At 66.6% G+C, this 111,380-nt stretch carries 111 protein-coding genes (2 of these 111 running past the window's edge); 78 read left to right on the forward strand and 33 right to left on the reverse strand.

The window, feature by feature from the left end:
* Positions 1-1,386: the 3' portion of a TrkH family potassium uptake protein gene (locus tag BMX57_RS04115; protein WP_092362788.1), read on the forward strand. Its footprint begins 63 nt before the window's first position; 1,386 of the gene's 1,449 nt are visible here — the last part of the coding sequence; its start codon lies beyond the left edge, outside the window; the stop codon is at positions 1,384-1,386.
* A gap of 65 nt (positions 1,387-1,451) precedes the next feature.
* Here the strand turns inward: BMX57_RS04115 and BMX57_RS04120 are convergent, their stop codons facing one another.
* Positions 1,452-3,182, reverse strand: coding sequence for a trypsin-like peptidase domain-containing protein (locus BMX57_RS04120; protein ID WP_092362790.1), 1,731 nt, complete (start codon positions 3,180-3,182; stop codon positions 1,452-1,454).
* Positions 3,183-3,394: 212 nt separating this feature from the next.
* Here BMX57_RS04120 and BMX57_RS04125 point away from each other — a divergent pair, with 212 nt between their 5' ends.
* The 9 genes from BMX57_RS04125 (at position 3,395) to glmM (ending at position 15,735) form a co-directional block, all read left to right on the forward strand.
* Positions 3,395-4,327 (forward strand): glycine--tRNA ligase subunit alpha, encoded by a 933-nt coding sequence (locus BMX57_RS04125; protein WP_092362792.1) that lies wholly within the window; start codon positions 3,395-3,397, stop codon positions 4,325-4,327.
* Positions 4,328-4,412: 85 nt separating this feature from the next.
* Positions 4,413-4,943 carry a DUF6446 family protein gene (locus tag BMX57_RS04130; protein ID WP_092362794.1) on the forward strand — a complete coding sequence of 177 codons (531 nt, stop codon included), beginning with the start codon at positions 4,413-4,415 and terminating at the stop codon, positions 4,941-4,943.
* Between the two features lie 142 nt (positions 4,944-5,085).
* Positions 5,086-7,329, forward strand: coding sequence for a glycine--tRNA ligase subunit beta (gene glyS / locus BMX57_RS04135; RefSeq protein WP_092362796.1), 2,244 nt, complete (start codon positions 5,086-5,088; stop codon positions 7,327-7,329).
* Positions 7,330-7,494: 165 nt separating this feature from the next.
* On the forward strand, positions 7,495-10,074 hold the full coding sequence (locus tag BMX57_RS04140; RefSeq protein WP_092362798.1) for a putative PEP-binding protein: 2,580 nt from the start codon (positions 7,495-7,497) through the stop codon (positions 10,072-10,074).
* Between the two features lie 171 nt (positions 10,075-10,245).
* Positions 10,246-10,881, forward strand: coding sequence for a cell wall hydrolase (locus tag BMX57_RS04145; protein ID WP_092362800.1), 636 nt, complete (start codon positions 10,246-10,248; stop codon positions 10,879-10,881).
* A gap of 64 nt (positions 10,882-10,945) precedes the next feature.
* Positions 10,946-12,325, forward strand: a complete 1,380-nt coding sequence (locus BMX57_RS04150; protein ID WP_092362802.1) for a multicopper oxidase family protein — start codon at positions 10,946-10,948, stop codon at positions 12,323-12,325.
* A 103-nt stretch (positions 12,326-12,428) separates the two neighbouring features.
* A complete protein-coding gene (locus tag BMX57_RS04155; protein WP_092362804.1) occupies positions 12,429-13,349 on the forward strand; it encodes a dihydroneopterin aldolase in 921 nt (306 codons plus the stop codon).
* Positions 13,346-14,344: a dihydropteroate synthase gene (gene folP, locus BMX57_RS04160; RefSeq protein ID WP_092362807.1), complete on the forward strand. Its 999-nt coding sequence runs from the start codon at positions 13,346-13,348 to the stop codon at positions 14,342-14,344. Before BMX57_RS04155 ends, folP begins: the two co-directional genes overlap by 4 nt.
* Before the next feature lie 38 nt (positions 14,345-14,382).
* Complete coding sequence (gene glmM / locus BMX57_RS04165; RefSeq protein WP_092362809.1) at positions 14,383-15,735, forward strand: phosphoglucosamine mutase; 1,353 nt, start codon at positions 14,383-14,385, stop codon at positions 15,733-15,735.
* Between the two features lie 14 nt (positions 15,736-15,749).
* On the opposite strand, the gene BMX57_RS04170 is transcribed toward glmM, so the two are convergent.
* The 5 genes from BMX57_RS04170 to BMX57_RS04190 all read right to left on the reverse strand — a co-directional run bounded on the left by BMX57_RS04170 (position 15,750) and on the right by BMX57_RS04190 (position 20,864).
* Positions 15,750-15,989, reverse strand: a complete 240-nt coding sequence (locus tag BMX57_RS04170) for a hypothetical protein (protein ID WP_092362811.1) — start codon at positions 15,987-15,989, stop codon at positions 15,750-15,752.
* A 25-nt stretch (positions 15,990-16,014) separates the two neighbouring features.
* Positions 16,015-17,835 carry a M3 family oligoendopeptidase gene (locus tag BMX57_RS04175; RefSeq protein ID WP_092362813.1) on the reverse strand — a complete coding sequence of 607 codons (1,821 nt, stop codon included), beginning with the start codon at positions 17,833-17,835 and terminating at the stop codon, positions 16,015-16,017.
* Positions 17,836-17,902: 67 nt separating this feature from the next.
* The gene (locus BMX57_RS04180; protein WP_229724181.1) at positions 17,903-18,547 is read right to left on the reverse strand and encodes a class I SAM-dependent methyltransferase; all 645 of its coding nucleotides are present in this window, start codon (positions 18,545-18,547) and stop codon (positions 17,903-17,905) included.
* A gap of 123 nt (positions 18,548-18,670) precedes the next feature.
* A complete protein-coding gene (locus tag BMX57_RS04185) occupies positions 18,671-19,015 on the reverse strand; it encodes a DUF427 domain-containing protein (RefSeq protein WP_092362817.1) in 345 nt (114 codons plus the stop codon).
* Between the two features lie 58 nt (positions 19,016-19,073).
* On the reverse strand, positions 19,074-20,864 hold the full coding sequence (locus BMX57_RS04190) for an aminopeptidase P family protein (protein WP_092362819.1): 1,791 nt from the start codon (positions 20,862-20,864) through the stop codon (positions 19,074-19,076).
* 110 nt (positions 20,865-20,974) lie between these two features.
* Here BMX57_RS04190 and BMX57_RS04195 point away from each other — a divergent pair, with 110 nt between their 5' ends.
* From BMX57_RS04195 to BMX57_RS04205, 3 genes are read left to right on the forward strand one after another with little or no spacing between them, the layout of a single operon-like run.
* Positions 20,975-21,337 carry a hypothetical protein gene (locus BMX57_RS04195; RefSeq protein WP_092362821.1) on the forward strand — a complete coding sequence of 121 codons (363 nt, stop codon included), beginning with the start codon at positions 20,975-20,977 and terminating at the stop codon, positions 21,335-21,337.
* Positions 21,338-21,396: 59 nt separating this feature from the next.
* On the forward strand, positions 21,397-21,735 hold the full coding sequence (locus BMX57_RS04200; protein WP_092362823.1) for an ArsR/SmtB family transcription factor: 339 nt from the start codon (positions 21,397-21,399) through the stop codon (positions 21,733-21,735).
* Positions 21,732-22,217 (forward strand): SRPBCC domain-containing protein, encoded by a 486-nt coding sequence (locus BMX57_RS04205; RefSeq protein ID WP_092362825.1) that lies wholly within the window; start codon positions 21,732-21,734, stop codon positions 22,215-22,217. The genes BMX57_RS04200 and BMX57_RS04205 overlap by 4 nt, the downstream gene beginning before the upstream one ends.
* Here the strand turns inward: BMX57_RS04205 and cobT are convergent.
* From cobT to cobS, 3 genes are all read right to left on the reverse strand, one after another.
* Positions 22,201-24,075, reverse strand: coding sequence for a cobaltochelatase subunit CobT (cobT, locus tag BMX57_RS04210; RefSeq protein ID WP_092362827.1), 1,875 nt, complete (start codon positions 24,073-24,075; stop codon positions 22,201-22,203). The genes BMX57_RS04205 and cobT overlap by 17 nt on opposite strands.
* Positions 24,076-24,178: 103 nt before the next feature.
* A complete protein-coding gene (locus BMX57_RS04215; RefSeq protein WP_143057877.1) occupies positions 24,179-24,496 on the reverse strand; it encodes a hypothetical protein in 318 nt (105 codons plus the stop codon).
* 276 nt (positions 24,497-24,772) lie between these two features.
* Positions 24,773-25,759: a cobaltochelatase subunit CobS gene (gene cobS, locus BMX57_RS04220; protein ID WP_092362831.1), complete on the reverse strand. Its 987-nt coding sequence runs from the start codon at positions 25,757-25,759 to the stop codon at positions 24,773-24,775.
* A gap of 183 nt (positions 25,760-25,942) precedes the next feature.
* Here cobS and BMX57_RS04225 point away from each other — a divergent pair, with 183 nt between their 5' ends.
* The 3 genes from BMX57_RS04225 (at position 25,943) to BMX57_RS04235 (ending at position 27,847) form a co-directional block, all read left to right on the forward strand.
* Positions 25,943-26,503, forward strand: a complete 561-nt coding sequence (locus tag BMX57_RS04225) for a sigma-70 family RNA polymerase sigma factor (RefSeq protein WP_092362833.1) — start codon at positions 25,943-25,945, stop codon at positions 26,501-26,503.
* Positions 26,500-27,177 carry an anti-sigma factor gene (locus tag BMX57_RS04230; RefSeq protein ID WP_092362835.1) on the forward strand — a complete coding sequence of 226 codons (678 nt, stop codon included), beginning with the start codon at positions 26,500-26,502 and terminating at the stop codon, positions 27,175-27,177. The genes BMX57_RS04225 and BMX57_RS04230 overlap by 4 nt, the downstream gene beginning before the upstream one ends.
* A 118-nt stretch (positions 27,178-27,295) precedes the next feature.
* A complete protein-coding gene (locus BMX57_RS04235) occupies positions 27,296-27,847 on the forward strand; it encodes a fasciclin domain-containing protein (RefSeq protein WP_092362838.1) in 552 nt (183 codons plus the stop codon).
* A gap of 80 nt (positions 27,848-27,927) precedes the next feature.
* On the opposite strand, the gene BMX57_RS04240 is transcribed toward BMX57_RS04235, so the two are convergent.
* Positions 27,928-28,518 carry a DnaJ domain-containing protein gene (locus BMX57_RS04240; RefSeq protein ID WP_092362840.1) on the reverse strand — a complete coding sequence of 197 codons (591 nt, stop codon included), beginning with the start codon at positions 28,516-28,518 and terminating at the stop codon, positions 27,928-27,930.
* A 135-nt stretch (positions 28,519-28,653) separates the two neighbouring features.
* Between BMX57_RS04240 and BMX57_RS04245 the strand changes: the two genes are divergently transcribed.
* Positions 28,654-28,908, forward strand: coding sequence for a BolA family protein (locus tag BMX57_RS04245; RefSeq protein ID WP_092362842.1), 255 nt, complete (start codon positions 28,654-28,656; stop codon positions 28,906-28,908).
* 7 nt (positions 28,909-28,915) lie between these two features.
* Here BMX57_RS04245 and BMX57_RS04250 read toward each other — a convergent pair whose 3' ends face one another.
* From BMX57_RS04250 to pepN, 6 genes are all read right to left on the reverse strand, one after another.
* On the reverse strand, positions 28,916-29,935 hold the full coding sequence (locus tag BMX57_RS04250; protein WP_092362844.1) for an NAD-dependent epimerase/dehydratase family protein: 1,020 nt from the start codon (positions 29,933-29,935) through the stop codon (positions 28,916-28,918).
* A 194-nt stretch (positions 29,936-30,129) separates the two neighbouring features.
* Positions 30,130-30,642: a DUF4177 domain-containing protein gene (locus BMX57_RS20845; RefSeq protein WP_229724180.1), complete on the reverse strand. Its 513-nt coding sequence runs from the start codon at positions 30,640-30,642 to the stop codon at positions 30,130-30,132.
* Between the two features lie 102 nt (positions 30,643-30,744).
* Positions 30,745-32,256, reverse strand: a complete 1,512-nt coding sequence (gene gatB, locus BMX57_RS04260; protein ID WP_092362846.1) for an Asp-tRNA(Asn)/Glu-tRNA(Gln) amidotransferase subunit GatB — start codon at positions 32,254-32,256, stop codon at positions 30,745-30,747.
* A 107-nt stretch (positions 32,257-32,363) separates the two neighbouring features.
* Positions 32,364-33,644, reverse strand: a complete 1,281-nt coding sequence (locus BMX57_RS04265) for a hypothetical protein (RefSeq protein WP_092362848.1) — start codon at positions 33,642-33,644, stop codon at positions 32,364-32,366.
* A 151-nt stretch (positions 33,645-33,795) separates the two neighbouring features.
* Positions 33,796-34,239, reverse strand: coding sequence for a hypothetical protein (locus BMX57_RS04270; protein ID WP_092362850.1), 444 nt, complete (start codon positions 34,237-34,239; stop codon positions 33,796-33,798).
* 3 nt (positions 34,240-34,242) lie between these two features.
* Positions 34,243-36,795 carry an aminopeptidase N gene (gene pepN, locus BMX57_RS04275; RefSeq protein WP_092362852.1) on the reverse strand — a complete coding sequence of 851 codons (2,553 nt, stop codon included), beginning with the start codon at positions 36,793-36,795 and terminating at the stop codon, positions 34,243-34,245.
* A gap of 107 nt (positions 36,796-36,902) precedes the next feature.
* Between pepN and BMX57_RS04280 the strand changes: the two genes are divergently transcribed.
* Both BMX57_RS04280 and BMX57_RS04285 read left to right on the forward strand, forming a co-directional pair.
* The gene (locus tag BMX57_RS04280) at positions 36,903-37,091 is read left to right on the forward strand and encodes a hypothetical protein (protein ID WP_092362854.1); all 189 of its coding nucleotides are present in this window, start codon (positions 36,903-36,905) and stop codon (positions 37,089-37,091) included.
* Between the two features lie 131 nt (positions 37,092-37,222).
* Positions 37,223-39,370: a malate synthase G gene (locus tag BMX57_RS04285; protein ID WP_092362856.1), complete on the forward strand. Its 2,148-nt coding sequence runs from the start codon at positions 37,223-37,225 to the stop codon at positions 39,368-39,370.
* Between the two features lie 6 nt (positions 39,371-39,376).
* Here the strand turns inward: BMX57_RS04285 and BMX57_RS04290 are convergent, their stop codons facing one another.
* Positions 39,377-40,339: a phosphatase PAP2 family protein gene (locus BMX57_RS04290; protein ID WP_092362858.1), complete on the reverse strand. Its 963-nt coding sequence runs from the start codon at positions 40,337-40,339 to the stop codon at positions 39,377-39,379.
* A 177-nt stretch (positions 40,340-40,516) separates the two neighbouring features.
* Between BMX57_RS04290 and BMX57_RS04295 the strand changes: the two genes are divergently transcribed.
* Complete coding sequence (locus tag BMX57_RS04295; protein WP_092362860.1) at positions 40,517-41,293, forward strand: gamma-glutamyl-gamma-aminobutyrate hydrolase family protein; 777 nt, start codon at positions 40,517-40,519, stop codon at positions 41,291-41,293.
* Positions 41,294-41,323: 30 nt separating this feature from the next.
* Here the strand turns inward: BMX57_RS04295 and BMX57_RS04300 are convergent, their stop codons facing one another.
* Both BMX57_RS04300 and BMX57_RS04305 read right to left on the reverse strand, forming a co-directional pair.
* On the reverse strand, positions 41,324-43,561 hold the full coding sequence (locus BMX57_RS04300; RefSeq protein WP_092362862.1) for a xanthine dehydrogenase family protein molybdopterin-binding subunit: 2,238 nt from the start codon (positions 43,559-43,561) through the stop codon (positions 41,324-41,326).
* Positions 43,562-43,564: 3 nt separating this feature from the next.
* Positions 43,565-44,029: a (2Fe-2S)-binding protein gene (locus tag BMX57_RS04305; protein WP_092362864.1), complete on the reverse strand. Its 465-nt coding sequence runs from the start codon at positions 44,027-44,029 to the stop codon at positions 43,565-43,567.
* A gap of 97 nt (positions 44,030-44,126) precedes the next feature.
* Between BMX57_RS04305 and BMX57_RS04310 the strand changes: the two genes are divergently transcribed.
* The gene (locus BMX57_RS04310; RefSeq protein ID WP_092362866.1) at positions 44,127-44,708 is read left to right on the forward strand and encodes a TetR/AcrR family transcriptional regulator; all 582 of its coding nucleotides are present in this window, start codon (positions 44,127-44,129) and stop codon (positions 44,706-44,708) included.
* 4 nt (positions 44,709-44,712) lie between these two features.
* On the opposite strand, the gene BMX57_RS04315 is transcribed toward BMX57_RS04310, so the two are convergent.
* Positions 44,713-45,465 carry an SDR family NAD(P)-dependent oxidoreductase gene (locus BMX57_RS04315; protein WP_092362868.1) on the reverse strand — a complete coding sequence of 251 codons (753 nt, stop codon included), beginning with the start codon at positions 45,463-45,465 and terminating at the stop codon, positions 44,713-44,715.
* A 143-nt stretch (positions 45,466-45,608) separates the two neighbouring features.
* Here BMX57_RS04315 and BMX57_RS04320 point away from each other — a divergent pair, with 143 nt between their 5' ends.
* From BMX57_RS04320 to BMX57_RS04330, 3 genes are all read left to right on the forward strand, one after another.
* Entirely contained in the window at positions 45,609-46,058 is a 450-nt protein-coding gene (locus BMX57_RS04320; protein WP_092362870.1) for a methyltransferase family protein, read from the forward strand.
* 112 nt (positions 46,059-46,170) lie between these two features.
* On the forward strand, positions 46,171-47,742 hold the full coding sequence (locus tag BMX57_RS04325) for a Re/Si-specific NAD(P)(+) transhydrogenase subunit alpha (RefSeq protein WP_092362872.1): 1,572 nt from the start codon (positions 46,171-46,173) through the stop codon (positions 47,740-47,742).
* A 10-nt stretch (positions 47,743-47,752) separates the two neighbouring features.
* Entirely contained in the window at positions 47,753-49,195 is a 1,443-nt protein-coding gene (locus BMX57_RS04330) for an NAD(P)(+) transhydrogenase (Re/Si-specific) subunit beta (protein WP_092362874.1), read from the forward strand.
* A 54-nt stretch (positions 49,196-49,249) separates the two neighbouring features.
* Here BMX57_RS04330 and BMX57_RS04335 read toward each other — a convergent pair whose 3' ends face one another.
* Positions 49,250-49,924: a GntR family transcriptional regulator gene (locus BMX57_RS04335; protein WP_092362876.1), complete on the reverse strand. Its 675-nt coding sequence runs from the start codon at positions 49,922-49,924 to the stop codon at positions 49,250-49,252.
* Between the two features lie 129 nt (positions 49,925-50,053).
* Between BMX57_RS04335 and BMX57_RS04340 the strand changes: the two genes are divergently transcribed.
* The 3 genes from BMX57_RS04340 (at position 50,054) to BMX57_RS04350 (ending at position 53,592) form a co-directional block, all read left to right on the forward strand.
* Positions 50,054-50,752, forward strand: a complete 699-nt coding sequence (locus tag BMX57_RS04340; protein WP_092362878.1) for an aspartate/glutamate racemase family protein — start codon at positions 50,054-50,056, stop codon at positions 50,750-50,752.
* Between the two features lie 24 nt (positions 50,753-50,776).
* On the forward strand, positions 50,777-52,156 hold the full coding sequence (locus tag BMX57_RS04345) for an NCS1 family transporter (RefSeq protein ID WP_092362880.1): 1,380 nt from the start codon (positions 50,777-50,779) through the stop codon (positions 52,154-52,156).
* 155 nt (positions 52,157-52,311) lie between these two features.
* Positions 52,312-53,592 (forward strand): DUF3422 family protein, encoded by a 1,281-nt coding sequence (locus BMX57_RS04350; RefSeq protein WP_092362882.1) that lies wholly within the window; start codon positions 52,312-52,314, stop codon positions 53,590-53,592.
* 8 nt (positions 53,593-53,600) lie between these two features.
* On the opposite strand, the gene BMX57_RS04355 is transcribed toward BMX57_RS04350, so the two are convergent.
* The gene (locus BMX57_RS04355; RefSeq protein ID WP_092362883.1) at positions 53,601-54,230 is read right to left on the reverse strand and encodes an NAD(P)-dependent oxidoreductase; all 630 of its coding nucleotides are present in this window, start codon (positions 54,228-54,230) and stop codon (positions 53,601-53,603) included.
* A 79-nt stretch (positions 54,231-54,309) separates the two neighbouring features.
* On the opposite strand from BMX57_RS04355, the gene BMX57_RS04360 reads away from it, so the two are divergent.
* Complete coding sequence (locus BMX57_RS04360) at positions 54,310-54,912, forward strand: TetR/AcrR family transcriptional regulator (RefSeq protein WP_092362885.1); 603 nt, start codon at positions 54,310-54,312, stop codon at positions 54,910-54,912.
* Positions 54,913-54,924: 12 nt separating this feature from the next.
* On the opposite strand, the gene BMX57_RS04365 is transcribed toward BMX57_RS04360, so the two are convergent.
* The 3 genes from BMX57_RS04365 to BMX57_RS04375 all read right to left on the reverse strand — a co-directional run bounded on the left by BMX57_RS04365 (position 54,925) and on the right by BMX57_RS04375 (position 58,703).
* Positions 54,925-55,899 carry an ABC transporter permease gene (locus tag BMX57_RS04365; RefSeq protein WP_092362887.1) on the reverse strand — a complete coding sequence of 325 codons (975 nt, stop codon included), beginning with the start codon at positions 55,897-55,899 and terminating at the stop codon, positions 54,925-54,927.
* The gene (locus BMX57_RS04370) at positions 55,892-56,899 is read right to left on the reverse strand and encodes an ABC transporter permease (RefSeq protein ID WP_092362889.1); all 1,008 of its coding nucleotides are present in this window, start codon (positions 56,897-56,899) and stop codon (positions 55,892-55,894) included. The genes BMX57_RS04365 and BMX57_RS04370 overlap by 8 nt, the downstream gene beginning before the upstream one ends.
* 94 nt (positions 56,900-56,993) lie before the next feature.
* Positions 56,994-58,703 (reverse strand): peptide ABC transporter substrate-binding protein, encoded by a 1,710-nt coding sequence (locus BMX57_RS04375; protein WP_092362891.1) that lies wholly within the window; start codon positions 58,701-58,703, stop codon positions 56,994-56,996.
* A gap of 282 nt (positions 58,704-58,985) precedes the next feature.
* Between BMX57_RS04375 and BMX57_RS04380 the strand changes: the two genes are divergently transcribed.
* The 3 genes from BMX57_RS04380 (at position 58,986) to BMX57_RS04390 (ending at position 63,361) form a co-directional block, all read left to right on the forward strand.
* Positions 58,986-60,806 (forward strand): ABC transporter ATP-binding protein, encoded by a 1,821-nt coding sequence (locus BMX57_RS04380; RefSeq protein WP_092362893.1) that lies wholly within the window; start codon positions 58,986-58,988, stop codon positions 60,804-60,806.
* A gap of 4 nt (positions 60,807-60,810) precedes the next feature.
* On the forward strand, positions 60,811-61,986 hold the full coding sequence (gene argE, locus BMX57_RS04385; protein ID WP_092362895.1) for an acetylornithine deacetylase: 1,176 nt from the start codon (positions 60,811-60,813) through the stop codon (positions 61,984-61,986).
* A 208-nt stretch (positions 61,987-62,194) separates the two neighbouring features.
* Positions 62,195-63,361, forward strand: a complete 1,167-nt coding sequence (locus BMX57_RS04390; RefSeq protein ID WP_092362897.1) for a M20 aminoacylase family protein — start codon at positions 62,195-62,197, stop codon at positions 63,359-63,361.
* A gap of 24 nt (positions 63,362-63,385) precedes the next feature.
* Here BMX57_RS04390 and BMX57_RS04395 read toward each other — a convergent pair whose 3' ends face one another.
* Positions 63,386-64,684, reverse strand: coding sequence for a 3-deoxy-D-manno-octulosonic acid transferase (locus BMX57_RS04395; RefSeq protein ID WP_092362899.1), 1,299 nt, complete (start codon positions 64,682-64,684; stop codon positions 63,386-63,388).
* Position 64,685: 1 nt separating this feature from the next.
* The gene (moaA, locus tag BMX57_RS04400) at positions 64,686-65,693 is read right to left on the reverse strand and encodes a GTP 3',8-cyclase MoaA (RefSeq protein ID WP_092362901.1); all 1,008 of its coding nucleotides are present in this window, start codon (positions 65,691-65,693) and stop codon (positions 64,686-64,688) included.
* 90 nt (positions 65,694-65,783) lie between these two features.
* Between moaA and BMX57_RS04405 the strand changes: the two genes are divergently transcribed.
* Complete coding sequence (locus BMX57_RS04405; protein ID WP_092362903.1) at positions 65,784-66,209, forward strand: hypothetical protein; 426 nt, start codon at positions 65,784-65,786, stop codon at positions 66,207-66,209.
* A gap of 8 nt (positions 66,210-66,217) precedes the next feature.
* Here BMX57_RS04405 and BMX57_RS04410 read toward each other — a convergent pair whose 3' ends face one another.
* Genes BMX57_RS04410 through glmU form a run of 3 tightly spaced genes read right to left on the reverse strand, consistent with a single transcriptional unit; the run spans position 66,218 to position 70,094 of the window.
* Positions 66,218-66,919 (reverse strand): DNA alkylation repair protein, encoded by a 702-nt coding sequence (locus tag BMX57_RS04410; RefSeq protein ID WP_092362905.1) that lies wholly within the window; start codon positions 66,917-66,919, stop codon positions 66,218-66,220.
* On the reverse strand, positions 66,916-68,739 hold the full coding sequence (glmS, locus tag BMX57_RS04415) for a glutamine--fructose-6-phosphate transaminase (isomerizing) (RefSeq protein ID WP_092362907.1): 1,824 nt from the start codon (positions 68,737-68,739) through the stop codon (positions 66,916-66,918). Before glmS ends, BMX57_RS04410 begins: the two co-directional genes overlap by 4 nt.
* A complete protein-coding gene (gene glmU, locus BMX57_RS04420) occupies positions 68,739-70,094 on the reverse strand; it encodes a bifunctional UDP-N-acetylglucosamine diphosphorylase/glucosamine-1-phosphate N-acetyltransferase GlmU (RefSeq protein WP_092362909.1) in 1,356 nt (451 codons plus the stop codon). The genes glmS and glmU overlap by 1 nt, the downstream gene beginning before the upstream one ends.
* A gap of 129 nt (positions 70,095-70,223) precedes the next feature.
* Between glmU and BMX57_RS04425 the strand changes: the two genes are divergently transcribed.
* The 39 genes from BMX57_RS04425 to BMX57_RS04610 all read left to right on the forward strand — a co-directional run bounded on the left by BMX57_RS04425 (position 70,224) and on the right by BMX57_RS04610 (position 104,842).
* On the forward strand, positions 70,224-70,886 hold the full coding sequence (locus BMX57_RS04425; protein WP_092362911.1) for an HAD-IA family hydrolase: 663 nt from the start codon (positions 70,224-70,226) through the stop codon (positions 70,884-70,886).
* Positions 70,887-70,958: 72 nt separating this feature from the next.
* Positions 70,959-72,155, forward strand: a complete 1,197-nt coding sequence (locus BMX57_RS04430) for a DegT/DnrJ/EryC1/StrS family aminotransferase (protein WP_092363103.1) — start codon at positions 70,959-70,961, stop codon at positions 72,153-72,155.
* An 81-nt stretch (positions 72,156-72,236) separates the two neighbouring features.
* On the forward strand, positions 72,237-73,400 hold the full coding sequence (locus tag BMX57_RS04435; RefSeq protein WP_092362913.1) for an isovaleryl-CoA dehydrogenase: 1,164 nt from the start codon (positions 72,237-72,239) through the stop codon (positions 73,398-73,400).
* Between the two features lie 59 nt (positions 73,401-73,459).
* The gene (locus BMX57_RS04440) at positions 73,460-74,167 is read left to right on the forward strand and encodes a flavodoxin family protein (RefSeq protein WP_229724179.1); all 708 of its coding nucleotides are present in this window, start codon (positions 73,460-73,462) and stop codon (positions 74,165-74,167) included.
* Between the two features lie 7 nt (positions 74,168-74,174).
* Positions 74,175-75,695 (forward strand): AMP-binding protein, encoded by a 1,521-nt coding sequence (locus tag BMX57_RS04445; RefSeq protein WP_092362917.1) that lies wholly within the window; start codon positions 74,175-74,177, stop codon positions 75,693-75,695.
* Positions 75,692-76,204, forward strand: coding sequence for a hypothetical protein (locus BMX57_RS04450; protein WP_092362919.1), 513 nt, complete (start codon positions 75,692-75,694; stop codon positions 76,202-76,204). The genes BMX57_RS04445 and BMX57_RS04450 overlap by 4 nt, the downstream gene beginning before the upstream one ends.
* Before the next feature lie 9 nt (positions 76,205-76,213).
* Positions 76,214-77,818, forward strand: a complete 1,605-nt coding sequence (locus BMX57_RS04455; protein WP_092362921.1) for a carboxyl transferase domain-containing protein — start codon at positions 76,214-76,216, stop codon at positions 77,816-77,818.
* Between the two features lie 2 nt (positions 77,819-77,820).
* On the forward strand, positions 77,821-78,246 hold the full coding sequence (locus BMX57_RS04460) for an ASCH domain-containing protein (protein ID WP_218142414.1): 426 nt from the start codon (positions 77,821-77,823) through the stop codon (positions 78,244-78,246).
* A 4-nt stretch (positions 78,247-78,250) separates the two neighbouring features.
* Entirely contained in the window at positions 78,251-80,182 is a 1,932-nt protein-coding gene (locus tag BMX57_RS04465) for an acetyl/propionyl/methylcrotonyl-CoA carboxylase subunit alpha (RefSeq protein ID WP_092362923.1), read from the forward strand.
* Between the two features lie 73 nt (positions 80,183-80,255).
* Complete coding sequence (locus tag BMX57_RS04470) at positions 80,256-81,110, forward strand: hydroxymethylglutaryl-CoA lyase (protein WP_092363107.1); 855 nt, start codon at positions 80,256-80,258, stop codon at positions 81,108-81,110.
* 34 nt (positions 81,111-81,144) lie between these two features.
* Complete coding sequence (locus BMX57_RS04475; RefSeq protein ID WP_092362925.1) at positions 81,145-81,924, forward strand: crotonase/enoyl-CoA hydratase family protein; 780 nt, start codon at positions 81,145-81,147, stop codon at positions 81,922-81,924.
* 181 nt (positions 81,925-82,105) lie between these two features.
* The gene (locus BMX57_RS04480; RefSeq protein ID WP_092362927.1) at positions 82,106-82,471 is read left to right on the forward strand and encodes an NADH-quinone oxidoreductase subunit A; all 366 of its coding nucleotides are present in this window, start codon (positions 82,106-82,108) and stop codon (positions 82,469-82,471) included.
* On the forward strand, positions 82,462-82,995 hold the full coding sequence (locus tag BMX57_RS04485) for a NuoB/complex I 20 kDa subunit family protein (RefSeq protein WP_092362929.1): 534 nt from the start codon (positions 82,462-82,464) through the stop codon (positions 82,993-82,995). The genes BMX57_RS04480 and BMX57_RS04485 overlap by 10 nt, the downstream gene beginning before the upstream one ends.
* The gene (locus BMX57_RS04490; protein WP_092362931.1) at positions 82,992-83,201 is read left to right on the forward strand and encodes a YodC family protein; all 210 of its coding nucleotides are present in this window, start codon (positions 82,992-82,994) and stop codon (positions 83,199-83,201) included. Before BMX57_RS04485 ends, BMX57_RS04490 begins: the two co-directional genes overlap by 4 nt.
* Positions 83,201-83,806, forward strand: coding sequence for an NADH-quinone oxidoreductase subunit C (locus BMX57_RS04495; protein WP_092362933.1), 606 nt, complete (start codon positions 83,201-83,203; stop codon positions 83,804-83,806). The genes BMX57_RS04490 and BMX57_RS04495 overlap by 1 nt, the downstream gene beginning before the upstream one ends.
* Positions 83,806-83,976 carry a hypothetical protein gene (locus BMX57_RS20590; protein ID WP_177175379.1) on the forward strand — a complete coding sequence of 57 codons (171 nt, stop codon included), beginning with the start codon at positions 83,806-83,808 and terminating at the stop codon, positions 83,974-83,976. Before BMX57_RS04495 ends, BMX57_RS20590 begins: the two co-directional genes overlap by 1 nt.
* Positions 83,977-83,980: 4 nt before the next feature.
* Positions 83,981-85,195: an NADH-quinone oxidoreductase subunit D gene (locus BMX57_RS04500; RefSeq protein ID WP_092363109.1), complete on the forward strand. Its 1,215-nt coding sequence runs from the start codon at positions 83,981-83,983 to the stop codon at positions 85,193-85,195.
* Positions 85,192-85,668 carry a hypothetical protein gene (locus BMX57_RS04505; RefSeq protein WP_143057878.1) on the forward strand — a complete coding sequence of 159 codons (477 nt, stop codon included), beginning with the start codon at positions 85,192-85,194 and terminating at the stop codon, positions 85,666-85,668. The genes BMX57_RS04500 and BMX57_RS04505 overlap by 4 nt, the downstream gene beginning before the upstream one ends.
* A 2-nt stretch (positions 85,669-85,670) precedes the next feature.
* Positions 85,671-86,810 (forward strand): NADH-quinone oxidoreductase subunit E, encoded by a 1,140-nt coding sequence (locus BMX57_RS04510; RefSeq protein ID WP_092362936.1) that lies wholly within the window; start codon positions 85,671-85,673, stop codon positions 86,808-86,810.
* A 32-nt stretch (positions 86,811-86,842) separates the two neighbouring features.
* Positions 86,843-87,547, forward strand: a complete 705-nt coding sequence (locus BMX57_RS04515; RefSeq protein WP_092362937.1) for an NADH-quinone oxidoreductase subunit E — start codon at positions 86,843-86,845, stop codon at positions 87,545-87,547.
* A gap of 20 nt (positions 87,548-87,567) precedes the next feature.
* A complete protein-coding gene (locus tag BMX57_RS04520) occupies positions 87,568-87,795 on the forward strand; it encodes a DUF5337 domain-containing protein (RefSeq protein ID WP_092362938.1) in 228 nt (75 codons plus the stop codon).
* Between the two features lie 5 nt (positions 87,796-87,800).
* Positions 87,801-89,099: an NADH-quinone oxidoreductase subunit NuoF gene (nuoF, locus tag BMX57_RS04525; RefSeq protein WP_092362939.1), complete on the forward strand. Its 1,299-nt coding sequence runs from the start codon at positions 87,801-87,803 to the stop codon at positions 89,097-89,099.
* 50 nt (positions 89,100-89,149) lie between these two features.
* Positions 89,150-89,566 carry an MAPEG family protein gene (locus tag BMX57_RS04530; RefSeq protein WP_092362940.1) on the forward strand — a complete coding sequence of 139 codons (417 nt, stop codon included), beginning with the start codon at positions 89,150-89,152 and terminating at the stop codon, positions 89,564-89,566.
* 62 nt (positions 89,567-89,628) lie between these two features.
* The gene (locus BMX57_RS04535) at positions 89,629-89,973 is read left to right on the forward strand and encodes a hypothetical protein (protein ID WP_092362941.1); all 345 of its coding nucleotides are present in this window, start codon (positions 89,629-89,631) and stop codon (positions 89,971-89,973) included.
* Positions 89,970-90,458, forward strand: coding sequence for a DUF5333 domain-containing protein (locus BMX57_RS04540; RefSeq protein ID WP_308419723.1), 489 nt, complete (start codon positions 89,970-89,972; stop codon positions 90,456-90,458). The genes BMX57_RS04535 and BMX57_RS04540 overlap by 4 nt, the downstream gene beginning before the upstream one ends.
* Positions 90,459-90,462: 4 nt before the next feature.
* Positions 90,463-92,484: an NADH-quinone oxidoreductase subunit NuoG gene (gene nuoG / locus BMX57_RS04545; RefSeq protein WP_092362942.1), complete on the forward strand. Its 2,022-nt coding sequence runs from the start codon at positions 90,463-90,465 to the stop codon at positions 92,482-92,484.
* Complete coding sequence (locus BMX57_RS04550; protein ID WP_092362943.1) at positions 92,481-92,867, forward strand: hypothetical protein; 387 nt, start codon at positions 92,481-92,483, stop codon at positions 92,865-92,867. Before nuoG ends, BMX57_RS04550 begins: the two co-directional genes overlap by 4 nt.
* A gap of 6 nt (positions 92,868-92,873) precedes the next feature.
* Positions 92,874-93,911: an NADH-quinone oxidoreductase subunit NuoH gene (nuoH, locus tag BMX57_RS04555; RefSeq protein WP_092362944.1), complete on the forward strand. Its 1,038-nt coding sequence runs from the start codon at positions 92,874-92,876 to the stop codon at positions 93,909-93,911.
* Positions 93,912-93,961: 50 nt separating this feature from the next.
* Positions 93,962-94,561, forward strand: a complete 600-nt coding sequence (locus BMX57_RS04560) for a hypothetical protein (protein ID WP_092362945.1) — start codon at positions 93,962-93,964, stop codon at positions 94,559-94,561.
* 1 nt (position 94,562) lies between these two features.
* Positions 94,563-95,057, forward strand: coding sequence for an NADH-quinone oxidoreductase subunit NuoI (gene nuoI / locus BMX57_RS04565; protein WP_092362946.1), 495 nt, complete (start codon positions 94,563-94,565; stop codon positions 95,055-95,057).
* Entirely contained in the window at positions 95,054-95,461 is a 408-nt protein-coding gene (locus BMX57_RS04570; protein WP_092362947.1) for a carboxymuconolactone decarboxylase family protein, read from the forward strand. The genes nuoI and BMX57_RS04570 overlap by 4 nt, the downstream gene beginning before the upstream one ends.
* Positions 95,458-96,060 carry an NADH-quinone oxidoreductase subunit J gene (locus tag BMX57_RS04575; RefSeq protein ID WP_092362948.1) on the forward strand — a complete coding sequence of 201 codons (603 nt, stop codon included), beginning with the start codon at positions 95,458-95,460 and terminating at the stop codon, positions 96,058-96,060. The genes BMX57_RS04570 and BMX57_RS04575 overlap by 4 nt, the downstream gene beginning before the upstream one ends.
* A gap of 107 nt (positions 96,061-96,167) precedes the next feature.
* Positions 96,168-96,473 carry an NADH-quinone oxidoreductase subunit NuoK gene (nuoK, locus tag BMX57_RS04580; protein WP_008553673.1) on the forward strand — a complete coding sequence of 102 codons (306 nt, stop codon included), beginning with the start codon at positions 96,168-96,170 and terminating at the stop codon, positions 96,471-96,473.
* A gap of 6 nt (positions 96,474-96,479) precedes the next feature.
* The gene (gene nuoL, locus BMX57_RS04585; protein WP_092362949.1) at positions 96,480-98,591 is read left to right on the forward strand and encodes an NADH-quinone oxidoreductase subunit L; all 2,112 of its coding nucleotides are present in this window, start codon (positions 96,480-96,482) and stop codon (positions 98,589-98,591) included.
* Positions 98,591-100,132 (forward strand): NADH-quinone oxidoreductase subunit M, encoded by a 1,542-nt coding sequence (locus BMX57_RS04590; RefSeq protein WP_092362950.1) that lies wholly within the window; start codon positions 98,591-98,593, stop codon positions 100,130-100,132. Before nuoL ends, BMX57_RS04590 begins: the two co-directional genes overlap by 1 nt.
* A 13-nt stretch (positions 100,133-100,145) precedes the next feature.
* Positions 100,146-101,588 carry an NADH-quinone oxidoreductase subunit NuoN gene (gene nuoN / locus BMX57_RS04595; RefSeq protein ID WP_092362951.1) on the forward strand — a complete coding sequence of 481 codons (1,443 nt, stop codon included), beginning with the start codon at positions 100,146-100,148 and terminating at the stop codon, positions 101,586-101,588.
* A gap of 48 nt (positions 101,589-101,636) precedes the next feature.
* The gene (locus BMX57_RS04600; RefSeq protein WP_092362952.1) at positions 101,637-102,386 is read left to right on the forward strand and encodes a biotin--[acetyl-CoA-carboxylase] ligase; all 750 of its coding nucleotides are present in this window, start codon (positions 101,637-101,639) and stop codon (positions 102,384-102,386) included.
* A 12-nt stretch (positions 102,387-102,398) separates the two neighbouring features.
* The gene (locus tag BMX57_RS04605; protein ID WP_092362953.1) at positions 102,399-103,178 is read left to right on the forward strand and encodes a type III pantothenate kinase; all 780 of its coding nucleotides are present in this window, start codon (positions 102,399-102,401) and stop codon (positions 103,176-103,178) included.
* A complete protein-coding gene (locus BMX57_RS04610) occupies positions 103,175-104,842 on the forward strand; it encodes a ribonuclease J (protein ID WP_092362954.1) in 1,668 nt (555 codons plus the stop codon). Before BMX57_RS04605 ends, BMX57_RS04610 begins: the two co-directional genes overlap by 4 nt.
* 79 nt (positions 104,843-104,921) lie before the next feature.
* Here the strand turns inward: BMX57_RS04610 and BMX57_RS04615 are convergent, their stop codons facing one another.
* Both BMX57_RS04615 and BMX57_RS04620 read right to left on the reverse strand, forming a co-directional pair.
* Positions 104,922-105,623, reverse strand: a complete 702-nt coding sequence (locus BMX57_RS04615; protein ID WP_092362955.1) for an NUDIX hydrolase — start codon at positions 105,621-105,623, stop codon at positions 104,922-104,924.
* Positions 105,624-105,640: 17 nt separating this feature from the next.
* On the reverse strand, positions 105,641-106,039 hold the full coding sequence (locus BMX57_RS04620) for a DUF983 domain-containing protein (protein WP_092363113.1): 399 nt from the start codon (positions 106,037-106,039) through the stop codon (positions 105,641-105,643).
* A gap of 235 nt (positions 106,040-106,274) precedes the next feature.
* Here BMX57_RS04620 and BMX57_RS04625 point away from each other — a divergent pair, with 235 nt between their 5' ends.
* Genes BMX57_RS04625 through BMX57_RS04640 form a run of 4 tightly spaced genes read left to right on the forward strand, consistent with a single transcriptional unit; the run spans position 106,275 to position 108,188 of the window.
* The gene (locus tag BMX57_RS04625; RefSeq protein ID WP_092362956.1) at positions 106,275-106,742 is read left to right on the forward strand and encodes an EF-hand domain-containing protein; all 468 of its coding nucleotides are present in this window, start codon (positions 106,275-106,277) and stop codon (positions 106,740-106,742) included.
* A 6-nt stretch (positions 106,743-106,748) separates the two neighbouring features.
* On the forward strand, positions 106,749-107,360 hold the full coding sequence (locus tag BMX57_RS04630; RefSeq protein ID WP_092362957.1) for an RNA polymerase sigma factor: 612 nt from the start codon (positions 106,749-106,751) through the stop codon (positions 107,358-107,360).
* Positions 107,353-107,718: a hypothetical protein gene (locus tag BMX57_RS04635; RefSeq protein WP_092362958.1), complete on the forward strand. Its 366-nt coding sequence runs from the start codon at positions 107,353-107,355 to the stop codon at positions 107,716-107,718. Before BMX57_RS04630 ends, BMX57_RS04635 begins: the two co-directional genes overlap by 8 nt.
* Positions 107,718-108,188 carry a periplasmic heavy metal sensor gene (locus BMX57_RS04640; protein ID WP_092362959.1) on the forward strand — a complete coding sequence of 157 codons (471 nt, stop codon included), beginning with the start codon at positions 107,718-107,720 and terminating at the stop codon, positions 108,186-108,188. The genes BMX57_RS04635 and BMX57_RS04640 overlap by 1 nt, the downstream gene beginning before the upstream one ends.
* Before the next feature lie 16 nt (positions 108,189-108,204).
* Here the strand turns inward: BMX57_RS04640 and BMX57_RS04645 are convergent, their stop codons facing one another.
* A complete protein-coding gene (locus BMX57_RS04645) occupies positions 108,205-109,605 on the reverse strand; it encodes a diguanylate cyclase (RefSeq protein ID WP_092362960.1) in 1,401 nt (466 codons plus the stop codon).
* 96 nt (positions 109,606-109,701) lie between these two features.
* Here BMX57_RS04645 and BMX57_RS04650 point away from each other — a divergent pair, with 96 nt between their 5' ends.
* The 3 genes from BMX57_RS04650 to BMX57_RS04660 form a co-directional block, all read left to right on the forward strand.
* Positions 109,702-109,986: a DUF3572 domain-containing protein gene (locus BMX57_RS04650; RefSeq protein WP_092362961.1), complete on the forward strand. Its 285-nt coding sequence runs from the start codon at positions 109,702-109,704 to the stop codon at positions 109,984-109,986.
* A 23-nt stretch (positions 109,987-110,009) separates the two neighbouring features.
* Positions 110,010-110,699 (forward strand): HAD family hydrolase, encoded by a 690-nt coding sequence (locus BMX57_RS04655; protein ID WP_092362962.1) that lies wholly within the window; start codon positions 110,010-110,012, stop codon positions 110,697-110,699.
* Between the two features lie 146 nt (positions 110,700-110,845).
* Positions 110,846-111,380: the 5' end (the start) of a trimethylamine methyltransferase family protein gene (locus tag BMX57_RS04660; protein WP_092362963.1), read on the forward strand. It continues 1,037 nt past the right edge of the window; 535 of the gene's 1,572 nt are visible here — the first part of the coding sequence; it begins with the start codon at positions 110,846-110,848; its stop codon lies beyond the right edge, outside the window.

Genomic DNA, 111,380 nt, shown 5'->3' on the forward strand with positions numbered 1-111,380 from the left:
ATGCTGCTGCCGCTGCTGGCGGACCTCGCAGAGGGGCGCGGCCAGTGGCCGGTTTTCCTTGAAAGCGGGATCCTCACCGTCCTGACCGGCGGGCTGATGGCGCTGAGCTGCGCCAATGGCGTTCGCGAGGGCCTGACGATCCAGCAGACCTTTCTCGTCACGACGCTGGTCTGGCTGGCGCTGCCGGTCTTCGGTGCGCTGCCCTTCATGCTGGGCGAGACGCAGCTGCGTTTCGTCGATGCCTTCTTCGAGGCGATGTCGGGCCTGACAACAACCGGATCGACCGTGCTTTCGGGCCTGGAACACCTGCCGCGCGGGCTGCTCCTGTGGCGCGGGCTGCTGCAATGGCTGGGCGGCATCGGCATCATTGTCGTGGCGATGGTGTTCCTGCCGGAGCTGCGTGTCGGCGGGATGCAGATCTTTCGCTCGGAAGGATTCGACACGATGGGCAAGATCCTGCCCCGGGCGCAGCAGATCGCCGGGCAGATCTCGGTCATCTACGTGGTCCTCACCGCCGTGTGCACGCTGGTCTACACCACCCTCGGCATGAGCTTCTTCGACGCTACGGTGCATGCCTTCACCACGATCGCGACCGGCGGGTTCTCGAACTACGATGCCTCATTCGGCACCTTCTCGGGGCCGGCGGAATATGCGGCCGCGGTCTTCATGATCCTCTCGGCGCTGCCCTTCGTGCGCTACGTCCAGCTGGTGAACGGCAACACCCGACCGCTCTTTCAGGACAGCCAGATCCGGGCCTTCCTGATGGTGATCGGCGTCCTGGTGGGTGTGACCACCCTGGTCCTGATGTCGATCTTTCCGCACGATCTCGAACGGGCCTTTCGCGAGGCGCTGTTCAACATCACCTCGATCATCTCGGGCACCGGCTATGCCAGCGTCAACTACATGACCTGGGGCGGGTTCCTGATCACGATCTTCTTCTTCATCGGGCTGATTGGCGGGTGCGCCGGGTCGACCGCCTGCTCGGTCAAGATATTCCGCTATCAACTGCTGTTCGCCTCGATCAAGGCACAGATGCAGCTGATCCGCTCGCCGCATGGCGTGTTCACGCCGCGCTACAACGGACGGGCGGTGGGCCCGGATGTGCTGAATTCGGTGATCAGTTTCTTCGTCTTCTTCACGGTGACGCTGGGCATGTTCGCCTGGGCGCTGGCGCTGACCGGGCTGGATTTCGTCACCGCGCTGTCGGGGGCCGCCACGGCGCTCGCCAATGTCGGCCCCGGGCTGGGGGAGCGGATCGGGCCGTCAGGCAATTTCTCGGGGCTCAACGATCCGGCGAAATGGCTGCTCAGCGCGGCGATGCTGATCGGGCGGCTGGAGCTGTTCGCGGTCTACGTCATCCTGACCGTGCAATTCTGGCGGGCCTGACCGGTCAGAAAAAAAAACGCGCTCCGTTGCCGGAACGCGTCTTGTCCAAGTTTCCTTTTGCAGGATCAGTCCCAGCAGCTGACCAGCACCGTCATGCCCAGAGCGCGGCGGTCCAGCTCGTTGGGCGTGACATCGCCCTGCGTGCCGCTTTCGGTGGCGGTGATGCCCTTGGCGGCCAGCATCGCGCTCAGCGCGCCGGCATCCGCGGCCAGGCTGACCTCGTCCGGCAGTTTACGGTCGGCGCCGGGGTCGGGCAGCAACATGCCGACGACCGCGCCGCCGGTGTCCAGGACCGGCCCGCCGGCGTCACCGGACTGCGCGGCCAGCGCCAGCCGCTTGAGTTGCCGCTCGCCGTCCAGGCCCTGCAGGTCCGACACCGTGCCGAAGGTCAGCGTGGGTGCGCCCAGCCGCCCTTCGTAGGAATAGCCCGACACGGCCACGTCGGATTGCAGCCGCGGCTCGGCACCGCGCAACTCGGCGACAGCCATCGGCGCCAGCGGTTCCGTCGGCCGGAGCACGGCCACGCCGAGACCCGCATCCTCGTCGACCACCTCGGCCACATGGGTGCTGTCCAGCGTGATCCGGGCACAGCCGCGCACGGCCTCGGCGACGGTGACGACCGTCCCGGCAGGGTCCACGAAAAAGCCCGAGCGCGACAGGCGCGGCTTGCGCAGCTTCAGTCCCGAAACCAGGTCGATATCCTTGGCCGCCGCCTCGCCCGCGCCGGGGTCGAGCACGCCGCCCAGACGCTCGAAGCTTGACTGCATCGCCGACAGGACGCGCGCCCGGCGCGCCTCGTCACCTTCGGGCCAGACCAGGGTGAACCCCTTGACGTGACCGTCCGCAACCGACGCCTCGGTATACGAGACGATGCCGTTGCCGCGACCCTCCAGGGTAAACCGGTCGCCGCGCCGCTCGCGCGGGCCGTTCAGCGGCACGATTTCCAGCGTCTGCATGATGTCATAGAGACCATGCAGCACCGCCCGGTCGCCCGGCTGGCTGATCAGCAACACGCGCGCACCCAGATCGCCACTGGCTTCGAAATGCGCAAAGGGCGGTTCGTACCGGTCGAAGGCCACCTCGCCCAGAGGCAGGTCGATTGCGATACCGGCCTGTGCATCTGTGTGGCGTGCCATTCCGACGCTGATCAGCGGCGCGTTGTACTCGTCCATCAGCGCCTTGCGCTGCGCCGTGGTCAGGATCCCGGTCGCCTCATAGCCTTTGGAGGCCTGCCATGCGGCCATGGACCGGCGTGTGCCGGCGCCGAAGGCCCCGTCGATCGCGGCGCCATAGAACCCCGCCGCCTGCAGCGCGGTCTGCAGATCGCGGCGTTCCTGCGCGGTCAGCAGACGCTCGCCGGCGCGGGCCTCGGCCGGTGTCTCGTCGGTCGGTTGCGGTGTGACCGGCTCGGCCGTCTCCTGTTCCGGCGTGGGCAGGGGCGAGGTCACGACGCCCCGATTCAGCGCATTGGCGCCAACCGGCCAGAACGGCTGCCGCAAGGCTCTGGAGAAGGTGATGAAACTGTCTGACGGGATCTGGCGCTCGGCGCGATAGACCTGCAGCACGCGCTCTGCGTCGGGGCGGGAATAGGGACCGAGGACGATGCCATACCAGCCGTTGCCCAGGGAAAACCCGTGCACATCCGCCAGCGCACCGGAGTAGATGCGCGCGCGATCCTGCGCTTCGGCCAGCGAATTGTGCGCCTCGATCTGGACCCAGGCCTCCTGCTGCTGGGCCGAGGCGCTGTGCGCCAGCCAGGTGAGCGCCAGACAGGCCGCCAGGAATACTCTGATCATCTGTAATATCTCTGTGTTTCGAATTGGGGTTTTCGCCAGTCATTAAGCAGGAAACGTAAAGAAGTTCCATGCCCGCCCCGCAACGGCCCGGGCGGTGTGTCGATATCACGACAGGGTCGCCCCGGTTGCAGGCCGCACCCGTGTTGACGCCCCACGGCGCCTTGCCTAGGAAGAGGCGGCAAGGACCAACCCGGCCCGCGAAAGGCCCAGCCATGACCGACACGACACCGCAGACGCCGCGCTCGTTCCAGGAGATCATCCTGCGGCTTCAGAGCTATTGGGGGGCCAAGGGCTGCGCCATCCTGCAACCCTATGACATGGAGGTGGGTGCCGGCACCTTCCACCCGGCCACGACGCTGCGCGCGCTGGGCTCGCGCCCCTGGGCCGCGGCCTATGTGCAGCCATCGCGCCGACCAACGGACGGGCGCTATGGCGAGAACCCCAACCGGCTGCAGCACTATTACCAGTACCAGGTGCTGATCAAACCCAGCCCGCCCGATCTGCAGCAGCTGTATCTGGGCTCGCTACAGGCCATCGGCATCGACATGGAGCTGCATGACATCCGCTTTGTCGAGGATGACTGGGAAAGCCCCACTCTGGGCGCCTGGGGCCTGGGTTGGGAGGTCTGGTGCGACGGCATGGAGGTCAGCCAGTTCACCTATTTCCAGCAGGTCGGCGGGCATGACTGCCACCCCGTCTCGGGCGAGCTGACCTATGGGCTGGAGCGGCTGGCGATGTATGTGCTGGGCATCGACCATGTGATGGACATGCCGTTCAACGACCCCGATGCGCCGATCCCGCTCAGCTATGGCGACGTGTTCCGCCAGACCGAGGAGGAATACGCGCGCTACAATTTCGACACCGCGAATACCGAGGTGCTGCTGCGCCATTTCGAGGAGGCCGAGGCGGAGTGCGAGCACCTGCTGGCGCAGGACGACACCGATCCCAAGACCGGCAAGCACATCATCATGGCGCATCCCGCCTATGACCAGTGCATCAAGGCGAGCCACATCTTCAACCTGCTGGATGCCCGTGGCGTGATCTCGGTGACCGAGCGGCAGGCCTATATCGGTCGGGTCCGCGCGCTTGCGAAACGCTGTGCGGACGCCTTCGTGCGCACCGAGGCCGGCGGGCAGGCGGCCTGATGGCGCGCGTCGGACCGGCCCGAAGCGGGCAAAGGGGCAACCGGGTGGGCCGCCAGGCCGCGCAGGTTTCCGCCGGAGCCGCGGCATGAGCGGCAAGATCCTGGCCATGATCGTTCTCGTTTCGGCGGCAATCGCCGGCGGGGCGCTCTATTATTTCCAGATCTACGGCTACTACTACGATGTCGCGGCGCAGCCGGGGCGCGACGTGATGCTGCTGCCGCAAGACGCCGAGGCGCCCGAACCCATCACCTATTCCGAGTTCCGCGCCATCGACGCCGACAGCTCGCCGATCCGCTATCGCGCCTGTTTCGAGACCGAGGCCGCGCCGGAGGCGCTGGCTGCGACCTACATGCCCGCCGAGGCGCCCGAGCCGCTGACCGCGCCGGGCTGGTTCGACTGCTTCGACGCGGTGGCGCTGGCCGATGACCTGGCCGCCGGACGGGCGCGGGCCTTCATCGGGCAGAAGAACGTGCATTTCGGCGTCGACCGGATCGTGGCCGTAACCGCCGACGGGCGCGGCTATGCCTGGAATGCGCTGAACAATTGCGGCCGCAAAACCTATGACGGCACCCAGGTGGGCGAGGATTGTCCGCCGCGCCCGACCGCCGGTCAATGACGCCCGGGCCCTTCCTCTTGCCGCAAATATCCCCGCCGGAGGCCCGCGCCGCCAGGCGCGTTCTTGCATTCGCCCAAGCGCTTGCGTATCCGCTGTGGGCGCGTCTGCGCTGCGCCCGCATCGAACCTGCCGAGGACCTTTCATGCCCGACCTGCTGATCGAACTCTTCTCCGAGGAAATCCCCGCGCGGATGCAGGTCCGGGCGGCGGAAGACCTGCGGAGGCGCGTGACCGACGGGCTGGTCGAGGCCGGGCTGACCTATGCCGGGGCTGCCGCCTTCTCGACCCCGCGCCGGTTGACCCTGACAGTGCAGGGGCTGCTGGACGAAAGCCCGATCGTGCGCGAGGAGCGCAAGGGGCCCAAGGTCGGCGCTCCCGACAAGGCGATCGAGGGGTTCCTGCGCGGCGCCGGCGTGACCCGCGCGCAGCTCGAGGAGCGCGACACGCCCAAGGGCGCGGTCTATTTCGCGACGATCGAGCGGGCCGGCCGCCCGGCCGCCGAGATCGTGGCCGAGGTCCTGGTCGAGACCATCCGCACCTTCCCCTGGCCCAAGTCGATGCGCTGGGGCGCGGGCAGCCTGCGCTGGGTGCGGCCGCTGCATTCGATCCTGTGCATCCTGACCGATGAAGGCGGCGCGCAGATCGTTCCCTTGGACGTCGACGGCATCGCCGCGGGCGACACCACGCGCGGCCACCGCTTCATGGCGTCGGACGCGTTTTCGGTTTCATCCTTCGAGGATTACGAGGCGAAGCTCAAGCGCGCGCATGTGATCCTGTCGCCGGAGGAACGGGCCGAACAGATCCGGCAGGAGGCCGCCAACCTGGCTTTTGCGGCCGGGTGCGAGTTGGTCGAGGATGCCGGGCTTTTGGCTGAGGTGGCGGGGCTTGTGGAATGGCCCGCGGTGCTGATGGGCGAGATCGACGAGGCGTTCCTGGACCTGCCGCCCGAAGTGCTGCAGACCTCGATGAAGGAGCACCAGAAATTCTTCTCGGTGAGAAACCCCAAGACCGGGCGCATCGAGCGGTTCGTCACCGTCGCCAACCGCGACACCGCCGACCAGGGCGCGACCATCCTGGCGGGCAACCAGAAGGTTCTGTCGGCGCGGCTGGCGGATGCCAAGTTCTTCTGGGACAACGACCTGCGCGTGGCGCGGTCGGACATGGGCGCCTGGACCCGCGCGCTGGAAGACGTGACCTTTCACAACAAGCTCGGCAGCCAGGGCGACCGCATCCGCCGTATCGCCGCGCTGGCCCGCGAACTGGCGCCGGTGACCGGGGCGGACTCGGACAAGGCGGCACGCGCGGCGGAACTGGCCAAGGCCGATCTGAATTCTGAGATGGTCTATGAATTCCCAGAACTTCAGGGGCTTATGGGCCGATATTACATTGAGGCGTCGGGCGAGGACGCCGCCATCGCCGCCGTCGCACAGGAACACTACTCGCCGCTCGGCCCGTCCGACGACGTGCCCACGGCGCCGCTGTCTGTGACAGTGGCGCTGGCCGACAAGCTGGACATGCTGACCGGGTTCTGGGCCATCGACGAGAAACCCACCGGGTCGAAGGATCCTTTTGCCCTGCGGCGGGCGGCGTTGGGGGTGATCCGGTTGGTGTTGAGCAGTGAGTTGCGCTTGCCGCTCGATCGCTACATCGACAGCCAGTTGCTCAAGCACAAGATTCAACTCAACGGCGATGCCGACGAGAAGGACATTGGCGCGCTCAATGATCTTCTCGACGAAATCGCCGAACATGGCGTGTTCGGAGCGGCACTTCGCTCGGTCCGTGCAAGGCTGGAGGACTCCGAAATCGACACTTCGGATGGTTCGCTTCTTGTCCGGGTGGGCGAGGTGGTGCCGGACCTTTCACAAGACCTGCTGGCTTTCATCCATGACCGCCTCAAGGTTTTCCTGCGTGACCAGGGTATCCGCCACGACGTGATCGATGCCTGCACCCAGATGGCCGGCAACGATGATCTCAGCCGATTGGTCAAGCGTGCCCGCGCGCTGAACGCGGTGATTGTGACCGATGACGGCGAGAACCTCGTGCAGGGCTTCAAGCGGGCCAACAACATCCTGACCCAGGCCGAAGAGAAGGACGGGGTGGAATACTCGTTCGGTGCCGATCCCAAATTCGCCGAGACCGACAGCGAGCGCGCGCTCTTTGCCGCGCTGGAGGCGGCCGAGGCGCGGATCGCACCGGCGCTGGAGGCCGAGGACTATCCCGAGGCGATGGCGGCCATGGCTGGTCTGCGCGCGCCCATCGACGCGTTCTTCGAAGAGGTGCAGGTGAACACCGACAACGCGATCCTGCGCCGCAACCGGTTGAACCTGCTCAGCCAGATCCGCCGCATCTGCGCCTCGGTCGCCGATCTCACGCGCATTGAGGGGTGAGCAGGCTTCTCGGAAACCGTCCAGTGGACGGTTTCGCCTGCGAACGGGCGGAGCCCCGACCAAGCTTTCCGGCACCAGACGTAGCCGTTAGCCGCGCCCGAACCTGAGGACACCACCTCGGGCCAAGCCACGCCGCGCGCTCTTGCGCGGCGGGCAAAGCGGCCTATGCTGCGGGCGAACAGATGTGGTGCCGCAGTGCAGAATGACCCCTATATCACCCTGATCACGGCCGAGGCCCCGGTGACGGCCGAGACCCATGGCGGGCGGGCGAAATGCCTGCAGCGCCTGGTGCGCCTCGACATGCCGGTGCCGCAGACCGTCGCGCTGTCCTTTGCCGCGGTTCAGGACATCGCGCGGGGGCAGATGCCCGACATCCCGCGCATCCTGGGCAAGTTCGCGGCCACCGACCTGCTCTGCGTCCGGCCCAGTTCCGAGGATCCCGACTGGGGCGGGCCGAACGCGGTGCTCAACATCGGCATGAACGATGCGCGCTATGACGAGTTGAGCGGCACGATGGGCCAGGATGCGGCGGCGGCACTCTATCTGCGGTTCGTGCAGATCTATGCGATCCACGTGGCGCGGCTGGATCCGGACGTGTTCGACGACGTGTCCGATGACGGCCCCGCCGGCCTGAGCGCGATCCTGCGGGCCTATGAGGACGAGACAGACGAGGTGTTCCCCCAGGATCCGGGCGAGCAGCTGGTGGCGGTGCTGCGGTCGATGGCGCGCGCCTGGGACGGCACCACCGCGCGGCTTCTGCGCAAGGCCAAGGGCGCGCCGGAAGAGGCCGGGCTGGGCCTGGTGATCCAGCGCATGATCCCGGGCGTGGGGCAGGGCGAATGCGGCTCGGGCGTGCTGCAGCTGGTCGATCCGGTCACCGGCCTGCCCCAGGTCAACGGCCGCTACCTGAGCCAGAGTCAGGGCCGCGATGCGCTGGGCGCGGGGGCCAGCGCGCTGTTTCTGGAGAAGGACGAGCGCGGCCCGTCGCTCGAGGAGCTGGCACCGGACGCCTTTGCCGACCTAAAAGCCCATGCCGCGCTGATGCGCGAGAAGCTGCGCGAAGAGATGCAGGTCGAATTCGTTATCCAGAACGGCGAGGTGCGCATCCTCGACGGCGTGCGCACGCCGCGGAGCCCGCGCGCCGGGGTGCGCATCGCCGTGCGCCTGGCCGAGGACGGCATCATTCCGCAGCAGGAGGCGGTGATGCGGGTGGACGCCCATTCGCTGAACGAGCTGATGCACCGGCAGGTGCGGCCGGGTGCTGCGCGCGATGTGCTGACCACGGGGATCGGGGCCAGCCCCGGCGCGGCCACCGGGCGGATCGTGTTCACCGCCGCCGAGGCGCAGGCAAGTGCCGCGCGCGGCGAGCCCTGCATCCTGGTGCGGCGCGAAACCTCGCCCGAGGACGTGCGCGGGATGCATGCCGCGGTTGCGGTGCTGACCGAGAAGGGCGGCATGACCAGCCATGCCGCGGTGATCGGGCGGGGCCTTGGCCTGCCCTGCATCGTCGGCGCCTCGGGCATGCGGTTCCAGACCCGCAAGAAGATCCTGACCGCCCCGGACGGCCGCGACTTCCGCACCGGAGACATCCTGACCATCGACGGCAGCTCGGGCCAGGTGCTGGCCGGCGAGCCCGAGATGCTGGAGGCGGCGCTGGACGACAGTTTCCAGACATTGATGCGCTGGGCCGATGCCGCCCGCGACATCGGCATCCGCGCCAATGCCGACACGCCCGAGGATGCCGAGGCGGCGCGCAAGTTCGACGCCCAGGGCATCGGGCTGTGCCGGACCGAGCACATGTTCTTCGAGCCCGGCCGCCTGACCATGATGCGCGAGATGATCTTTGCCCAGACCCCGCAGGGTCGGGCCGCGGTGCTGGAGCGGTTGCTGCCGATGCAGCGGGACGATTTCACCCAGCTTTTCCGCATCATGCAGGGTCAGCCGGTCTGCATCCGCCTGTTCGACCCGCCCCTGCACGAGTTTCTGCCCACCACCCGGACCGGGCAGCGCGAACTGGCCGAGGCGCTGGACCTGCCGGTCTCGGATGTCGAGCGCCGGGTCGAGGCGATGAGCGAATACAACCCCATGCTGGGCCTGCGCGGCGTACGCCTGGGCGTGACCGTGCCCGAGATCTACGACATGCAGGCGCGCGCCATATTCGAGGCGACGCTGGACGCCAGCGAGGAGGGCGCGCCGGTCGTGCCCGAGGTGATGATCCCTCTGGTCTCGGCCAAGCGCGAGGTGGAACTGGTCAAGTCGCGCATCGACGCGGTCGCCGCTGCCGTCGCGGCCGAACGGCGCTGCGAGTTCGACTATCGCCTGGGCGTGATGGTCGAGACGCCGCGCGCCTGCCTGCGCGCCGACGAGATCGCGCCGCATGTCTCGTTCCTCAGCTTCGGCACCAACGACCTGACTCAGATGACCTATGGCCTGTCCCGCGACGATGCGGGCCGCTTCATGTCGGCCTACGTGCAGAAGGGCGTGTTTCCCGAAGACCCGTTTCACGTGCTCGACACCGAGGGCGTGGGCGAGCTCCTTTGGCTGGGCGTGGAACGGGCGCGCGGCGAATGTCCGGGGCTGACGCTTTCGGTGTGCGGCGAGCATGGCGGCAACCCCGAATCAATCGCATTCTGCCGCGCCGCGGGCTTTGATTACGTGTCCTGTTCACCCTACAGGGTGCCGGTTGCGCGGCTTGCCGCCGCCCAATTGGCGATTGCCCACCAACTGGGTGACGCTGACGAATAACCACAACATGTTGCGTTTCCTCGGGTAGCGCGTTGGATGAGAATCGGCGGAAAACTACTGGAATCTGCTTGCATTTTTCAGTGATCTGGACCTTCGCGCCCGACTGCGCTATTGGGCTGCCTGCGCTGGCCGGGGGGACTGGCGCGGAAAAGAACCTGGTGGGGTTTCGAAATGAAGAAGATTTTTTGCGCGGTCGCCTTGGCGGCGTCCGTAATGCTGCCTGATACGTCTTTCGCCGAGAAGGATTTGTCGTCGCTGGTGGAACATGAGCAGGCGTCGCTGGATGCGTTGCCCGGCTCGCGTTTCCGGCAATACCTGAATTCCGTCCGACCCAAGCGCAAACCGCTGCAGGTTTCGTATTCGAAGGCCTGGGTCGACGAGCAGCCGCGCGCCCAGGGCGGCGAGCAGTGGCGATGCCTGGCCGAGGCGCTGTATTTCGAAGCGCGCGGTGAAACTGTGAAGGGCCAGTTCGCGGTGGCCGAGGTCATCATGAACCGGGTCAAGAGCACCCGCTTTCCCAGTACGCTCTGCGGCGTGATCCGGCAGGGAACCGGGCGCAAGTATCAGTGCCAGTTCACTTATACCTGCGATGGCGCCAAGGAGGTGATCCGCGAGAAGAAGGCGTTCGAGCGCGTCTCGAAAGTGGCCCGCGCGACGATCGACGGAGTGTCTGGCAACCTGACCGACGGGGCCACTCACTACCACACGACCGCGGTGCGGCCGCGCTGGTCGCGCGTCTATGAAAAGACGGCCCGCATCGGCGTTCACATCTTCTATCGCCACAACTACCGCACGGCCAGCAACTGAGCGACACGCGCACCGCTTTCCGCGCGGCCGGCGCGCGTCTATATTGCGGGCAGGGAGTCCCGCGATGAACCTCGACCGCCGACAATTTCTGGCCGCAGCCGCCGCCTGGCCGCTGGTGCCCGCCGCAGGACGCGCCGCTGGCGCTACTCCGCTGCTTGCCCACCCGGCACGGCAGCAGATCGCGCCCGACGGCCATGCGCAGACTCCGATCTGGTCCTATGACGGCAGTGCGCCCGGCGCCGAGATCCGGGTCGCGCAGGGGGCACGGGTGGTGCGGCAGTTGCGCAACGACCTGCCGCAGGCCACCAGCGTCCACTGGCACGGCATCCGCATCGACAACGCGATGGACGGGGTGCCGGGGCTGACCCAGGAGGCGGTGCCGCCAGGGGGGCAATTCGACTATGACTTCACCGTGCCGGACGCGGGAACCTACTGGTATCACGCGCATAACCGCTCGATGGAGCAGGTGGCGCGCGGTCTTTATGGCCCGCTGATCGTCGAGGAGGCCGATGCGCCTGAAGTCGACCGCGACCTGGTGCTGATGGTCGATGACTGGCGCCTCGACCCAGACACCGTCGAATTGACCGGCGATTTCGACAATGGCCACGACCTTGGCCATGCGGGCCGGCTGGGCAATATCGTGACCGTCAATGGCCGTTTCGATCCGGAGTTCCGGGTTCGGCGTCACGAGCGCCTGCGGCTGCGGCTGACCAACGCCGCCAACGCGCGTGTGTTCGAGTTGGGGCTGGACGGGCTGGAGGGCTGGATCGTCGCGCTGGACGGGATGCCGCTGGACACCCCGCTGGCCGTGACCGGGGCCTTTCCGCTGGCGCCGGCGCAGCGCGCCGACCTGATCGTGGATGTGACGGCCGAGGCGGGCGCGACGGCCAGCCTGCTCAGCATCGAGCGTGATGGCGGGTACGGCCTGACCCGGTTCCAGGTCGGGGGCGTGGCGGCGCAGAGCCGCCGGCCGGCGCCGCAGCCCTTGCCGCCGAACCCCGTGCCCGATCTGGACGAGCCGGCCCGCGCGCCGCTGAGCCGGATGAGGCTGCAGGGCGGGGCCATGCGCTGGCTCGATTCGGCGCGTCTGGGCGATACCGAACTGTCGGGCCGCGAACTGGCCGAACTCGGCCGCTTCTGGGCCCTGAACGGATATGCCGACCGGCCTGCCGAGCCGTTCCTGGATGCGGCCCGTGGCAGTCTGCACCGGATCGCCTTCGTCAACGAGACCGCCTTTGACCACGGCATGCACCTGCACGGGCATCATTTCCGGCTGCTGACGGAGGATGGCCGGCCGGGTCCCTGGCGTGACACGGTGCTGGTCCGGCGTGGCGAGACCCGCCAGATCGCAATGGTTGCGGACAATCCGGGCAACTGGCTGCTGCATTGCCACATGCTCGGTCATGCCGCCTCGGGGATGATGAGCTGGTTCCGGGTGGCGTGATCTGCCGCATTCGCCTGCTGGTGCGGCGCGTCCGGGCCTGTTAAGCAGGCTCCCCATCGCCTATTGCTGGGCGCAGGAAGTCCAGGGCCGGAGGGCCGCCGAGATGAGCACAGAAATCAGACTTGCCTTCGCGCATCCGTCCGAGCGCGCCGCTGCCACCGCGCCGCGCGGGCCGCTCGATCGCATCTCGCTGCGCGATCACATCGTCGAGGTCGAGATCGGCGCCTTCCAGGCCGAGCGCGGGACGACGCAGCGGATCTGCTTCAATGTCGTGGTCGAGGTGATGCCCTTGGCGGAACCGATCGACGACGACGTGGACCGCATCCTGTCCTATGACCGCGTGACCGAGGCCATCGCGCATGAATTGTCCGCCGAGCGTCTCAACCTGCTCGAGACCCTGGCCGCGCGCGTGGCCGAACGCATCCTGGCCGAGCCGCAGGCGGTGCGCGCCTTCGTTCGGATCGAAAAGCTCGACCGCGGGCCCGGCGCGCTGGGGGTCGAGATCGTGCGCGGCAAGGACGCGCTGCATCCCGACGTGCAGGGGGGTGAGCGGCCGCATCCGCGTCTGGTCTATCTCTCGGGCGACGCCATCGCCTCGCCGCACCTGTCGGGCTGGATCGACCAGCTGCAGACCCGCAAGCGTCCCCTGATCCTGTGCGTGGGCCCGACCGGCTTGGACGTGCCGCAGACCGGTCACGCCATGACCCAGCGCCGGATCGACCTTCTGGCCATTGAGCAGAACGCCTGGGTTCTGGCCGCGCGCGATCCGCGCTGCGTTGTGGTCTCGACCCGGACGGAACTGGACTGGGCGATGAAGAACGGCCAGATCAGCGTCTGGGCGCCGTCCAAGATCGTTCTGGACGCGGTGGACGGCCCTTCGGCCAAGCCCTCGGACGCGGTGGCGCTGGCGGCCTGGTTCGCGGCCACGTTCGAGGCTGGCGAGATGATGGTGATCGGCGCCGACCTGCCGGCCGCGCCCGGTGTGCCGCTGCGCTTCGTTCCGGTGGAGCAGAAGGACCTGTGAACGCCTATTACCGGCCTCTTGTGCAGTCGGGCGCTCTCCGCCCGGTGACGGCGCAGCCGCTGGCCGGCGGGGCGCTGTGGTTCACCCATGCCGAGCGCCTGTCGCGCTCTGGCGAGGGTGCAATCGTCGCGGCACAGGACATTCCCGAGGCGGACCTCGACCGGCTGACGCGGCCGCGGCCGCCCATTGCCGGAGTGCATATGGATGCGCCGGTCATCATGGGCATCCTCAACATCACCCCGGACAGCTTTTCCGATGGCGGACGGCACGCCACGGTCGAAACGGCTCTGGCCGGCGCGCGGGACATGCTCGCGCAGGACGTGCCGATCCTGGACGTGGGCGGCGAATCCACCCGTCCGGGTTCGGACGCCGTCGATGTCGAGACCGAGATCGCCCGCACCGCGCCGGTGATCGCTGCGATAAGGGCCGAGACCGGGGCGCTGATCTCGATCGACACCCGCAAGGTGGCGGTGGCCGAGGCGGCGCTGCAGGCCGGGGCGGGGCTGGTCAATGACGTGTCGGGCTTTACCCATGACCCCGACCTGGCGCCGCTCTGTGCCCGGACCGGGGTGCCGGTCTGCATCATGCATGCGCGCGGCGACCCCAAGACGATGCAGGATAACCCGATCTACGAGCATGTGCTGCTGGACGTTTACGACTTCCTCGCCGGGCAGATCGCGCTGCTCGAGGCCGCCGGCGTACCGCGTGCGCGGATCATCGCCGACCCGGGGATCGGGTTTGGCAAGACGCTGGAGCACAACCTGGCACTTCTGAAGGGGATCAGCCTGTTTCACGGGCTGGGCTGCCCCGTCCTGCTGGGTGCGTCCAGAAAGCGTTTCATCGGCACGCTGGGGCGGGCCGCGCAGGCCGCCGACCGGGCACCGGGCTCGATTGCCGTCGCATTGGCGGCGGCGGCGCAGGGCGTGCAGATCCTGCGCGTGCACGATGTTGCCGAAACCGCGCAGGCCTTGCGCCTGTGGGCTGCTGTCCGGTAGTTTCGAGCCAACGAAACAAGCTCAACCAGCGAGGCAGGATGCGCAAACTCTTCGGGACCGATGGCGTGCGGGGCACGGCCAACACCCATCCCATGACCGCCGAGATGGCGCTGCGCATCGGGGCGGCGGTGGGCCGCTACTTCCGCCGGGATGCGGGCGGTGTGCACCGCGTGGTAATCGGCAAGGACACCCGCCTGTCGGGCTACATGTTCGAGAATGCGCTCACGGCCGGGCTGACCAGCACCGGCATGAACGTCCTGCTGCTGGGGCCGGTGCCGACGCCTGCGGTGGGGCTGATGACCCGCTCGATGCGCGCCGATCTGGGCGTGATGATCTCGGCCAGCCACAACCCGGCCCAGGACAACGGCATCAAGTTCTTTGGCCCGGACGGGTTCAAGTTGTCGGACCAGGCCGAACTGGAGATCGAGCGCCTGATCGCCGATGGCGTGCAGCCGGCGCAGGCGCGCAATATCGGCCGGGCGCGGCGGGTCGATGATGCCCGGTTCCGCTATGGCGAGCGGGTGAAATCCTCGCTGCCCCGCGAATTGCGGCTGGACGGGCTCAAGGTCGTGGTCGATTGCGCCAACGGTGCCGCCCACCGGGCCGCGCCCGAGATCCTGTGGGAACTGGGCGCCGACGTGATCCCCGTGGGCACCGCGCCGGATGGCCTGAACATCAACCTGGGCTGCGGGTCCACCCAGCCGGCCTTTGCCGCCGAGACCGTGGTGGCGCATGGTGCGGATGTCGGCATCTGTCTCGATGGGGATGCCGACCGGGTGATCGTGATCGATGCCGACGGGCGGATTGCCGATGGCGATCAGCTGATGGCGCTGCTGGCGACGCGCTGGGCCGCTGACGGGATGCTGTCGGGCGGCGCGCTGGTGGCCACGGTGATGTCCAATCTCGGGCTGGAGCGCCACCTGGCGGCACACGGCATCGGGTTGGAGCGCACTGCGGTCGGTGACCGCTATGTCGTCGAGCGGATGCGCGCGGGCGGGTTCAACCTGGGTGGCGAGCAGTCGGGACATATCGTCATGTCCGACTATGCCACCACCGGCGACGGGTTGATGGCGGGGCTGCATTTCCTGACCGAGATGGTGCGCACCGGCCGGGCCGCCGCCGACCTGGCGCAGCAGTTCAAGCCGGTGCCGCAGTTGCTCAAGAACGTACGCTACAGTGCCGGGCAGACGCCGCTGGAGCTGGGTCCGGTGCAGACCGCCATCACCGACGCCGAATCCGCGCTGAGCGGGCAGGGGCGGTTGCTGATCCGGAAATCGGGAACCGAACCGCTGATCCGGGTGATGGCCGAATGCGAGGACGAGGCGCTTCTGACAGACGCCGTGGACGGGGTCGTGGACGCCATTGCCGAGGCGGTTTCGGCCAAGGCCTGACTCAGGGTGGCGGCTTACCGGCGGCGGGTCTTTCGCCGCCGCCACCGGCGATAAAGCTCCACGTCCAGCGCCGCCACCATTACGCCCAACGGGATCATCCAGAATCCCAGCACCGGCAGGAACCCCAGGAAACCGCCGAGGATCAGCAGCACCCCCACCACGATCCGCAATCCGCGCGGTACGTTGCTGCGGATGCGCGCCCGGTAAGGGCGCAAGCGTTCGCGCAGGGTCGGTTTTCGCCGGTCGTCGGTCATGGTGCTGCCACCCGGCGCGGAGGGCTCAACCCTCCATCGCCTCCAACTCGTCGATCAGGTCCGAGATCATGCTCAGCCCCTTGCCCCAGAAGGCCGGGTCGCTGGCGTCCAGTCCGAACGGGGCCAGCAACTCCTTGTGGTGCTTGGATCCGCCGGCCTTGAGCATGTCGAAATACTTGTCCTCGAACCCTTCGGCACCATCGGCATAGACCGAGTAGAGCGCGTTCACCAGCCCGTCGCCGAAAGCATAGGCATAGACGTAAAAGGGCGAGTGCACGAAATGCGGGATATAGGCCCAGAAGGTCTCGTACCCTTCCATGAACTCGAAGGCGGGGCCAAGGCTTTCGCCCTGCACCGACATCCACAGCGCGTTGATGTCGTCGGGCGTCAGCTCGCCGCCGCGCCGAGCGTCGTGCAGCTTGCATTCGAAATCGTAGAAGGCGATCTGGCGCACGACCGTGTTGATCATGTCCTCGACCTTGCCGGCCAGCAGCACCTTGCGTTGCTCCTGCGTCTCGGCCTTGTCGAGCATCTTGCGGAAAGTCAGCATCTCGCCGAAGACCGATGCCGTCTCGGCCAGGGTCAGCGGCGTGGAGGACAGCATCTCGCCCTGGTCCGCCGCAAGCACCTGGTGCACGCCGTGGCCCAGCTCATGCGCCAGGGTCATCACGTCGCGCGGTTTGCCCAGGTAATTCAGCAGGATATAGGGATGCACCTCGGTCACGGTGGGATGTGCGAAGGCGCCCGGTGCCTTGCCCGGTTTCACGCCCGCGTCGATCCAGCCCTTGCCGAAGAACGGCTTGGCCAACTCGCCCATGCGCGGGTCGAAGGACTCGTAGGCCTCCATCACCGTGGCCTCGGCCTCGTCCCAGTTCACGATGCGGCTGTCCTCCATCGGCAGCGGGGCGTTCCGGTCCCAGACCTGCAGCTTGTCCAGCCCCAGCCATTTGCGTTTCAGTTCGTAGTAGCGGTGGCTGAGCTTGGGATAGGCGGCGACGACTGCCTCGCGCAGCGCCTCGACCACTTCGGGTTCCACATCGTTCGACAGGTGCCGGCCCATCTGCGCCGAGGGCATCCCGCGCCAGCGGTCGATGATCTCTTTCTCCTTGGATTGGGTGTTGTGGATGCGCGCAAAAGTGCGGACATTCTCGCCAAACACGCGCGCCAGTTCGCGGGCGGCGGCCTCGCGCTTGGCCCGGTCCTGTTCGGTCAGCAGGGTCAGGGTGCTTTCGATGCCCAGATCTTCGCCATCGACGGTGAAGGTCAGCCCCGCGATTGTCTCGTCAAAGAGCTTCTCCCAGGCGTCGCCCACCGTGCCCAAGTCATGCAGGAACCGCTCCAGTTCGTCGCTGAGTTGATACGGTTTCATGGCGCGGATGCGGCGAAAGACCGGCTCGTAGCGCGCCAGTTCCGGATCCTGCGCAAAGCGCGCCTGCAGCGCCTCCTCGTCGATCCGGTTCAACTCCAGCGTGAAGAACACAAGCGGCGTGGTGTAGTTGGTGATCTTTTCCTGGCAGTCCGACAGGAACTTGGCGCGGCCCGCATCGGTGGTCTGCTGGTAGTAGCGCAGCCCGGCAAAGGACATGAGGCGCCCGGCGATGGTGTTGATCCGCTCGTTGCGCTGCACGCAATCCAGCAGACCCGCCGCGTCCAGGTCCGCCAGCTTGCCCTCGTAATCGGCGGCAAAGGATGCGCAGGCGGATTCCAGCCAGTCCAGATCGCGCTTGAGTTCCGGTGCGTCCTCGGAGATGTAGAGATCGCTCAGATCCCACTCGGGCAGATCGCCCAGATCCTTGCCACCGGCACTGGCATTGGCGTCACGGACGGGAAAGGGCAGGTGATACATGGGGGCCTCATTGTCTGTTCGCCCACACATCTAGTCCCGCCCATCCCCGATCACAAGCAACCCGCGGTCAGAGCCTGCGCGCGACGACGTAGCGGCTGGGCGGACTTGCGGGATAGTTGCCGGTCTCGATGATCTCGAACCCGGCCTGCGTGATCGCGGTCTCCAGTTCGTCGGTGGACATGAAGTTCACATAGGGCGCCTTGCCAAGCCATTGCATGACCGGCAGCGCCCAGAGCATCAGCCGGAGCTTGATCGGGACACGCCCGGAGATCGGGCACACGGTCTTGGAAATGAACAACCCGCCGGGGCGCAGCATGGCATGCACGCGGCTGAGCGCCTCGGGAAGATCCTCGAGCAGATGCAGCAGGTTCAGGGCCAGAACCGCATCCCGGGGCCGGTCCGACAGCTGCGGGTTGCTCAGGTCCGCGGCAATGAACTCCAGGTTTCCGACGCCCTCGGCAGCGGCCTTTTCCCCGCCGATCTCGATCATGCGCGGTGACAGGTCGCTGGCGGTGTAGCGCCCGACCTCCGGGGCCAGAAGCAAGGCCGTGGAGCCGGTCCCGCAGCCCAGCTCCAGGACATCGTCCTGCGGGCGCAGGTGGCTGCGTGTGCGCTCCAGGGCGGCTTGATACGCGTCGGGATCGTCGATTGGACGCTTGGCGTAGCGGTCGGCGATGCGGTCCCAGAAATCCGCGGGCAAAGGTCCGGTCACGGTGATTGCTCCCTATTCGCAGCGTCGGTGTGCGATCCAGCACCGGCAGCGGTCGCCTTCGATCGGAGCCAGGCGGGAAGGTGCCGGCCGGGCCGCGAGGGCGGAATAGTTCGCGCGGCCGGTTCAGATCTTCTCGACAAGCACGCCGTCGCGCTGGTGAAAGGCCAGGTGATCGCGGATCGCGGAGGCCTGCTCGACCGGGTCCTCATAGCTCCAGGCCACGTTTTCGGAGGTCGAGGACTTGTTGACGATCGAGTAATGGCTGGCCTCGCCCTTGTGCGGGCAGGTGGTCACCTTGTCGGTGCGGTCCAGGAACGCCATCGCCACGTCCCCGCGGGGAAAATAGATCACCGGGTCTTGGCCGTCCTCGAGCAGTTCCAGCGCGGCGCTGGTCTCGCCCAGGATCGCGCCGCCCGAGCGGACCACCCATTTCCCTTCCGCCTGGCGGATCGTGATCGCTTCTCCCATGTCGTCTCCTTCGCTGTCCCGGTGCGGGGCAATTCCTGCCCCTGGGTGCCGGCCCGTGTCAGATCGGCGCGGTGGCCGCATCCAACCACAGCCGCGTGGTGCTGCCCACCCGTGGGCCGATCTTTTTCGCAACGTCGCCGTGATAGGCGTTCAACCAGGCGCGTTCGGTCTCGTCCAGCATATGGGTCAGGATCAGCCGCCTGTCCAGCGGGGCATAGGTCAGCGTACGCCATTCCAGCATCGCGCGGTCGCTGTCGCCGCCCGGCAGGTCCGGCGCCTCGCGCACCACCAGAAGGTTCTCGATGCGGATGCCGAAGGCGCCTTCGCGGTAGTAACCCGGTTCGTTCGACAGGATCATTCCCGGCTCCAGCGGAGCCTGCCCGGTGCGGGCCAGGCGCGGCGGGCCTTCGTGAACGCTCAGATAGGCGCCGACGCCGTGGCCGACCCCGTGGTTGAAGTCCTGCCCGGCGGTCCAGAGCGGCAGGCGGGCCACGCATTCGATGTCGCGCCCGGCCAGACCCACCGGCCAGCGCAGCATCGACATGGCGATCATGCCCTTCAGCACGCGCGTATAGCAGACCTTCTCCTCTTCGCGAACCTCGCCGATGGCCACGGTGCGGGTGATGTCGGTGGTGCCGTCCAGATACTGCCCGCCGCTGTCGAGCACCAACAGGTGCCCCGGTTCCAGCAGGCTGTCGGTGGCCTCGGTGACGCGGTAATGCATGATCGCGCCATTCGGCCCGGTTCCGGCGATGGTTTCGAAGCTGATGTCCTGCAGGGCGGGATCGCTGCGGCGCAGCGCCTCCAGCCGCGTGACCACCTCGCTTTCGCGGAGGCTACCGGGGCTTTGCGCGTCGAGCCATGCCAGCAGTTCGACAACCGCCGCCCCGTCGCGCAGATGCGCCTCGGCGCTGCCTTCGATCTCGGCGGCGTTCTTGCGCGCCTTGGGCAGCGCGCAGGGATCTCCGCCCTCGGCCAGCCTGTCGCCCAGCCGGTCGGCCACGATCTGTGGCACGGTGGCGAAATCGACACTGACCGGACCTGTCAGTTGGTCCAGCGCGTCGAGGAAACCATCCGGCTCGTGGCACGAAACCGTCGACTCCAGGTGCCCCTCCAGCCCCTGCAACTTGACCCCGGCCATGAACAGATCGACCCGCGCGTCGTCACGCAGCAGCGCAAAGCCATGCGCCACCGGGTTGCGGGGGATGTCCGCGCCGCGGATGTTGAGCAGCCACATGATCGAATCGGGCAGCGTGATGATTGCGGCGCGATGCCCGGCCTTGCGCAGGCCCTCGGCCAGCCGCGCGCATTTCTCGGCTGCCGCTTCGCCGGCAAATTCCAGCGGGTGCGGCCGGGCCGGCTTCATCGGCGGCGGAGGCTGATCCGTCCAGATCCGGTCGACCAGGTTGGCGCTGCGCACCAGTTCGACACCCGAGCCCTCGAGTGCGCGCGTGGCCTCGCGGATCTGCCCGGCGGAATGCAGCCAGGGGTCGAATCCGACACGCCCGCCCTTCGGCAGTTGCTCGCGCAGCCAGGCGGCCAGGCTGGTGTCCGGCCAGGGCACGGGGGTGAACTCCTCGGCCACCTGGGCCTTGACCTGCGTGCGGTAGCGCCCATCGATGAAGACGCCGGCCACCCGCTCCAGCACGGCGCAAAACCCGGCCGAGCCGGTAAATCCGGTCAACCAGGACAGCCGTTCGTCATGCGCGGCAACATACTCGCCCTGATGCGCATCCGCGCGCGGCACCAGGAATCCTTCCAACCCCTCGGCGGCGATCTCGGCCCGCAGCGCGGCCAGCCGGGGCGGTCCCTGCTCGGGTCGTGCGGTCACGTCGAAGGTCTGGAACATCTGCGCCTCGTCCTTGCCGTTGAAATCGCGCCAAACCTGCGGGGGGCGCCGGCAAATGTCCAGCCGCGAAACCGGCTTGGCAATACGCGCAGGTCGCCTATCATGCCGGTATGATACGGATCCTCACCCTGACCCTTGCGCTGACGGCCGCTCCGGCGGCGGCGCAGGAAGACCTGCCGCTCGACACGCTCATCCGTCAGAACGCGGCGGCGGCGGTCTCGCGCCAGATGGCAACGCCCGGCAATCCCGGCCAGGCCCAGGTGTCGCAGCCGGTGCGCGCGGGGCAGCAGATCCAGCTCTGCGCCACGACGGACGCCCGCAACAACAGTGGCAGCTATATCGGCCGCGACTACTGGGAGGTGACGCTCAGCGCCGACGGCACCGAGGTGCTGAACACGCGCAACGTCACCGGCCTTCTGTCGCCCTGCTATGGCGCCGACTACGCGCCGTTTCGCGAGTTGCTGGGGCAGTAAACCTAGCCAATCGGAAAACTTTTCTTGTGCCGTGCGGCCGGATGTGGTTGCTTAGCCTTATGGCTTACCATTCCACTTCCCTTGCCGCGCTGTTTCACGCGCTGTCCGATCCGACCCGCCTGGCGGTCACCGAGGCCCTGTGCGACGGGCCGCAGCCGGTCAGCCGGCTGGCCGCGCCCCACGACATGGCCCTGCCTTCGTTTCTCAAGCACCTCAAGGTGCTCGAAGCGGCCGGGGTCACCACAAGTGAAAAGCAGGGCCGGACCCGGATCGTCGCGCTGCGCACGGAACGGCTTGCCGAGGGTCAGGACTGGTTCGCCGAGCGCCGCCGCCTCTGGTCTGACCGGTTCGATGCACTGGAGGCTCATCTCGACCGAACACAGGAGACACCGAAATGACCTCATCCGCCGACCTGCACCACGACATGCTGACGCTGGTTCGCCGTTTCGATCACCCGCCCGAGTCGGTTTTCGGTGCATTCACGACCGCCGAAAGCTGCGCTTCTTGGATGTGCCCGGCACCCGGCGCGCAAGTGCGCTGCGATCCCTTCGACTTTCGGCCGGGCGGGTGTTCGGTCACGCAGATGGATTTCGGGTCGGAAGGCACGTGGCGGTCGACCGACATCTACGCACTCGTTGCCCCGGCGCAGCTCATACTGATGCACTCGCGATTGGAGGGGCCCGACGGGCTCGAAAGCGCCACCGTGGCCACGCTCAGGTTCACGCCCGATGCTGGCGGATGTGTCCTGCGCATGACCGAGCAGGGCGCCTTTGCCAGCGCGGAGTCCGTGGCCGGTCAGCGCGAGGGATGGGACGCGATGTTCGACACGCTCTCGGCCCACCTGTCCGAGAGCCTGGCCAGGCTCAACTCGCGCGTTTGATCCCCATCACCCGCGCCCGGGCGCGGGGGTCGCTGTCGAACAGCGCCGCAAGCTGCTCGGTCATCGCGCCGGCCAGCTGCTCGACATCGGTGATCGTCACCGCGCGGTCGTAGTAGCGGGTCACGTCATGGCCGATGCCGATGGCCAGAAGCTCCACGAGACTGCGCTTCTCGATCATCGCGATCACGTCGCGCAGGTGCTTTTCCAGGTAGTTGGCCGGGTTCACGCTGAGCGTCGAATCGTCCACCGGCGCGCCGTCCGAGATCACCATCAGGATCTTGCGCTGCTCGCGCCGCGCGACCATCCGGCGATGGGCCCATTCCAGCGCCTCGCCGTCGATATTCTCTTTCAGCAGCCCCTCTTTCATCATCAGGCCCAGGTTCGGCCGCGCCCGGCGCCACGGCGAATCCGCGCCCTTGTAGACGATGTGGCGCAGGTCGTTCAGGCGGCCCGGCTGCTGCGGGCGGCCCTCGTTCAGCCACGCCTCGCGCGCCTGCCCTCCCTTCCAGGCGCGGGTGGTGAAACCCAGGATCTCGACCTTGACGCTGCACCGCTCAAGCGTGCGCGCCAGAACGTCGGCGCAGATCGCGGCGATGGAGATCGGCCGCCCCCGCATGGAGCCGGAATTGTCCAGCAGCAGCGTCACCACCGTGTCGCGGAATTCCATGTCCTTCTCGACCTTGAAGCTGAGCGGCGTCGTCGGGTTGGCCACGACGCGCGCCAGCCGTCCGGCATCCAGGATGCCTTCCTCGCGGTCGAACTCCCAGCTGCGGTTCTGCTGCGCCTGCAGGCGCCGCTGCAGCTTGTTGGCCAGGCGGCTGACCGCGCCCTTCAGCGGCTCCAGCTGTTGGTCCAGATAGGCGCGCAGCCGTTCCAGCTCGACCGGCTCGGCCAGATCCTCGGCGGCGACCTCCTCGTCGTGGTCGCCCAGATACACGCGATAGTCCGGATCGGCCTCGCTCACCGGCGGCGGCGGGGGCGGCTCCAGCGGCGCCTCGCCATCGGGCATCTCGGTCTCGTCGCCCAATTCCTCGTCGGACATCTCGTCCATCGAGACCTGCGCCTGCGACTGGTCCTGCTGCTGTTCCTGGCTTTGCTCGGGATTGGCGTCGGCGTCCTCCTCGTCGTTGTCGTCCTGGCCGGTGCTGTCGGGATCGGGCTGCTCGTCGGCATCGTCCTCGGCCTGATCCTCCTGGTCCTCGTCGATCTCGTCGGGGTCGTCGCCCAGTTGGTCGCCATAGCCAAGATCGGTGATTACCTGCCGGGCGAAGCGGGCAAAGGCCGACTGGTCCGGCAGCATGTCCTGCAGGTTCTCGAGCGTGCCGCCGGCCTGCTCCTCGATGAAGCCGCGCCACAGCTCCATCACGTTGCCGGCGCCGGCCGGCAGGTCGCGGCCCGTGGCCAGATGCCGGATCAGGTATCCCGCCGCCGCCGGCAGCGGTGCCTCCGAGGCTTCCTTGCACTGGTCATACCCGCGCCGCGCGGCGTCATGCGCGATCTTGACGTCGATATTCGAGGCGGTGCCGGGCATGTCGCGCGCGCCGACCGCCTCGCAGCGGGCGGTCTCCATCGCCTCGTAGAGGTCGCGCGCCATATCGCCCGGCGGGGCATAGCGGGCGTGCACGGCCGCGTCATGATACTTTCGATGCAGCGCCAGCGCGTCGGCGGTGCCGCGGGCCATCAGCACCTCTTCGCGCGTCATGCGCCGGCTGACCTGCGGCAGGCGGACGGTATCGCCCGACATGCCCGAGGGATCGACCGAATAGGTCACGCTCAGTTCGGCATCGTCGGCCATGACCTTGGTGGCCTCGGCCAGCGCCTTCTTGAACGGGTCGGCGGGATTGTCGGATTGGGCCATTCAGTGCGCTCGGGTCAGGTGGAAACTGCGGGCCGAGACTAGTGCGTCCGGCCCCGGAAGGCCAGTGGTCCCGCCGCTGAATCTGCCCCCTTCGGCGCGCCCGTCAGCCCAGCCGGTCCAGCAGGTCGGTGCAGGTCCGGCGGTCGGATGCGAACAGGCCGGACCGGGCCGTGCGCAAAGGATCCAGCGGCCCGAATTCCACCATATAGGGGGTCACATAGTCGGTTTCGCCCCCGGCATCGGCCACCCGGTCAAGCCGCGCCAGCGGCAGGTCCGACAGGAAGGCAAAGAGGTCGAGCTGTGCAAAGCCCATCATCTGCGCCAGCTGATGACGCACCTGCATGGCACGAAAGAACCCGTGGCACCTGAGCCCCAGTTCCCGGTCCGACAGGGGCGGGAGAACCGCCGCGATCGGCGTCATCCGATCGTCCTGCTCCATTTCTATCACAGCCGGAGTTCCGGCCAGGCCCGCGCCCGCAATCGCAACAGACGCAAGCGCCGCGAAAAAAGCGGTCCTGCGCATTGATCCATCCTCGTACACACGGGCTGCACCCTGGTTCTTGATGGCTCACGTGGCCGGGTCGCAGCCCTCCTTACCCTGAAACAAGGCTACGCGGGGTCCCGAATCGGCGCAATACCGCCGATGCGGAACGCGATCACTTTTTCGCTTGATGTCGGATTCCGGCGACAGCCGGGGTCAGCCCAGGCTGGTGCTGGCCGCGCTTTCGGGCAGCTCCTCGTCGAAACAGCGCTGGTAGAACTCGGCCACCGTCTGGCGCTCCAGCTCGTCGCACTTATTGAGGAAGGACAGCCGGAAGGCATAGCCCACGTCGCGGAAGATCTCGGCGTTCTGCGCCCAGTTGATCACCGTCCGCGGGCTCATCACGGTGGACAGGTCGCCGTTCATGAACGCGGTGCGGGTCAGGTCGGCCACGGTGACCATCTGGCTGACGATCTTGCGGCCCTTCTCGGTGTTGTAATGCGGCGCCTTGCTGAGCACGATCATGGTCTCGGCGTCGTGGCGCAGATAGTTCAGCGTGGCGACCAGGCTCCAGCGGTCCATCTGCGCCTGGTTGATCTGCTGCACCCCGTGATAGAGGCCGGTCGTGTCGCCCAGGCCCACGGTGTTGGCCGTGGCGAACAGGCGGAAGCAGGGGTTGGGCGTGATGATCTCGTTCTGGTCCAGCAACGTCAGCTTGCCGTCATGCTCCAGCACCCGCTGGATGACGAACATCACGTCGGCGCGGCCGGCATCGTATTCGTCGAACACGATGGCCACCGGATTGCGCAGGGCCCAGGGCAGGATGCCCTCGTGGAACTCGGTCACCTGCTTGCCGTCGCGCAGCTTGATGGCGTCCTTGCCGATCAGGTCGATCCGGCTGATATGGCTGTCCAGGTTGACGCGCACGCAGGGCCAGTTGAGCCGCGCGGCGACCTGTTCGATATGGGTCGACTTGCCGGTGCCGTGATAGCCCTGGATCAGCACCCGGCGGTTATGGGCGAACCCCGCCAGGATCGCCAGGGTGGTGTCGGGATCGAACTTGTAGGTCGGGTCGATCACCGGAACGCGGTCGCTGGCCTCGGCAAATCCCTTGACCGTCATCGGCGTGTCGATTCCGAACACCTCGCGGACCGAAATCTCTTCGGTGGGTTTTGCGTTGATGTCGATCGCGCCGTCAGCCATGCCCTGTGTCCTCTGTCCAGCCCCCGGAGCGGGGGGCGAATTCAACCCGCGTGTGGTGCAACATAATGGCGGCGAGGGCAAGGGGAAGCGGCAGCCCCCTGTTGCGCGGCCGCCGTCGCCGATGTCTGGCCTTGCGCGGGACGATATGCTTAGGATGCGCGGCAAGCGAACCGACGGGACTTCATGACGGGACACGAGGAAATCGAGGCCATGCTGGCGCGCACCGCAATGGGCGACCGGGCGGCATTCGGGGACCTGTACGCCGCCACCTCGGCGAAACTTTTTGGCGTCTGCCTGCGTGTCTTGAGGGACAGGGACCGGGCCGAGGAGGTTCTGCAGGACGTGTATGTTCGGATCTGGAACCGGGCGGACCGCTACCGTGTCAACGGTTTGAGCCCGATGACCTGGCTGATCACGGTCGCCCGCAACCTGGCCATCGACCGCCTGCGCAGCGACCGGGCCGCCGCACGGCGCATCGAACCCGACGCGCCGGTCGGCGACACCGAGACGCTGGCCGATCCCGGCCCCGGTCCCGAGGCGCAGGCGATGGCCGCCGATGAGCGCGCGGCCGTCCTGGAGTGCCTGGGACAGCTGGAACCGGATCGGGAACAGGCGGTGCGGCGGGCCTATCTTCTGGGCGACAGCTATGCCGAACTGGCCTCGGCCTTCGACGTGCCGCTCAACACGATGCGAACCTGGCTGCGCCGCAGCCTGATGAAACTGAGGGAGTGCCTGGCGCAATGAGCCCGACCGGCGATATCGGCGACGACGACCGCGCCCTGGCGGCCGAGTACGCGCTTGGCCTGCTGGACCCGACCGAGGCGCGCGCCTTCGAGGCCCGGATGGCGCAGGAGCCGGCCCTGCGCGAGGCCTATGCCGAATGGGCCGAGGCCTTCATCCGGATGGAGCCCGACGATTCCGTGTCGCCTCCGCCCGGTGTCTGGGCCGGGGTGCAGGCCCGTCTGTTCGCCGATCCCCGCCCGCGCCGGCGCTGGCTGGGCTGGGTGACCGCGCTGGGCCTTGCCGCCGCGGTTGTGGCCTTTGTGGCGGTGCAGACCGGGATGTTCCAGCCATCCGAGCCCGACTTCCGCGCCGAGCTGACCTCGGACGCCTCGCCGTTGCGGATCGTCGCAACCTACGCGTCCGCCGAGGGCACGCTGAACCTGACCCGCGTGGGCGGCACCGGCCCGGCCGCCGGGCGCAGCCATGAGCTGTGGGTGATCCCGACGCCGGATGCAGCGCCCGTCTCGCTGGGCCTGCTGGATGCGGGCGAGGGCCTGACCGTGACCGTGCCCGAGCCGCTGCGCGGTGCCATGCCGGGCGCCACCCTCGCCGTCAGCGACGAGCCCGAAGGCGGTGCCCCGGGCGGCGCGCCGACCGGGGCGATCCTGGCTGCGGGCACGGTAAGCGAACTCTGACATTTTCGTGATCGTTTCGTGATCGAATGGGCGAAACTCTCTGCACGGGCCTGCCGTGACTTCAGGCAACCCGGACCAATCGGCCGGGGGTCAACTCGAGCCTAAGGGAGTTTTCAACATGAACTTTGTCAAACTGTCCGTTTCCGCTGCTGCCGCTGCCATCGTCGCCATTTCGGCGCAGGCGGATAACCCCAAGGTGGGCGGCGCGCCGATGTATGCCGACAAGACCATCGTCGAAAACGCGGTCAACTCGGCCGACCACGAGACACTGGTGGCAGCGGTCAAGGCAGCCGGCCTGGTCGACACGCTGTCCGGCGAAGGCCCGTTCACCGTCTTCGCTCCGACGGACGAAGCCTTCGGAATGCTCAAGGACGGCACTGTCGAGACACTGCTCAAGCCCGAGAACAAGGATACGCTGACCAAGATCCTGACCTGCCACGTGGTCTCGGCCGACGCGATGTCCGAAGCCATTAAGGGGATGGTCGACGACGATGGCGGCATGCACCCCGTGCCCACCGTGGGCGGCTGCACCCTGCAGGCGACCTATGACGGCGACCAGATCATGATCGAGGACGAACGCGGCCGCGTGGCCAACGTGACCATCGCCGATGTCGACCAGTCGAACGGCGTGATCCACGTGATCGACACGGTGCTGCTGCCGGCCGGCTGATACCGGTTTGCGAGTGGTAGGGGGTAACAAGTGGGGAGGGGCCGCAAGTCGGCCCCTCTTTGTTGACACCGCCGCAGAGGCTACTTGAAGTTGCGGCTTTCCTTGATCTGGTCCCAGGCCCAGACGACTTCCTGCAGCTGTTCCTCTTGGCTGCGGTCGCCGCCGTTCATGTCCGGGTGCAGCACCTTGATCAGCTTCTTGTAGGCCTTGCGCACCTCGGCCTTGGACCAGCTGTCCTTGGCCTCCAGGATCTCGATGGCGCGGCGCTCGGTGGGCGGCAGGCGCCGGCCGGTGGTGGCGCGACCGGGGTTCTGGGTGGCGTTCTGTCCCAGCACCTGGTGCGGATCCTCGATCCCGAGCCGCGCCCAGGCCCGCGCCTCGGGGTCGCCCAGGGGCCGCGTCTTGCGTTCCCACACCTTGTCCTTGGACATCTGCGCGTTCAGCTCGGCCTCGGTCGTGCCGTCGAAGAAATTCCATTTCTGATTGTATTCGCGCACATGCTGCTGGCAGAACCAGAAGAAATCGTCCAGCACGTCGGGCGCCTTGGGCGCGCGGAACTTGCCCGCTTCCTGGCACCCCTCGTGGTCGCAGACCCGCCGCGAGGTTTCGGACGCGCCCGACATTCCGCGACGACCGCGCGGGTTGCGTTTCTTCGCCGAAGAAACGGACATGTCAAAGCCAAAGGGATCTGGTTTCGTCTTCACGGCGTACCTTTCGGACTATAGGTTCCGACTCGGAGGCAGCAGTTTAATCCAAGCCGCCACAGATAGAAGAGGGAGCGGCAAATTTTTTGCCGACCGGCAGAGATGAGCATCACCGAGCAGATCCGCACACGCCTGCAAGAGGCCTTCGACCCGCGCGAGCTGGAGGTCGTGGACGACAGCGAAAGCCACCGTGGCCATGCCGGCTATCGCGAGGGGGGTGAAAGCCATTTCAACGTGCGCATCCGCGCCGCCGCGTTCAAGGGCCAGAACCGCCTGGCGCGTCACCGCGCGGTTCACGCCGCGCTGGGCGATATCGTGCCGAGGATCCACGCGCTGGCCCTGGACATCGACGCCTGAGCCGTCGCTAGCCAAGCAGCCGCGCTTCCTGCTCCGCCGTCAGGCCGACGCCGAGCGGCTGGTCCCGGCGGCCCCGGTCCCAGTCCAGCAACCGACCCAGCGTGTCGGCCAGCGGACGGCAGGTCAGGCCCTCGGCGCGCGCCTTGCCCGCGTCGACCTGCAGGAAGTGCCGGAACTCGGGCATACTGGGGGCCATCAGGGGCATATCGGTCCAGGGGGCGATGCCGGCCTCCAGTATCGCGGCGTCGTCGCGCCAGACGAACTCCGGCTCTGATCCCGCCGCCGTGGCAACCGCGTCGAGAACGTCACTCAGCGCCATCTCCTGCCCGGTGACATTCCAGATCCCGCCAGGCCCATTTTCGGCGCAGGTCAGCGCAAACCCCGCCGCATCCCGCGCGTCGACGAACTGCACCGGCCGGTCCGGCGGCCCGGGGGCCGGCACCCGGCGTTGCGATCCGCGCGCCTGGTCGATGCGTCGCACCCACCATGTCAGCCGGTTGGTGTAATCCCCCGCGCCGACCAAAAGCCCGACACGTAAGGCCGTCGCGCGGTTCCCCAGCCGCTCTGCCGCGGCCAGTTCGCAGGCCCGCTTCAACCGGCCATAGGACTCGCCATAGGCCGCGGCCGAGGCGCGGTCGGCCGCCGGCACGGCGGCGGCCACGGCCAGGTCCGCGTCGGTCGGGGCAGGCACCGGATCATCCTCGTTCAGCCCCTCCTTCTCGAACGTCCCATAGGCCGAAATCGACGAGATGAGCACATAGCGTTTGAGACCCTCTCCGACCGCATCCAGCAGTCGATGAACGGCATCGGGCGAATAGGCGCATGAATCGAACACCCAATCGAAGGACCGTCCGGCCAGAGTGTCGAGTGTGTCATGCCGGTCTGCCTGGATGAATTCGATCCCGGCGGGTTGCGCCCGTCCGGTCTGCCCGCGCGCCAGCACCGACATCGAGTGCCCGACTGCAGCCGCAGCATCCACGATGGCGCCGCCCAGAAATCCCGTGCCACCGACAACCAGACACCGCATGCGCTTCTCCTTGCCTCTGTTGGTTTCGTGGCCACGGACCTCCAGCCGACACCGTGGATCAGCGTAGAAACCGGTCGATGACCTGCGCCTGCAGCTTCTTGCCGTCCGGGTCCGGGCCGGTCCTGAGCGCGCGGAACGCCTCGGTCCGGTCCGAGGTGCGGCAGCGGATCGGCCGGTTCGGGCCGAATGCAGCGTCAGGTCTTGGAGCGGTCGGGCACCTCGGCGTCGTTGGTATCCGCATCGGAGTGCGCGTCGCCGTTGCGATTGCTTGCGAACGGCGGCAGGTCCGACGAGTCCTCTGCCTGACCGGTCGGGGCGCTGATCTGAGGATCGCGGGTCTCCTCGGATATTGGCCGCGGCGCGGCCACGGGGGGCGCCTCGGCCCGCGGATCGGGCGGGGCCATCGGGCCGGGCAGGGGCCGGGCCGCAGGCGGCAGGTCGTCGGCGTCGCCCTCCAAGGGCGGCTGCGCCACGTCCAGAAGGCGCCGGAAGACCAGCAGGTTGCGCCAGTTCACCGTTGTGCTGGCCAGCCCCGATTTCTCCTCGCTGGGCAACAGCTCTGCGCGCTGGAATTCCCAGCCCAGGGCTGCCATCTCGTTGAGCAGTTCCTCGACCGAGAGGGCAAAGCGGCCCTCGGGCGATTTCACGCCCTTGGCCTTGGTGCCTTTCGCGGGGGCAGGGACGACCTTGTATTCAAAAAGCGGCATGGATGACCTCTGTGCTCCGGCGGGCAACTTATATCAGCGGCATATCGAATTGCCAGCGAGCCGTCAGGCGCCCGGCAGACACCCGCGCGCCGGGCGCGGGGATCAGAGCCCCAGCCTGGCGCTGACGATCTCGTTGACCGCCTTGGGGTTGGCCTTGCCGCCGGTGGCCTTCATCACCTGGCCCACGAACCAGCCGGCAAGCTTGGGGTTCTGTTTGGCCTTCTCGACCTGGGCGGGATTGGCCGCGATGATCTCGTCTACCGCCGCCTCGATGGCGCCGGTATCGGTGACCTGCTTCATGCCGCGCGCCTCGACGATCTCGGCCGGGTCGCCGCCCTCTTTATAGACGATTTCAAAGAGATCCTTGGCGATCTTGCCGCTGATGTCGCCCTTGGCGATCAGGTCGATGATGCCACCCAGCTGCGCCGGCGAGACCGGGCTTTCGGTGATGTCGTGGTCTTCCTTCTTGAGCCGACCGAACAGCTCGTTGATGACCCAGTTGGCCGCCATCTTGCCGTCGCGCCCCTTGGCCACGGCCTCGAAATAGGCGGCCGCCTCGACCTCGGCGGTCAGCACCGATGCGTCATAGTCGGTCAGGCCGAAATCCTTGATGAACCGCGCCTTCTTCTCGTCCGGCAGCTCCGGCAGCCTGGCCTGGATGTCGTCCACCCAGTCCTGGTCGATCTCCAGCGGCAGCAGGTCGGGATCGGGGAAATAGCGGTAATCATGCGCCTCTTCCTTGGACCGCATCGACCGCGTCTCGCCCTTGTCGGGATCATAGAGCCGGGTCTCCTGATCGACCGTCCCGCCGCCTTCGACAATTGCGATCTGGCGCCGCGCCTCATGGTCGATGGCAGCCTGGATGAAGCGCATCGAGTTCATGTTCTTGATCTCGCAGCGCGTGCCCAGATGCGAGAAATCCTGGGTTTCCTGGTATTTCTCGTAATCCCCGGGACGGCAGATCGACACGTTCACATCCGCGCGCAGGTTGCCGTTCTGCATGTTGCCGTCGCAGGTGCCCAGATAGCGCAGGATCTGACGCAGTTTCACGATATAGGCCGCCGCCTCTTCGGGGCCGCGGATGTCGGGGCGGCTGACGATCTCCATCAGGCAGACGCCGGTGCGGTTGAGGTCGACGAAGGACATGTTCGGGTCCATGTCGTGGATCGACTTGCCGGCGTCCTGCTCCATGTGGATGCGTTCGATCCGCACGAGGCGGGCGGTGCCGTCGCCCATCTCGACCAGCACTTCGCCCTCGCCAACGATGGGGTGATAGAGCTGGGAGATCTGGTAGCCCTGCGGCAGATCGGGGTAGAAGTAGTTCTTGCGGTCGAAGGCCGATTTCAGGTTGATCTCGGCCTTCAGCCCCAGCCCCGTGCGCACCGCCTGTTCGACGCAGTATTCGTTGATGACGGGCAGCATGCCGGGCATCGCCGCATCGACGAAGGAGACGTTGGAATTGGGCTCGGCCCCGAACTCGGTCGAGGCGGCCGAGAACAGCTTGGCGTTCGAGGCGACCTGAGCATGCACTTCCATGCCGATGACCAGTTCCCAGTCATGCCGGGCCCCGGCGATGGTCTTGGGTTTGGGGGTCTCGTAGGTCAGGTCCAGCATCGCTCGGCTCTCTTCGCTTGACTTCGATCCGCGTTCTAGGCGCGGCAAGGCCAAGGGGCAAGGGGCAATGCATGTTGGGAAGGGGCGGCGGGCCCTTGGGCGACGTGTCAGACCGCGCTGGTCTTCGGGCCGTCGGGGGTGAATGTCACGCGCTTGCCGCCGGCGATCTCGTCGCGGAACAGGTCGGCGATCACCTGCATCGCATCCGCCCGCCCACGCGCGGCAAAGCGCAGTGGCGAGGTGACCCGGGCATTGTTGTCGAACCCCTGCGCCGCATGGGCCCAGATCAGCGGGTGCAATTCGGTCAGGTGGTCGCGCACCAGCCAGTTCACCGAGTCGCAGATCCGTGTCCGGGCCAGATCGGCCTCCTCGCTGGTGCCGTAGCCTGCCGCCAGCGTCACCGCGCAATAGGCGGCAAGGTAGTTGACCATCGCCTGATCCGGCCGGGCCGCAACGATGTCGCGCAGCCCGTCGAGGAAGAATTCCACATCGACCAGCGCACAGGCCCCGTCATCCAGCGCGATGGCGTTGAGCATCACCCAGCAATAGCCGCCATTGCCCCAAAGGCCGGTCAGGCGCGCGGCGGTCCGGCGGGCCTCCAGCTCCAGCTCGGGATAGCTGCCGAACCAGCCGGGCAGAAGATGCGTGCCCAGGGCGCGCATATGCGCCGGGTTGCCGGGCGCCATGTCGATCAGCGCCTCGTAGTCGTCGGCCAATCCCTTGCGCGGGATGCGCCCGCCGGCGCGCAACGCGCAGCGCGCGGCCAGCAGCGACGGGCTGTTCATCGCCTTGCCGCAATGCTGCGCCAGGATCGCGGCGGCCCGGTCGAAATGCGCGGCGCAGCGGCGCCGGTTGCGGCTGGAAACTGCCGCGTCGTCCCATCCGGTCCCGCGCCAGGCCCAGGCGATGTCGGTATGGGCCTGGGCCACGACCAGGGCGATCATCGGGTCGTTGCCATGCTCGCGCAGCACCTGCTCCAGCCCCATCACACCGTCCAGCAGGATCGGATCGTCGGCGGCGATCCCCTCCTGCAGGGCGTGTTCGACCGCCAGAACCACGTCCGAGCGCGCGCCGAAGGACAGCAGTTCAGTCAGCGGCCAGTTGCCGCACAGCATTGTCCGGCGGGATTCGGCCTCGTGCAGCTGCTGCGCCAGGTCCGGCCACCGCTCCTGCCGGGCCAGAAACATGCCGCGCAGCCGCGCCTGGGCACAGGGCGCGTCCGCCTCGCTGTCCGAGACCACGGGGATGTTCAGGGAATCCTCGATCCGCCGGGCCGGTCGATCGGGCGGTGGCAACAGGAGCGGCGCCGGATCGGACCGCGCAACCCCGGCACGGTCCTGCAGGAAAGCGGACAGACGCCGTAGGGCATGGCGGGTACTTGCGATCATCTGGGGCTCCTGCTCGCAGACGCCGTTCGGAAGGCGTCCGGTCCCGCAAATATGATCATGTATTTTGGCAGGATCGTGGCCCTTCTGGGATCGTTCCGGTCAGGAAAGGGAAAAACTTCGGGTATTGTTGCCTTAACCGAAACCATTTGTTTCAGAAAGCGGTGAAATGATGCCGTTCGACGCGCAGCCCGCGGGCCTGCAGGGCGGCCTCGAAATCGCGATGCGGCGGTACGCAGTCCTGGGGCAACCGCACCCGGCCGCCACCGCGCAGCAGAAGCGTCACGCGCACCGACAGGTCCCAGCGTGTGTCGAAACGGATGCTGTCGATCTCGGCCAGCCCCAGATCGCCCTCGCGCCGCCCGCTGCGCCAGCGCAACTCGGCCCCGTCCAGCCTGAGCGACGCGCTGGTGCCGGCCAGCACGTCCCACAGGGCGGGCAGGGTGAACAGGGCCAGCCCGCCGACCAGCCAGGGCGCGGCGTCCAGTTGCAGCAGGACCGCCGCCAGCGCCGCGTAGATGGCGGCCAGGACCGCGATGTTCCGCAGGGTGCGGTTGCGCCGGACAAAGCTGAACGGTGGCGCGTCCCCGGGCGTCACCGGTCAGCCCCCTCGGATGCGGGCGATCATCTCGGTGCTGTCCGGCGACAGGTCCGGCGTGGCGGCGATGCGGTCCAGCTGTGCCGCGATCAGGGCCTGACGGTCGGCATCGTAGCGCCGCCAGGTCTGGAAGGCGGTGAACATGCGCGCGGTGGTCTGCGGGTTGACCGGGTCCAGCCGGATCAGCCAGTCGGCCAACAGCGCATAGGCCGCGCCCGACGCGTGATGGAACCCGGCATGGTTCGTGGCCAGCGCCCCCATCACGGCACGGAACCGATTGGGGTTCTTCCAGTTGAAATCGGCATGCTGGGTCAATGCCTGCGCCACCTGGGCCGCTCGGTCGGGCTTGGCCATGGAGACCTGCAGGCCGAACCACTTGTCCATCACAAGCCGGTCATCGCGCCACTGGTCGTGGAACTGCGACAGCTGGGTCTCGCCCTTGCCGGCGTGCAGCAGCGCGGCAAGCGCGGTCAGTTGCAGCGTCATGTTGTCGGCGGCGGCATATTCCTCGGCCGCCAACTCGCCGCCATCCAGCCGCGTGATCAGCGCCAGCGCCGTTCCGGCCAGCGCGCGCTTGCCCGATTGCTCGGCATCCGGCGCATAGGGCGCGTCGACCCTGGTGTCGGCATGCAGGCGCGGCAGCATGTCCCGGCATGTCTCGGCCAGCGCCTGGCGCAGATCCTCGCAGGCTTGGTAGATCGCCATCGGGTCGGGCGTGATGCCGCGTTCATGCAGCGTGCCGGCCAGTTCCGACTGCCCGGGCAGGCCGGCCATCAGCGCGCGATAGGCCGGATCCAGCGTGTCATCGCGCAGAACCGCGTGGATCCCGTCGAGATAGCTGGCATTCGGCGCCGCACCGTCCACGGCCATCGCCAGCACCGTGTCGCGGGCCAGGCTGCGGCCGGCCTCCCAGCGGTTGAACGGGTCGGTGTCATGGGCCAGCAGGAACGCCCGTTCGCTGGTCGGGCTGTCCCGGTCCAGGATCACGGGGGCCGAGAACTCGCGCAGGATCGACGGCACCGGCTTCGAAGGCAGGCCGTCGAAGCGGAAGCTCTGCCGCGCCTCGGTCAGTTCGAGCATCTCGGTCGGGCGCAGTTCGTCCCCGTTCGGACCCAGCAGGCCCACCGCCACCGGGATCACCCGGGGCGGCTTGTCGGGCTGGCCCGGTGTCGGCGGTGTCTGTTGCGAAAGCGTCAGCGTGTAGGTGGACCCGTCCCAGTCCTCCTGGACCGAGACGCGCGGCGTTCCGGCATCGGAATACCAGCGTTTGAACTGGGACAGATCGCGCCCCGTGACCTCTTCGAACACGGCCAGCCAGTCCTCGATGGTGCAGGCCTGACCGTCATGGCGCGCAAAGTAGAGATCCAGCGCCTCGGCATAGGCGCGGTCGCCCACGAGCCGCTTGAGAATGCCGATCACCTCGGCTCCCTTCTCATAGACCGTGGCGGTGTAGAAATTGTTGATTTCCTGAAAACTCTCGGGCCGCACCGGATGCGCCAGCGGGCCGTTGTCCTCGGGGAACTGGCGCGCGCGCAGGTCTATCACGTCCTCGATGCGCTTGACCGCCGCGCTGCGCATGTCGGCGGTGAACTGGGCGTCGCGGAACACCGTCAGCCCCTCTTTCAGGCACAGCTGGAACCAGTCGCGGCAGGTGATCCGGTTGCCTGTCCAGTTGTGGAAATACTCATGCGCGATGATCGCCTCGATGCGTTCGAAATTGGCGTCGGTCGAGGTTTCGGGACTGGCCAGAACCGCCGAGGAGTTGAAGATGTTCAGCCCCTTGTTCTCCATCGCGCCCATGTTGAAGTCGTCGACCGCGACGATGTTGAACACGTCCAGGTCGTATTCGCGGCCATAGACATCCTCGTCCCATTTCATCGACTTCTTCAGCGCCTCCATGCCGAAGGCACATTTGCCCTCGTCGCCCGGCCGAACATAAAGATTCAACGCAACATCGCGCCCCGAAACGGTGGTGAACCTGTCCGAATGGGCCACCAGGTCCCCGGCGACCAGCGCAAAGAGATAGGCCGGTTTCGGCCAAGGGTCATGCCATTCCGCAAAACCTTCGCCACTGTCCACCGGGTTGCCGTTGGACAGCAGCACCGGCAGGTCGCCGTTGATCCGAACGGAAAAGACGCCCATCACGTCCGGTCGGTCGGGGTAATAGGTGATCTTGCGGAACCCCTCGGCCTCGCATTGCGTGCAATACATGCCATTGGACATGTAAAGCCCCTCCAGCGCGGTGTTGCCGGACGGGTCGATCTCGACCTCGGTCTCCCAGGTGAAGGGGCCGTCGGGCACCTTGCAGGTGAGCCCCTTTTCCGTGACCTCGGGTTCGACCGGCTGGTCGTCGATGCGGGCCGAAATCAGGCTCAGCTGCTCGCCATGCAGGAAGAAGGTCCGATCGGTGGCGTCGGGATTGGGGCGGAACGCGATGCGCGAATGGACGCGGGTCGCATTGGGCGCAAGGTCGAACGTCAGGCTGATCTCGTCCACCAAATAGCCGAACGGGGCATAGTCCTTGAGGTAGATCGTCGTCGGGGCGGCATCGCGCATCTGGTCACCTTGAAGAGGGAAAGGGTCAAACTAGCTGCACCCTAGAGATGCGGGCAACGGGCTACAAGCCGCCCGCCGGGACCGAAAACCAGAGGCAAGGAGAACCCATGTCTGCGTCCGACAACGACATCGACAAGCAAGTCAAACGCCACCGCCCGTCGCTGCTGGCGATCATCGTGGCGGTCCTCGCCGTTGGTGCGATCGGCTTCGGCGTATTCGGGTTCGGCGCGGACCCTGGGGTGGACGAAGCCGGCAGCAGCGAGCCGTTGCCCGCGGCGGATTCCGCCACGGATTGAACGGCGCTTGCCAATGGTTATCAGGATTTTCCTGAAAGTGAGTTTTGCCGAACCTGACAGGTGTGACGTTGCCGCCCTCGCGCGCCTCGTCTAGGACGGTGCATACAGTGGCACACAATTCGGAGCGGGACATGGGCGACAGGGTCGAGCGGAGCGGGCTGCAAGTGGCCGCGGAGCTGGCGAATTTCATCGAAGATCGGGCGCTTGCCGGCACGGATGTGGAGGCCCAAGACTTCTGGGCCGGGCTGGCGCGCATGGTGGCGGAGTTGGGACCCGAGAACCGGGCGCTTCTGGACACCCGCGACCGGCTGCAGTCGCAGATCGACGCCTGGCATGTGAAACACCGGGACCGGCCGCATGACGCCGAGGCCTACAAGGCGTTCCTGGCCGAGATCGGGTATCTGCTGCCCGAGGGCGATGACTTCGAGATCGACACCGCCAATGTGGATCCCGAGATCGCGCAGGTTCCCGGCCCGCAGCTGGTGGTTCCGATCACCAATGCGCGCTACGCGCTGAACGCCGCCAACGCGCGCTGGGGCAGCCTCTATGACAGCCTCTACGGCACCGACGCGCTGGGCAGCGCGCCGCCGGCGGGCGGCTACGACCGGGGCCGGGGAGCGCGCGTGGTGGCGTGGTCGCGCGTGTTCCTCGACGAGGCATTTCCGATCGCCGGCATCAGCCATGCGGATGCGCGGCGCTATCACGTGCGGGACAGCGCGTTGCTGGTGGACGATCTGCCGCTTGACGACCCCGAGAAGTTCGCCGGCTACCGCGGCGATCCGCGTGCACCGGACTCGGTCATCCTGCGCAATCACGGGCTGCATGTGGAGCTGGTCTTTGACCGCGCGCATCCGATCGGCAGCCGCGACCAGGCGCTGCTGGCCGATGTGCGGCTGGAAAGTGCGATGTCGGCGATCATGGATTGCGAGGATTCCGTGGCCTGCGTCGATGCCGAGGACAAGGTGCAGGCCTATTCCAACTGGCTGGGCCTGATGAAGGGCGACCTGACCGAAGAGGTCGAGAAGGGCGGCCGCACGATCACCCGGCGCCTGGCCGACGACATCGCCTATACCACCCCGAACGGCGCCGCCGCGACGCTGAAGGGCCGGGCGCTGATGCTGGTGCGCAACGTGGGCCACCTGATGACCAACCCGGCCGTTCTGGACGCGCACGGAAACGAGATCTTCGAGGGGCTGATGGATGCGCTGGTGACGGTGGCCATCGCCAAGCACGACCTGGCGCGCGACGGCGGCAACTCGGTGCACGGGTCGGTCTATGTGGTCAAGCCCAAGATGCACGGCCCCGAAGAGGTGGCGTTTGCCGTGCGCATTTTCGACATGGTCGAGGACATCCTCGGCCTGCCGCGCAACACCGTGAAGATCGGCATCATGGACGAGGAGCGACGCACCTCGGTCAACCTCAAGGAATGCATCCGCGCCGCGAAATCCCGCGTGGTCTTCATCAACACCGGCTTCCTGGACCGCACCGGCGACGAGATCCACACTTCGATGGAGGCCGGGCCGTTCAGCCGCAAGGATTTCATCAAGCGCAAGGCCTGGATCGGTGCGTATGAAAACCTGAACGTGGATATCGGGCTGGAATGCGGGTTGCAGGGCCGGGCCCAGATCGGCAAGGGCATGTGGGCGATGCCCGACCGCATGGCGGCGATGCTGGAATCCAAGATCGAGCATCCCAAGTCCGGCGCCAATTGCGCCTGGGTGCCCAGCCCCACGGCGGCAACGCTGCACGCGCTGCACTATCACAAGGTGGATGTGTTCGCGGTGCAGGATGCGCTCAAGGCCGGCGGGCGGCGGGCGCATGTGGACGGCATCCTCGACATTCCGCTGGCCGCGTTCCGCAAATGGTCGCCCGAACAGATCCGGCGCGAGGTCGAGAACAATGCGCAGGGCATCCTGGGCTATGTCGTGCGCTGGATCGACCAGGGCGTGGGCTGTTCCAAGGTGCCCGACATCAACGATGTCGGCCTGATGGAGGATCGTGCAACCTGCCGCATCTCGGCCCAGCACATCGCCAACTGGTTGCATCACGGCGTCGTCTCGCAAGAGGATGTGATGGCGGCCATGCAGCGGATGGCGGCGGTTGTGGACGGGCAGAATGCAGAGGATCCGACCTATCGCCCGATGGCGCCGGGCTTTGACGGGATCGCCTTTCAGGCCGCGTGCGACCTGGTGTTCAAGGGGCGGGTGCAGCCCTCGGGCTATACCGAGCCGGTTTTGCACGCCCGCAGGCTGGAGTTGAAGGCCAGCCGGCCCGGATGACCGCGTTCAGTCCTCGGCGGGCGATGGCCCCCAGCGGCGCAGGATGCAGTTAGAGGCCCAGGCGGCCACGCCGAACACGGCAAAACCGCCGGCGACATCGACCAGGTGATGCCCGCCATGCGACAGGATCGCGGGCATCATCGCCGCATTGACCGCCAGCGCCGGCCAGAACAGGCGGGTGCCGCGCAGATACCAGACCACCAGCAGGGCCATTACCGTGTGATAGGACGGAAAGGCGATCGTGCCGACGATGTCCTGGGCGCGGATGACCGGAAGCCCGTGCTGAACCAGATCGCGCAGATAGGCCCCGTAGGCGCCATCCGTCACAAGCCCCATGGCGGCCTGCGTGTCCTGGGGGATGTCGAAAAAGGCGGCCGGCCCGACGCTGGGGGCGATCCACCAGATCGCGGTGGTCAGCACCAGGCTGAGACTGCCGGTCAGCAACGCGCCACTGAGCGCGCGCGGACGGTTGGTCAATGCGAGATACCCAACCAGAACAAGCAGCTGAACCAGCGAACTGAGGTAGATCCAGCCCAGCAGCCAGGCGATGGTGGGCCAGGCTGCTACGGTCTCGACAAATCCCGGCCAGGAATATCCCAGCATCGCGTCGATCTCGATCAGCATCGGGTCGAGCACCGGCGAGGTCACCGGGAACCGCAGATAGATCAACAGGGTCGTGACGGCCGTGAAGGCGAGGTAAAGGCTGTTGGCGATGGCGAGCAGCGCCAGTTGCGGGCGTCCGGCCTGGACCCGTGCATAGATGCCCACCAGCATCAGCCCCAGCGCCGGCACTGCGCCCGCGGCAAAGCTGGACCAGTGCACCTGCTGACCGGTTAACGCCGCAACCGTCACGCAGGTCGCGGCAAGCGCGCCGACCAGCACGGCCAACCCGCCCTCGATGCGCGTCAGCGCGGGCGGCTTGCCGGACCGGGCCGCCTGTCGGCCGGACTGGATGGAAAGATCGGTCATCCGTGATCCCCGGAACTGTTTCCCGGGGCAAGGTTAATACGCATGATTGTGGAGTTTTTGTGGAGCGGATTCGATGTTTTCTGGAAGCGGTGCGCCGCCTCGGTCCATTGAGGTGCTTGCACTCGACCGCCGTTTTGCGTGATCCTCTGGCGACGGGCGAAATATGAAGGGGTTGGAATGAAACGGCCAGTCGTGGGGATCATCGGAAATTCCTACCTGATGAACGACCAGTACCCGACCCATGCGGGCGGGACGATGAACTCGGACGCGGTGGCCAATGTCTCGGGCTGCCTGCCCATGCTCATCCCCAGCGACCCGCGTTTCGTGTCCGTGGACGAGTTGCTCGAGACCTGCGACGGTTTTGTCCTGACCGGCGGGCGGCCCAACGTGCACCCTGAGGAATATGGCGAGGCCGCGACCACCGCGCATGGCGAGTTCGACCGCGCCCGCGATGCGATCACCCTGCCGCTGGTGCGGGCCTGCGTCGAGCGGGGGCAGCCGTTCCTGGGGATCTGCCGGGGCTTTCAGGAGGTCAATGTCGCGCTGGGCGGCACTCTCTATCCCGAAATCCGGGATCTGCCGGGGCGGATGAACCACCGGATGCCGCCCGACGGCACACTGGAGGAGAAATTCGCGTTGCGCCATGTCGTCACGCTCCGCGAGGATGGTGTGTTCCACCGGTTGTTCGGCGCCCGTGAGGTAATGACCAATACCCTGCACGGGCAGGGCATCAATACGCCCGGTGCGGGCATCGAGATCGACGGCACCGCCAGGGACGGCACGCCCGAGGCGATGTATGTGCGCGACGCGCCGGGCTTCACTCTGTCGGTGCAATGGCACCCGGAATGGGACGCGGCCAACGATCCGGTCTCGCGCCCCCTCTTCCAGGCCTTTGGCGATGCGGTGCGCGAATGGGCCGGCTGCGGTGGCGGCGGGCTGCGGCGGACGGGGTGATGCCCCGCCGGCCCTGACCGCCGCGAGGGGTCAGATCAACAGGTCGAACTCGCGGTTCAGCGGAAGGGTCCGCGCGCGGCGTCCGGTCAGATCGAACAGCGCATTGCCCAGCGCCGGCATCGCCGGCGGGGTGCCCGGCTCTCCGGCACCGCCCATGTGGCGATTGGTTTCCAGCACGCGCACTTCGGTCACCGGCGCCGTGTGCATCCGCAGCACTTCGTAGTCGGGGAAATTGCCCTGCTCGACCTCGCCGCCGGCATATGTGATCTCGCCGAAACAGGCCGCGGACAGGCCATAAACCATGCCGCTTACCATCTGCGCCTCGACCGTGCCGGGATCCAGTGCAAGGCCCATGTCACAGGCGATCCAGGCTTTGCTGATGCGGATGGTGCTGTCTTCGTCGACGACCTCGATGATCTGCGCCACCGGCGTTCCGAAGGAATAGGTGAAGCCCACGCCGCGCCCGACGTCATCCGGCGTCTTGCCGGTCCAGCCTGACATGTCGCGCACGGCCTCCAGGCAGCCGGCCGAGGGTGGATGTTCGGTTTTCATATGCTCCAGGCGGAATTCCAGCGGATCCACCCCGGCCAAATGTGCCATTTCGTCAAGGAAAGTGTCGTGGAAAAACCCGTTGAAACTGTTGCCCACGGACCGCCAGAACCCCACGGGCACCGCCAGATCGGCCACATGGCCGCGAATGCGGTAGTTGGGGATGGCATAGGGCTGGTTGAAGGCGCCCTCGACCAGAACCTTGTCGGGACCGCCCGACGGCACCCCCAGCCGGCCCATCGCCTGAAACAGCGCCGACTGCGCCGCGATCTGCCCGTCCAGCAGGACCGCCTTGCCGTCCTTGACCGCGCCGCGCATTCGCGCCATCGCGCCGGGGCGGTAGAAATCGTGGCGCATGTCCTCTTCCCGGCTCCAGGTGGTCTGGACCGGGGTGCCGGGCACGGCCATGGCGACCTTGGCGGCGATCACGGCAAAGTCGAACTCGCCACGCCGGCCGAAGCCGCCGCCCATATAGGTGGTGTGGACATCGACCGCGTCGGAATCCAGCCCGGCGGTCTCGGCGATCTTGTCGCGGGTGAAGGTGGGCGCCTGGTTGCCGCCCCAGAACTCGACCCGACCACCCGAATAGATAGCAGTGCCGTTCATCGGCTCCATCGTGGCATGCGCAAGATAGGGCAGACGGTATTCAGCGGTGATCTCGGTTGCGCCTTCGGGAAGCGTCGAGACATCGCCGTCGTCGCGCATGGTCGAGTTGGCGTCGGTGTCGAAGGCCGCCGCGATCCTCTCGAACAGCGCGTCGGTCTCGGGCGGATAGGGCGCCTCGTCCCACTCGACCTCGATGGCGTCGACCGCCTGCATCGCCAGCCAGGTGTTGCTGGCGATCACCGCCACGCCGCCATCCAGGTCGACGACCGTTTCCACGCCCGGCATGGCCTCGGCGGCACTGGCGTCAAAGCCCTTCATACCGCCGCCCAGCCGCGGGTTCATCCGCACACTGGCGAACTTCATCTCCGGCAGGCGCACATCGATGCCGAATTCGGCGGTGCCGGTGGATTTCCCGACCATGTCCACCCGCGGCACGTGCTTGCCGAGATAGCGCCACTGGCCGGGATCGCGCAGCGTGGCTTCGGGCGGGTCGATCTGCGCGGCGGCCTCGGCCAGCTCGGGATAAGGGATCTCGGTGCCATCGGGGGCGACAACCTTGCCCGCGACGGTTGTCAGGCTGGCGCGGTCGACCCCGAGCCGCTGCGCCGCGGCCTCCTTCAGCGTCTCGCGGGCGGTGGCCCCGGCCTCGCGCATCCGCTCGAACCCGTCCTTCATCGAGGTCGAGCCGCCGGTCACGTGCAGGCTCAGCACCTTGCCGATCTCGCCGAGCGCCTGGCCGACATTGTGCTGGAAATCCGAGATGTCATAGCCCTTGTTGGGCAGCCCCTCGCCGATCATCGCCGAGTTGTAGTAGGCGGCCGCCGCGGGGCCGTGCAGTACGCGCACCTGATCGAGTTCCACGTCCAGCTCCTCGGCGATCAGCGCCGCCCAGGTGGTCTTGACCCCCTGGCCCATCTCGGCGCGCGGGGCGAAGAGGGTCACGCCCTGCCGGTCGATCAGCACGAAGGGGTTGAGCGCCGCCTCACCCTCGGCGGGCTCCAGCGGGTTGGGGGCGGGACGGCGGACGTAGTAGACACCGAATGCCACGCCGCCGACAATGGCGGCAGAGCCGATCAGAAAGGTGCGGCGGGCGATTTTTCCGATGCTGGCCATGGCTCAGGCCTCCTTCAGGTTGCCGGCGGCGGTGTGGATCGCGGCACGGATACGGGGGTAGGTGCCGCAGCGGCAGAGGTTGCCGGCCATCGCCTCGTCGATCTCGTCATCCGAGGGCGACGGGTTCTCGGCCAGCAGCGCGGCGGCCTGCATGATCTGGCCCGACTGGCAATAGCCACATTGCGCCACCTGATGCTCGACCCAGGCCTGCTGGATCTTGTTCATCGCATCCGGCGTGCCGAGCCCTTCGATGGTCGTCACCTCGCCCCAGACATCGCCGAGCGCGACCTGGCAGCTGCGCACCGCCTCGCCGTCGATCTGCACGGTGCAGGCGCCGCAGGCGGCGACCCCGCAGCCGAACTTTGTGCCGGTCAGGCCGATCTCGTCGCGCAGCACCCACAGCAGGGGCACCTCGTCAGGCAGGTCGACGGTGTGGGAGGATCCGTTGATGGTCAGGGATGTTGGCATGGCGCGTCACTCCGCTGGCTTGGCTTCTGACATAATGAGCATGAAGTGTCAGTATGTCAATTGACATTTTCTGGCCGAACTGTCAGGACTGTTGGCCATGAAAGATCTCGGCACCGATCCCAAGCAGAAGGCGATCCTGAAATCCGCCTGGACCGCCTTTGCCACCTATGGGTTTCGCAAGACGTCGATGGATGACATAGCACGCGGCGCGGGAATGTCCCGTCCGGCGCTCTACCTGCACTACCGCAACAAGGAAGACATCTTTCGCAGCCTGGCGCAGTATTACTACGACGACGCGGCCGAATGCGTGGCCGAGGCGCTCTCCTGCGACGGACCGGTCGCCGAGGTTCTGGCCGGTGCCTTCAAGGCGCAGGGCGGCGGGATCGTCGAGGCGATGCTGACATCGCCGCACGGGATGGAACTGCTGGACGCCGGCACGACAACCGCGCCGGACATCGCCCAGGATGGCGAGGCGCGGCTGCGCGGTCTCTATGCGGACTGGCTGGCGGCGCAGGCCGAGGCCGGGCGGGTGCATCTGCCGGGGCCGCCGGATGCGGTTGCCGCGACGATGACCGCCGCGCTCAAGGGGATCAAGTCCAGCGCGCCGGGATATGGCGAATACCAGCAGCGCGTGGCGCAGCTGGCGAAACTGATCGGCGGCGGGCTACAGGCGGGCTGAGCCGTCAGACGTGGCCGCCGGCGATCTCGATGCACTGGCCGTTGATGCTGGCCGAACCGGGGCGCACCAGCCAGAGCGCGGCGGCGGCAACCTCGTCGGGTGTGATCAGGCGCTTGTGGCGGTTGGCGCTGACCATGGCGTGCAGCGCCTCGGTCTCGCTCAGGCCCGTCTTTTCGGCGATGGCCACCTTGTTGCGGGCGACGATGGGCGTGTCGACATAGCCGGGGCAGAGCGCGTTGAAGGTGTAGGGCTTGCCCAAAAACTCTTCGGAATAGGTGCGGGTCAACCCGACCACCCCGTGTTTCGACGCGGCATAGGCCCCCGCACCGGCCGCCCCGCGCAGCCCGGCGATCGAAGCCACGCTGATCACCCGGCCCCAGTCGGTCTCCAGCATCGACCGCAGACTCTCGCGGATGGTCAGGAACGCGCCGTCGAGATTGGTGGCCATGATATCGCGCCAGAGCGTCATGTCGGTCTTCTGCAGGGTCTTGCCCACGGCAATCCCGGCATTGGCGACGCAGATCTGCACCGGGCCACGCGCGGCGACGGCACTGGCAATGGCTTCGGTCACGTTGTCCTCGTCGCGCACGTCCATCACCATTCCGGTGATGCCGTCACCGGCAACGTCGTCCAGAACCTGCTGACGGCGCCCGGTGATCGTCACCTCGGCGCCCTCGGCGGCCAGCGCCTGGGCGATGGCCAGTCCGATCCCGGTGCCGCCGCCGGTGACCAATGCGTGTTTGCCGCTGAGTGTCATGGCTGTTCCTTTCCCGTTTTGCCGCAGCCTAGCGGTTGAGGCGCGCGAGGCAAGCCGGACACGGGGGTGCGGCGCTATACCGTGGCGGCAGGCGCCGGACGGCGTGGTATGGCCCCGCGACAAGAAGCGACGAGGGAAAAGCTGTGAAATGGATCGACATGCCGCCGGTCTGGCTGGCGGGTTTCATCACCCTGGCCTGGCTGCAGGCTCGGCATCTGCCGCTCGGGCTGAGCCTGGACGGTGCCGTCACCGACCTCCTGGGCGGGGTGCTGGTGGGCGGCGGTGTGCTGGCGATCCTGCTGGCGGCGGTCGAGCTTCGCCGCCACCGAACGACGATCGTGCCGCACCAGACGCCCGACCGGCTGGTCCAGAGCGGCATCTACAAACGCTCGCGCAACCCGATCTATCTGGGCGATGCGCTGATCCTGGCCGGGCTGGTCCTGCGGTTCGACGCGGTGCTGTCGCTGGCCCTGGTGCCGGTCTTCGTCTGGGTCATAGAGCGCCGGTTCATCCTGCCCGAGGAGGACCGGCTGCGTCGGACCTTTCGCGCCGATTTCGCGCGCTATGAACGCAAGACGCGCCGTTGGGTTTAGACGTCGCGGACTTGCTGCGCTTGCGAAATGATCTTGCGCGATATAGGGGAATGGCTTGCGGAGATGTTCGTCCCGCAGTCGCTTGAGGACCACAACAGAGGGGACCCGAAAGGTGAAGATCGGCACACCGAAGGAAATACTCGAGGGCGAGGCGCGCGTCGCGATGACGCCGGATTCGGCCAAGCAGTTGCAGAAACTGGGTTATGATTGCGTGATCGAAACCGGCGCGGGTGCGGCGGCGGGCTTTTCCGATGCCACCTACAAGGAGGCGGGAGTCGAGATCGTCAAGACCGCCGCGGCGCTCTGGAAGGCGGCCGACATCATCGCCAAGGTCCGAATCCCGACCGAAACCGAGCTCAAGCGGCTGACCAGGGACAAGACGCTGATCTCGTTCTTCAATCCCGGTGCCAACGAGGACGGCCTGGAACTGGCCAAGTCCAAGGGCGCGAACGTGATCGCCATGGAGATGGTGCCGCGCATCAGCCGGGCGCAGAAGATGGACGCGCTCAGCTCGATGGCCAATATCGCGGGCTACCGCGCGGTGATCGAGGCGGGCAACAATTTCGGCCGCTTCTTCACCGGGCAGGTGACGGCGGCGGGCAAGGTTCCGCCGGCGAAAGTCCTGATCGTGGGTGCCGGCGTGGCGGGGCTGGCCGCTATCGGCACCTCGACCTCGCTGGGTGCTATGACCTATGCCTTCGACGTGCGCCCCGAAGTGGCCGAGCAGGTGGAATCGATGGGCGCCGAGTTCGTTTATCTGGATTTCGAGGAGCAGCAGCAGGACGGATCGGCCACCGGCGGCTATGCCAGCGTGTCCAGCCCCGAGTTCCGCGAGGCGCAGCTGGCCAAGTTCCGTGAACTGGCCCCCGAGATGGACATCGTCATCACAACGGCGCTGATCCCCAACCGCGAGGCGCCCGAACTGTGGACCGAGGACATGGTGAAGGCCATGAAGCCCGGCAGCGTGATCGTCGATCTGGCCGCCGAGAAGGGCGGCAACTGCAAGCTGACCGTGCCGGACGAGAAGATCGTGACCGACAACGGCGTGACCATCATCGGCTATACCGACTTCCCCAGCCGCATGGCGACGCAGTCCTCGACGCTCTATGCCACCAACATCCGTCACATGATGACCGACCTGACCCCCGACAAGGACGGTCAGATCAACCACAACATGGACGATGACGTGATCCGCGGCGCCACGGTGGCCTATCAGGGCGAGATCACCTTTCCGCCGCCGCCGCCCAAGGTGGCCGCGATCGCGGCCAAACCGCAGGAAAAGCCCAAGGAGCTGACGCCGGAAGAGCGCAAGGCCAAGGAGCTGGCCGAGTTCAAGGCGCAGACCAAGAGCCAGGTGACGATGCTGACGGCGGGCGGCCTTGCGCTGCTGCTCGTGGGTGCGGTGGCGCCGGCAAGCTTCATGTCGCATTTCATCGTTTTCGTGCTGGCCGTGTTCGTGGGCTTCCAGGTGATCTGGAATGTCAGCCACAGCCTGCACACGCCGCTGATGGCGATCACCAACGCGATCTCGTCGATCATCATCGTTGGCGCCTTGATGCAGATCGGGTCGGGCAATTGGCTGGTCCTGCTCCTGGCCGCGCTGTCGGTGCTGATGGCCGGGGTCAACATATTCGGCGGCTTCCTGGTGACGCGCCGGATGCTGGCCATGTTCCAGAAATCGTAAGGAGGGGATGATGGATTTCGGATTCACCACCGCAGCCTATGTGGTCGCCGCCATTCTGTTCATCCTCGCCCTGGGCGGGCTGAGCGGGCAGGAAAGCGCGAAACGGGCCGTATGGTATGGCATCGTCGGCATGGCGCTTGCCGTCATCGCCACCCTGATGGGCCCCGGTTCGGGCAACTGGTTCCTGTCGCTGCTGCTGGTCGGCATCGGCGGCGCCGCCGGCTGGGTCATTGCCCAGCGGGTGCAGATGACGGAAATGCCGCAGCTTGTGGCCGCCATGCACTCGCTGGTCGGCCTGGCCGCGGTCTTCGTGGGCTTCAACGCCCAGATCGAGCTGGCGCGCGTCACCCGTGCGCTGCGCGACAACACCGGAGAGGTGTTTCGCGGCTTTGCCGAGGTTCTGACCCACAAGACGCCGGCCGAGCTGAACATGCTGCAGATCGAGGTCGTTCTGGGCGTGTTCATCGGCGCGGTGACCTTCACCGGCTCGGTCGTGGCCTTCGGCAAGCTGGCCGGCAAGATCGACGGCAAGCCTTCGCAGCTGCCCGGCGGGCACATGCTGAACGCCGCCGCCGCTGCGGGCTCGCTGCTGCTGGCGATCCTCTACGTGGCGGGCGCCGGGCCGGCGATGCTGTGGCTGATCGTGATCACCCTGCTGGCGCTCTTCATCGGCTATCACCTGATCATGGGCATCGGCGGGGCGGACATGCCGGTCGTGGTGTCGATGCTCAACAGCTACTCGGGCTGGGCCGCCGCCGCCATCGGCTTCACCCTCGGCAACGACCTGCTGATCGTGGTGGGTGCCCTGGTCGGCTCGTCCGGTGCGATCCTCAGCTATATCATGTGCAAGGCGATGAACCGGCATTTCGTCAGCGTGATCCTGGGCGGCTTCGGCGGCACCTCGGGCCCGCAGATGGAGGTCGACGGCGAGATGGTCGCGATCGAGGCCGATGGTGTCGCCGCGGCGCTGAACGAGGCCGACAGCGTGATCATCGTGCCCGGCTACGGCATGGCGGTGGCGCAGGCCCAGGGCGCGGTGAGCGATCTGGTCAAGAAGCTGCGCGCGCAGGGCAAGGATGTGCGGTTCGCCATCCACCCGGTCGCCGGTCGTCTGCCGGGGCACATGAACGTGCTGCTGGCCGAGGCCAAGGTGCCCTATGACATCGTGATGGAGATGGACGAGATCAACGACGATTTCCCGTCCACCGACGTGGCCATCGTGATCGGCTCGAACGACATCGTGAACCCGGCAGCCCAGGACGACCCCAACAGCCCCATCGCCGGGATGCCGGTGCTGGAGGTGTGGAAGGCCAAGCAGGTATTCGTCAGCAAGCGCGGGCAGGGCACCGGCTATTCCGGGATCGAGAACCCGCTGTTCTTCAAGGAGAACACGCGGATGTTCTACGGCGATGCCAAGGCCAGCCTGGACAAGCTGCTGCCGCAGATCGACTGATCCTGCCGGCCACGACCCAAGCAAAGGGCGCCCCCGAGGCGCCCTTTCGCCGTTCTAGCCTCCGGCCGCCAGGATCGACGACAGGATGTCCGTCTGCGGCCGGGTCTCGCGGAACTCAATGCCCTGTTCGATATGCCGCAGGTGCCGGTCGAGCAGTTCCAGGGCCTCGGTTTCGTTCCCCTCTGCAATGGCGTCGACGATCCGGGCGTGTTCGTCATCGGCGCAGAGCGTGCCGCCGCTGCCGTAAAGGCCGATGATCAGCGAGGTGCGCATCGTCAGCTCGTCAAGGTAATGCGCCAGCACCGCGTTGCGGCCGATCTGCGCCAACAGAAGGTGAAATCCGCGCGACAGGCGAATCGCCCGCGGCCGGTTTCCGCCCTGCCGGGCGGTCTGTTCCTCGGCCAGATGGGTCCGCAGCCGGTCGATATCGGCCGGGGTCGCGTTGCGAACCGCGTTGCGCCCGATGGTCGTCTCGATGGCGCGGCGGGCCTGAAACACGTCCCGTGCCTCTTCCGGGGTCGGAGTGGCCACGAAGGCGCCGCGATTGGGCTTGTGCTCGACCACGCGATGCGCGGCCAGCGTGGCAAGCGCGCGGCGTACATGCGCGCGGTTGCAGGAAAAAAAGTCGCTCAGCGCCTGTTCGGCCAGCTTGGTGCCGGCACGCAGGCGCTGGTCCGCGATGGCGTCGAGAATGTGCTCGACAATGATGTCTTCCTGCGGCCGATCCATGACGGAAACCTAAGCCGCCGGGGCATTGCCTACAACAGATTCCGGGTCAAATAAAAAATATCAAAAATTGTTCTAACAGATTGTTAACAATTTGTGGTATCAAGATCTCGCCAAAACGAGGATGCCGAAATGAAGCTTGTTGTGATCAATCCAAACTCGACCCAAAGCATGACGGACAAGATCCTTGCCTCTGCGCAGGCCGCCGCGGCGGCCGGGTGCCAGGTCGAGGGTCGCACCGCGCATGGCGCGCCGGCCTCGATCGAGGGGCATTTCGACGAGGTGATGTGCGCGCCCAACCTGCTGCGCGAGGTCCGTGCGGCCGAAGAGGCCGCGGCCGACGCCATCGTCGTTGCCTGTTTCGACGATCCCGCCATCGGCGCCTGCCGCGAGCTCGCAACCGGACCGGTGATCGGGATCTGCGAAGCAGGGATCAAGGCCGCATCGATGATCGCCACATCGTTTTCGGTGGTGACGACTCTGCCGCGCACCGTCCCGGTGATCGAGGAACTGGTGCGCAAATACGGGCTGGACCACCAGTGCCGCAAGGTTCGCTCGGCGACGATCCCGGTGCTGGCCCTGGAGGAACCCGGTTCGAACGCGCGCCTGCTGGTCCGCGACGAGATCCTGCGCGCGATCGAGGAGGACCGCTGCGAGGCGGTGGTCCTGGGCTGCGCGGGCATGTCCGACCTGACTGGGTGGCTGAGCGCGGAAACCGGGATCCCGGTGATCGACGGCGTGACCGTCGCCACAAAATTCGCCGAGGCGCTGGTTGGCGCCGGGCTGAAGACAAGCAAGATCGGCGCTTATGCCGTTCCGAATTCAAAGTAACATGGCCGAATGGAGGAGGAGACCATGACCATCACGGACACCGCCGGAACATCCCCGGAGGCGGGGGCGCATCACGCGCCCGAGATCATCGACCACAAGGGCATCGGAGAGGAATCGCTCGCCCCGCAGGAAACCCGGATCATGGATCCCTGGTCCTACCTGTTCGCCTGGCTGGGCGGCTGCGTTTCGATCGGCACCTTCACCATCGGTTCCGGCCTGGTCGGAACGCTGAATCTGCTGCAGGTCTTCCTGGCCATCGCCATCGGCTGCACGGTGATCGGGCTGGCGCTGATGATCAACGGGCGGGCCGGGCACAAATACGGCATCCCCTTCATGGTGCAGGCGCGCTCGGCCTTCGGCTTCACCGGCACACGGATCCCGGCGCTGGTCCGCTCGGTGCCCGCGATCGTCTGGTTCGGTTTCCAGAGCTGGATCGGCGCGGGGGCCTTGAACCTGGTGTCGGAAACCCTGTTTGGCTATTCCAACATCTGGGTCTTCTTCATCGGCTTCCAGTTCCTGCAGATCCTTCTGTCGGTGCTGGGGTTCCACGGCATCAAGTGGCTCGAGAATATCGGCTCGGTCTTCATCATCGCGTCGCTGGTCTACATGTTCGTCAGCGTGATCGGCAAATATGGCGAAGAGATCTCGGCCAACCTGATCAATGTCGAGGGCACCTGGGGCGCACCGTTCTGGGGTGCGACCATGCTGTTCCTCGGAATCTACTCGACCATGATGCTCAACGTGTCCGACTACTCCCGCGAATTGCGGCACGAGGTCGGCCCGGTGCGGCAGGTGGCGATCTATGCGAACTCGATCCTGCCGGCGACCCTGTTCATGGGGCTGATCGGCCTGATGGTGTCGGGCGCCACCGGCGAGGTCGATCCGATCAAGGTGTTCTCGAACGCCGTGGACAACAAGCCGCTGCTGATCATCACGCTGCTTTTCATCGCGTTCGCCCAGGTGACGACCAATATCCTCAACAACGTGGTGCCGCCGGCCTATGCACTGATGGACGTGTTCAAGCTGCCGTTCAAGACCTCGGCCGTGGTGGTCGGCCTGCTGGCCTTCGCGACCTTCCCCTGGGAACTGGTCAAGGATGAATCCGCCGCGGGTCTCAGCCTGTTCATCCAGACCTACAGCGCCTTTCTGGGCCCGATCTTTGCGATCCTGGTGGTGGACTACTACGTGCTTCGCCGGCAGGAGTTGGACCTCGACAAGCTCTATGATGTCGACGGTCCGTATCGCGGGATGAACCCGGCCGCGCTGATTGCGATGGCCATCGGCGTGGTGGCGGCACTGACCTTCTCGGCGGTCAGCTGGTATGCCAGCCTGCTCCCCGCCGGTCTCAGCTATTACCTGCTGATGCTCTACCTTCCGTCGGCGCGCCGGTTCCGCGAGGGCTGAACCGGACCCTTGCAGACAGGGCGGGCCGTTCGCGGCCCGCCTGTTCGCTTTTTTTGGCCTGTATACCTTGGTATTCCAATAAGCATTTGATTTGAAATGGGAATTGCGGTTTCCCGCGGGTTGTCTATAGTGACACGAACCGCAAGGAGCCGCCGATGCCGCCGATCCAGGACCACCCGCTGCGTTATGCCTTGGCCAACGAGCTGCATGCGCGTCCCTTTCCGTCGGCGCCGGCCCCGGGCACCGTGGTCTATCTGGCGATCAAGCATCCCGAGGGCAGCGCCGAGGAGAAACATGCCGCCGAACGCGCGCATCTGCTTGACCTGCTCGACCGACACGGCACGGCACATCCGGCGCCCGGCGCGACGCATTTCTCGGGCCGGATCGGCCGGCACCGGCTGAAATGGGAAAGCCACACCGAGTTCTCCAGCTACACGGCGATCAGCGACGGGGTCGGAGAGCGGGCCTTCGATCCGGTCGAGTTCCAGGTCTTCCCCGAGGACTGGCTGGCCGCCGCGCCGGGGTTGCGGGTGACGTCGGCCTCGGTGCGCGTGGTGAACCGCGGCTCGGACGACGAGGTGCGCGCGGCGCTGGCCGACTGGTTCGTGCCCGAAAGCCTGGCCGTGGCGTGTGTGCTGGACGATGCGGCGGTTGCGGCGGCGGATTTCCGGATCGATCCGGCCGGGCACATGCGGTTTGCCCTGTTCGTCGCCGCCGGCACCGGCAAGCGCCGCGTGGGCCGGATCGTGCAGCGCCTGTGCGAGATCGAGACCTACAAGGCGATGTCGATGCTGGGCTTTGCCCATTGCAAGGACCTGTCGCCGCAGATCGGTTCGCTGGACCGGCAGCTGACGCTGCTCATGTCCGAAATGTCGGGCGAGGCGGCCCCGGCCGAGGTGACGCTGCCCAAGCTGTTGTCGACCTCCTCGGAGCTGGAGACGATCGCCGCCCGGGCCTCGTTCCGGTTCGGCGCCACCGGGGCCTATGAGGCGTTGGTGAACCAGCGCATCTCGGTGCTGCGCGAAGAGCGGTTCGAGGGGCGCCAGACCTTCGCGGAATTCATGATGCGCCGCTACGAGCCGGCAATGCGAACGGTAAAATCGACCGAGCGCCGGCTGCAGAGCCTGTCGGATCGGGCCATCCGCGGCGCCGAGCTGTTGCGGACCAAGGTCGATGTGGAACGCAGCGCCCAGAACCAGGCGCTGCTGGAGAGCATGGACCGGCGGGCCGACCTTGCCCTGCGGTTGCAGCACACGGTCGAGGGCCTGTCGGTGGTGGCGATCAGCTACTACGCCGTGTCGCTGGCGGGATATCTGCTGGGCCCGGCGGCCGGTGCCGCCGGGATGAGCAAGGGCATGCTGCTGGCGCTTCTGACGTTGCCGGTCGTCCTTCTGGTCTGGCTGGGCGTGCGGCAGGTGCGCCGGCGCCTGGAATAGGCGGCACCTCAGTCCGAGATTGCCACCGCCCGCTGCAGATAGGTCGCATCGCCCAGCTGGCGGGTCAGAAACCCGGCCACGTCGGCGCGCGAGATCTTGAGCGACAGCTTGCGGAAGGCGGGGCCGAACCCTTCCTTGTACCGCGACAGGGCCGGCCCGTCGGTGAAGGCGCTGGGCCGCACGATGGTCCAGTTCAGGCCGCTGGCGCGGACAAGCTGCTCCTGCAACTCGTGATCCAGGAAGACGGGGCGCAGGAGCAGGCCGAACATGATGCGTTTCCAGAAGAAGTTGAGGTTGGACCAGCTTTCATGCGCGCCCAGTGTGGACTGGCAGATCAGGCGGCGAACCCCGGTGGCCTGCATGGCGCGGATGATCGTCAGCGTCCCGCGCGAGCGGATCGTGCTGCGCCGCGACGCGCCGGCGCCCAGTGCGATGACGACGGCGTCGTGCCCGCGGACGGCCTCTTCGACCCGTGCGGCGTCCAGCGCGTCACCCTGGGCCAGGGTCAGGTGCGCGGACCGCAGCGGCAGGTTTTCGGGATGGCGCGCGAACGCCGTCACGTCGTGGCCGGCCTCCAGCATCTGGGCTGTGGCCAGGCGGCCCACGGTTCCCGTGGCTCCGAATACGATGACTTTCATGGGTATTTCCTTTCCGGTGAGTGAACGGCTTTACACGATGTCAAGTTGACAGCGTGTCAATTAGCTGCATCTTGACATCATGTCAAGTCCCTCATCCCCCCCGGCCGATACCCGCACCCGGATCCTGCAGGAGACATGGCGCCTGCTCGAGCAGGGCGCGGGCAAACCGGTTCGCATGTCCGACATCGCCAAGGCGGCCGGGATCAGCCGGCAGGCTCTGTATCTCCACTTTCCCGGCCGCACGGATCTTCTGGTGGCCACCACAAGGTATCTGGACGAGGTCAAGGACGTGGATGCACGGCTTGCCGCCAGCCGGGCCGCGACACGCGGGCTGGACCGGCTGGACGCCTTTGTCGCGGCCTGGTCCGACTACATTCCGGAGATCGCCGGGGTCGGTCGGGCGCTGATCGCGATGCGCGACAGCGATGCCGAGGCGCGTGCCGCCTGGGATGGCCGGATGCAGGCGCTGCGTGAAGGTTGCGCGGCGGCCGTGGCCGCGCTGGCCCGGGATGGCGATCTGTTGCCGGCGCTGACCGAGGACGAGGCGACCGATCTCTTGTGGACGCTTCTGGCACTGCACAACTGGGAACAGCTTGTCCGCGGCTGCGGCTGGTCGCAGGCACGGTTTGTCGGCACGATGCAGCGCCTGGCGCGACAGGCGCTGGTGGTGCGGCCGGACTGACGGCCGGTCCGGTCAGCGACCGCGGATGCGCGGGTCGAGCGCGTCGCGCAGACCGTCACCGAGGTAGTTCACGCTCAGAACCGTCAGCGAGATCGCCATGCCGGGCCAGAACACCCGTTCCGGATATTGCTGCAGGTAGTCGGTGGCGTCGAACAGCAGCCGACCCCAGGTCGGGAAATCGGGCGGGAATCCGAGGCCCAGGAAGCTGAGCGCGCTTTCGGTGATGATCGCCGTGGCGATGCCCAGCGTGGCCGAGACCATGATCGGCGACAGCACGTTGGGCAGGATGTGGCGGGTGATGATGCGGGTATTCGTCGTGCCGATGGAACGCGCCGCCAGAACGAACTCGCGTTCCTTTAGCGCCAGAACGTCACCGCGCACGATGCGCGCCGTGGGCATCCACGAGGTGATGCCGATCGAGGCCACGATCAGGATGAAGATCCCCTGTTCCAGCCCGAAGGCCGCGTTCAGCGGCTCGCGGAACAACAGCATCATCACCAGCAGGAGCGGCAGCAGCGGCAGCGCAAGGAAAAGGTCCGTCAGCCTCATGAGCGGCCCGTCCAGCCGCCGGAAGAACCCGGCGACAACCCCGATGAACGAGCCCAGGATCAGCGCCAGCAGCATCGCGGTGATGCCCACCGAGACCGAGGTCTGCCCCCCCGCCATCATCCGGGCCAGCATGTCGCGGCCCAGCTGGTCGGTGCCGAAGGGGTGCGCAAGGCTCGGCCCCTCGTTGCGGGCGCGGATGTTGATCTTGGTCGGGTCGATGTCCCAGACGAACGGTCCCAGATAGACCGAGGCGACGATCGCCACGAACAGGATGCCGCCGATCAGCGCGCCGCGATGGGTCTTGAACTGGTCCCAGACATCCAGCCACTGGCTGCGCGGGGGCTGGGTCAGCTCCTCCAGAGGGCCGGCGGCGCCGGGCAGGGCGGTCGAGGCGGGGGCAAGCCCCTCGTCGGGAACCAGGCGATCCTTGTCAGTCATAGCGGATCCTCGGGTCGAGTATGCCGTAGAGCACGTCGGCGATCAGGTTGAACAGCACGATCAGCACCGCGAAGATGAAGGTCAGCGTCTGCACCATCGGCAAGTCGTTGGCCTGGATCGCGCCGATCAGCAGCTGGCCGATGCCGTTCACCTTGAACACCTGCTCGGTGATGATGGCGCCGCCGAAGATGGCCGGAATGCCCAGGGCGATCACGGTGACGACCGGGATCATCGAGTTGCGCAGCACGTGCACCATGACGACCACATATTCGCTCATCCCCTTTGCGCGAGCGGTGCGCACGTAATCCTGGTTGAGATTGTCCAGCATCGAGGCGCGCATGAAGCGGCTGAGCTGGGCGGTGATCTGCAGGGCCAGCACCATCACCGGCATGATCATCTGTTGCAGCTGCTTGACGAAACTGTCCCAGCTGTCGACCACCAGCGTGGTGTCATAGATCGACGGGAACCAGCCCAGCTGCACCGAGAAGATCACGATCACCAGGACGCCAGAGAAGAACGGCGGCACCGAAAAGCCGACCATCGACACGAAGGTGCCCATCTGGTCGAACCAGGAATACTGGCGGTAGGCGGAATAGATGCCGATGGGCAGGGCGATGACGATGGCGACCACATAGGCTGTGCCCACCACCCACAGGGTCTGCGGCATGCGCTGGACGACGATGTCCATCACCGGCGAGCGGGTCTGCCAGGAGATCACGCGCAGATCGCCCTGCGAGAAACTGGTGCCGAGATAATGGTCGATCAGGACCTGCGGCTCGATCCAGAAGAACTGCACGATCCATTTCCAGAACCGGATGTGCATCGGTTCGCCCAGCCCCAGCGCCTCGCGCATCTTTTCCTTGACCTCGGGCGGCACCGTCAGCGGCACCTGGGCCATCGGATCGCCGGGGGCGAGTTCGAGCAGCAGGAAGATCACCAGGCTGATGAAGATGAGGGTCGGAACAGCCAGGATCAGACGTCGGATGGTAAAGGTCAGCATTCAGGCGCCTTTTCGTGCATCTTGGTCATGCGGCGGGATGCGAAAGACCGCGCCCCGAGGTCAATCGGGGCGCGGCCGGGTCAGGCTCGGAAACTCACGAGCCTTCCTTGCGGTACCAGTCCGCAGCGTTCCAAAGCTCGCTGTCCCAGACGTTCAGGATCACGCCGCCCAGGGTGTTGGCATGTGCCGACAGGCGCCCCCGGTGGACCAGCGGAATCATCCCGCCATTCTCGACCATGATGTCGTTCAGGCGCTTGGCGATCTCGGCCCGCGCCTCGGCGCCGGCGGTCTTGGTCAGTTCAGCATGCAGCGCGTCGAACTCCTCGTTGCAGAAGCGGCTGATGTTTTCGCCCTGCCACTGGGTCTCGGGGCGCGGGGCCTTGTCGCACAGGCCGTTGCCCAGATAGCTCTGCGGGTCGGTGCCGTTGAAGGTGTTGGCATACATCTCGACATCGGCATAGAACTTCTGGAACGTGTCCGGGCTGCCCGGATCGCCGCCGAAGAAGACGCTGGCGTTGATGTTGCGCAGTTCCGAGTCGACCCCGATCTCGCGCCACCACTCCTTGATCAGCGCCTGGAAGTCCTGGCGCACGGCGTTGGTCGAGGTCTGGTAGACCAGCTTCATCGGTTCGCCATCGGGCGTCTCGCGGATGCCGTCGCCGTTGGTGTCGGTATAGCCGGCCTCCTCGAGCATCGCCTTGGCGCCCTCGATGTCCTGCGTGTCACAGGTGAAGGTGTCGGAGTTCACCGCGGCAGGCGCGGGCACCCAGTTGCAGGTGACCTTGCCGGCCTGGCCATAGCCGATCTCGACCAGCAGCGGCCGGTCGATGGCCATCGACAACGCCTTGTAGACGGCGGGATCCTTCAGGAACGGGTGCGGATGCTTGGCGGTCGACCGCTCGCCCTCGGGCAGGTCGGGCGAGGCATCGGTCTGGTTGAGCATGATGCGCTCGACCAGCGGGCCGAAGCCGGCCACGGGCGTTCCCTTGCCGCCTTCCTGCATCTGCGCGATGACGTCGGGCGCCAGCTGCAGGTTCCAGGCATAGTCGAACTCGCCGGTTTCCATCACCGCGCGGCCCGCGGCGGTGGCGTCGCCGCCGCCCTTGAACAACACCTTGGCAAAGGCCGGCTTGTCGGGATCGCGATAGTTGGGGTTGGCCGACATGGTGATCACGTCGTTGGGCTTGAACTCGTCCACCACGAACGGGCCGGTGCCGATCGGGTTGAAGTTCTGTTCGGTGCATTCCGGGGCCCTGGCGCCCAGGCAGTCGGCAAACTGGGCCGCCTGGATGATCGGGCTCTCGGCGCCGACGAAGGGGCCATAGGGGAACGGAGTCGGCTTCTCGAACGTGACCTTGACGGTCTGCTCATCCGGCGTCTCGACCGAGGTGACGCCTTCGAACTTGGTCAGCTGCGCGCAGCCGCCTTCGGGATGCATGCAGTAATCGGCGGTGAACTTGACATCCGCCGAGGTGAAGGGCGTGCCGTCCGACCAGACCAGGCCGGGCGTGATCTTCCAGGCGATCGAGGTCAGATCCTCGCTCACGCCGCCGTTTTCGACGGTGGGGATCTCTTCGACCAGCCAGGGCACCAGATTGCCGTCCTGGTCGTAGCGGGCAAGCGGTTCGATCACCAGCGAGGAGGACTCGCTTTCCTTGGTGCCGCCCGACAGGAACGGGTTGAGGATCGACGGTGCCTGCCAGTAGATGATGCTGACCTGGCCGTCGGATCCGCGCTCGGCCTGGGCCACGGGCGCCAGAGCTGCGCCGGCGATGGCGCCGAGCAGGATTGTCTTGATTTTCATTTTTCACTCCTTGTTGGACATCTGAATGTCTCGTTCTTTTTCCGCGTTTCCGCGGCTTGGATGTGTTCCGGCGGTCCGGGGCAACTTATTGAAAGCAAACGCGGAACGATGTCGGCATGTTACCTTGCATCTGTCCCTGGCCACCGATGACCCCCGCATCGAAACAGAGTTGAGGAAAAATGCAAGCCCCGCCTTGGCCAAATGGCGGAGGGTTTGACTTTGCCCGCATCACGGTCTTAGCGTTTCCGCAACAACCCGAATGGGCGAACAGGGAGCGTGCCGGTGCTGGATCATCCGATTGCCGAGATCAGGAAACTGCGGGTCGAGTTCCAGACCAAGGACGGCCCCGTGGTCGGGGTCGAGGACGTGTCCTTTGATGTCTATCCCGGCGAAACCGTCTGCATCGTCGGTGAATCCGGGTCGGGAAAGTCGGTGTCTTCGCTCTCGCTGATGCGGCTGGTCGAATTCGGCGGCGGCAAGATTGCAAATGGTGAATTGCTGTTCGACCGGCGCGACGGGCATGAGACCAACCTGGCCGACCTCGACCAGGATCTGATGAAGCGGATCCGCGGCAACGAGATCGGCATGATCTTCCAGGAGCCGATGACAGCGCTCAACCCCGTCTTCACCGTGGGCCGCCAGCTGACCGAGGGGTTGCGGGTGCACATGAACATGAACCGGGCCGCGGCCGAGGCGCGGGCACTGGAATTGCTGCGTCAGGTCCGCATCCCCGAGCCCGAACGGCGGCTGAAACAATACCCGCACGAACTGTCGGGAGGTATGCGGCAGCGCGTGGTGATCGCCATGGCGATGGCCTGCGAGCCGCGCCTGCTGATCGCGGACGAGCCGACCACGGCGCTTGATGTGACCATTCAGGCCGAGATCCTGGCGCTGATGGACCGGCTCAAGCGCGAGACCGGGACAGCGGTGATGTTCATCACGCATGACATGGCCGTGGTGGCGCAGATGGCGGACCGCGTGGTGGTCATGTATCGCGGCAACAAGGTCGAGGAAGGGCCGGTCGAACAGATCTTCGAGAACCCGACCCACGACTATACCAAGTCGCTTCTGGCGGCGGTGCCCAAGCTGGGCGAGATGCGGGACAAGCCCTGTCCCGAGCCGATGCGCCTGTTGGGTGTCGAGGGGCAGAACCTCAAGCCGGTCCCTGGCACGCAGGAAGTGCTCTTGCGTGTCAAGGGGTTGACCACGCGCTTCCCCGTCAAGGGCGGTTTCCTGCGCCGCACGGTGGCGAATGTGCACGCGGTCGAGGATGTCTCGTTCACCATCAACCGGGGCCAGACGCTCAGCCTTGTGGGCGAATCCGGCTGCGGCAAGTCCACGGCCGGCCGCTCGATCCTGCGGCTGGTCGAGCCTCTGGCCGGCGAGGTGGACCTGGACGGTCTGGACATCATGAAGCTGGACTCGTCCGGTCTGCGCCGGGCGCGGCTGGACATGCAGATGATCTTCCAGGACCCGTTCGCCTCGCTCAATCCCAAGATGAAGCTGGAAGAGCAGGTCGCCGAGCCGATGCGCAACTACGGCATCGCTTCGGGTTCGGAACTGCAGGACCGGGTGGCCAATCTGTTCGACCGGGTGCACCTGCCGCGCAGCTTCATGCGCCGCTACCCGCACGAGATGTCGGGCGGGCAGCGCCAGCGCATCGCCATCGCCCGCGCGCTGGCGTTGAACCCCAAGCTGATCGTCTCGGACGAGGCGGTGTCGGCGCTGGATGTCTCGGTGCAGGCGCAGGTGCTGAACCTGATGATGGAATTGCAGGCCGAGCTTGGTCTCAGCTATCTCTTCATCAGCCACGACATGGCCGTGGTCGAACGGGTCAGCCACTATGTCGGGGTGATGTATCTGGGCCGGATCGTCGAGATGGGACCGCGCGCGCGGATCTTCGAAAACCCGCAGCATCCCTATACCCAGGCGCTGATGGCGGCGGTGCCGATCGCCGATCCGCACAAGCGCAAGTCCGAGAAGGATCTGAATTTCAAGCCGATCCCGTCGCCAATCCACCCGACCGACCACGAGCCCGAGCCGTCGCGCTATGACGAGGTCGAGCCGGGACACTTCATCCTGCTCACCGACAGCGGCTACTGAGCGCATGGCGCAACGCCTGTCCCCGCTCGAGATCATGACCCAGCTGGTCTCGTTCCCGACGGTCAGCCGGGACACCAACCTGCCGCTGGTTGATTGGGTCGAGGCGTATCTGGACGAACACGGCATTGCCTCACATCGCTGGCCCGACCCGGACCAGCCGCACAAGGCGGCGCTCTTTGCCCATGTCGGCCCGTGGGAGGAAGGCGCCGTGGTGCTGTCGGGCCATACCGACGTGGTGCCGGTCGACGGGCAGCCCTGGGACAGCGATCCGTTCACCGTCACCGAGCGGGACGGCAAGTATCTCGGGCGCGGCACATGCGACATGAAGGGGTTCGACGCCATCGCCATCTGGGCGCTGGTCGAGGCCCATCAGCGCGGTGTCGCGCGGCCGCTGCAACTGGCGCTGAGTTTCGACGAGGAAATCGGCTGCACCGGCGCGCCGCCGATGATCGAGGCGATGCAGCCGGTCCTGCCCAAGGGCGCCGCGGTGATCGTGGGCGAGCCCACGACGATGCAGGTGGTGACAGGGCACAAGGGCGGGTTCGGATACGACACGCATGTCATCGGCTTCGAGGTGCACAGCTCGCTGATGCATACCGGGGTGAACGCGATCATGGCCGCCGCCCCGCTGATCGACTGGGCCAACCGGCGCAACGCAGAAAGCATGGCCGCGACCCCCTCGGAACTGGCGGCGCTGTTCGAGCCGCCCTGGACCACCGCGCATGTCGGTCAGATCGAGGGCGGGACGGCGCATAACATCACCGCCAAGGATTGCCGCTTTGCGATGGATTTCCGCATCGTGCCGGATGAGGATCCCGAGGCATGGCGCGGCGCCTATCTTGACCAGGTGCGCGAGGTCGAGGCGCAGATGCAGGCGGTGCATCCCGAGGCGCGCATCGACATAAGCCAGCGGTTCCGGGTTCCGGCGCTGACGCCCGAGACCGAGGGGGCGGCCGAAACCCTGGCCCGCGCCCTGACCGGCGACAACGCGCGACACGTGGTGAGCTATGGCACCGAGGCAGGGCAGTTCCAGGAGGCGGGTTATTCCGCGGTTGTCTGTGGACCCGGCGACATCGCCCAGGCGCATCAGCCCAACGAATACATCACCGTGGCGCAGTTCGAGGCCGGCGTCGCCTTTGCCGACAGGCTGGTGCGGCGGCTTTGCGCGGCATCCGGCTGATCCTGCGCGGACTGGTTGAATTGCGCGCATCGGGAAATAGCTTGTACCCGAGACCCGCGCGGTGGACAAAGAGGGCGACGGATCGGGACCTTCGGGTTTCAGAGCGGTCCCGAGGGCCGGAAAGGCCTAGGCCGCATCGCAGCCGCCGAACAGCCCAGACCGCAGGGACACCCGTGCCGGCACACCGACAGAGAACGGAGACGCATTGATGCCAGTCAAGAACCGCTTTGCAGAATTGCATGACGAGATTACCGCATGGCGACGGGATATCCACGAAAACCCCGAAATCCTGTATGAAACCCATCGCACAAGCGCGCTGGTTGCCGAAAAACTGCAGGAGTTCGGCTGCGACGAGGTGGTGACCGGGATCGGGCGCACCGGCGTCGTGGGCGTCATCAAGGGCAAGTCGGACAAGGCCGGCAAGGTGATCGGCCTGCGGGCGGATATGGACGCGCTGCCGATCCACGAGGCGACCGGGCTGGACTATGCCAGCAAGACAGCCGGCGCCATGCATGCCTGCGGCCATGACGGGCACACCGCGATGCTGCTGGGGGCCACCAAATACCTCTCCGAGACCCGCAATTTCGACGGCACCGTGGTGGTGATCTTCCAGCCCGCCGAAGAGGGGGGCGCCGGCGGCAAGGAGATGTGCGATGATGGCCTGATGGAGCGCTGGGGCATCCAGGAGGTCTATGGCATGCACAACTGGCCGGGCCGTCCGATCGGCAGCTTCGCGATCCGCCCCGGCGCGTTCTTTGCCGCCACCGACCAGTTCGACATCACCTTCGAGGGCCGTGGCGGCCATGCCGCCAAGCCGCACGAGACCATCGACACGACCGTCATGACCGCGCAGGCGGTCCTGGCGCTGCAGACGATCTCCAGCCGGAATGCCGATCCGATCGACCAGGTGGTGGTCTCGGTGACGTCGTTCGAAACCTCGTCCAAGGCATTCAACGTGATCCCGCAGCGGGTCCAGATCAAGGGCACGGTGCGCACGATGAGCCGCGAGATGCGCGATCTGGCGGAAACCCGGATCAACGAAATCTGCACCGGCATCGCCGCGACCTTCGGCGGAAGGGCCGATGTCACCTACATGAGTGGCTACCCGGTCATGGTCAATTCCGAGGAACAGACCGAATTTGCCGCCGATGTGGCCCGCGCGGTCTCGGGCGGGTGCGACGACGCGCCCTTGGTGATGGGCGGCGAGGATTTCGCCTTCATGCTCGAGGAGCGGCCGGGGGCTTATATCCTGGTGGGCAACGGCGACACCGCCTCGGTCCACCATCCCGAATACAATTTCAATGACGAGGCGATCCCCGCCGGCTGCAGCTGGTGGGCCGAGATCGTCGAGCGGCGGATGCCGGCGGCTGGCTGATCCCGCGCACCCGGTGGCGCGTTCTCAGTCGAGACCCAGGCGCTTGCAGAGTGTTTCGACAACCGCGTCCAGAGCGGCTTGACCCTCGGCCACGCTCTGTGACGCGGCTTGCCGGGCTGCGGCAAAGGCCGCGTCATCCGTCAGCCAACGGTTGACCGCGCGGTGCAGTTCGGCGGCCGAATTCACCTCGACCGCGCCGCCGCCTGCAATCAGGGCGGCATAGGTTTCCGCGAAATTGAAAAACCCGGGTCCGGTCAGCACCGCTGCACCGGCCTGGGCGGGCTCGAACGGGTTATGGCCGCCGATCCGCTCCAGCGAGCCGCCCATGAACACCAGCGGACAGAGCGCGTACCAGGTTCCGGTCTCGCCCAGCGTGTCCGCCATGAAGACCTGAGTGGCCTCTGTCACGGCTTCTCCGGCGCTGCGGCAGGCGCCGGTCAGCCCGGCCTGCTCGATCATCGCAGCGACCTCTGGGCCGCGCTCCGGATGCCGTGGAACCAGGATCAGAAGCAGCTCGGGATGATCCGCCAGCAGCCGCTTGTGGGCGTCCAGCACCACCGCCTCTTCGCCCGGATGGGTGGAACTGGCGACCCAGACCGGCCGCGCGCCGATATCCCGCCGAATGCGGGCCAGAGCGACCTCGTCCACCGGCAGCGGATCGGACAGCGCCTTGAGATTGGTGCCCGGTTGAACCCGCGCCGGATCCGCCCCCATCGCCAGCAGGTTGTCGGCGGATTTGCGGTTCTGGGTCAGGAAGAGGTCGAACTGCTCCAGCAGGAAACCGGCCGTTTTCGGAAACCGGCGCCATTTGCGGACCGACCCGTCCGACAGGCGCGCGTTGATCAGCGCCAGGGCAAGGCCGCGGCGCCGGCCCTCGACGATCATGCGCGGCCACAGCTCGCTTTCCACAAACAGGCCGGCCTGAGGCCGCCAATGGGCATAGAACCGGCGCAGCGGCCCCGCCGCGTCGATCGGTGCGAACTGGTGACAGCTGCGCGGCGGCAGGCGTTTGGCGATCAGCCGGGCAGAGGTCGGCGTGCCCGAAGTGATGAGAAAGCTGTGCTGCGGCAACCGCCGCGCCATGCGTGTGATCAGCGTCAGCACCGAGAGGCTTTCGCCGACACTGGCCGCGTGAAACCAGATCAGCGGCCCCGGCGCGCGGGTCAGCGACGGGTGGCCCAGCCGTTCCTGGCGGCGCTCCGGCGACACGCCGGCCTGCACCAGCTTGCGACGGATCGTCCACCAGGCCAGCGGACCCAGGGCCGCCGTCAGCCCGCAATACAGACGGTAAAGCGGCGTTGGCACGCCGCCGTGACGGCTCATCTCAGCCGCCCGTGTGGCTCATGTGGCGGGGCATCTGCCCATCCGCGCGCTGCCGGGAATAGTCGAAGTCATGCCCTTTGGGCTTGCGGTCGATGGCCGCGCGGATCGCGGCCTCGAGCGGCGCTTCGCTGTCCGGGCTCTCGCGCAGGGGGCGGCGCAGGTCGGCCATGTCCTCCTGGCCCAGGCACATATACAGCTCGCCCGTGCAGGTCAGCCGCACGCGGTTGCAGCTTTCGCAGAAATTGTGGCTGAGCGGGGTGATGAACCCGATCTTCTGGCCGGTCTCTTCCAGCCGGACATAGCGGGCGGGGCCGCCTGTCCGCTCGGCCAGGTCGGTGACGGTATAGTGCTCCTGGTAGCTGCGGCGCACGTCCTTGAGCGACCAGTATTGATCCAGCCGGTCCTCGTTGCCGATATCGCCCATCGGCATGACCTCGATCCAGGTCAGGTCCATGTCGCGCTCGGCACACCATTCGGTGATGCGCGGCAGCTCCTCCTCGTTGAAGCCCTTGAGCGCGACGGCGTTGATCTTGACCCGCAGCCCGGCCTTCTGCGCCGCGTCGATGCCGTTCAGAACCTGCGGCAGCCGGCCCCAGCGCGTGACCTTCGCGAATTTGGCCTCATCCAGCGTGTCGAGCGAGACATTCACCCGCCGCACCCCGGCGGTATAAAGCTGATCGGCAAAACGCGCCAACTGAGACCCGTTCGTGGTCAGCGTCAACTCCTTCAGCGCGCCGCTGTCCAGATGCCGGGTCATCGCGTTGAAAAAGGTCATGATGTCGCGCCGCACCAGCGGCTCGCCGCCGGTGATCCGCAGTTTCTCGACACCCAGACGAACGAATGTGGTGCACATCCGGTCCAGCTCTTCCAGCGTTAGCAAATCCTTCTTGGGCAGGAATGTCATGTTTTCGGACATGCAATAGACGCAGCGGAAATCGCACCGGTCCGTGACCGAGACCCGCAGGTAGGTGATCGCGCGGGCGAAGGGATCAATCAATGGCGAGGTCATGCCGCAATAGGTAAAGCGGAGCCATGCCGGCGACAAGGAGAAATCGCCTTTGCTCTGGTCCCGGCCTTCGCGGACAGTTAGGGTTTTGACATGCGAACCCTATTGCTGATTTCCATCGTGACGGTCGCAGGTTGCGACCAGTTCCGCTCCTCACTGGAAGGCCCCGCCGCCGCGCCCGACACTGAAATTGTCGCCGGCGAGGAGGCCCCGCCGCAAGCCACGGAGGGCGCCGCCGCGCCGCGCGACCAGATCGATCCGGGCTGGACCGGCGCGCGCCAGACCGTCGCCGGGCTGGGCGATCCGACGATTCCCGGGCCATGGCTGGAAACGCCGCTGGTCACCCAGGAACGGCCCGGGCGGGTGGTGATGCGCAAGACCGGCGCCTCGGCGGTGGTCACGCTGATCCCGTCGGGGGGCGAGGTCGGCTCGGGCAGCCGCCTGTCGCTGGCTGCGATGCGGGCCCTGCTGGCGCCGATCGACCAGTTGATCGAACTGGATGTCTACTCCACCAGCTGACGGGATCCTCAGTCGCCGGGCGGACCCAGGTATTTGCCCGCTTCCCGGCGGGCAAACGCCTTCATGTCCGGCCCGTGGCGGTCCAGGAACCGCCGCACGCGGTCGGGGTCGTGTTTGGACAGGTCGCGCAGCCACCAGGCCACCGCCTTCTGGATGAACCAGGTCTTGTCGGTGACATAGCCCGCGGCCCAGGACAGGATCCGGTCGCGCCGCGCCAGGTCCTCGGCCGAGGGATGCGTCATCTTGGTCCAGGGCAGGGTCGCCACCAGCGCGGCACGGCGGGTCCACAGGTGGTCCGAGCCGGTCCAGCCCTCGACGATATCCAGGCGCGTCGGGTCCGCGGTCAATCGGCGCTGCATGGCCATGCAGGCGTGGTCGGCGATGGCCCAGGCATCGAAATCCGGAAGCCAGGAACACAGAAGCGCCCAGACGTCGTGATCGTCCGGGCGGATTCGGGCCTGGGTCAGCAGCTTGGCCGCGGCCACCCGCGCCTCGTGGATGTTCGTTCTCCACAGGGCATCCGCCAGTGCGACCCGTTCGGGCGCCGGCACGGCCCGCCGCCAGTCGCGGCTCAGGGCGTCGAGATCGGGGTTCGGCACACCCAGATAGGGGCGGTCGGCCTTGTGATAGGCGGCCATCTGCTCGGCCCGGCCGGGCTCGGCCCGCGCCCGGATCGCGGCAAGCGCCGCCTCGGGCGTGGGCGCGCTCATTCCACGGTCACGGATTTCGCCAGGTTGCGCGGCTGGTCCACGTCGGTGCCCTTGGCGACGGCCGTGTGATAGGCAAGCAGCTGCGCCGGCAGGGCATAGAGGATCGGGGCCAGGCTGTCATGGACCCGCGGCATGCGGATCGTCTGCCAGACACCGTCGCCGGCCTCGGAGATGCCTTTGTCGTCCGAGATCAGCAGCACCTTGCCCTCGCGCGCCATCACCTCCTGCATGTTCGAGACCGACTTGTCGAACAGCTCGTCGCGTGGCGCCATGACCACCACCGGCACCTGGTTGTCGATCAGGGCGATCGGCCCGTGCTTCAGCTCTCCGGACGCATAAGCTTCGGCGTGTATATAGCTGATCTCTTTCAGTTTTAGCGCCCCTTCTAGGGCGAGAGGGTACATCAACCCGCGGCCCAGGAACAGGATATCGCGGGCTTCGGCCAGGCGCTTGGCGACGCTCTCCATGGCCGGCTCCTGGTCCAGCGCGGCATTGATCGACGCGGGCAGGCCGCGCAACGCCGCGATGTGGTCGGCCAGATCATCGGCGGTCAGCGCGCCGCGATCGGTGGCGGCCTTGAGCGCGAGGATGAGCAGGACCGACAGCTGGCAGGTGAACGCCTTGGTCGAGGCCACGCCGATCTCGACCCCGGCATGGATCGGCAGGGCCAGGTCGCTTTCGCGGGCGATCGAGCTTTCGGGGACGTTGACCACCGACACGATGCGCTCTGCCTTGCCGGCGCAATAGCGCAGCGCGGCCAGCGTGTCGGCGGTCTCGCCCGACTGGCTGACGAAAAGCGCAAGCGTCCGCGCCGCGACGGGCGGTTCACGATAGCGGAATTCCGAGGCGATATCGACCTCGACCGGCAGGCGGGCCAGCTGTTCGAACCAGTATTTGGCTGTCAGGCAGGCATAGTAGGCCGTGCCGCAGGCCACCATGACCACGCGGTCGATCCCGGTGAAGTCCAGCCCGCCGTCGGGCAGGGTGACGGCATCGTCTCCCACCGGCAGATAGGCGCGCACCGCCTCGGCGATGGTGCTGGGCTGCTCGTGAATCTCCTTGGCCATGAAGTGCTTGAACCCGGCCTTGTCGACCCGCGCGGCCTCGGCGCGAATGGTGCGAACCGCACGCTCGACCCGTGTGCCCTCGTCATTGCGGATCTCGAGAGACCTGCGCGTCACCACCGCACGGTCGCCCTCCTCCAGATAGGTGATGCGGTCGGTCAGCGGGGCCAGGGCGATGGCGTCCGAGCCCACATACATCTCGCCGTCGCCATGCCCGACGGCCAGCGGCGAACCCTTGCGCGCCGCCACGATCAGATCCTCTTCGCCCTCGAAGAGAAAGGCCAGGGCGAAGGCGCCGTGCAGCTTGTCGATGGCTCGAAAGGCGGCGTCGACCGGCGGCAGACCCTGTTGCAGGAAGTGCTGCGCCAGCAGGGCAACCGTCTCGGTGTCGGTTTCGGTCTCCGCGGCAAGCCCGTGTTCGGCCAGCTCCGCCCGCAGATCGCGGTAGTTCTCGATGATTCCGTTGTGCACCACCGCGACCGGACCGGCCTTGTGCGGATGCGCGTTGCCCACCGTCGGCGCGCCATGCGTGGCCCAGCGGGTGTGGCCGATGCCGGCCTTGCCGGGCAGGGGGTCGTGCACCAGCAGATCGCCCAGGTTGACCAGCTTGCCCACCGCCCGCCGCCGGTCCAGCGCCGCGCCGTTCACGGTGGCGATGCCCGCGCTGTCATAGCCGCGATATTCGAGCCGTTTCAGCGCCTCGACAAGGATCGGGGCCGCTTCGTGCTCCCCCAGGACACCGACAATTCCACACATTAGCTTTGCTCTTTCTGCTGCCGGGCCTTCTTGGATTTCAACATATCGAACAATTTGCGGGCGCGGCCCGGTTTGTTCTCCTGTTTCGCCCTGGCCAGGGCCAGGGCGTCGGCCTCGACATCCCGGGTGATCACCGAACCGGTCGCCGTCATCGCGCCATCGCCCAGTTTCACCGGTGCGACCAGCATCGTGTCCGAGCCCACGAAGACGCCCGCGCCGATCTCGGTGCGGTGCTTCATGAAACCGTCATAGTTGCAGGTGATCGTGCCGGCGCCGATATTCGTGGCCGCGCCGACCGAGGCGTCGCCGATATAGCTCAGGTGGTTGACCTTGGCGCCCTCGCCGATCTGCGCGTTCTTGACCTCGACGAAATTGCCGACGCGGCTGTCCTCGGACAGTTCGGTGCCGGGGCGCAGGCGGGCATAGGGGCCGACCACCGCGCCGCGGCTGACATGGCACCCCTCGAGATGCGAGAACGCGCGGATCACCGCGCCGCTTTCCACCGTTACGCCGGGGCCGAACACCACGTTGGGTTCGATCACCGCGTCGCGCCCGATAACCGTGTCGGCGGCCAGATGCACGGTGTCGGGCGCCAGCAGGGTGACGCCCAACTCCAGCAGGTCGGCGCGCGCGCGGGCCTGAAAGATGGCCTCGGCCCGCGCCAGTCCGGCGCGGCTGTCCACGCCCAGGGTCTCGGATTGATCGCAGGCAACGGCGGTCACTCGCAGGCCCTGCGCGGCTGCGATTTCGACCACGTCGGTCAGGTAGTATTCGCCCGAGGCGTTGTCGTTGCCCACCGCGTCGATCAGGCCGAACAGTGTCTCGGCCCTGCACGCCATCAGGCCGGAGTTGCAGAAGGTGATCGCGCGCTCGGCCTCGGTGGCGTCCTTGAACTCGACGATGCGGGTCAGCCGGTCGCCGTCCATAACCAGCCGGCCATAGCGCGCGGGATCAGAGGCTTCGAAACCCAGGATCACCAGGTCGTTCTCGGCGCGGGCGGCCAGCATCCGCTCCAGCGTTTCGGGACGCAGGAAGGGCGTGTCGCCGTAGAGGACAACCACGTCGCCGTCGAAACCCTCCAGCGCGGCGCGGGCCCGGGCGACGGCGTGGGCGGTTCCCAGCTGCTCATCCTGTGTCACCACCATCGCTTCGGGGTCCTCGGCGCGGGCGGCGGCGGACACCGCCTCGGCCCCGTGGCCGGCGACGATGACGGTGCGGTCCGGTGTCAGCGCCGCGCCCGAGCGCATGGCGTGAACCAGCATCGGAGCCTGCCCGATGGGATGCAGGACCTTGGGCAGGTCCGAGTTCATCCGGGTGCCCTTGCCGGCGGCAAGGATGACGAGGGCTGTGCTCATATCGAGGATTTCTCTTTCGTTTTTGCGCCGCCCGTTTTATCCGCTGGGCATCGGGGCGCAAGCAAGGCGGCGATCAAAACAGTTTGCGTGTTGCAACAGACTGGGGCGGAAACCTGCCGAGGGGGCGTGATGCGGACGGTGATATTCGATCTGGACGGAACGCTTGCGGACACGTCCGGCGACCTGTTGGCCGCGGCCAACCTGTGTTTCCAGCAGATGGGTCACGGTGACGTGCTTGACCCATTTGACGACGCCGCCATCGCCATGCGCGGCGGGCGGATGATGCTGCGGCACGGATTGCAGCGCGTCGGGGCCTTTGACGACGTGCTGGTCGAGAAGTTCTATCCGGTGCTGCTGGACGCCTATGCGCAGGCGATCGACACCCACACCTATCTCTATCCCGGCGCGATGGAGGCTGTGCAGGAGCTCAAGGCGCTGGGATATGGCGTCGGCATCTGCACCAACAAGCCCGAGGGGCTGGCCGATCTTCTGCTGGGTCGTCTGGGCATCCGGGCCGAGTTCGCCTCGATGGTGGGCGCCGGGACCCTGCCGGCGAATAAGCCTGACCCCGAACCGTTGCGGGCCGCCGCGAGGCTGGCGGGTGGCGATCCAGCGCAATGCGTCCTGGTGGGGGATTCCGAGACCGACCGGGCCACGGCCCGCGCGGCGGGGGTGCCGTCGATCCTGGTCACATTCGGCCCATCCGGCCACGAGATGGCGGCGCTGGAGCCCGAGGCGCTTCTGGACGAATTCGGCGATCTGGCGCGGGTCGTGCCGCGGTTGATCGGCTAATCGCGGCTTTGAAATCGTGGAAACGGCCGGCCGCCGCTTGACCGCTGGCTGGTGACGTCCGACAAATCCGACATGACCGAGACATTCACCGGCAGTTTCACCCAGCAGGAGCCGATCCCGGACGAGGCGATCGAGGCCGCGCTGGCGGTGATGCGGCACGGCCGCCTGCATCGCTACAACCAGGCGCCCGGCGAGATCGGTGAGGCCGCCCAGCTGGAGCAGGAGTTCGCGGCCCTGGTCGGCGCGAAATACTGCGTGGCGGTGGCCTCGGGCGGCTATGCGATGGCCACCGCGCTGCGTGCCGCAGGGGTTGGGCCCGGAGACGCGGTGCTCTCCAATGCCTTCACGCTGGCGCCGGTTCCCGGGGCCATTGCATCCTTGGGCGCGCGCCCGGTCTTTGTCGGCGTGGCCGAGGATCTGACCATCGACCTGGACGATCTTGCGGCCAAGGCGGATCAGGCCCGGGTCCTGCTGCTCAGCCACATGCGCGGCCATATCTGCGACATGGACCGGCTGATGGCGATCTGCGACGCCGCCGGCCTTCTGGTGATCGAGGATTGCGCGCACACGATGGGCGGGTCCTGGAACGGTGTGCCCTCGGGGCGGCATGGCGTGGCGGGCTGCTATTCCTGCCAGACCTACAAGCATGTGAATTCGGGCGAGGGCGGGTTGCTGGTCACGGACGATGCGGAACTTGCCGCGCGCGCGATCATGCTGTCGGGATCCTACATGCTGTATGAACGCCATCTGGCGGCGCCGGCGCCCGAGGTCTTCGAGCGGATCCGCTACGAGACGCCCAACATCTCGGGGCGGATGGACAATTTGCGTGCCGCGATCCTGCGCCCGCAGCTGCGCCATCTGGACGCCCAGGTGCCGCGCTGGAACGACCGTTACCGCGTGCTGGAGGACGGGTTGCGTGGTCAGCCCGGCCTGACCGTGATCGAACGGCCCGCGCCCGAGGGATATGTCGGGTCGTCCATTCAGTTCCTGTTGCTGGACTGGGCCGCGGGTCAAGTGCGCGAGGTGATCGCGCGCTGCGCCGCCCGCGGGGTCGAGCTGAAATGGTTCGGCGCGCCCGAACCGGTCGCCTTCACCTCGCGCTATGACAGCTGGCGCTATGCCGAACCGCCGCGGATGCCGGACAGCGACCGGATCCTGGCCGGTATCGTCGACATGCGCGTGCCGCTGACCTTCAGCCTGGAGGATTGCGCCCTGATCGCCCGAATCATCCGGTCCGAGGTCGGCGCGGTGTTCCAGGGCGGCGCCTGACGCCAGGGCGATTGACCGGGGCCGGATTCGCTGCTATCAGTTTATTGAACACTTGTTCATAAACGCGGGGAGGTCAGCGCGATGTTCATGGCAACCATGCAGTTCGATCTGGGCGAGGACGTCAACGCCCTGCGCGAGATGGTGCATCGCTGGGCGCAGGAGCGCGTCAAGCCGATGGCGGCCGAGATCGACCGGACCAATGCCTTTCCCAACGAGTTGTGGACCGAGATGGGCGAGCTGGGCCTGCTGGGCATCACCGTGCCCGAGGAATTCGGCGGCGCCGAGATGTCCTATCTGGCCCATGTGATCGCGGTCGAGGAGATCGCCCGCGCCTCGGCCTCGGTGTCGCTCAGCTATGGCGCGCATTCCAACCTCTGCGTGAACCAGATCAAGCTGAACGGCAGCGACGCGCAGAAGCGCAAATACCTGCCCGGTCTGGTGTCCGGCGAGCATGTGGGCGCGCTGGCCATGTCCGAGGCGGGCGCGGGCTCGGACGTGGTGTCGATGAAGCTGCGCGCGGAAAAGCGCAACGACCACTATCGCCTGAACGGCAACAAGTACTGGATCACCAACGGCCCGGATGCCGACACACTGGTGGTCTATGCCAAGACCGATCCGTCCGCCGGCAGCAAGGGCATCACCGCCTTCCTGATCGAGAAGGAGATGAAGGGCTTCTCGACTTCGCCGCATTTCGACAAGCTGGGCATGCGCGGGTCGAACACCGCCGAACTGGTCTTCGAGGATGTCGAGGTTCCCTTCGAGAACGTGCTGGGCGAAGAGGGCAAGGGCGTGCGCGTGCTGATGTCGGGGCTCGACTATGAGCGGGTTGTGCTGGCCGGTATCGGCACCGGCATCATGGCCGCCTGCCTGGACGAGGTAATGCCCTATCTGGCCAGCCGCACCCAGTTCGGCCAGCCGATCGGGAATTTCCAGCTGATGCAGGGCAAGATCGCCGATATGTATACCGCGATGAACTCGGCCCGCGCCTATGTCTACGAGGTGGCCAAGTCCTGCGACAACGGCACCGTGACCCGCCAGGACGCCGCCGCCTGTTGCCTCTATGCCAGCGAGCAGGCGATGGTTCAGGCGCACCAGGCGGTGCAGGCGATGGGCGGCGCCGGGTTCATGAACGAAACCCCGGTCAGCCGGATCTTCCGCGACGCCAAGCTGATGGAGATCGGCGCGGGCACGTCCGAGATCCGCCGCATGTTGGTCGGCCGCGAACTGATGGCGGAAATGCTCTAGGCTGGATCGGGTGCCGGGTGGCCTTCGCCGCCCGGCGTCATATGGACAGGGAGAGCAGCATGGCGAACCTCAAGGCGCTCTACATCAACACCTCGCTGCAACGGCAAAGCGGCGACAGCCATACCCGCGTCCTGCTCGAAGCCTCGGGCCGAATCCTTGCCGATCAGGGCGTTGCGGTCGAGCATCTGCATCTTCTGGACCACCAGGTGCCGCCCGGCGTCTATCCCGACATGACCGAACATGGCTGGGACACGGACGACTGGCCCGCGATTTGGGACCAGGTGCAGGCCGCCGACATCCTTGTCATCGGCACGCCGATCTGGCTGGGCGAGGAAAGCAGCGTCTGCCGCATCCTGATCGAGCGGCTTTATGCCATGTCCGGCGAACTGAACGAGCGGGGCCAGTCGGTCTACTATGGCAAGGTCGGCGGTTGCGTGATCACCGGAAACGAGGACGGCATCAAGCACAGCGCGATGACCATCGGATTCGCGCTGAACCATCTGGGCTATACCATTCCGCCGCAGGCCGACTGCGGCTGGATCGGCGAGGCGGGGCCGGGGCCGTCCTTCGGTGACCAGCTCGAGGATGGCAAGCGGGCGGGGTTCGACAATGATTTCACGCGGCGCAACACCACCATCATGACATGGAACCTGCTGCATCTGGCACGCATTCTGCGGCAGGCGGGCGGCTATCCGAACCGGGGTAACGACCGGACTGCCTTCGCCGATGGAGACCGGTTCGGCTTTGCCCTGCCCGGCGAGGGGTAGGGGCGACATGGTCGATGTCATACCCGGATTGCGCCCTGATGGCGGATGGGATCTGCCCGACCGCCTGAACATGGCGGCGCAATGCCTGTCCCAGCCGTCGGACCGGGTGGCGATCGTGGATGTCACGGGTGCGCAACGACGCGACATCACCTATGGCGATCTGGCCGGGATGACCGACCGCCTGGCGCACGGCATTGCGCCGCGCGTGGCGCCTGGGGACCGTGTTGGCGTCCTGCTCAGCCAGTCGCCGTGGTGTGCCGCCGCCCATCTGGCAATCTGGAAGCTGGGCGCGATTTCGGTGCCGCTCTTCAAACTGTTCCAGCGCGGCGCGCTGCAAAGCCGGATCGAGGATGCCGGCGCGGCGCTGGTCATGACCGACGACGAGGGCGCGGCGCTGCTGGGCGACCTGGCCGAGCCGCTGATCGCCGAGCAGGTCGGGCGGGATGGCCCGCCGGTGCCCTGTGTCGAGACCGGGCCCGACGATCCGGCGGTGCTGATCTATACCAGCGGCACCACCGGCAAGCCCAAGGGCGCCCTGCACGGGCACCGCGTGCTGACCGGCCATCTGCCCGGGGTCTCGATCAGCCACAACCACCTGCGCGAAGGCGACTGCCTGTGGACCCCGGCGGACTGGGCCTGGATCGGCGGGCTGTTCGATGTGCTGATGCCGGGGCTGGCATTGGGTGTGCCGGTGGTCGCGGCGCGGCTGAAGAAGTTCTCGCCAGAAGCGGCGGCGGAGGTGATCGCCCGTGGCGGCGCGAGAAACGTGTTCTTTCCGCCCACCGCGTTGCGGATGCTCAAGGCCGCCGATCAGTCCATTCCCGGCCTGCGCTCGGTCGCGTCGGGCGGCGAGCCGCTGGGGGCCGAGATGCTGGCCTGGGGGCGCGAGGCGTTCGGGCTGGAGATCAACGAGTTCTACGGCCAGACCGAATGCAACATGGTGGTCTCTGCCTGCGCCGAGGCGTTCCCGGCGCGACCGGGCTGCATCGGCAAGCCGGTGCCGGGGCACGCGGTGGCGGTGATCGACCCGGACGGCAACCCGACCGACGCCGAGGGCGATGTCGCCATCCGACGCGGCTCGGCCTCAATGATGTTGGAATACTGGCAAGAGCCTCAAGCCACGGCCGGGAAATTCCGCGGCGACTGGCTGATCACCGGCGACCGGGGCGTGTGGGAGGGCGATTTCCTGCGCTTTGTCGGCCGCGAGGATGACGTGATCACGTCGGCCGGCTACCGCATCGGCCCGGCCGAGATCGAGGATTGCCTGCTGACCCATCCCGCCGTCGCCACCGCCGGCGTGGTCGGCAAGCCGGATCCCCAGCGCACGGAGATCGTCAAGGCCTATGTGGTGCTCAAGCCGGGGGCAGGGGCGTCGGAGCGGGAGTTGCAGGACTGGGTCAAGGACCGGCTCGCCCGGTATTCCTATCCCCGTGAGATCGCGTTTCTGGACGCGCTGCCGATGACGGTGACGGGGAAGGTGATCCGGAAGGAACTGAAGGCGCGGGCGACCAAGGAGGTTGCGGGATGAGGCAAATGTCGGTTCCGATCTTCATCAGTGCGGCCATCACACTGCTGTTCTGCCCGCCGTCCAACGCGCAGCAGGCCACGTCGCCCTTTGACACCCGTGGATTTTTGGACGCTTGTGCGGGTTTCGTCCCCGATGTGGATTTCGCTATTCCGATGGACGGCCAATGCGTGAACCAGGCGCGCAAGATGTGCAGTCTCGCCTTCGGCATGTCGGAGAACGAGGTCTGCCTGAAGGACGTCACCGCGTGGCTGCAGGACGAGACCCATCGGATCTGGCAATCCCTGCCCGAAGACGCGCGGGGCAAGTATGACGAGCCGCCGACGGGTCAACAGATGGCCGAGGACGGATTCGGCCCGGATCTTGGGCAAAGCCTGCCAGACTGCGAGGATGTGGAAATACCGGACGTATCGGCAGGCGTGGTCTGTGACTATTTCCAAGCGGTTCCGACCTGGCACGCGGTGCGCATCATGCAAAGGTCGGCGTCAGCAATTGAGCCGGACAAGGAGTAAGGACACCAAATGAAACTCATCTCAAAAGCCTTGCCCTCTTCCGAGGCGTTCCAAGCCAACCGCGCCGCCCATCTCGACGCGCTGGCGCAGATCGCCGACGCCGCCGAAGCCGCGCGCATGGGCGGTGGCGAGAAATCCCGCGCCCGGCACGAAAGCCGGGGCAAGATGTTGCCGCGGCGGCGGGTGGCGAACCTTTTGGATCCGGGCTCGCCGTTTCTCGAGATCGGCGCGACGGCGGCGCATGGCATGTATGACGGCGCCGCCCCCTGCGCGGGCGTGGTCGCCGGCATCGGCCGGGTGCACGGTCAGGAGGTCATGGTGGTCTGCAACGACGCCACGGTGAAGGGCGGCACCTATTACCCGATGACGGTCAAGAAACACCTGCGCGCGCAGGAGATCGCCGAGGAGAACCATCTGCCCTGCATATACCTGGTGGATTCCGGCGGCGCCAACCTGCCCAACCAGGACGAGGTCTTCCCCGACCGCGACCATTTCGGCCGGATCTTCTACAACCAGGCCCGGATGAGCGCCAAGGGGATCCCGCAGATCGCGGTGGTCATGGGCTCCTGCACCGCCGGGGGGGCCTATGTGCCGGCCATGTCCGATGTCACCATCATCGTGCGCGAGCAGGGCACGATCTTTCTTGCCGGTCCGCCGCTGGTCAAGGCGGCCACGGGCGAGGTGGTGACCGCCGAGGAACTGGGTGGCGGGGACGTGCACACGCGGCTTTCCGGCGTGGCGGACTATCTGGCCGAGGACGACGCGCACGCGCTGTCGCTGGCCCGCCGTGCGGTGCAGTCGCTCAACTTTCGCAAGGCGCAGAGCGTCGACTGGGCCAGCCCCGAGGATCCGGCCTATGACCCCGACGAGATCCTCGGCGTGGTGCCCGCCGATTTGCGCACGCCCTACGACATCCGCGAGGTGATCGCCCGGCTGGTCGACGGTTCGCGCTTCGACGAGTTCAAGCCGCGTTTCGGCGAGACGCTGGTGACCGGGTTTGCCCATGTGAAGGGCTGCCCCATCGGCATCGTGGCCAATAACGGCGTCTTGTTTTCCGAGGCCGCGCAGAAAGGCGCGCATTTTGTCGAACTGTGCAGCCAGCGAAAGATCCCGCTTGTGTTCCTGCAGAACATCACCGGCTTCATGGTCGGCCGCAAATACGAGAACGAGGGCATCGCCCGGCATGGCGCCAAGATGGTTACGGCGGTTGCCACGACCTCGGTGCCCAAGATCACCATGCTGGTGGGCGGCTCTTTCGGCGCGGGCAATTACGGCATGGCGGGGCGGGCCTATCAGCCGCGCTTCCTGTGGACCTGGCCCAACAGCCGCATCAGCGTGATGGGCGGCGAACAGGCCGCGGGCGTGCTGGCCACGGTCAAGCGCGACGCCATCGAGCGTCAGGGCGGTGAATGGTCGCCCGAGGAGGAGGCCGATTTCAAACGCCCCACAATCGAGATGTTCGAGCACCAGTCGCATCCGCTCTATGCGTCGGCACGGCTCTGGGATGACGGCATCATCGACCCGCGCAAATCCCGCGACGTGCTGGCGCTGTCGCTGGCCGCCGCGCTGAACGCACCCATCGAGGAGACACGTTTCGGCGTGTTCCGGATGTGAGGATGGCCATGACGCTGGACCAGGCCCGGGCGCTCTACCCTGGGGCCGAGACCTTCACCCCCGGGGACAGCCGGGCATTGTGCGACAGCCTGCTGGCGCTGATGCGGTCCGGGCGCAAGGTCGCTTCCTGCGGGGCGGCGCGCGACTATGACGAAGGCGGCGAGGCCATGCCGCTGGTGGGTCGACGCGATATCGCGCTGGACTGGGACGGGCGGCCGGCGCTGGTGATCGAGACCACCGAGGTCACGATCCGCCGCTACTGCGATGTCGACGCGGATTTCGCGCTGTCCGAGGGTGAGGATGAAACGCTGGAGGGCTGGCGCGAGGGCCACCGCCGGTTTTTCCAACGCAACGGCGGGTTCGACCCGGAAATGCAACTCGTGTGCGAGCGGTTCCGGCTCGTCGAAGATCTGTCTGCAAGGGGGTAATGCCGTGTTTTCAAAGATCCTGATCGCAAATCGCGGTGAAATCGCCTGCCGGGTAATGGAGACGGCGCAATCCATGGGCGTGGCCTGCGTCGCCGTTCATTCCGAGGCCGATGTCGCCGCCAAGCATGTGGCGATGGCCGACGAGGCGGTGCCGATCGGCGGCGCCGCCCCGGCGGACAGCTATCTCAGGGGCGATGTCATCATCGAGGCGGCGCTGGATACCGGGGCGCAGGCCATCCACCCCGGCTACGGTTTTCTCAGCGAGAACCCCGAATTCGTGGACCTGGTCGAGGCGGCCGGGCTGACCTTCATCGGCCCGTCGGCGGATGCGATCCGGGCGATGGGACTCAAGGACGCGGCCAAGAAGCTGATGGAAGAGGCCGGCGTGCCGGTGGTGCCGGGCTATCACGGCAACAACCAGGATCCCGAGCATCTGTCGGGCGCGGCGGATGCCATCGGCTATCCGGTGCTGATCAAGGCGGTCGCCGGCGGCGGCGGCAAGGGGATGCGGCTGGTCGAGCGGTCGCAGGATTTCGCCGCGGCGCTGGACAGTGCGCGGGGCGAGGCCAGGACCGCATTCGGCAACGACGCGGTGCTGATCGAGAAATTCGTGACCAAGCCGCGCCATATCGAGGTGCAGGTATTCGGTGACGGCACCCACGCCGTGCACCTGTTTGAACGCGACTGCTCGCTGCAGCGCCGTCATCAGAAAGTGATCGAGGAGGCCCCCGCGCCCGGCATGACCGACGAGATGCGCGCGGCGATGGGGCAGGCGGCGGTGCGCGCCGCCGAGGCCATCGGCTACAAGGGCGCGGGCACGGTGGAGTTCATCGTCGACGCCTCGGACGGTCTGCGTCCCGACCGGTTCTGGTTCATGGAGATGAACACCCGTCTGCAGGTGGAGCATCCGGTGACCGAGGCGATCACCGGCGTCGATCTGGTGGAATGGCAGCTGCGCGTCGCTTCGGGCGAAAGCCTGCCTGCGCGGCAGGAGGATCTGTCGATCACCGGACATGCCTTCGAGGCCCGGCTCTATGCCGAGGACGTGCCCAAGGGGTTCCTGCCCGCGACCGGGACGCTCAGCCACCTGGCCTTTCCGCAAGGCTGCCGCGCCGATAGCGGCGTGCGCGCGGGCGACACGATCAGTCCGTGGTATGACCCGATGATCGCCAAGGTGATCGTGCATGGCCGCACCCGCGCCGTGGCCCTGTCGCAGCTTGCCGCCGCGCTGGACGGCACGCAGGTCGGCGGAACCGTGACCAACCTGGCCTTTCTGGGGGCGCTGGCCCGCCATGACGGGTTCGCGGCGGCCGACGTCGATACCGGCCTGATCGGGCGGGATCTGGACGCGCTGGTGCAGGACCCCGCGCCCGAGCCGCGCCACAGGGTGGCGGCGGCGATGCAGGCGCTGAACCTGGTCGAGACGCGCGAGGACAGCGGCTTCACCCTCTGGGCGCCGCTGCACCGCGCCGTGCAGCTGAGCCATCGGGGCGAGGCGTTCGAGGCCGATGTGCAGGTGGCCGGTCCCGACCGCCAGATCTGGCGCGTCGGCGAGGCCGAGGTCATCGCCGAGCGCCGGGGCGGGGCATGGCGCGTCGGCGGCGAACGCCTACCGGCGATGTCGCGCTCGGGGCATACGATCACGGTCTTCGACCGATACGGGCTGGTATTCGAGGTGATCGACCCGCTGGAGCGCGACGCGCTGGCCGGGGGCGACCTGAATGTCGTCGAGGCGCCGATGCCCGGTCTGGTCAAGGCGGTTTTTGCCGAGGCCGGCCAGAGTGTGAGCGCCGGCGATCGGCTGGCCATCCTGGAAGCCATGAAGATGGAGCATTCGCTGCTGGCCGCCCGCGACGGGGTGGTGGCCGAAGTGCTGGCCGCGGCAGGCACCCAGGTCGAGGCCGGCGCCGCCCTGGTGCGGCTGGAGGAGGAATGAGCTTGCCCGCGCCGGCACCTCGGCGCAGTCTGATCCGACCGGCAGGCAATCGAAACTGGAAATGGGGCAGGGCATGAGCGAACGGGTCGAAATCTTCGAGGTCGGTCCGCGCGACGGGCTGCAGAACGAAGCGCGCGAGATACCTGTGGCCGAGAAGGTGGCGCTGGTCGATTGCCTGAGCCGCGCCGGGTTCAACAGGATCGAGGTGGCGAGCTTTGTGTCGCCGAAATGGGTGCCGCAGATGGCCGGATCGGCCGAGGTTCTGGCGGGCATCACCCGGGCCGAGGGCGTGCGCTATGCCGCGCTTGCGCCCAACATGCGCGGCTATGAGGATGCGCTGGCGGCCAAGGCCGACGAGATCGCGATCTTCGCCTCCGCCTCCGAGGGCTTCTCCAAGGCCAACATCAACGCCAGCATCGCCGAATCCATCGACCGGTTCGTGCCGATCCTCGAGGCTGCACGGCATATCGACCTGCCGGTGCGCGGCTATGTCTCCTGCGTGACCGACTGCCCCTATGACGGGCCGGTGCCGCCCGAGAAGGTGGCCGAGGTCGCCGACCGGCTGTTCGGGCTGGGATGCTACGAGATCTCGCTGGGCGACACGATCGGGCAGGCGACGCCCGACGCCGTGGCCCGGATGCTGCTCAAGGTGCGCGAGGTGGTGCCGGCCACCCGGCTGGCAGGCCATTTCCATGACACGGCGGGCCGGGCGCTGGCCAATATCGACGCCTCGCTTTCGCTGGGCGTGCGGGTATTCGATGCCGCCGCGGGCGGGCTGGGCGGCTGTCCCTATGCGCCGGGCGCGGCCGGCAACGTCGCCACCGAGGCGGTGCATGACCACCTGGTGCGGCTGGGCTATGAGACCGGGCTGGATCGTGCGGTGCTGGACGAGGCCGCCGGGATAGCGCGCGCGATGCGGGTCGGGTAGGCCACCAACACAGCTTTCAGCGGAAAGGAGCGGCATGTTCGAAACCCTCACGATCGAGACCGACGAGCGCGGCGTTGCCACGCTGACCCTGAACCGGCCGGACAAGCACAACGCCATGTCGGCGCGGATGCTGGCGGATCTGACGCAGGCGGCGGCGCAGTTGGGGTCGGACCCGGCGGTGCGCGTCGTGGTGCTGACCGGCGCGGGCAAGAGCTTCTGCGCCGGGGGCGACCTGGGCTGGATGAGGGCACAGATGGCGGCCGATCCCGAGACCCGCTTTGTCGAGGCGCGCAAGCTGGCCGAGATGCTGCAAGCGCTCAACACCCTGCCCAAGCCGCTGATCGGCGCGCTGCAGGGCAACGCGTTCGGGGGCGGGGTGGGGCTGGCCTCGGTCTGTGATGTCGCGCTTGGCGTCGACAGCCTGAAGATGGGGCTGACCGAAACCCGGCTGGGCCTGATCCCGGCCACCATCGGCCCCTATGTGATCGCCCGCATGGGTGAGGCGCGGGCGCGGCGGGTGTTCATGTCGGCGCGGCTGTTCGATGCGGGCGAAGCCGTGGAGCTGGGACTTCTGGCCCGCGCCGTGCCCGCCGATGCGCTGGGCGCGGCGGTCGAGGCCGAGGTCACGCCCTATCTCGCCTGCGCACCGGGCGCGGTCGCCTCGGCCAAGCAGCTGGCCCGCGATCTCGGCCCGCGCATCGACGACGCGGTGATCGACCACACCATCCGCGCGCTGGTCGACCGCTGGGAGACCGAGGAAGCCGGCGAGGGGATCGGCGCGTTCTTCGACAAGCGCCGCCCGAACTGGGGATGACACAACCGGCGCTGCAGCGATTGACACGCCGGCCCGCTATCCTACCGTTCATGCGTCGATAAAGCCCATCGCAATGCGTCGCGCTCGGTTGACGCTTCCGGGGTGCACGGGTAGAGAAAACCCGGTCGATACGCCAATTGACGGCGCGCCCCGGACGTGACGCGCAGGAAAGGAGCCACTCGTGGAAGAGTTGTTGCGGGAGTATCTCCCCATTCTGGTGTTTCTGGTCGTGGCTGTCGGACTGGGCCTCGTCCTGATCCTGGCCGCGGTGATTCTGGCGGTGCGGAACCCCGACCCCGAGAAGGTCAGCGCCTATGAATGCGGGTTCAACGCCTTCGACGACGCCCGGATGAAGTTCGACGTGCGCTTCTATCTGGTGGCCATCCTGTTCATCATCTTCGACCTGGAAATCGCGTTCCTGTTTCCCTGGGCCGTGGGCTTCAAGGACATCAGCGATGCCGGCTTCTGGTCGATGATGATCTTCCTGGCCGTGCTGACGGTCGGCTTTGCTTATGAATGGAAGAAGGGGGCGCTGGAATGGGAGTGATGACCGGATCCAACACCGCGCAGGGCGATCAGGAATTCGCCACGCAGGCCCTGAACGCCGAGTTGCAGGACAAGGGGTTCCTGCTGACCTCGACCGAGGACATCATCAACTGGGCGCGCACCGGCTCGCTGCACTGGATGACCTTCGGCCTGGCCTGCTGCGCGGTCGAGATGATGCACACCTCGATGCCGCGCTACGATGCCGAACGCTTTGGCATCGCCCCGCGCGCCAGCCCCCGCCAGTCGGACGTGATGATCGTGGCCGGTACGCTGACCAACAAGATGGCCCCGGCGCTGCGCAAGGTCTATGACCAGATGCCCGAGCCGCGCTATGTGGTCTCGATGGGGTCCTGCGCCAATGGCGGCGGGTATTACCACTACAGCTATTCCGTGGTGCGCGGCTGCGACCGCATCGTGCCGGTGGACATCTACGTGCCCGGCTGCCCGCCGACCGCCGAGGCGCTGCTCTACGGTCTGATGCAGCTGCAACGCAAGATCCGCCGCACGGGAACGATCGTGCGATGATGGCGTCCCAGCCGATCAAGCCCGGCGATGTCGTCCGGCTCAAGAGCGGCGGGCCGGCCATGGTCGTGGAAAGCGTCATATCGGGCGACGTGGTGAACTGCGTGTGGTTCAGCGAGGGACGAAAGCTCCAGACGTCCTTTGTGTGCCAGACGCTTGAACGGGCAGAGATCCGCGATCTCTCCCAGGGTGAAAAACGGGTGCAGTGATGAGCGACGCTCTGAAGGAACTAGGCCAGCATATCGAACTCAAGCGCCCCGATTGCGTGCTGTCCTGGGACGTGACCCATGACGAGCTCAATGTCGATGTGGCGCTGCCCAACATCGTCGGGCTGGTCGACTTCCTCAGGACCGACGCCACCTGCAAGTTTTCGTCTCTGGTGGACATCACCGCGGTGGATTACCCCGACCGGGCCAAGCGGTTCGACGTGGTTTATCATCTGCTCAGCATGTACCAGAACCAGCGCATCCGCCTGCGTGTAAGCGTGCGCGCGGACGAGATGGTGTCTTCGATCGTCTCGGTGCATCCCTCGGCCAACTGGTTCGAGCGCGAGGTGTTCGACATGTTCGGCATCCTGTTTTCCGGCCACCCGGACCTGCGCCGCATTCTTACCGACTATGGCTTTCGCGGCTATCCGCTGCGCAAGGATTTCCCGACCACCGGCTATACCGAGGTGCGCTATGACGAAGAACGCAAGCGCGTGGTCTACGAGCCGGTCAACCTGGTCCAGGAATACCGGCAGTTCGATTTCATGAGCCCGTGGGAAGGGGCGGAATACATCCTGCCGGGTGACGAGAAGAAGGAGGCCGGGTGATGGGTGGCCTTCTATGGATCATCAGCGCGCTGACCGCCATTCCGATGCTGAAGCTGCTGCCGCATTTCGGCATCAACAAATACTGGGCCCTGGCCTGCGTCGTGCCCATCGGCGTGCCGCTGCTGGCCTGGTACATGGCGGTCAAGCTGCAAGAGCTGGAGAAACTGTGACATGATGGACGGCTCCAAAGGCTTCGAAGACGCCCTGACCGGCGAACAGAAGATCCGCAACTTCAACATCAATTTCGGCCCCCAGCACCCGGCGGCGCATGGCGTGCTGCGGCTGGTGCTGGAGCTGGACGGCGAGATCGTCGAGCGCTGCGACCCGCATATCGGCCTGTTGCACCGCGGCACCGAAAAGCTGATGGAAAGCCGCACCTACCTGCAGAACCTGCCCTATTTCGACCGCCTGGACTACGTGGCGCCGATGAACCAGGAACATGCCTGGTGCCTGGCCATCGAGAAGCTCACCGGGGTCGAGGTGCCGCGCCGCGCCAGCCTGATCCGGGTTCTCTACAGCGAGATCGGGCGCATTCTGAACCACCTGCTGAACGTCACCACGCAGGCGATGGACGTGGGTGCGCTGACGCCGCCGCTCTGGGGGTTCGAGGAACGCGAAAAGCTGATGGTGTTCTACGAGCGCGCCTGCGGGGCGCGGCTGCACGCGGCCTATTTCCGCCCGGGCGGGGTGCACCAGGACCTGCCGGATGCGCTTCTGGACGATATCGAGGAATGGAGCCACGCCTTCCCCAAGGTTCTCGACGATATCGACGGGCTTCTGACGGAAAACCGCATCTTCAAGCAGCGCAATGCCGATATCGGCGTCGTGACCGAAGAGGACATCCTGCAATACGGCTTCTCCGGCGTGATGGTGCGCGGGTCGGGCCTGGCCTGGGACCTGCGCCGCGCGCAGCCCTATGAATGCTACGACGAGTTCGACTTCCAGATCCCCGTGGGCAAGAACGGCGACTGCTACGATCGCTACCTGGTGCGCATGGAAGAGATGCGCCAGTCGCTGGGCATCGTCCAGCAGGCCATCGCCAAGCTGCGCGAGGAGCCGGGCGAGATCCTGGCCCGGGGCAAGATCACGCCGCCTTCGCGCACCGACATGAAGACGTCGATGGAGGCTCTGATCCATCACTTCAAGCTCTACACCGAGGGCTTCCACGTGCCGGCAGGCGAGGTCTATGCCGCCGTCGAGGCGCCCAAGGGCGAATTCGGCGTCTACCTCGTGGCCGACGGCACCAACCGGCCCTACCGCGCCAAGCTGCGCGCGCCGGGCTTCCTGCACCTGCAGGCGATGGATCATGTCGCCAAGGGCCATCAGCTGGCCGACATTGCCGCGATCATCGGCACGATGGATGTGGTCTTCGGGGAGATCGACCGGTGATCCGTGGCCTTGCTCTCGTTGTGGCATGCGCCCTGGCCATGCCCGCCTCGGCACAAGGCTTCGCCGAGCTGATCGAGGAGTCCATCGGCTATACTTATGTCCGCGACAACGTCGTGATGATCGAAACCGAATCCGGCGGCGCATTCTGCAAGCTTGATGTGGCAGATGCGGATTTTGCCGCCGTGAAGAACGGCTTGCCGGCCATCGGCCCGGCGGCGACCTGCCTTCCCTATACCGTCCTGAATGGCCGGATGGACTCGTCGGACAGCCGGTCCTTCACCGACATGATCGACGAGTCCGCGGGCTATGTCGGCGTGCGCGAGGGGGTCGTGCTTGTCGAAGAGGGCACCCGCTCAGCCATCTGCCAGATCACCATCAGCGATGCCGATTTTGCCCGGTTCGAAAGCCTGGGCGAAGGCGGTGTATCGGATGCGCGCGCGGTCTGCATCCCTGTCAGCGAGCTTGAGAACTGAACATGCTAAGACGTCTGCACCCAGACCAGCCCGAGGATTTCGCCTTTACCGAGGCGAACCGGAAATGGGCCGAGGCCCAGATTACCAAATACCCCGAGGGCCGCCAGGCCAGCGCGATCATCCCGCTTTTGTGGCGCGCGCAGGAGCAGGAGAGCTGGCTCAGCCGCCCCGCGATCGAGCATGTGGCCGACATGCTGGACATGCCCTATATCCGCGCGCTCGAAGTGGCGTCCTTCTACTTCATGTTCCATCTGCAACCGGTCGGGTCGGTGGCCCACATCCAGGTTTGCGGCACCACGTCGTGCATGATCTGCGGCGCCGAGGACCTGGTGGCCGTGTGCCGCGAAAAAATCGCGCCCAAGCCGCACGAGGTCAGCGCCGACGGCAAGATGAGCTGGGAAGAGGTCGAGTGCCTGGGGGCTTGTGCCAACGCGCCGATGGCCCAGATCGGCAAGGACTACTACGAGGATCTGACCGCCGAGAGCTTTGGCCGGATCATCGATGAGCTGATCGCCGGCAAGGTGCCGGTGCCCGGACCTCAGAACGGGCGCTATGCCGCGGAGCCGCTCAAGGGTCTGACCAGCCTGACCGAATACGACAGCGGCCGTACACAACATAACGCGAGCGTGCAGCTGGCCACCGAGCTGGGCGACACCGTCAAGCACATCGACGGGTCCGAGGTTCCGGTGCTGACGCCCTGGCTGACTGATCGCCCCGCCACGCCAAAGAATGGCAGGAGCGTGGACGACGCCGACCGCTCGCAAGGCCGCCCGGTGGATGAGACCGGCACCAGCAAGCAGGAGGCGCCGGCCAAAACCCGGGCCAAGCCCAAGGCCGAGGCCTCAGCCGAACCCGAGGAGCAACAGCCCGAAACGCTGACATCGGCGCGCGATGGCAAGCCGGACGACCTGAAGCTTCTGAAGGGGGTCGGCCCCAAACTGGAACAGACGCTCAACGAGCTTGGGTTCTTCCATTTCGACCAGATCGCGGCCTGGACGCCCGAGCAGGTGGCCTGGGTCGACAACCGGCTCAAGTTCAAGGGCCGGATCGACCGCGACGACTGGATCGAACAGGCAAAGACCCTCGCCGCCGGTGGCGAGACGGAGTTTTCGGCGCGTGTCAAAAAGGACGAAGGCGACTGATCACCGGCAAGCGCGCTTGAAGGGAGGCTGTCATGGCTGCCGACATGGACAAGACCTGTGCTGCCCTGTGCTGGGGGATGGCGGGATTGCTGGCCCTGCTTCTGGCGATTGCCCTGGGCAATGCCGTCCCGCTGATCCTGGCGCTTTTGGTGGCGGCTCTGATCGGGCTGGGCGCGGCGCTCCTGTTGCAGCGGCTTGTCTGCAGTGGCGGGCGTAACGCCCCGGCACCATTCGAGGAAACGAAAGCGGCGGACCCGGACACGGTGGCGCCGACAGCGCCACAAACCGCTGCCGATCCCGCGCCGGCGGCCGCACCGGACCCGGGAGGGGATATCGAGATCGGATCCACCCTGCTGGCACAGGAGCAGGAACTGGCCGCGCGCAAGGGAACGTGGCGCTACGAGCCCGAGGGCAAGCAGGCCGTGAATGCACCGGCTGACACGGGCGACGGCGACCGGCCTGCAATACTGGACCGGCCGCGCGGCGGCAAGGCGGATGACCTCAAGCGGATCAAGGGGATCGGGCCCAAGCTGGAGCGGTTGTGCAACGAGATGGGCTTCTACCATTTCGACCAGATCGCCGGGTGGACCGACCGGGAAATCGCCTGGGTCGACGCCAATCTGGTGGGGTTCCGGGGCCGCGTCAGCCGCGACGGTTGGGTGGCACAGGCCAGGACGCTGGCGGCTGGTGGCGAGACGGAATTCTCGTCGCGGGTCGACAAGGGCGACGTGTATTGAGATAGGGGAGGTGCGGGCGCATGGATCGCGGCACCGAGGACAAGCTGGCCCGCAAGGGACGCCATATCGGCCTGGTGATCGCCGTCACCATGGTCCTGTGGCTGGGGATGACGCTGTTCATCGGCCCGGCGCTGGGCCTGCCGGGACGATATGCCCTGCTGTTCGACCTCGCGGCCCTGGCCGGCTTCGTTTATGCCGGCATCAACATCGTACAACTCTGGCGCCTGCGCCAGGACAGCCAAAGGTAGCAAGAATGCTCAAGGATCAGGACCGGATCTTTACCAACATCTACGGGATGCATGACCGCAGCCTGAAGGGCGCGCAGGCGCGCGGCCACTGGGACGGGACCGCTGGCCTGATCGGCAAGGGGCGCGACTGGATCATCCAGACGATGAAGGACAGCGGCCTGCGCGGGCGCGGCGGCGCGGGGTTCCCGACCGGCTTGAAATGGTCCTTCATGCCCAAGGAAAGTGACGGCCGGCCGGCCTACCTGGTGGTCAATGCGGACGAATCCGAGCCGGGCACCTGCAAGGACCGCGAGATCATGCGCCACGATCCGCATACGCTGATCGAAGGCTGCCTGATCGCCAGCTTCGCGATGAACGCCAACGCCTGCTACATCTATATCCGCGGCGAGTATATCCGCGAGCGCGAGGTGCTGCAGGCCGCGATCGACGAGGCCTATGAGGCCGGTCTGCTGGGCCGCGACGCCGCCGGGTCGGGCTGGGATTTCGACCTCTACCTGCATCATGGCGCCGGGGCCTATATCTGCGGCGAGGAGACCGCCCTTCTGGAAAGCCTGGAGGGCAAGAAGGGCATGCCGCGCATGAAGCCGCCTTTTCCGGCGGGCGCGGGCCTCTACGGTTGCCCGACCACGGTGAACAATGTCGAATCCATCGCCGTGGTGCCCACCATCCTGCGCCGCGGCGCGGATTGGTTTTCGGGCTTCGGGCGGCAGAACAACGCGGGCACCAAGCTGTTCGCGATCTCGGGTCACGTGAACAACCCCTGCGTCGTCGAAGAGGCGATGTCGATCTCGTTCGAAGAGCTGATCGAGACCCATTGCGGTGGCATCCGCGGCGGGTGGGACAACCTGCTTGCGGTGATCCCCGGCGGGTCGTCCGTGCCCTGTGTCCGCGGTGAGAAGATGCGCGATGCAACGATGGATTTCGACTACCTGCGCGGCGAGCTGGGCTCGGGCCTGGGCACGGCGGCGGTGATCGTGATGGACAAGTCCACCGACATCATCAAGGCGATCTGGCGGCTGTCGAAATTCTACAAGCACGAAAGCTGCGGCCAGTGCACACCCTGCCGCGAGGGCACCGGCTGGATGATGCGGGTGATGGACCGGCTGGTGCGCGGCGAGGCGGAGATCGAAGAGATCGACATGCTGTTCGACGTGACCAAGCAGGTCGAGGGCCACACGATCTGTGCCTTGGGCGACGCGGCGGCCTGGCCGATCCAGGGCCTGATCCGCAACTTCCGCGACGAGATCGAGGACCGTATCCGCGCGCAGAAGACCGGCCGCGCCAGCGCGGTTGCGGCCGAATGACCATCGGGACGACACCGGACACCGGAACGCAGAAAAAGGCAGGATAAGTCATGGAACAGTTTGCGGAATACAGCCACGCCCTGTCGGCCCTGGTGCTCTTCGCCGTTGTCGTTCTTGTGATGTCGCCCTTTTCGGCGCTGGCAAAGCAAGGCGCCGGGCTGGCACCCGGAGCGACACCGAAAGAAGATTACGCGAACAAGGCCTATCGGCTGAACCGGGCCTATCTGAACGGATGCGAGACGCTTCCGGCCTTTCTGACGGTCGTATTGGCCGCGATCCTGGCCGGGGCCAGCCCGTTCTGGGTCAACCTGCTCGCCTCGCTGGCATTGCTTGCGCGCCTGGTGATGCTGTTCGTGCACCTGCAGGGTGTCGGCAAGCCGCAATCCGGCGTGCGAACCTTTGCCTATGTGGGCGGCTGGGCCTGCATGTTGTTGCTGGCCGTCCTGGCACTGGTTGCGATTTTCTGAGGCGAGCAATAGGTATGGTGAACACGGTGCAAGTGAGACGCGGCGCAAGATCGGGGCGGGCTATGCGCGGGGTTGTTCTCATCGCGCTTGTCGGCGCGCTGGCCGCCACTGCCGCCTGCGGAAACCGCAAGAAGACCGATGTCCTGTTCGACGGGCAGCGCTTCCGCGCCAAGGCGGCACCTGTGGACAAGAGCCGGACGCTGGCGGATTTCGTGGTGACGGTCAACGGGGTGTCGGCCTCGCTGGACGGCGCGCGCGAGGCCGGGCGCTACCAGGGGACCCGTTACTGCATCGAGAAATACGGCAGTTCCAAGATCGCCTGGGCGCTGGGCCCCGACGCGGATCCCGCGCAACTGCGGATCGAGAACGACCGTCTGAGTTTCAGGGGGACCTGTCAGAGACCATGACACGGACAACCGCATACCGACCGCACCGCCGCCTGCCGCATGCGCAGGCCCGCACCGCAACGCCGGATCGCCGGTCCGCAGCCTTGGCCGGCGCGCTTGTGATTCTCGCCGCGGCGCTGCTCTGGGCCGGGATGGCGCATGCCAAGCCGCCGCTGCGCGAGGTCGAGGAGATCGACAACGAGCTTTACTACATCGCGATCGCCAACGAGATCGACAAGCGTTGTGACGCCATCTCGGGCCGGCGGTTCAAGGCGATCAACGTGATGTGGGGCCTGAAGCGCAAGGCCAACGATCTGGGCTATTCCGACGCCGAGATCCGGGCCTATGTCGATTCCGACGCCGAAAAGGCGCGGATGCGGCGCAAGGGCGAGGCCTATCTGTCGGCCAACGGCGTCGGCGACCGGAAACCCGAGAGCTTCTGCGCGCTGGGACGCGCGGAAATCAAGAGGAACAGCGCCATCGGCGTCTATTTGAGGGCGAAGTAAAGCCATGTCAGACCTCCGCAAGATCAACATCGACGGGCAAGAGATCGAGGTGGACGGGGCGATGACCCTGATCCAGGCCTGCGAGATCGCCGGCATCGAAGTGCCGCGGTTCTGCTATCACGAGCGGTTGTCGATCGCCGGCAATTGCCGCATGTGCCTGGTCGAGGTCGTGGGCGGCCCGCCGAAACCCGCCGCCTCCTGCGCCATGCAGGTGCGCGACCTGCGCCCGGGCCCCGAGGGTCAGCCACCGGTGGTCAAGACCAATTCCCCGATGGTCAAGAAGGCGCGCGAGGGCGTGATGGAATTCCTGCTCATCAACCACCCGCTGGACTGCCCGATCTGCGACCAGGGCGGCGAGTGCGATCTGCAGGACCAGGCCATGGCCTACGGCGTGGACTTCAGCCGGTTCCGCGAGCCAAAGCGCGCGGTGGACGACCTGGACCTCGGCCCGCTGGTCGAGACCCACATGACCCGCTGCATCAGCTGCACCCGCTGCGTGCGATTCACCACCGAGGTGGCGGGCATCACACAGATGGGCCAGACCGGGCGCGGCGAAGATGCCGAGATCACCGCCTATCTGGGCGAGACGCTGGACAGCAACCTTCAGGGCAACATCATCGACCTCTGCCCGGTGGGGGCGCTGGTCTCGAAGCCCTATGCCTTCACCGCCCGGCCGTGGGAGCTGACGAAGACCGAGAGCATCGACGTGATGGACGCCCTGTGCTCCAGCATCCGCGTCGACACCAAGGGGCGCGAGGTGATGCGTTTCCTGCCGCGCAACCATGACGGCGTGAACGAGGAGTGGATTTCCGACAAGACGCGGTTCGTCTGGGACGGGCTGCGGCGGCAGCGGCTGGACCGGCCCTACGTGCGCGAGGGCGGCAAGCTGCGGCCCGCCACCTGGCCGGAGGCGCTGGGCAAGGCGGCCCAGGCGATCAAGGGGGCGGACAAGCTGGCCGGGCTGGTCGGCGACCTGGCCCCGGTCGAGGCGGCCTATGCGCTCAAGCAGCTGGTCGAAGGGCAGGACGGCGTCGTGGAATGCCGCACCGACGGGGCCAAGCTGCCGGCCGGCAACCGCTCGGGCTATGTCGGGACCGCGACCATCGAGGAGATCGACACCGCCGAGAGCATCCTGCTGATCGGCACCGATCCGCGCACCGAGGCGCCGGTGCTGAACGCCCGCATCCGCAAGGCCTGGAGCCACGGCGCGCAGGTTGCTGTCGTCGGTCCCGCGGTCGACCTGACCTATGACTACTACCATGCCGGCGACGACCGGGCCGCATTGCAGAAGGTGGTCGACATGGGCGGCGATGACGAGATTCGCGGCAAGCGGTCGATCGTCATTGTCGGGCAGGGCGCCTTGACCGAAGCGGACGGCGCCGCGGTTCTGGCCGCCGCCCAGGCGGTCGCCGCCGAGACCGAAAGCGGGCTGCTGGTCCTGCACACCGCCGCCGGCCGCGTGGGCGCGATGGATGTGGGCGCCTTGAATGACCGCGGCATGGAGGCGGTGAGCGAGGCCGACGTGATCGTGAACCTCGGCGCCGACGAGATCGAGATCGCGGAGGGTGCCTTCGTCATCTACCAGGGCAGCCACGGTGACCGGGGCGCGCATCGCGCCGACGTGATCCTGCCAGGGGCCGCCTATACCGAGGAGAACGCGCTCTTCGTGAACACCGAAGGCCGCCCGCAACTGGCTCTGCGCGCCGGGTTCGCGCCCGGCGAGGCCAAGGAAAACTGGGCGATCCTGCGCGCGCTGTCGGGCGAGATCGGCGCGACGCTGCCCTTCGACTCGCTGGCGCAGCTGCGCAAGGCGATGATCGAAGAGGTGCCGCACCTGGCGCAGGTCGACGAGGTTCCGCAGAACGACTGGCGGGCCGAGCCTCGGGGCAAGCTGGGCGATGCCGCGTTCCGGTACGCGATCGGCGATTTCTACCTCACCAACCCGATTGCCCGGGCCAGCCAGCTGATGGCCGAACTGTCGGCCCTGGCCAAGGCGCGGGGACACAGCAAGATCGCCGCGGAATGAGCCGGGGCGGCCTCATCGCGACGATGCTCCTGGCGGGTTGTGCCTCGGCCGAAGAACCGGTCGAGGATGCGCCGCCGCCGGTCTACGAGGGCGTGACCACACGTTCGCTGGACCGGAACCTGGTGCAGGTCGAGGCAAGGATGGAGGGGGTGCGGGACGCCGCCGAAATCGCGGCCTACACGCGCTGTGCCGCCGCGCTTTTCGCCCTGTCCCGCGGCCACGGGTTCGCGCGTCATTTGCGCACGAATGTGAAGGAAAAGGGTGGCGTGTGGACGGCAGATGCTGTTTACACCATCTCGCCAACCCTGCCGCGCGGATCGCGTGTCATCGACGCCCGGGTCGAGGCCGCGACCTGCAAGGAAAACGGAATACCCACGGTGTGAGGACGCATGGCTGAATTCTTCAACACTCCCGGCGGCATCGCCATCATCATCCTGGCGCAGGTGCTGGCCGTGCTGGCTTTTGTCATGGTGTCGCTGCTGTTCCTGGTCTATGGCGACCGCAAGATCTGGGCCGCGGTCCAGATGCGCCGGGGGCCGAACGTGGTTGGGGTCTACGGCATCCTGCAATCGGTGGCCGACGCGCTGAAATACGTGCTCAAGGAAGTGGTCATTCCCGCCGGGGCCGACCGCACCGTGTTCCTGCTGGCGCCGCTCACCTCCTTCGTGCTGGCGTTGATCGCCTGGGCGGTTATCCCGTTCAACGACGGCTGGGTGCTCAGCGACATCAACGTGGCCATTCTCTATGTCTTCGCGGTCTCCTCGCTCGAGGTCTATGGCGTGATCATGGGCGGCTGGGCGTCGAACTCGAAATACCCGTTCCTCGGCTCGCTGCGCTCGGCCGCGCAGATGATCTCCTACGAGGTGTCCATCGGCCTGATCATCATCGGCATCATCATCTCGACCGGCAGCATGAATTTCGGCGACATCGTGCAGGCGCAGGACGGATCCTTCGGCTTCTTCAGCTGGTATTGGCTGCCGCATCTGCCGATGGTGTTCCTGTTCTTCATCTCGGCGCTGGCCGAGACGAACCGCCCGCCCTTCGACCTTCCGGAAGCGGAGTCGGAATTGGTGGCGGGCTACCAGGTGGAATATTCCGCGACGCCCTTCCTGCTGTTCATGGCCGGCGAATACATCGCCATCTTCCTGATGTGCGCGCTGACCACGCTGCTGTTCTTCGGCGGCTGGCTGTCGCCGATCCCGGGCCTGCCCGACGGGGTGCTGTGGATGGTCGCCAAGATGGCGTTCTTCTTCTTCATCTTCGCGATGGTCAAGGCGATCACCCCCCGCTACCGCTATGACCAGCTGATGCGGCTGGGCTGGAAGGTGTTCCTGCCCTTCTCGCTGGGCTGGGTGGTCTTCGTGTCCTTCGCGGCCAAGTTCGAATGGTTCGGCGGCGCATTCGCCCGCTGGACGGTGGGGGGGTAGTCGTGTCAGGGCGGAGGACACTCGACCGGACAACGCGACTTGCGGTCTGCATGACCGCAGCTCTCTTTGCGTGCCAGGCCGTGGTTGCGGCCGAGACAACGCCGAAGCAATACTGGACTGCCGTTGACGCCCGGGCCAGTGCGGTTTGCCCTTCCGCCTATCGCAACTTCGTAGACGCGGTGCGTTCCGATCCTGCCGGGCCTGTGGACACGATTGGCCGGAACATCGAACTGGCGGACGATGCCGAGCCGCGCGATGTCGAGCCGGACGTCCTGCGCGCCGAGCGCCTGCAAATCGTGGCCTGGAAGAACCTGTTTGCGGACAGTTCCGTTTTCTGGTCGCGTGTCGAGCATGGTGCGGCGGATGAAACGGTGCCGCTCGCTTCGGTCAAGAGGGACGCCCGGAAGCTGGATGCCTACAGCGCTGTATTGGGGTGCCTGCATCCTGAAAGCGAAACCATTGAGCAAACGAGTTATAAGGATACCGAAATCGTCGATGCAATAGCGGATGCCGAATGCAAACAGATCTATCAGATGTATTCCGGATACGCCGCCGTCGTAGCTGCAGCCAATGACAAGGCTGGGTTGGCTGACGCATTGAACGGTATCCTGACCGACACTTTCGGCCGCTGTATGGAAGGTGCAAAGTAAGATGACCCAGATCGACTACACCCGCGCCGCCAAGTATTTCCTGTTGCAGGATTTCTGGGTCGGCATGAAGCTGGGCCTGAAATACTTCTTCGGGCCCAAGGCCACCGTGAACTATCCGCACGAGAAGGGTCCGCTCTCGCCGCGGTTCCGTGGGGAACACGCGCTCAGGCGTTATCCCAACGGCGAGGAGCGCTGCATTGCCTGCAAGCTGTGCGAGGCGATCTGCCCGGCGCAGGCGATCACCATCGACGCCGAGCCGCGCGAGGATGGCAGCCGGCGCACCACGCGCTACGATATCGACATGACCAAGTGCATCTACTGCGGCTTCTGCCAGGAGGCCTGCCCGGTGGATGCGATTGTCGAGGGCCCCAATTTCGAGTTCGCCACCGAGACCCGCGAAGAGCTGTTCTATGACAAGGCCAAGCTGCTGGACAACGGCGAACGCTGGGAGGCCGAGATCGCCCGCAACCTGGAACTGGACGCACCCTACCGATGACTGATGCCAAGACCCCGTTCGAGCTGATGATGGCGCAGGCGCAGGAAATGGCCCGGGCGTTCAATCCGGCGCTGGAGACCTTTTCGCCCAAGGGGTTCGAGAAGATGTGGCCGACCATGCCCAAGGAATTCATGGAGATGAGTTTCGGCAAGGGCCTCAGCAAGGATGGTCTGGACGCCAGGACGCGGCTGCTGATCACCCTGGCCGGGCTGACCATGCAGGGCGCGCAGTCCGACACGCAGGTGCGGCTGACCGTGCGCCACGCCATCGAGGCGGGCGCCACCAAAGACGAGATCGCCGAGACCATCGCGATGATGTCCATGTTCGCCGGCATCCCCGCGATGACCCGCGCCATGGAAATGGCCCGCGAGGTCATGGAAGACCAGGAGGACGACAAGTCATGAGCGTATTCGCCTTCTACCTGTTTGCGCTGGGCGCGATCACCGGCGGGCTGTTCACCGTGATCAGCCGCCAGCCGGTGCATTCGGTGCTGTGGCTGATCCTGTCCTTCATCTCGGCGGCCGGGCTCTTCGTGCTTCTGGGGGCCGAGTTCGTCGCCATGCTGCTGGTCATCGTCTATGTCGGCGCGGTGGCGGTGCTGTTTTTGTTCGTGGTGATGATGCTGGACGTGGATTTCGCCGAGCTGAAGGCCGAGATGGCCCGTTACATGCCGCTGGCGCTCTTGATCGGGCTGGTGATCCTGATGCAGTTCGTGATCGCCTTCGGCTCGTGGGAGAGCAACGCGGCGGCCGAGGGGCTGCGGGCACAGGCGATCCCGGTGGACCGGCACAACACCGAGGCGCTGGGCGTGATCCTCTATGACCAGTATTTCCTGCTGTTCCAGCTGGCGGGGCTGATCCTGCTGGTCGCCATGATCGGGGCCATCGTGCTGACCCTGCGCCACCGGCAGGACATCAAGCGGCAGGACATCCTGGCGCAGATGTACCGCGATCCGGCCAAAGCGATGGAACTGAAGGACGTGAAACCGGGACAGGGGCTGTGACGTGGACCTTTGGCAGGTCATGCTTCTGGTGATTGCAGGGCCGCCTATCCTGCTGTGGGGTGTCAGAGAAACCCTGCGGACGATAAGAAAACTGAGGGACGACCGAGATGATAGGACTTGAGCATTACCTGACCGTGGCGGCGACCTTGTTCGTCATCGGCATCTTCGGGCTCTTTCTGAACCGCAAGAACGTGATCATCCTGCTGATGAGCATCGAATTGATGCTGCTGGCGGTGAACATCAACCTGGTGGCCTTCTCGTCCTTCCTGGGCGATCTGGTCGGGCAGGTCTTCACCCTTTTCGTGCTGACCGTCGCCGCCGCCGAGGCCGCTATCGGCCTGGCCATTCTGGTCTGCTTCTTCCGCAACCGCGGCACCATCGCCGTGGAAGACGTCAACGTGATGAAGGGCTAAGGGACAATGGAAACCACAATCCTCTTTGCCCCTCTGGTGGGCGCGCTGATCTGCGGGTTCGGCTGGCGGTTCATCGGCGAGAAGGCGGCGATGTGGACCGCCACCGGCCTGCTGTTCCTCGCCGCGATCCTCAGCTGGATCGTGTTCTTCGCCTTCGATGGCGAGACCCGGCAGATCGAGGTGCTGCGTTGGATCGAGAGCGGCTCGCTCAGCACGTCCTGGGCGATCCGGCTGGACCGGCTGACGGCGATCATGCTGATCGTGGTGACCACGGTCTCGAGCCTCGTGCATCTCTACAGCTTCGGCTACATGGATCACGACCCGCAATGGCGGCAGGGCGAAAGCTACAAGCCGCGGTTCTTCGCCTATCTCAGCTTCTTCACCTTCGCGATGCTGATGCTGGTGACCGCCGACAACCTGGTGCAGATGTTCTTCGGCTGGGAAGGCGTGGGCGTCGCCTCCTACCTGCTGATCGGGTTCTACTACCGCAAGCCCAGCGCCAACGCCGCGGCGATCAAGGCGTTCGTGGTGAACCGGGTCGGCGATTTCGGGTTTGCCCTGGGGATTTTCGCGCTGTTCTTCCTGGTCGACAGCATCAACCTCAGCGACATCTTCGCCGCGGTGCCGACACTGGCCGAGACGCAGCTCACCTTCCTGTGGGCCGAGTGGAACGCCGCCGAGGTGGTGGCGCTGCTGCTGTTCATCGGCGCAATGGGCAAGTCCGCGCAGCTGATCCTGCACACCTGGCTTCCCGACGCGATGGAAGGTCCGACGCCGGTCTCGGCGCTGATCCATGCCGCGACGATGGTGACGGCCGGCGTGTTCCTGGTCAGCCGCATGTCGCCGCTCTATGAGTTCGCTCCCAATGCGTCCGGGTTCGTGATGTTCCTGGGCGCGGCCACGGCGTTCTTTGCCGCCACGGTGGGCCTGGTGCAGACCGACATCAAGCGCGTGATCGCCTATTCGACCTGTTCGCAGCTGGGCTATATGTTCGTGGCCGCTGGCGTCGGAATGTATTCGGCGGCGATGTTCCACTTGTTCACCCACGCCTTCTTCAAGGCGCTGCTGTTCCTTGGCGCGGGCTCGGTCATCCATGCGATGCACCACGAGCAGGAGATGACGAACTATGGCGGGCTGAGGAAAAAGATCCCCTATACTTTCTGGGCGATGATGATCGGCACGCTGGCGATCACCGGGGTCGGCATTCCGCTGACCACGATCGGCTTTGCCGGGTTCCTGTCCAAGGACGCCATCATCGAGAGCGCCTGGGCCGGCGGCACCGGTTTTGCCTTCTGGGCGCTGGTGGTAGCCGCCGCCATGACCAGCTTCTACAGCTGGCGGCTGATCTTCCTGACCTTCTTCGGCGAGGCGCGGGGTGACAAGCACACCCATGACCACGCCCATGAAAGCCCGATGACCATGCTGGTGCCGCTGGGCGTGCTGTCCCTGGGCGCGGTGTTTGCCGGCATGATCTGGTACAACCAGTATTTCGGAAAGGTCGATCAGGTCGGCAAATTCTACGGCATCCCGGTTGCCGAAGCCTCGGAGCAGGGCGACAAGGCCGGGAACGGACATGGCGACGACAGCCAAGGCGAGGCCGCGGAACTTGGCGAAGGCGAGGCCAAGGCGGAAGAGAAGCACAACTACGCCTTTGTCGGCGCGCCGGGCGAGGGCGCGATCTATGTCGGTCCCCAGAACACGGTGCTGGACGACGCCCATGCCGCGCCGGTCTGGGTCAAGGTTTCGCCCTTTGTCGCCATGCTGCTGGGCCTCGGGCTGGCCTACCTGTTCTATATCGTGAACCCGGCGCTGCCGGCGCAGCTGGCCGAGAACCAGCGGCCGCTCTACCTGTTCCTCAAGAACAAGTGGTATTTCGACGAGATCTACGACGCGGTTTTCGTGCGCCCGATCCTGGCCGTGGGCCGGTTCCTTTGGAAACGCGGTGACGGCGGAACCATCGACGGGTTCCTCAACGGGGTCGCCATGGGCATCGTGCCCTTTTTCACCCGCCTCGCGGGCAAGGCGCAGTCGGGCTACATCTTCACTTATGCCTTCTGGATGGTGCTGGGCATCGCGGCCCTCGTCACCTGGATGTCGATCGGCGGGGGGGCGAACTGATGGACAACATCCTTTCCATTGTCACGTTCCTGCCGGCGCTGGCGGCGCTGATCCTGGCGTTGTTCCTGCGCGGCGAGGATGCGGCGGCCCAGCGCAACGCCAAATGGGTGGCGCTGGTGGCGACGACCGCGACCTTCCTGGTGTCGATCGGCATCTACACCGGTTTCGACCCGGCCAATACCGGGTTCCAGATGGTCGAGGAGGCCGAGTGGTTCCTGGGGCTCAAGTACAAGATGGGCGTCGACGGGATCAGCGTGCTGTTCGTGTTGCTGACCACCTTCATCATGCCGCTGACCATCCTGGCCAGCTGGGAGGTCAAGACCCGCGTCAAGGAATACATGATCGCCTTCCTGCTGCTGGAAACGCTGATGCTGGGCGTGTTCATGGCGCTGGACCTGGTGCTGTTCTACCTGTTCTTCGAGGCCGGGCTGATCCCGATGTTCCTGATCATCGGGATCTGGGGCGGCAAGGACCGGATCTATGCCAGCTTCAAGTTCTTCCTCTACACCTTCCTCGGCTCGGTGCTGATGCTGGTGGCGATGGTGGCGATGTATGCCGATGCCGGCACCACCGACATCGCCGCGCTGATGACGCATCAGTTCTCGTCCGAGAGCTTCAGCGTACTGGGTATCTACGTGGTCGGCGGCATGCAGACGCTGATGTTCCTGGCCTTCTTCGCCAGCTTTGCCGTCAAGTTGCCGATGTGGCCGGTGCACACCTGGCTGCCGGATGCCCACGTGCAGGCGCCGACCGCGGGATCGGTGGTGCTGGCGGCGATCCTGCTGAAGATGGGCGGCTACGGCTTTCTGCGCTTCAGCCTGCCGATGTTTCCGGTGGGCGCCGAGGTCATGACCGGCGTGGTCCTGTGGATGTCGGCGATCGCCGTGGTCTACACCTCGCTCGTGGCGCTGGTGCAGGAGGACATGAAGAAGCTCATTGCCTATTCCTCGGTGGCGCATATGGGCTTTGTCACCATGGGGATCTTCGCCGCCAACCAGCAGGGCATCGACGGCGCGATCTTCCAGATGCTCAGCCACGGGTTCATCTCGGCGGCGCTGTTCCTGATCGTGGGCGTGATCTATGACCGGATGCACACCCGGGACATCGACGCCTATGGCGGTCTGGTGAACCGGATGCCGGCCTATGCGCTGGTGTTCATGCTGTTCACCATGGCCAATGTCGGCTTGCCTGGCACGTCGGGCTTTGTCGGCGAGTTCCTGACGCTGATGGGCGCGTTCCAGGTCAACACCTGGGTGACGGCGGTGGCGGCGACGGGGGTGATCTTCTCCGCCGGATATGCGCTGTGGCTCTATCGTCGCGTGGTGTTCGGCGATCTGATCAAGGAAAGCCTGAAGTCGATCACCGACATGAACACCCGCGAGCGGGCGGTGTTTGCGCCGCTGGTGGTGATGACGATCCTGCTGGGCGTCTATCCGTCGCTGGTGACCGACGTGATCGGGCCCTCGACCGCCGCGCTGATCTCGAATTATGACACGGCTCTGGCCGCGGCCGAGGCCGCGACCCAGCTCGCCTCGCAGTAAGGAGCCAGGAACCATGATCCAGGCTGATCTGAACGTAATCCTGCCCGAGATCGTTCTGGCGGTCTTCGCCATGCTGGCGCTGCTGGGCGCGGTCTACACGGTCAAAGACGCGCTTGCCTCGGCGCTGGTCTGGGCGACCGCTGGGCTGATGGCCTTGCTCGCGGTGTGGATCGCCTCGGCCACGGGCGGCACACAGGTGGCCTTTGGCGGGATGTTCATCGACGACGGGTTCGCGCGCTTCGCCAAGGTGGCGATCCTGCTGTCGGCGGCGGCGGTGCTGCTGATGAGCCAGGACTACATGCACCGGCGCGGGCTGCTCAGGTTCGAATACCCGCTGCTGGTGGCCCTGGCCGCGGTCGGCATGATGATGATGGTCAGCGCCGGCGACCTGATGGCGCTCTACATGGGGCTCGAGCTGCAGTCGCTGTCGCTCTACGTGGTGGCCGCGCTGCGCCGCGACAGCGTGAAATCGACCGAGGCGGGACTGAAGTATTTCGTCCTGGGCGCGCTCAGCTCGGGCCTTCTGCTCTACGGTGCGTCGCTGACCTATGGCTATGCCGGCACGACGCTGTTCACCGGGATCGTGCAGACGGCTCAGCATGGCGAGGTGTCGCTGGGGCTGCTCTTCGGGCTGATCTTCCTGATTTCGGGTCTGGCCTTCAAGGTCTCGGCGGTGCCCTTCCACATGTGGACGCCAGATGTCTACGAGGGGTCGCCCACGCCGGTCACCGCCTTCTTCGCCACCGCGCCCAAGGTGGCGGCGATGGCGCTGTTCGCGCGGCTGCTGCATGACGCCTTTGGCGGCGCGGTCGCCGACTGGCAGCAGGTTCTGGTGCTCTTGTCGGTGCTGTCGATGTTCCTTGGCGGCATCGCCGCGATCGGCCAGCGCAACATCAAGCGGCTGATGGCATTCTCGTCGATTGCGCATATGGGCTATGCGCTGATCGGGCTTGCCGCCGGCACCGAGATGGGCGTCAAGGCGATGCTGATGTACCTGGCGATCTACCTGACCATGAATATCGGCACCTTCGCCTTCATCCTGATGATGGAGCGCGACGGCCAGCCGGTGACCGAGATCGACGCGCTGCGGCAGTATTCGCGGCGCGAACCGGGCAAGGCGCTGGCGGTGCTGATCCTGATGTTCAGCCTGGCGGGCGTGCCGCCGATGCTGGGCTTCTTCGCCAAGTTCGGCGTCTGGCAGGCGGGTGTCGATGCCGGGCTGACCGGGCTCGTCGTGGCTTCGGCGGTGGCCTCGGTGATCGGCGCGTTCTATTACCTGCGCATCGTCTTCTACATGTATTTCGGGGACGAGACCGAAGAGGTGCTGGAAACCAACGGATCGCCGGTGCTGTGGGTGGCGCTCATGGGCTCGGCGGCGCTGATGCTGGTGGGCGTGGCCTATCAGTTCGGGGTCGAGGGCGCGGCGGCTGCCGCTGCGGCAACCCTTGTCAACTGACCAACCGTCCGGCGAGGTGACCCGGGCGCATGACCGGACCTTCTTGCCGTGAGCAGCTGGCCGGCGGGATACGGGTTGCATGTGCTGGACGAGGTCGACAGCACGCTCAACGAGGCCGCACGCATCGCGCCCACGATGACCGGGCCGGTCTGGATCATGGCCCGCCACCAGACCGCCGCGCGCGGACGCCGTGGCCGGGCCTGGGCCAACCCGCGCGGCAACCTGGCGGCGACGCTGGTGATGCGGCCGGACGGCGCGCCCGAGGTCGCGGCCCTGCGCAGCTTCGTCGCCGCGCTTGCCCTCTATGACGCCTGCATCGCCGTAACCGGGCGCGCCGACGGCCTGACGCTGAAATGGCCCAATGACGTTCTGCTGAACGGTGGCAAGCTGGCCGGTATCCTGCTGGAAAGCGCCGGGCGGGCGGACGGTGTCGCGCATCTGACCATCGGCATCGGCGTGAACCTGGCCCAGGCGCCGGAGGCCTCGACGCTGGAGCCGGGGGCAGTGCGTCCCGTCTCGCTCCTGTCCGAAACCGGCGCGCAGGTCGCGCCCGACGATTTCCTCATCGAACTGGCGGCGGCCTTCGCCGGCTACGAGACGCAGTTCGCAACCTACGGTTTCGCGCCGATCCGCCGGGCCTGGCTGGACCGTGCCGCCCGGCTGGGTCAGCCGATCGTCGCGCGCACGGCCACGAGCGAAACCGCCGGGACGTTCGAAACGGTGGACGAGCGGGGCAACCTTGTCCTATTGACCGCCAAGGGCCGCGTGAACATCCCGGCCGCGGATGTCTATTTCTGAGGGACCGAGCCCATGCTACTGGCCATCGACTGCGGCAATACCAACACCGTGTTCTCGATCTGGGACGGCGAACGGTTCCTCTGCACCCTCAGGACATCGACCCATCACGCGCGCACGGCGGATGCCTATTTCACCTGGTACTCGACGCTGGTGAAGCATTACGGGATCGAGGCGGACATCACCGATGTCATCATCTCCTCGACGGTGCCACGGGTGGTATTCAACCTGCGGGTCTTTGCCGACCGGTTCTTCGGCTGTCGCCCGATCGTCGTGGGCAAGCCCGACTGCCTGCTGCCCTTTACCCCCAGGGTGGACGAAGGCACCCAGGTCGGGCCCGACCGGCTGGTGAACACCGCCGGCGCCTTCGACCGCCACGGCGGCAACCTGATCGTGGTGGATTTCGGCACCGCGACGACATTCGACGTGGTGGCCTTCGACGGGGCCTATGTGGGCGGGGTGATCGCACCGGGGGTCAATCTCAGCCTCGAGGCGCTGCATCTGGCGGCGGCAGCCCTGCCGCATGTGGACATTTCCAAACCGCAGAAGGTCATCGGAACGAATACGGTTGAATGTATCCAGTCAGGTGTGTTCTGGGGCTATGTGGGCCTTGTGCGCGAGATCTGCGAGCGGATCCGCGGCGAAAGCGGGCAAGAGATGAAGGTGATCGCAACGGGTGGGCTGGCGCCGCTGTTCCAGCAGGCGGCCGATCTGTTCGATACCTACGAAGACGATCTGACGATGCACGGGCTGACCGTGATACATCGCTACAACAAGGAAAACGGCGCGCCATGAGCAGCGAGAGACTGATCTATCTGCCTTTGGGCGGGGCCGGCGAGATTGGCATGAACGCCTATGTCTACGGTTACGGCAAACCGGGCGAGGAACGGCTGATCCTGGTCGACCTGGGCGTGGCCTTTCCGGATATGGACACCTCGCCCGGCGTGGACCTGATCTTTGCCGATATCACCTGGCTGAAGGAACGCGCCGACCGGCTGGAGGCGGTGTTCGTGACCCACGCGCACGAGGACCATGTGGGCGCGGTCGCCCATTGCTATGGCGCGCTCAACGTCCCGGTCTATGCCCGGGCCTTCACCGCCAACCTGGCGCGGCGCAAGATGGAGGAGCAGGGCCACCCCGAGGACGCCGTGCGCACCGTCTCGGCCTGGCCCGAGACCGTAACGGCGGGGCCGTTCAAAGTGGGTTTCGTGCCGATTTCCCACTCGATCCCGGAAAGCGCAGGCCTGGTCATCGATACGCCGGCCGGACGGGTCGTGCACAGCGGCGATTTCAAGATCGACGCGAACCCGGTGGTGGGCGAGGCGTTCGATCCCGAGCTGTGGGCCGAGGTCGCGCAGTCCGGTGTGCGCGCCCTGGTCTGCGACAGCACCAACGTGTTTTCGGCGCACCCCGGACGCTCGGAATCCGAGCTGGGCCCCGCGATCACCGAACTGGTCGGCGAGGCCGGCGGCATGGTCGTGGCCACCACCTTCGCCAGCAACGTCGCCCGGGTGAAGACCCTGGCAGAGGCGGGCCAGCGCGCCGGTCGCTCGGTCGTCCTGCTGGGCCGGGCCATGCGCCGGATGATCGAGGCGGCGGTCGAGACCGGTGTGCTGGCCGATTTCCCCAAAACGATCAGCCCCGAAGAGGCGCAGGAAATCCCGCGCGAGAACGTGATGCTGATCGTCACCGGCAGCCAGGGCGAGCGGCGGGCGGCCAGCGCCCAGCTGGCGCGGGGCAAGTATCGCGGGCTGGAACTGGCCGACGGCGACCTGTTCCTGTTCTCCTCCAAGACCATCCCCGGCAACGAGCGTGACGTGATCCGCATCATCAACCAGCTCAGCGAAAAGGGCGTGGACGTGGTGGACGACCGCACCGACCGCTATCACGTGTCCGGCCATGCCAACCGCCCCGACCTGGAGCGGTTGCACGCCCTGATCGACCCGCAGATGGTGATCCCGATGCATGGCGAGCACCGGCACCTGCGCGAACACGCCAAGCTGGCCGAGGCGGGCGGGCGCGCAGGCGTCGTGGCGGTGAACGGGATGATGCTGGACCTGGGCGGCAATGCGCCCAAGGTGGCCGACTATGTCGAGACCGGCCGCACCTACCTGGACGGCAGCGTGCAGATCGGCGCGCTGGACGGCGTGGTGCGCGACCGGATCCGCATGGCGCTGAACGGGCATGTCACGGTGACGGTGATTCTGGACGAGGAGGACGAACCCCTGGGCGAGCCCTGGTGCGACCTCAAGGGATTGCCGGAGACCGGAAGCTCGCGCGCGGCGCTGGTCGACGTGCTCGAGGAGGACCTCAACCAGTTCCTGATGCGCGCGGGCGACAAGACCCTGCGCGATGACGACAAGTTGGAAGAGGAGCTGCGCCGGATCGCGCGCCAGACCGCGATGTCCGAGATCGGGCGCAAGCCCGAAGTCACCGTGGTGGTCAGCCGGATGCGCTGAGAAACGCGCCTTCGGCGCGTGCCTCCGGCGGAGGTATTTTCAGCGAGAGGAAATCCGCGAGGCGCGCTGTGGCCAGCGCTCAGTCGCTCTGGGGCATCGGGTATCCGCGCAGGCGCAGGAACAGGCTTTCCTCGTCGTCGTTGCGGAAATAAGGCACCGAGGCGGGTGGATCCCGGTCGGCCGCCCGCGCGGCGACCTCGGCCAGCACGACCTCGGTGATGAAGGGCAGGTCGAAGGCGCGCACCTCCGCAAGCGGGATCCATTGCAGGTGGCTGAGTTCGTCGCAGGCATGCGTGAAATCGTCGGGATCGCCCTGGATGGCCTCGGCATCGACCAGGAAGAACCGCGCGTCGAACCGGCGCGGTCGACCCGGCGGGGTCAGGGCGCGGAACACGAATTGCAGCGCGTCGGCGGCGGGCAGGTGGCCGGTCGCGGCGAAGGACTGCCAATCGGGCGGCACGTCGCCCGGCCAGCGGCCGGGCCGGCCGAGGATCAGGCCGGTCTCTTCCCACAGCTCGCGGATGGCGGCGGCGGCCAGCGCCGGTGCCAGATCGGTTGGCGACTTCTCGCACAGGCGCTCGGTGCAGAGCGGCGGCAAGGGGGTTGCCAGCGGGACGGCTGCGTCCGCGGCATCGACCGCACCACCGGGAAAGACGAACTTGTTGGGCATGAAGGCCGCCTTTGCCCCGCGCTGGCCCATCAGCACGCGCGGCGCCTGCAGTCTGTCGCGCAGGACGATGACGCTGGCGGCGTCGCGGATCGCGGTCTTGTCGGGGGTCATTCGCGGCGACCGGCGGCTCAGATGCCGCCGAAGCCGTGCATCCTGCGGGCCCATTGATAGGCCACGACCACGCCCTTGAGGCGCGGCAGCAGGAACAGCGACAGCGCCAGGCAGCCGGTTGCGAAGATCGCGAACAGGGTCAGCGGCTCGGGCCGCCACTGGACAAAGGCCACGTGCAGCGCCGGGGCCATCAGGTGTCCGACGATCAGGATGGTCAGATAGGCCGGGCCGTCATCGGCGCGCTGATGCGACAGGTCCTCGCCGCATTCGGCACAGCGGTCGTTGACCTTGAGATAGCTGTGCAGAAGCGCACCCTTGCCGCAATTGGGGCATTTGCGGCGGAACCCGTTGGCCACCGCCGGCCAGGTCGGCCTGGCGCGATGTTCTCCGGTGGTGTCGAAGGTCTGGTCGGTCATGTCGAGTTCCATGCTTGGGCACCGCCCTTTCTGGCCCGCCGGGGCGCCGGGGAAAAGGGGCCGGGGTCCGCTTGCGTCGTGATGTCGCTAAGGTAAGCATAGTGCCTGCCTGTTCAATCCGCCAATGGCCGGCGCGGAAAATCGGAACCCAATGCGACGGAAGCCGGGCGTGGCCGCGTTCAAGACGGTATGGTGGCGGCAAAGGGCCGCCGCGCAAGACAAGGATCGAAGCAGGATGAGATATGCAGGATTCATGACGGGAATCGTTCTGGCCGCCGCCGCGCTGACCGCGACCGAGGCGCTGGCGCACGGCCCGGGGGGCGGTCAGCGGATGAGTTTCGAGCAGCTCGACGCCGATTCCGACGGGCAGATCAGCCAGGCGGAGTTGCAGGCGCAGCGCACCGAGCGGTTCCGTGCGGCCGACACCGATGGCGACGGCAAGCTGAGCGCCGCCGAGATCGAGGCGCATGCCCAGAGCCGCGCCAGCGAACGGGCGGGGCAAATGCTGGAGCGGTTCGACGCCAACAAGGACGGCATGCTGGATCAATCCGAATTGCCGCAACCCAGGCGCGCCGGACGGTTCTTCGACCGGGTGGACACCGACGGGGACGGCGCGATTTCCAAGGCCGAATATGCCGAGGCGCGGGACCGGATGAGGCGGCATGGCGGCAGGCGCGATCACGGCCGGCAGCGCGCCGACTGACCTGCGGTGGAGGATCTGACCTCCTCCGGCGAGACGGTTCGGGGCGGTGCGTCCGGCCCGGACCCCGACGATGCGGCGTTGCTGGTGCTGTTTGCCAATGGCGATGCGGAGGCCGCGCGCGAGTTGACCGGCCGGCTGGGGCCGCGCTGTCATTCGGTGGCGCTGCGGGTGTTGGGCAACCGGGCCGAGGCCGAGGATGTGGCGCAGGAGGCGATGTTGCGCCTGTGGCGGATCGCGCCGCGCTGGCAGCAAGGCCGGGCCAGGGTCTCGACCTGGCTCTACCGGGTGACGCTGAACCTGTGTCTGGATCGCAAGCGGCGCAAGGCGGCGGTCGACCTGGACGCGGTGCCCGAGCCCGCCGACGCGGCACCCGGCGCGGCCGAGCGGCTGCAGGAGGCGGCGCGCATCGATGCGCTGCAGGCCGCGCTGATGGACCTGCCCGAGCGGCAACGTCAGGCGGTGGTTCTGCGCCATATCGAGGAACTGCCGAACCCCGAGATCGCGGGGATCATGGATATCAGCGTCGAGGCGGTCGAGAGCCTGACCGCGCGGGGCAAACGGGCGCTGGCCGCGGCTTTGGCCGGGCGGCGCGCAGAACTGGGGTATGAGGATGACTGAGACCGAGCGAGACCTGGATGCGATGCTGGCCGCGGCGCGGGCGCGTCGGGATGACCTGCCGGATGGTCTGGCGGCGCGCATCTTGGCGGATGCGGCGACGGTGCAGGCCGCGCAAACGGCCGGATCCGAGCGGCGATTGCCGACGCGGGGGCCCGGCTTCTGGGCGCAGCTGCGCGGCGCTCTGGGCGGCTGGCCGGGGCTGGGCGGTCTGGCCACGGCCTGCGCGGCCGGGGTGTGGATCGGGCTGGCGCCGCCCGACTTCCTGCCGGATCCTGTCACCCTGGTCTACCAGGACGAGGCAGACCTGGACGTGATGGGCGGCGCGAGCCTGAGCGAATTCCTGTCGGAGGACGGCTGATGAGCGAGGAGAAACCGAAGATGCGGCCGCGGATGCGGCTTCTGCTGGGGCTGTCGCTTGCGATGAACCTGGTCGTGATCGGCATGGTGGCCGGCGCGGTGCTTCGCCACGGGACAGGCGATGGCGCGCGGCATCCCCCGCGCAATTCCGGTGTCGCGTTGTTCCGCGCCTTGCCCGATGCCGATCGCGCCGCCCTGCGCGCGCATCTGCGCCGCGACCAGGCGGCCGGGCGCGCGGCACGTCGGGAAGAGATGCAGGCCCTGGCCGAAATGCTGCGCACCGATCCTTTCGATGCCGAGGCCCTGGCCGACCGGGTGCGGCGTCATGCCCGCGAGCGCACAGCACGCGCCGAGGCCGCTCAGGCGCTCTGGCTGGACCGGGTGCGCGCGATGAGCGACGCTGAGCGGGCCGCCTATGCCGACCGGTTGTCGGACCTGGCCAACCGCCGCTGGACCCGCCGCCACGACTGAAGCGCGGGCCACCGGCTCACGCCGCGGCGGCGATCATCGAGACCTGGTTTCGTCCCGCGCCCTTGGCCTCGTAGAGCGCCCGGTCGGCCTGTTCGATCAGCCGCGGCACATCGCGAAGGGGTTCGGGCCGACGCGCGGCGGCGTCTTCCGCCGGGCTGACCACCACGCCGATGCTTGTCGTCACCTGCACGGGCGCGGCGTGGCCGGGAACCAGAAAGGGCGTACCGTTGATGCGCTGGCACAGCCGGTCGGCAATGCGCAGGGCCTGGCCACGGCTGGCGCCGGGCAGGACCACCATGAATTCCTCACCGCCCACGCGCGCGATCAGGTCGCCGGGCCGCAGACCGGTCCGCAGGCGATGGGCGGCCTCGACGAGAACCGCGTCGCCGGCGGCGTGGCCATAGCTGTCGTTGATATGCTTGAAATGGTCCAGATCGACGAGCATGACGGCAAAGCTCTGCCCGGTCCGGGCCGCCTCGTCCGCAATGCCGTGCAGCCGGGGCAGGGCATATCGGCGGTTGTGCAGCCCGGTCATCGGGTCGAGCATCGCGGCGCGCAGCCCGTCCCGCACACGGTCGCGCATCCGGTCGCGGCGCAGCTTGCGCGCGATCTGGGTGTTCAGGCGAAGCGCCAGCTCCTCGGGCTCGAATCCCGCCGACATCACGTCGTCGGCCCCTCGGTCCAGCGCGTCCGCCGCCAAATGCGCGTTGGCCGGATTGGTGACGGCGATCACCGCGGCGTTGCGGGTGGCGCTGCGGGCGCGCAGGTCGGGCAGGAGCCGCAACCCGCTGCGGCTGTCGCAAAGCTCGACGACGATGGCATCCGGGGTGGTGGTGTTCAGCAACTCGTGCATGTCGTCGATCTTGTGCAGGTGCAGGCGGTGGGGCACGCGCCCCTTCAGACGGGCGCGCCAGACCGCGCCGGTTCCGGGCGTCTGCGTCAGCACGGCGACATCGGCCTCTGCGACGGGCGCGTCGAACCCCGCCGGACCCTCGGAGAAACCGAAGGCCTGCGACGCACCCTGCTGGCGCAGATCCTCGGACTGGGATTGCGCGCGGATCAGGCTGCGCACGCGCGCCAGCAGCATCACGTCGTCATAGGGCTGGCACAGCACGTCATCGATGCCCGCCGCCAGGGCGCGAAGGCGCGCGCCCTGATCGTTCTGGGCGGTGACGGCGATGACCGGGATCGACGACAGCGCCTCGTCGCGGCGCAGTGCGGCCTTGACCATCGCCGCATTGCCGTCCGGCAGCGTCATCGCACACAGGATCAGGTCGGGCTGAACCCGGCGCACCATTGGCAGCAGCCCGGCCAGCGTTTCGCCCTGGACGACGTGATACCAGGCCGCCGACAGCTGGACCTTGAGCATGATCCTGTTTGTCGACACTCCGTCGAGGATCAGTATCGTTCCCTGCACCGCGCCGGCCCTTCGACTCTTGCTTTCAATTCCTGACAAAGTGTTTATGAAATCGGTTAACAAACCCTTGCCGAGCCCGGGGAGCGTAGTCCCGACATGCAGTTTTCCGCCGATGCCGCCGAGACCCTGGCGCTCCGCGCGCTGACCTGGCTGGTCGGCAATGACGAGCTGCTGCCGGTGTTCCTGGGCGCGACGGGCGCCTCCGAGGGGGACCTGCGCGCGCGCGCCGGCGAGCCGGACTTTCTGGCCTCGGTCCTGGAGTTCCTGATGATGGATGACGCCTGGATCATGGCGTTCTGCGATGCCCAGAACGTGCCCTATGAGCATCCGATGCAGGCCCGCGCCGCCCTTGCCGGGACCGCGGACATGCATTGGACCTGAGCGGCGCCGGTAAGGGGAAAGCGATGCGGGTCGAGGCCATTCTGTTCGACAAGGACGGCACGCTGTTCGAATTCGCCGCCACCTGGGGGCCGTTTGCGCGCGCCTTCCTGCTGCGCGTTGCGGAGAACGATCCGGATCGCGCCACACGCATCGGCCACACCGTCGGATATGACATGGCGACCGACCGGTTCGATCCCGACAGTGTTCTGATCGCCGCCACCGCAGACGACATCGCCCGCGACCTGCGCTCCAGCCTGCCGCACCTGTCGCATGCCGCGCTGGTCGATCTGCTCAACGAGGAGGCTGCGCTGGCCCCGCAGGCGCAGCATTTGCCGCTGGCGCCCTATCTGGACGCGCTGCTCGGGCGCGGCCTGAAGCTGGGCGTGGCGACCAACGATTCCGAGATCCCGGCGCTCAGCCACCTGGAAGCGGCCGGTATCCGCGACCGGTTCGAATTCGTCGCGGGATTCGACAGCGGTCACGGGGCCAAGCCGGGAACCGGCCAGTTGCTGGCCTTTGCCGCCCATGTCGGGCTGGATCCGGCGCAGGTGGTGATGGTGGGCGACAGCACTCATGACCTGATGGCCGGTCGCGCGGCCGGCATGGTGACGATCGGTGTGCTGACCGGCCTGGCCGGGGCCGATGTTCTGGCGCCGTTTGCCGATGCCGTTCTGCCCGATATCGGGCATATCCCGGCCTGGCTGGACCGCTGACCGCCCGGCCGGAAGCGGAACCGCCGAACAAATTCTTCGAAAACGCCCGCTTCGGGACCAAAAGCGACAGGATCTGTCGCGTTCGGAGCGGCCATTGTCCCCCGGGATCGGGCCTGCTGGTCCCGTTCAGGATGAGGACAAGGCAGATGGCCGACACGACGACACGCAGGCGGCGGGGCGCAGGACGGTCCGGTGGACGGGCCGGGGCCGCAGCCCGGCGCGGAGACGCGGTGATCGAACAAATGCCCTGGGATCCGCCAGTCAATATCGACCGACCGACCGAGCCGCTGGAGGCCGAAGGGGTTGCCGCGATCCATGACGGCGCCATGCGCATCCTCGAAGAGATCGGCATCGCCTTCCTGAACGAGGACGCGCTGCGCCTGTTCCGCGAGGCGGGTTGCAAGGTTGACGGCGACGTGGTGCGGATGGACCGCGATTTCGTGATGGAGATGGTCGCCCGCGCCCCGGCCAAGTTCACGATCACGCCGCGCAACCCGGACCGGACGATCGAGATCGGGGGGCGGAACCTGCTGTTCGGCAATGTCTCCTCGCCGCCCAACTACTGGGATCTGGAGATCGGCAGGAAGGTGTCGGGCAATCGCGATATGTGCCGCAACCTCCTCAAGCTGACGCAATATTTCAACTGCATCCATTTCGCCGGCGGCTATCCGGTCGAGCCGG

The sequence above is a fragment of the Cribrihabitans marinus genome, assembly GCF_900109035.1.
Taxonomy (GTDB): domain Bacteria; phylum Pseudomonadota; class Alphaproteobacteria; order Rhodobacterales; family Rhodobacteraceae; genus Cribrihabitans; species Cribrihabitans marinus.

Excerpts from the sequence above, each read along its gene's own strand:
- BMX57_RS04120 (WP_092362790.1), bottom strand. The coding sequence starts at position 3,182 with ATGATCAGAGTATTCCTGGCGGCCTGTCTGGCGCTCACCTGGCTGGCG.
- BMX57_RS04125 (WP_092362792.1), top strand. The coding sequence starts at position 3,395 with ATGACCGACACGACACCGCAGACGCCGCGCTCGTTCCAGGAGATCATC.
- BMX57_RS04130 (WP_092362794.1), top strand. The coding sequence starts at position 4,413 with ATGAGCGGCAAGATCCTGGCCATGATCGTTCTCGTTTCGGCGGCAATC.
- glyS (WP_092362796.1), top strand. The coding sequence starts at position 5,086 with ATGCCCGACCTGCTGATCGAACTCTTCTCCGAGGAAATCCCCGCGCGG.
- BMX57_RS04140 (WP_092362798.1), top strand. The coding sequence starts at position 7,495 with ATGCTGCGGGCGAACAGATGTGGTGCCGCAGTGCAGAATGACCCCTAT.
- BMX57_RS04145 (WP_092362800.1), top strand. The coding sequence starts at position 10,246 with ATGAAGAAGATTTTTTGCGCGGTCGCCTTGGCGGCGTCCGTAATGCTG.
- BMX57_RS04150 (WP_092362802.1), top strand. The coding sequence starts at position 10,946 with ATGAACCTCGACCGCCGACAATTTCTGGCCGCAGCCGCCGCCTGGCCG.
- BMX57_RS04155 (WP_092362804.1), top strand. The coding sequence starts at position 12,429 with ATGAGCACAGAAATCAGACTTGCCTTCGCGCATCCGTCCGAGCGCGCC.
- glmM (WP_092362809.1), top strand. The coding sequence starts at position 14,383 with ATGCGCAAACTCTTCGGGACCGATGGCGTGCGGGGCACGGCCAACACC.
- BMX57_RS04170 (WP_092362811.1), bottom strand. The coding sequence starts at position 15,989 with ATGACCGACGACCGGCGAAAACCGACCCTGCGCGAACGCTTGCGCCCT.
- BMX57_RS04175 (WP_092362813.1), bottom strand. The coding sequence starts at position 17,835 with ATGTATCACCTGCCCTTTCCCGTCCGTGACGCCAATGCCAGTGCCGGT.
- BMX57_RS04185 (WP_092362817.1), bottom strand. The coding sequence starts at position 19,015 with ATGGGAGAAGCGATCACGATCCGCCAGGCGGAAGGGAAATGGGTGGTC.
- BMX57_RS04190 (WP_092362819.1), bottom strand. The coding sequence starts at position 20,864 with ATGTTCCAGACCTTCGACGTGACCGCACGACCCGAGCAGGGACCGCCC.
- BMX57_RS04195 (WP_092362821.1), top strand. The coding sequence starts at position 20,975 with ATGATACGGATCCTCACCCTGACCCTTGCGCTGACGGCCGCTCCGGCG.
- BMX57_RS04200 (WP_092362823.1), top strand. The coding sequence starts at position 21,397 with ATGGCTTACCATTCCACTTCCCTTGCCGCGCTGTTTCACGCGCTGTCC.
- BMX57_RS04205 (WP_092362825.1), top strand. The coding sequence starts at position 21,732 with ATGACCTCATCCGCCGACCTGCACCACGACATGCTGACGCTGGTTCGC.
- cobT (WP_092362827.1), bottom strand. The coding sequence starts at position 24,075 with ATGGCCCAATCCGACAATCCCGCCGACCCGTTCAAGAAGGCGCTGGCC.
- BMX57_RS04215 (WP_143057877.1), bottom strand. The coding sequence starts at position 24,496 with ATGACGCCGATCGCGGCGGTTCTCCCGCCCCTGTCGGACCGGGAACTG.
- cobS (WP_092362831.1), bottom strand. The coding sequence starts at position 25,759 with ATGGCTGACGGCGCGATCGACATCAACGCAAAACCCACCGAAGAGATT.
- BMX57_RS04225 (WP_092362833.1), top strand. The coding sequence starts at position 25,943 with ATGACGGGACACGAGGAAATCGAGGCCATGCTGGCGCGCACCGCAATG.
- BMX57_RS04230 (WP_092362835.1), top strand. The coding sequence starts at position 26,500 with ATGAGCCCGACCGGCGATATCGGCGACGACGACCGCGCCCTGGCGGCC.
- BMX57_RS04235 (WP_092362838.1), top strand. The coding sequence starts at position 27,296 with ATGAACTTTGTCAAACTGTCCGTTTCCGCTGCTGCCGCTGCCATCGTC.
- BMX57_RS04240 (WP_092362840.1), bottom strand. The coding sequence starts at position 28,518 with ATGTCCGTTTCTTCGGCGAAGAAACGCAACCCGCGCGGTCGTCGCGGA.
- BMX57_RS04245 (WP_092362842.1), top strand. The coding sequence starts at position 28,654 with ATGAGCATCACCGAGCAGATCCGCACACGCCTGCAAGAGGCCTTCGAC.
- BMX57_RS04250 (WP_092362844.1), bottom strand. The coding sequence starts at position 29,935 with ATGCGGTGTCTGGTTGTCGGTGGCACGGGATTTCTGGGCGGCGCCATC.
- BMX57_RS20845 (WP_229724180.1), bottom strand. The coding sequence starts at position 30,642 with ATGCCGCTTTTTGAATACAAGGTCGTCCCTGCCCCCGCGAAAGGCACC.
- gatB (WP_092362846.1), bottom strand. The coding sequence starts at position 32,256 with ATGCTGGACCTGACCTACGAGACCCCCAAACCCAAGACCATCGCCGGG.
- BMX57_RS04265 (WP_092362848.1), bottom strand. The coding sequence starts at position 33,644 with ATGATCGCAAGTACCCGCCATGCCCTACGGCGTCTGTCCGCTTTCCTG.
- pepN (WP_092362852.1), bottom strand. The coding sequence starts at position 36,795 with ATGCGCGATGCCGCCCCGACGACGATCTACCTCAAGGACTATGCCCCG.
- BMX57_RS04280 (WP_092362854.1), top strand. The coding sequence starts at position 36,903 with ATGTCTGCGTCCGACAACGACATCGACAAGCAAGTCAAACGCCACCGC.
- BMX57_RS04285 (WP_092362856.1), top strand. The coding sequence starts at position 37,223 with ATGGGCGACAGGGTCGAGCGGAGCGGGCTGCAAGTGGCCGCGGAGCTG.
- BMX57_RS04290 (WP_092362858.1), bottom strand. The coding sequence starts at position 40,339 with ATGACCGATCTTTCCATCCAGTCCGGCCGACAGGCGGCCCGGTCCGGC.
- BMX57_RS04295 (WP_092362860.1), top strand. The coding sequence starts at position 40,517 with ATGAAACGGCCAGTCGTGGGGATCATCGGAAATTCCTACCTGATGAAC.
- BMX57_RS04300 (WP_092362862.1), bottom strand. The coding sequence starts at position 43,561 with ATGGCCAGCATCGGAAAAATCGCCCGCCGCACCTTTCTGATCGGCTCT.
- BMX57_RS04305 (WP_092362864.1), bottom strand. The coding sequence starts at position 44,029 with ATGCCAACATCCCTGACCATCAACGGATCCTCCCACACCGTCGACCTG.
- BMX57_RS04310 (WP_092362866.1), top strand. The coding sequence starts at position 44,127 with ATGAAAGATCTCGGCACCGATCCCAAGCAGAAGGCGATCCTGAAATCC.
- BMX57_RS04315 (WP_092362868.1), bottom strand. The coding sequence starts at position 45,465 with ATGACACTCAGCGGCAAACACGCATTGGTCACCGGCGGCGGCACCGGG.
- BMX57_RS04330 (WP_092362874.1), top strand. The coding sequence starts at position 47,753 with ATGGATTTCGGATTCACCACCGCAGCCTATGTGGTCGCCGCCATTCTG.
- BMX57_RS04335 (WP_092362876.1), bottom strand. The coding sequence starts at position 49,924 with ATGGATCGGCCGCAGGAAGACATCATTGTCGAGCACATTCTCGACGCC.
- BMX57_RS04340 (WP_092362878.1), top strand. The coding sequence starts at position 50,054 with ATGAAGCTTGTTGTGATCAATCCAAACTCGACCCAAAGCATGACGGAC.
- BMX57_RS04345 (WP_092362880.1), top strand. The coding sequence starts at position 50,777 with ATGACCATCACGGACACCGCCGGAACATCCCCGGAGGCGGGGGCGCAT.
- BMX57_RS04350 (WP_092362882.1), top strand. The coding sequence starts at position 52,312 with ATGCCGCCGATCCAGGACCACCCGCTGCGTTATGCCTTGGCCAACGAG.
- BMX57_RS04355 (WP_092362883.1), bottom strand. The coding sequence starts at position 54,230 with ATGAAAGTCATCGTATTCGGAGCCACGGGAACCGTGGGCCGCCTGGCC.
- BMX57_RS04360 (WP_092362885.1), top strand. The coding sequence starts at position 54,310 with ATGTCAAGTCCCTCATCCCCCCCGGCCGATACCCGCACCCGGATCCTG.
- BMX57_RS04365 (WP_092362887.1), bottom strand. The coding sequence starts at position 55,899 with ATGACTGACAAGGATCGCCTGGTTCCCGACGAGGGGCTTGCCCCCGCC.
- BMX57_RS04370 (WP_092362889.1), bottom strand. The coding sequence starts at position 56,899 with ATGCTGACCTTTACCATCCGACGTCTGATCCTGGCTGTTCCGACCCTC.
- BMX57_RS04375 (WP_092362891.1), bottom strand. The coding sequence starts at position 58,703 with ATGAAAATCAAGACAATCCTGCTCGGCGCCATCGCCGGCGCAGCTCTG.
- argE (WP_092362895.1), top strand. The coding sequence starts at position 60,811 with ATGGCGCAACGCCTGTCCCCGCTCGAGATCATGACCCAGCTGGTCTCG.
- BMX57_RS04390 (WP_092362897.1), top strand. The coding sequence starts at position 62,195 with ATGCCAGTCAAGAACCGCTTTGCAGAATTGCATGACGAGATTACCGCA.
- BMX57_RS04395 (WP_092362899.1), bottom strand. The coding sequence starts at position 64,684 with ATGAGCCGTCACGGCGGCGTGCCAACGCCGCTTTACCGTCTGTATTGC.
- moaA (WP_092362901.1), bottom strand. The coding sequence starts at position 65,693 with ATGACCTCGCCATTGATTGATCCCTTCGCCCGCGCGATCACCTACCTG.
- BMX57_RS04405 (WP_092362903.1), top strand. The coding sequence starts at position 65,784 with ATGCGAACCCTATTGCTGATTTCCATCGTGACGGTCGCAGGTTGCGAC.
- BMX57_RS04410 (WP_092362905.1), bottom strand. The coding sequence starts at position 66,919 with ATGAGCGCGCCCACGCCCGAGGCGGCGCTTGCCGCGATCCGGGCGCGG.
- glmS (WP_092362907.1), bottom strand. The coding sequence starts at position 68,739 with ATGTGTGGAATTGTCGGTGTCCTGGGGGAGCACGAAGCGGCCCCGATC.
- glmU (WP_092362909.1), bottom strand. The coding sequence starts at position 70,094 with ATGAGCACAGCCCTCGTCATCCTTGCCGCCGGCAAGGGCACCCGGATG.
- BMX57_RS04425 (WP_092362911.1), top strand. The coding sequence starts at position 70,224 with ATGCGGACGGTGATATTCGATCTGGACGGAACGCTTGCGGACACGTCC.
- BMX57_RS04430 (WP_092363103.1), top strand. The coding sequence starts at position 70,959 with ATGACCGAGACATTCACCGGCAGTTTCACCCAGCAGGAGCCGATCCCG.
- BMX57_RS04435 (WP_092362913.1), top strand. The coding sequence starts at position 72,237 with ATGTTCATGGCAACCATGCAGTTCGATCTGGGCGAGGACGTCAACGCC.
- BMX57_RS04440 (WP_229724179.1), top strand. The coding sequence starts at position 73,460 with ATGGCGAACCTCAAGGCGCTCTACATCAACACCTCGCTGCAACGGCAA.
- BMX57_RS04445 (WP_092362917.1), top strand. The coding sequence starts at position 74,175 with ATGGTCGATGTCATACCCGGATTGCGCCCTGATGGCGGATGGGATCTG.
- BMX57_RS04450 (WP_092362919.1), top strand. The coding sequence starts at position 75,692 with ATGAGGCAAATGTCGGTTCCGATCTTCATCAGTGCGGCCATCACACTG.
- BMX57_RS04455 (WP_092362921.1), top strand. The coding sequence starts at position 76,214 with ATGAAACTCATCTCAAAAGCCTTGCCCTCTTCCGAGGCGTTCCAAGCC.
- BMX57_RS04460 (WP_218142414.1), top strand. The coding sequence starts at position 77,821 with ATGGCCATGACGCTGGACCAGGCCCGGGCGCTCTACCCTGGGGCCGAG.
- BMX57_RS04470 (WP_092363107.1), top strand. The coding sequence starts at position 80,256 with ATGAGCGAACGGGTCGAAATCTTCGAGGTCGGTCCGCGCGACGGGCTG.
- BMX57_RS04475 (WP_092362925.1), top strand. The coding sequence starts at position 81,145 with ATGTTCGAAACCCTCACGATCGAGACCGACGAGCGCGGCGTTGCCACG.
- BMX57_RS04485 (WP_092362929.1), top strand. The coding sequence starts at position 82,462 with ATGGGAGTGATGACCGGATCCAACACCGCGCAGGGCGATCAGGAATTC.
- BMX57_RS04490 (WP_092362931.1), top strand. The coding sequence starts at position 82,992 with ATGATGGCGTCCCAGCCGATCAAGCCCGGCGATGTCGTCCGGCTCAAG.
- BMX57_RS04495 (WP_092362933.1), top strand. The coding sequence starts at position 83,201 with ATGAGCGACGCTCTGAAGGAACTAGGCCAGCATATCGAACTCAAGCGC.
- BMX57_RS20590 (WP_177175379.1), top strand. The coding sequence starts at position 83,806 with ATGGGTGGCCTTCTATGGATCATCAGCGCGCTGACCGCCATTCCGATG.
- BMX57_RS04500 (WP_092363109.1), top strand. The coding sequence starts at position 83,981 with ATGGACGGCTCCAAAGGCTTCGAAGACGCCCTGACCGGCGAACAGAAG.
- BMX57_RS04510 (WP_092362936.1), top strand. The coding sequence starts at position 85,671 with ATGCTAAGACGTCTGCACCCAGACCAGCCCGAGGATTTCGCCTTTACC.
- BMX57_RS04515 (WP_092362937.1), top strand. The coding sequence starts at position 86,843 with ATGGCTGCCGACATGGACAAGACCTGTGCTGCCCTGTGCTGGGGGATG.
- BMX57_RS04520 (WP_092362938.1), top strand. The coding sequence starts at position 87,568 with ATGGATCGCGGCACCGAGGACAAGCTGGCCCGCAAGGGACGCCATATC.
- nuoF (WP_092362939.1), top strand. The coding sequence starts at position 87,801 with ATGCTCAAGGATCAGGACCGGATCTTTACCAACATCTACGGGATGCAT.
- BMX57_RS04530 (WP_092362940.1), top strand. The coding sequence starts at position 89,150 with ATGGAACAGTTTGCGGAATACAGCCACGCCCTGTCGGCCCTGGTGCTC.
- BMX57_RS04535 (WP_092362941.1), top strand. The coding sequence starts at position 89,629 with ATGCGCGGGGTTGTTCTCATCGCGCTTGTCGGCGCGCTGGCCGCCACT.
- BMX57_RS04540 (WP_308419723.1), top strand. The coding sequence starts at position 89,970 with ATGACACGGACAACCGCATACCGACCGCACCGCCGCCTGCCGCATGCG.
- nuoG (WP_092362942.1), top strand. The coding sequence starts at position 90,463 with ATGTCAGACCTCCGCAAGATCAACATCGACGGGCAAGAGATCGAGGTG.
- BMX57_RS04550 (WP_092362943.1), top strand. The coding sequence starts at position 92,481 with ATGAGCCGGGGCGGCCTCATCGCGACGATGCTCCTGGCGGGTTGTGCC.
- nuoH (WP_092362944.1), top strand. The coding sequence starts at position 92,874 with ATGGCTGAATTCTTCAACACTCCCGGCGGCATCGCCATCATCATCCTG.
- BMX57_RS04560 (WP_092362945.1), top strand. The coding sequence starts at position 93,962 with ATGACCGCAGCTCTCTTTGCGTGCCAGGCCGTGGTTGCGGCCGAGACA.
- nuoI (WP_092362946.1), top strand. The coding sequence starts at position 94,563 with ATGACCCAGATCGACTACACCCGCGCCGCCAAGTATTTCCTGTTGCAG.
- BMX57_RS04570 (WP_092362947.1), top strand. The coding sequence starts at position 95,054 with ATGACTGATGCCAAGACCCCGTTCGAGCTGATGATGGCGCAGGCGCAG.
- BMX57_RS04575 (WP_092362948.1), top strand. The coding sequence starts at position 95,458 with ATGAGCGTATTCGCCTTCTACCTGTTTGCGCTGGGCGCGATCACCGGC.
- nuoK (WP_008553673.1), top strand. The coding sequence starts at position 96,168 with ATGATAGGACTTGAGCATTACCTGACCGTGGCGGCGACCTTGTTCGTC.
- nuoL (WP_092362949.1), top strand. The coding sequence starts at position 96,480 with ATGGAAACCACAATCCTCTTTGCCCCTCTGGTGGGCGCGCTGATCTGC.
- BMX57_RS04590 (WP_092362950.1), top strand. The coding sequence starts at position 98,591 with ATGGACAACATCCTTTCCATTGTCACGTTCCTGCCGGCGCTGGCGGCG.
- nuoN (WP_092362951.1), top strand. The coding sequence starts at position 100,146 with ATGATCCAGGCTGATCTGAACGTAATCCTGCCCGAGATCGTTCTGGCG.
- BMX57_RS04605 (WP_092362953.1), top strand. The coding sequence starts at position 102,399 with ATGCTACTGGCCATCGACTGCGGCAATACCAACACCGTGTTCTCGATC.
- BMX57_RS04610 (WP_092362954.1), top strand. The coding sequence starts at position 103,175 with ATGAGCAGCGAGAGACTGATCTATCTGCCTTTGGGCGGGGCCGGCGAG.
- BMX57_RS04615 (WP_092362955.1), bottom strand. The coding sequence starts at position 105,623 with ATGACCCCCGACAAGACCGCGATCCGCGACGCCGCCAGCGTCATCGTC.
- BMX57_RS04620 (WP_092363113.1), bottom strand. The coding sequence starts at position 106,039 with ATGACCGACCAGACCTTCGACACCACCGGAGAACATCGCGCCAGGCCG.
- BMX57_RS04625 (WP_092362956.1), top strand. The coding sequence starts at position 106,275 with ATGAGATATGCAGGATTCATGACGGGAATCGTTCTGGCCGCCGCCGCG.
- BMX57_RS04635 (WP_092362958.1), top strand. The coding sequence starts at position 107,353 with ATGACTGAGACCGAGCGAGACCTGGATGCGATGCTGGCCGCGGCGCGG.
- BMX57_RS04640 (WP_092362959.1), top strand. The coding sequence starts at position 107,718 with ATGAGCGAGGAGAAACCGAAGATGCGGCCGCGGATGCGGCTTCTGCTG.
- BMX57_RS04650 (WP_092362961.1), top strand. The coding sequence starts at position 109,702 with ATGCAGTTTTCCGCCGATGCCGCCGAGACCCTGGCGCTCCGCGCGCTG.
- BMX57_RS04655 (WP_092362962.1), top strand. The coding sequence starts at position 110,010 with ATGCGGGTCGAGGCCATTCTGTTCGACAAGGACGGCACGCTGTTCGAA.